Consider the following 111702-nt stretch of genomic DNA (forward strand, 5'->3'; position numbering starts at 1 on the left):
GCTGCTGCGAAACCAGCCGCTAAGCCAGCTGCCAAAACTGCTGCTGCGAAACCAGCCGCCAAGCCAGCTGCTAAACCTGCTGCTGCAAAGCCGGCCGCCAAGCCAGCCGCTAAACCTGCTGCTGCGAAACCGGCCGCCAAGCCAGCCGCTAAACCTGCTGCTGCGAAACCGGCTGCCAAGCCAGCCGCTAAACCTGCTGCTGCGAAACCAGCCGCCAAGCCAGCCGCTAAACCTGCTGCTGCGAAACCAGCCGCGAAGCCAGCTGCTAAACCTGCCGCTGCAAAACCCGCTGCGAAGCCAGCCGTTGCCAAGCCAGTTGCCGCGAAACCAGCACCGGCCAAGCCAGCAACGCCTGCTGCTGCCCCGGTAGCGTCCACCGCTCCAACTGCACCGGCCAGCAGCGCGACTGCACCGGTAGCGCCAAGCACCACTCCAACCAGCGCTTCCTAAGCGTTGGTGACCGCGACGCGCAGCTGCTGCAGCGCGTCGTGGTCAAGGTTGGCGGCATCCTCAGCCGCCAGTCTTTCCAGCCACCGTTGCTGACCTCTGGCATTTTCCATCGGCCACGCTCGCGCCAGCGCTTCCAAACGCGCCAGCAATTGCCGTTCAGCCTCCAATTCCAGAGCTTTGACCCGCTCGCGCAACCTTGCCAAATCCTCATCCTGCTGCGCCAGGGTGCGCCACTGCGTGCGCACTTGTCGTAACGGTTCAATCACTTGTGTCTGCCAAGGCCTGGCAATTTTTTTCAGCGCTTCTATGCGTTCGGCGGTCACTGTCACCGTGCGCTGCTCCAGCCACGCGCCACACAGCAACAGGCACACATCCGCACCTCGATCCTGTAAACGAAGGCAAGCGGCTTCAACGCCTGGTCGGGCGTAGGTCGAAAGGGCAAAGCTCCACAGGTCAGCGCACATATTCACACCCAAGCCAGCGGCCAACGAAGCTGGTAGACTCCGCCGCCATTATGATCCGACTTCAAAGCCTAACATTACAGCGTGGCCCGCAACGTCTTCTCGAAGACGCCGAGCTGACCCTGCACGCCGGTCACAAAGCCGGCCTGATCGGTGCCAACGGCGCCGGCAAATCCACGTTGTTCGCCCTGTTGCTGGGTGAGCTGACCCCGGATTCCGGGGACTGCCTGCTGCCAGCCGACTGGCGCATCGCCCATATGCGCCAGGAAATCGACACCCTGGACCGTATCGCGATCGACTACGTGCTCGATGGCGACCTGCGCCTGCGCCAGGTGCAACACGACCTGGCTGAGGCCGAGAAAGCCCAGGACGGTGCTGCCCAGGCCCGCCTGCACGCGGAACTCGACAGTGCCGACGGCTACACCGCCGACGCCCGCGCCCGCAAAATGCTCGCCGGCCTTGGCTTTACCAACGAACAGATGGACCGCCCGGTTGCTGACTTCTCCGGCGGCTGGCGCATGCGCCTTAACCTGGCCCAGGCCCTGATGTGCCCGTCGGACTTGTTGCTGCTCGACGAACCGACCAACCACTTGGACCTCGATGCGATCCTGTGGCTGGAAGACTTCCTCAAGAGTTACCAGGGCACCTTGCTGCTGATTTCCCACGACCGGGATTTCCTCGACGCCGTGGTCGACAACATTGCCCACGTCGAACAGAAGAAAATCACGCTCTACCGTGGCGGCTACACCGCATTCGAGCGCGCTCGCGCCGAACGTCTGGCCCAGCAGCAACAGGCGTTCGAGAAGCAACAGGCGCAGCGTGCGCACATGGAAAGCTACATCGCCCGGTTCAAGGCCCAGGCCACCAAGGCCCGTCAGGCCCAGAGCCGAATCAAGGCCCTGGAACGCATGGAAGAGCTGTCGGCGGCGCACGTCGACTCGCCGTTCGACTTCGTGTTCCGCGAATCGGTGAAAATCTCCAGCCCGTTGCTGGATCTTTCCGATGCACGCCTGGGTTATGGCGACAAAACCATCCTGGAAAAAGTGAAGCTGCAACTCACACCGGGTGCGCGTATCGGTTTGCTCGGCCCCAACGGTGCGGGTAAGTCGACGCTGATCAAGAACCTGTCGGGTGAGCTGTCGCCATTGGCCGGTCGCTTGACCCGTGGCGAGAACACTGTGGTGGGCTACTTCGCCCAGCATCAGCTGGACTCTCTCGATTCCAAGGCCAGCCCGTTGCTGCACCTGCAGCGTCTGGCGCCTACTGAGCGCGAGCAGACCCTGCGCGACTTCCTCGGCGGTTTCGATTTCCGTGGTGCGCGCATCGACGAGCCTGTGCTGAACTTCTCCGGCGGCGAAAAAGCCCGCCTGGCCCTGGCATTGATCGCCTGGGACCGTCCGAACCTGCTGCTGCTCGACGAACCGACCAACCACCTGGACTTGGAAATGCGCCTGGCGCTGACCATGGCGCTGCAGGAGTTCAGCGGCGCGGTACTGGTGGTGTCTCACGATCGCCATTTGCTCAAAAGCACCACGGATAACTTCCTGCTGGTGGCGGACGGCAAAGTCGAGGAATTCGACGGCGACCTGGACGATTACGCGCGCTGGCTGACGGACTACCGCCTGCGCAACGCGCCGGTCAGCAACACCCCAGTCAACCCGGACAAGACCGACAAAAAGGCCCAGCGCCAGGCCGCCGCCGCCTTGCGTCAGCAACTGGCGCCGCACAAGCGTGAGGCTGACAAGCTGGAAGCCGAGCTGGGCAAGGTGCATGAGCGCTTGGCCAAGATCGAAACCAGCCTGGGCGACAGCGCCGTCTACGAGGCCGCCCGCAAGGACGAACTGCGCGACCTGCTGGCCGAACAGGCCAAGCTCAAGGTACGCGAAGGGCAATTGGAGGAAACCTGGATGGAAGCCCTCGAACTGCTCGAAACCCTGCAAGCGGAGCTGGAGGCGCTGTCCTGATGGAAGCGTTGCAGTTGCCGATTCCGACGCAGTGGGTCGAGCCCGTGTGGGTTGGCGTGCAAATCCTGCTGATCCTGCTGGCGGGTTACCTTGCCCAGCGTTTTGTCGCCAAAGGCCTGACCCGGCTGGGTGAGCGTTACCCGTTCCCGCCGCAGCTGCTGATGCCGCTGCGCGGTGGCCTGCGCTGGCTGATCATGGGCAGTGCGCTGATCTTTGTGCTGGGGCGCCTGGGTGTGTCCGCCACGGTGTTGTGGACGGCGTTGTCGGGGTTTGTCGCGGTTGCCGCCGTGGCGTTCTTCGCCATGTGGTCGGTGCTGTCCAACCTGCTGTGCGCCATTCTGATCTTTACCGTCGGGCCGTTTCGCCTGGGTGATATTGTTGAATTGGTGGATACCGTCGACAAACCGGGCGTGAAGGGCCGGGTCGTGGCAATCAATCTGCTCTACACCACGTTGGTCGAAGTGGCAGAGGCCGGTACCGACAGCGCAATGGTGCAAGTGCCCAACAGCCTGTTCTTTCAGCGTTCTGTGCGACGTTGGCCCGGCACTCCTCTATCTCCTCTGTAGGAGCGAGCTTGCTCGCGAAGGATCGTCAACGATAACGCAGCGCATTCAGTTGGCTCGCATCGCCTGTGGGTTTTTCGCGAGCAAGCTCGCTCCTACAAAAAATCTATAGCCAGCCTTTGGTCGGCGGAGTTAGCTTAAGGCACAACAGCAAACTCCCTCCTGAGGTGTGCAATGGCACTCGATACGTGGCTGGCCTTTTTCCTGGCCAGTTGGATCATCTCCCTTTCCCCCGGCGCCGGCGCTATCGCCTCGATGTCCAGCGGCCTGCAATACGGTTTTCTGCGCGGTTACTGGAACGCCATTGGCCTGCAACTTGGGCTGGCAATGCAGATTGCCGTCGTCGCTTGCGGCCTGGGTGCCATTCTGGCGACGTCGTCCACCGCGTTTTATGCGATCAAATGGTTTGGCGTGGCGTACCTGGTGTACCTGGCCATCAAACAATGGCGCGCCTTGCCCATGGACATGACTGATGACGCGGCGGTGCGCCCGATCGGCAAGCCGATGGCGATGATGTTCCGTGGTTTTCTGGTCAATGCCAGCAACCCCAAGGCCCTGGTGTTCATGCTGGCGGTGCTGCCGCAGTTCGTGAACCCGCAGGCGCCGCTGCTGACCCAGTACCTGATCCTGGGGGCGACGATGATCTGCGTCGATATGGTGGTGATGGCGGGCTATACGGGGTTGGCGTCGAAGGTATTGCGCCTGTTGCGTACGCCTAAGCAGCAAAAACGCATGAACCGTACGTTTGCCGGGTTGTTTGTTGGGGCTGCCGGCTTTCTCGCCAGCCTTCATCGCGCGACCGCGTAACCGTTGTAGGAGCCGGCAAGCCGGCTCCTACGGGGTTCAACGCAGGATTCTGGGTGCTTCATCCCTTGGCAGGTTGTTGCGCAGCACCGGCTTGCCCGGGTCTTGATACCCGCCCCCCAATTGCTCCGCCAACTGCCGCGCCACATCCTCACCCAGCGCTTTCGACACGTCCTTCACCACACGCGGCCGGTTCAGGCTCACGCGCACATCGCGGCTGTTCACCAGCTTGGTGTCCTGGCCTTCGCCCATGGCGGTGAACGCCGAGGTTATCTCGTAGGTGCGCGTATTGATCAGGCTGAAATCCGCCACCAGTGTCAGACCCAGCACGGCCGAGTAGCTGTTGGTGTGGTCCAGGGCGTTGATGTCCTGGGTGAAGTCGATGTCCGACAAGGTGCCAAACAGCACGTAGTCGGCGCCCTTGAAGTGACCGGCCTTGATGCGCTTGATCACGTCGTAGACGTCACCCTTGGCATCTGCGGTGTAAGGCGTGCCTTGCACCAGCTGGAACTGACGCGACTTGAGAATCTCGCCCTTGATGTCACCGCTGAATTTGCGCAGCTCGGTCTGTTCGATATAGCTGGTACGGCTTTCGTACTCGCTGTAGTTCGACGCACCGCTGGCGTGGTGGCTGCTTGCCTGGAAGTTGTTGCTGGCCGATACTTGGTGGATGTATTCCTCGACCCGCGCCTCGTAGGCCAGGTCGGTCACCGCGATCTTCGGGGCGGCCGAGGCGCCAAAGGCGCACAGCAGGCCGATCATGCCGATCCATGCACGCATTGCTTAGCGCTCCGTGGTCTTGCGGATTTCTTTTTCGTCCATCCATTCGGCCAGGCCGCTCTCGACGTCGACCAGTTGCAGGCTGAATTTGTAGAACACGTCCTTGTAGTCCGAGCTGCGCTTGACGATGGAGCTGATGGAGCCTTCCAGGCGGTACTTGGCGGCGACCATGTTGCCGGTCTTGCTGACGGTGGACTTCTTGTACAGGCCGCTCTGGTTCTGCAGCTTGAGCTGATCGACCTGGCTCTGCATGTCGGTGTTGTCGCTGGCGAAGCGGGCGGTGCCGGTCTTCATCAACTGGGTCTTGATCGACGTGGTGATCTCGCGAGTGTCGATGTACTCGCTGGTCTTGTTCTTCACGTCATACACCTGCACCACCGGGCGACCTTGCAAGATGCCGGACTGGGCCAGGGAGCGGGTCATGCTTTCGGCGATCATCTGCAGGTCGGTGGAGCCGAACTCGTTGGTCACCGTTTCCACGGCTTTGGTATCGCCGTAGCTGATGTTCTTGCTGCCCAGTACGGGCGAGGTGTTGGAGCAGCCGCTGGCCAGCAGGGCAACCACGGCGAGCATCGAGAAGCGTGCAAACATGGGGAATTCTCTCTGAAACGTAAAAGGGGAACGGCTCAAGGCGTCTTCACTTCAAGGCGGAAGTCCGCCGCCTGGGGCAGGTTGGCAATGGCCGGCAGGAAGGTCGCCTGGTTGGCGTACAGGTTCAGTACTTTCCAGGTTTCTTCGTCGCCCACCGGGAAGCCGTCAGCGCCCAGCCAGGCGAAGCGGTAATACATCGTCTGGTTGCTGCTGGTGATGTTGCTCAACTGCACCTTGGCGGTGAGGAAGCCGTTCTCGCGCGCAACGCGAATGGCACCGACGGCGATGCCCTTGAACTTGCCCATCACCACGATTTTGCTGGCGGCGCTGCCAGGCTCCGGCGGTGGCGGGGTGGCGCAGCCGGCCAGCAGGACCAGCGCCAGGACGCCGAGGATGAAATGACGCATAGCGTGCTCCTTAAGGTTGTTTGAGGGCGATGGCCTGGGTGGCGGTGCTCGGCACCACATGGGCGGCCAGGCCACCGGCGAATACCTGGTTGCCAACCACGCGCAGGGTGATCACCTGATAACGCTGGTCAGCCTTGACCGTCACCAACGTGCCGCCCAGGGCGTTGGGCAGGCTGATCTGGTGCTCGCCGTGCTTGAGGCGCAGGCGCGTCACCTGGGTCATGTCCGGCAGGGTGCGCCAGGTGCGGGTGTCGGCGCCTTCGGTGACCGCCGAGGCGATACCGAGCACCAGGCCCGCCATGGGATTGGTCTTGTTCAGGTTGTTTTGTGCCACGCCACGGGTGACGGCACGCACGGTGGTGCGCAGGATGATCCCCGGCATGTCGTCGCGCAGCGCACGGCGGGACATGGCCGTGGTGCTGTTGAGTGCGGTGAGGTTCTGTTGCTGGCCGTCGACACCGATCTGGGCGAAAGTCGCGGTGGACGTATCGGCCTTGATCACTGGGAACGACAGCGGGGTGATCACCAGATTGCCGTTGATCGGGATCGGAATCGGCAGGCGAATCGAGTCGCGGGCCGGCGCCAGGCCACTTTGCACCACGATCAGCACATCGGTTTCATCGGTGCCGACCTTGGATTTGTCCAGGTCCAGCAGGGCCTGTTCCAGCAAGGGGGTATTGGGGCGCAACTCGGCCGCCTTGCGGTAACCGGGGGCCGCCAGGTCCTTCTCGCCCAGTGCTTCGTAGACGAAACCGGCCAGGTAATGGCTGAACGCGCTTTGGTAGCTGTTCTTCAGGCCGACCACTTCCGGCGCGTCGAGGGCTGCTACCGGATAGCCGCTCAGGTCTTTCATCTGGGTGGTCACGCCTTCACGCTCGGCTTCGTCCTCGCGCTTGAGGTATTCCTTATCGCGCAGGTCCGCTATCACCGCTTCGCGTTCGTGGGTCTTCTTGATCTCGGTGCGCGCGCCATCGAAGTCGTTCAAGGCCAGCAGGTTCAGGGCCATCTGCGTGGTCAGCATGACCTTTTCGTAGTCATAGCCTTCGTAGCGACGCACCTTGTCGTTGGCGAGGAAACTGCCGAACTGGGCCAGGTATTTGGCGCTGTCGAACTTGACCGCCTCTTCCCATTTGTAGACTTGCAGATCAGCACTGCGCCACGCGGTCTGACTCCCCGTCAAATCACCCTTGGCCCGCAGCAACTCACCCTTCTCGAAGAAATAGAGCAAGTCCTTGTCTTCACCGCTGTTGTTCTTTTCCAGCAGCGTCAACGCCGCGTCGACATTCCCGGTGACCAACTGCTGATTGGTCGCCTGCAACTCGGTGTCATAGCTGCGGAACATCGAACAGCCCGACAATAACGTTACCGCCGAGAGCGCAAGCAAAGGTAAAGCGCGAAATGCCATGCAGCCTTCTTCCCTGAAAGTAGTAACCGATGTGGTAATTCCTCATAAAAACGAGGAACGAAATTCCCTTTCGCACTAACAGGGCGCGGCATTATAAGCGCCATTACTGGCAAAACAATGGCTATTTGCCCGACGAAGTCGCCCAATGCGCCACTAGTCCGCTTCTAAAAATGCCTCGCTTTTACCAACGACAAATCACTTACGCCTTGAGTCAAACCCTTTAAGCCTTAACAATGTGTTACTTCGTATTTCCATTTGAGATTCGTTCATGACTGCCCCCTTCCGTTTTCTCGCCTGGCTGATGCTGCCGGCGTTGATGTCATGCAGCTTCAACCTGTTGGCCGCAACTGCCGAGGGCGCCCCGCAAGCCCTGCATTTGCTGGACTACATTGGTGCTGACTATCCACCGACGGTGGAGGCGGGCAAGGTTATCGATGAATCCGAATACCGCGAACAGGTGGAGTTTCTCGGGGTGTTGCAAGGGCTGGTGGCAGAGTTGCCTCAGCGCCCGGAGCGCGCGGCGTTGGTCAAAGGCGTCGACGAACTGTTAGCGGCGGTAACCGCCCATCAGGACGGCGCAACGGTTGCTCGGCAAGCCCGCCAATTGGGTGCCCAACTGGCCGTAGCCTATGAAGTCAGCCAGGCCCCGGCTATTACGCCTGATCCAACCCGCGGCGCGCCGCTCTACGCCCAGCATTGCTCGGTGTGCCACGGCACCGCGGGCGCTGGTGATGGTCCGGCCAGCGTCGGTATGACGCCGCCGCCGGCCAATCTGCGCGACCCTGTGCGCCTGGACCGCTTGAGCCTCTACGCGATCTACAACACCCTCGGCCTGGGCGTCGAAGGCACCGATATGCCGTCCTTTGCTGATCAACTCGACGACCGTCAGCGCTGGGACCTGGCCACCTACATCGCCGGCTTCACCGCCGACCCGGCCGCCGCGAAAAGCGAGCAACCGTTCAACCTCGCCGACCTGGCGCGCCAGACTCCGAACGAAGTCCTGGCCGCCAACGGTGAGGCTGCCGCCGCCACGTTCCGCGCCCAGCGTGCGCAACCGCCGCAGGTCAAGCGTGGCCCGGCGCAGTTGCTCGATTACACCGCTACCACTCTGGACAAGAGCTTGGCCGCGTTCCGCAACGGCGACCACGAACAGGCCTACGACCTGTCGGTAGCTGCCTACCTAGAAGGCTTCGAGCTGGTCGAAAGCTCGCTGGATAACGTCGACGCCAACGTGCGCAAGGACACCGAGAAGGCGCTGATGGCCTACCGGCAGTCGTTGCAGGACGGTTTGCCGGTCGAGCAAGTGCAGCAGCGCCTGGATGTGGCCAAAGGCAAACTCACCGAATCCGCCGGCTTGCTGGGCAGCGACGGCCTGAGCTGGTCGCTGAGCTACATCTCGGGCCTGCTGATCCTGCTGCGTGAAGGCCTGGAAGCCATCCTGGTGCTTGCCGCGATCCTCGCGTTCCTGCGCAACACCGGCCAGCAGTCGGCGGTGCGCAGCGTCAACGTGGGTTGGGGCCTGGCGCTGTTGGCGGGTCTGGCGACCTGGGCGCTCGCCGCGTATGTGATTGACGTGAGCGGCGCCCAGCGCGAGTTGTTGGAAGGCTGCACGGCGCTGTTCGCCAGCGTGATGGTGCTGTGGCTTGGTGTGTGGATGCACGACCGCCGCCACGCCGCCGCTTGGCAGGATTACATCAAGAGCAGCCTGGTAGGCGGCGGTGGACGCTTCGGCTTTGCGATGCTGGCGTTCTTCTCGGTGTATCGCGAGCTGTTCGAAGTGATCCTGTTCTACGAAACCCTGTGGCTGCAAGCCGGCCCGGCCGGGCACAACGCCGTGCTGGCAGGTGGTGCAACGGCGCTGGTGCTGCTGGTGGGCCTGGCGTGGGTGATTCTGCGCGGCTCGGCGAAGTTGCCGCTGGCGCTGTTCTTCGGGATCAATGCGGCGTTGCTGTGCGCGCTGTCGGTGGTGTTCGCCGGGCATGGCGTGAAGGCGTTGCAGGAAGCCGGCATCTTCGGTACGCGGCCGGTCGCGTTCTTTGACTTCGACTGGCTGGGCATCCACGCCGATGCGTACTCGCTGAGTGCGCAGGCTGTGGCGATCCTGGCGATTGTGGTGCTGTATGGTCGCAGTCGGTTGGCCGAGAAACGCCGAGTGGCGGCCTGACATGCGCGTGTGGATCGACGCCGACGCCTGCCCTCGGGCAGCCAAGGACCAGGTGGTGAAGTTCGCCCTCAAGCGTCAGTTCGAGGTGGTGCTGGTGGCCGGGCAGAGCCAGATCAAGCCGAGCTTTGCGTGTGTGAAGCTGATTGTGGTGCCCAGCGGTCCGGACGCGGCGGATGACTACCTCGTAGAGCACGCGGTGCCTGGCGAGTTGGTGATCTGCAGCGACGTGCCGTTGGCCGACCGCCTGGTGAAAAAGGGCGTCACGGCCCTAGATCCACGGGGCAAGGAGTTCAGCCCGGCGAACATGAGCGAACGCCTGGCGGTGCGCAACCTGTTCACGGATCTGCGTGAACAGGGCCAAATGGGTGGGGGGCCACCGCCTCACGGTGAAAAAGAAAAGCAGGCGTTTGCCAATGCCCTGGACCGAATCCTCACGCGCCTGATGCGCTAACCCTGACCCTGCGGCGAAGAGTTTTTGTGGCGAGCGGGCTTGCCCCGCGTTGGGGTGCGCAGCAGCCCTAAAACATACAACCGTGTTCTAACTGACTTTCCGCATTGCCTGGATTAGGGCGGCTTCGCCACCCAACGCGGGGCAAGCCCGCTCGCCACGACAAGTCCGCTCGCCACAACAAGCCCGCTCACCACAGTTGGGGGCAATCAGTCGTTTTCGTGGGTCAACTCCAGCACCCGGTCCACCAGCTTGTTGATCCCTGAAGCGACCTCGCTGATGTTTTTGCCAAGCATATAGGCCGGCGTGCTCACCAGTTTGCGCGCCTTGTCTTCGACAATATCTTCCACCGTGCACTCCTGATGGGTGGCGCCCATCTTGTCCAGCGCGGCGGCGGTGTCGGCGCAGTTGCCGATGGTGCAGGTCACGCCCGGGCCATAGATCTTTGCCGCCAGGGCCGGTGAGATGCAGATCAGCCCCACCGGCTTGCCCGCTTCGGCAAAAGCCTCGGCCAGCTCCAGCACCTGTGGGTTGACGCTGCAGCCTGCGCCTTCCACGGCAAAGTTCGACAGGTTCTTCGCCGCGCCAAACCCGCCGGGCACGATCAGCGCATCGAAGTCTTCAGCATTGGCTTCGCGGATGTCTTTCACATCACCGCGGGCAATCCGGGCCGACTCCACCAGCACATTGCGCGACTCGGGCATTTCTTCGCCGGTGAGGTGGTTGATCACATGCAGTTGCGCGATGTTCGGGGCAAAACATTGGACCTGAGCACCGCGCTGGTCCAGGCGCAGCAAGGTGATCACGCTTTCGTGGATCTCTGCGCCGTCATACACGCCGCAGCCGGAAAGGATCACTGCAATCTTTTTGCTCATGGGCATTTCTCCTGGGGTCATGGCGTTAAATGTCTACTAATTTGTCACCTGTTGCCAATGGGCTCTTGCGCCGCTGCACCTAATCTAGATGTAACAAAAACAAACCGGACCAGACCATGGACTTCGTGCCTTATGCGGTACCGTTTTTCATCGCCTTGATCGTGGTGGAGCTGCTTGCCGACCACTGGCGCGGCGAGCGCAACTACCGGGTGGCGGATGCCATCAACAGCCTCAGCACTGGCGTGCTGTCCACCACCACAGGACTGTTGACCAAGGGTGTAGGGATTTTGACCTACGCGTTCGCCCTCAAACATCTTGCATTGATTGATCTCCCGGCCCAAAGCGTCTGGACCTGGGTATTCGCCTTTGTGTTCTACGACTTCTGCTACTACTGGCTGCATCGCATGGGCCATGAACGCAACATCCTGTGGGCGGCGCACTCGGTGCATCACCAGAGCGAGGACTACAACCTCAGCACCGCCCTGCGCCAGACCAGCACCGGCTTCCTGCTGAGCTGGATTTTCTACCTGCCACTGGCCGTACTCGGTGTGCCATTGGTGGTGTTTATCAGCGTGGCATCGCTCAATTTGCTCTATCAATTCTGGGTACACACCCGGCATGTGCCCAAGCTTGGCTGGTATGAATGGTTTTTCGTCACGCCGTCCAATCATCGGGCCCACCACGCACAGAACGCTCTCTACATGGATCGCAACTACGGCGGGGTGTTCATTATTTGGGACCGGCTGTTCGGCACCTTTCAGGAAGAAGACGATAACGAACCGGTGATTTTCGGCGTGACCACGCCCTTGGCCAGCTGGAATCCGCTGTGGGCCAACCTGCAGTTTTATGCGCAGTTGTGGAGTGATGCGCGACGTACCGAGCGCTGGTGGGACAAGTTGCGCATCTGGTTCATGCGCACCGGTTGGCGCCCGGCGGACGTGAAGGCCAAGTACCCGCTGGCCAAGCATGACCTGACTCAATTCCGTAAATTCGAAGTGCCGCTGGATGGTCGCCAGCAGGTCTACATCGCCCTGCAATTTGCGGCGTATGTGGGTTTTGGCAGCTATTTGATGAATTTCGGCGAAGGCTTGCCCACGGCGGCGCTGATCCTGGGTTGGAGTGCCATGGCGCTGGGGTTGTTTACCTTAGGTGTGGCCTTGGAGAATCGCCCGTGGGCGCTGAAGGCCGAGCTTTCGCGGCTGGTGCTGAATGTGCCGCTGGTGTGGCTGGCGCCGCTGGTTGGGCTATGGCCCGCCAGCAACTTGGGCTGGCTGGGCCTGCTGAGCTACAGCCTGCTCAGCGTGATCGGCCTCTACTGCTGCAGAAGCCGGTTTACTCGACTGGTGTCTTAGGCGCTTCGACCGGGACCGGCTCGGCGGCGAGCCGGGCCTTGGCCTCGGCACAGGCCTCGCGAGCGATGCGTGCATTCTTGATGCGGCGGCGCAGCCACAGGCCGAAGCCCAATAGCAGCAACGCGCCCAATACCCACAGCTCGTATTTCTTGATGCTACCCAGCATGCCTTCCAGCACCGCCCCGAAGTGATAGGCCGCAGCACCCAACGCCAACGCCCAGATCGCGGCGCCAATGCCGTTGAGGATCAGGTAGCGCAGAGGTGGATAGCCGGACAGGCCGATCGCCACCGGCATGACCGTGCGCAACCCGTAGACGAAGCGGAAGCTCAGCACCCAGATATCCGGGTGCTTGCGGATATGCTCCAGGGCCTTGTCACCCATCAATTGCCAGCGCGGCTTGCGCGCCAACAGCTTGCGACCGTGCTTGCGGCCCATGTAATACCAAAGCTGGTCGCCGGCGTAGCTGCCGAAAAAGGCAACGACCACCACCAGGTTGATATCCATGTAGCCACGGAACGCCAGGAAGCCTGCGAGGACCAGAATGGTCTCGCCTTCAAAGAAGGTGCCTAGGAAGAGCGCAAAGTAGCCGAAGTCATGCAGAAATTGTTGAAGCATGGTCTGGGGTGCTGGCGAAATGAACGCGCAGCCTACGCCTTCACGAAGATTCATGAAAGTATCGAGATGTGTCACGAAGTGAACAATTCCTACGGAAATGACGAATGCGACTACAGGTCGCATCCTTAAGCACAACTGTCATACCTTCGTCATAATGGCCGCTTATAACTGCAACGCTCGCCCGTGAACCCGGGCTCAGGAGTCTGTCGTGAGCTTTACCCCTGCCAATCGTCTGTTCCCCGCCACCCGTCTGCGTCGCAATCGTCGTGATGATTTTTCTCGCCGCCTTGTACGTGAAAACGTACTGACGACGAATGATCTGATCTTGCCGGTCTTTGTACTGGACGGTGAAAATCGTCGGGAAGCGGTGGCTTCGATGCCTGGCGTTGAGCGTTTGACCATTGATCTGCTGCTTGAAGAAGCTGCCGGTTGGATCGAACTGGGGATTCCGGCGTTGGCGTTGTTCCCGGTCACGCCGTCTGAACTCAAGTCCCTGGATGCTGCCGAAGCCTGGAACCCGGACGGGATCGCCCAGCGCGCCACCCGCGCCCTGCGCGAGCGTTTCCCGGAGCTTGGGGTGATCACCGACGTGGCGTTGGACCCGTTTACCACCCATGGCCAGGATGGCATTCTGGACGAAGACGGCTATGTTCAGAACGACATCACCGTTGATGCACTGGTCAAGCAAGCCCTGTCCCACGCCGCTGCCGGCGCCCAGGTGGTTGCCCCGTCGGACATGATGGACGGTCGCATCCAGGCGATTCGTGAAGCCCTGGAGCTGGCCGGTCACGTCAATGTGCGCATCATGGCCTACTCGGCCAAGTACGCCAGCGCCTATTACGGGCCGTTCCGCGATGCGGTGGGCTCGGCGCTTAACCTGGGCAAGGCCAACAAGGCTTCGTACCAGATGGACCCGGCCAACAGCCATGAAGCCCTGCACGAAGTGGCGGCCGACCTGGCCGAAGGCGCTGACATGGTGATGGTCAAGCCGGGGATGCCGTACTTGGACATCCTTTACCGGGTCAAAGAAGAATTCAAAGTGCCGACGTTTGTCTACCAGGTCAGCGGCGAGTACGCGATGCACATGGCTGCAATACAGAATGGATGGCTGAGTGAAGGGGTGATCCTAGAATCCCTCACAGCCTTTAAACGCGCCGGGGCTGATGGCATTCTGACCTACTTCGCCGCCCGCGCCGCCCAATTGCTTAGAGAGCAACAATAGCCCTCACAGGAACATTCAATGAATACCGAAGGACTCTCAGAAGTTGCCGTAAAAGACGCTCACCCGGTGGTTGAACAAGTCACCGAGACCCCGCCGGAGCATGAGCCCGCCGCGCCTGCCGTGGTAGCCGAGCCGCCCGTGCCGGCCCCGGTGGCGGCGGTGACCAACCTGGATGACAGCAGCCTGTACATCCACCGCGAGCTGTCACAACTGCAATTCAACATCCGCGTGCTGGAGCAGGCGCTGGATGAGTCCTACCCGCTGCTGGAGCGGCTGAAGTTCCTGCTGATCTTCTCCAGCAACTTGGACGAGTTCTTCGAGATCCGCGTCGCCGGCCTCAAGAAACAAATCACCTTCGCCCGTGAACAAGCCGGCGCCGATGGCCTGCAGCCGCACCAGGCCCTGGCGCGCATCAGCGAGCTGGTGCACGGCCATGTAGACCGCCAATACGCGATCCTCAACGACATCCTGTTGCCGGAACTGGAGAAACACCAGGTCCGCTTCATCCGGCGCCGTCACTGGACCACCAAGATCAAGACCTGGGTGCGCCGTTACTTCCGTGACGAGATCTCGCCAATCATCACCCCGATCGGCCTCGACCCGACGCACCCGTTCCCGTTGCTGGTGAACAAGAGCCTCAACTTCATTGTCGAGCTTGAAGGTATCGACGCCTTCGGTCGCGACTCCGGCCTGGCGATCATCCCGGCGCCGCGTCTGTTGCCACGGATCATCAAGGTACCGGAAGAGGTGGGGGGGCCTGGCGATAACTATGTATTCCTGTCGTCGATGATCCATGCGCACGCCGATGATCTGTTCCAGGGCATGAAGGTAAAAGGCTGCTATCAGTTCCGCCTGACCCGAAACGCCGACCTGGCGCTGGACTCCGAAGACGTCGAAGACTTGGCCCGTGCCCTGCGCGGCGAGCTGTTCTCGCGACGCTACGGCGATGCGGTGCGCCTGGAAGTTGCCGACACCTGCCCTAAGCACCTGTCGGACTACCTGCTCAAGCAGTTCAACCTGGCCGAGTCCGAGCTGTACCAGGTCAACGGCCCGGTCAACCTGACGCGGCTGTTCAGCATCACCGGCCTGGACAGTCATCCGGAGCTGCAATACACGCCGTTCACGCCGCAGATCCCGAAACTGCTGCAAAACAGCGAGAACATTTTCAGCGTGGTGAGCAAACAGGACATCCTGCTGCTGCACCCCTTCGAGTCCTTTACCCCGGTGGTCGACCTGCTGCGCCAGGCCGCCAAGGACCCGCACGTATTGGCCGTACGCCAGACCCTGTACCGTTCCGGCGCCAACTCGGAAATTGTCGATGCCTTGGTCGACGCTGCGCGTAACGGCAAGGAAGTCACGGCGGTGATCGAGCTGCGTGCGCGGTTTGACGAAGAGTCCAACCTGCAACTGGCCAGTCGTCTGCAAGCGGCCGGTGCAGTGGTGATCTACGGTGTGGTCGGCTTCAAGACCCACGCCAAGATGATGCTGATCCTGCGCCGCGAAGCCGGTGAGATCGTGCGCTACGCCCACTTGGGCACCGGTAACTACCACGCCGGCAACGCCAAGCTCTACACCGACTACAGCCTGCTGACGTCCGACGATGCCTTGTGCGAAGACGTCGGCAAGTTGTTCAGCCAGCTGATCGGCATGGGCAAGACCCTGCGCATGAAGAAGCTGCTGCACGCGCCGTTCACCCTCAAGAAGGGCATGCTCGACATGATTGCCCGCGAAACCCAGTTCGCCCTCGACGGCAAGCCGGCGCACATCATCGCCAAGTTCAACTCGCTGACTGATCCGAAGATCATCCGCGCGCTGTACAAGGCCAGCCAGTCCGGCGTGCGCATCGACCTCGTAGTGCGCGGCATGTGCTGCCTGCGTCCGGGCATTGTCGGCGTGTCGCACAACATCCATGTGCGCTCGATCATCGGCCGCTTCCTGGAACACACGCGGGTGTTCTACTTCCTCAATGGCGGCGAAGAGCAGATGTTCCTCTCCAGTGCCGACTGGATGGAGCGCAACCTCGATAAGCGGGTAGAAACGTGCTTCCCGGTGGAAGGCAAGAAGCTGATCATGCGGGTCAAGAAGGAGCTGGAAAGCTACCTCACCGACAACACCCACAGCTGGAGCCTGCAGTCAGACGGCCGCTACGTGCGCAACACACCGACCGGCAACCAGAACCCGCGCAGCGCGCAGGCGACGTTGTTGGAGAAGCTGGGTAGCCCGATTCTAACGGTGAATTGAGTAGCGGTTTGTATGAGCAGGTTTGTGTGGCGAGCGGGCTTGCCCCGCGTTGGGCTGCGAAGCAGCCCTAAAACCAGACGCCGCATTCTGCCAGACAGAATGCGGCGTTTTTATTGGGGCTGCTTCGCAGCCCAACGCGGGGCAAGCCCGCTCGCCACAGCAAGCACAACCAGCCGCTCCGGCCGCCTGCGCGATCAGCGCAGGTTCAGACTGAACCCCACCCGCGTCAACCACTCGGCTTCCTGGGCAAAGTCCGCCTGGGTCAACTGGTTTTCATCCAGCCAGCCTTTCGGGAACACCACATCCAGGCTGTCGCCGTTGGCGCGCAGGGTCACCTGGGGCATTTCCTGGGTGCCGCGAATGTGATGGAACAGGATCGCAAAGCGCAGCAGCACGCACAGGCGGATCAGCTTGATGCCTTCGTCACCGAATTCAGCGAACTTGTCCTTAGGGATGTTGCGGCGATGGCCGCGTACCAGCAGGGCGAGCATTTGCTGGTCTTCGCGCGAGAAGCCGGCCAGGTCCGAGTGCTCGATCAGGTAGGCGCCGTGCTTGTGGTAATGGTAGTGGGCAATGTCCAGGCCCACTTCATGCACCTTGGCGGCCCAGCCCAGTAGCTCGCGCCAGACGCCGTCTTCCAGGTCCCAGTCCTCGGCCACCTGGTCGAAGGCATGCAGGGCTTTGCGCTCCACACGGGCGGCTTGTTCCAGGTCGACGTGGTAACGCTCCACCAACGAGGTGAGCGTGCGCTCACGCACGTCTTCGTGGTGGTGCCGGCCCAATAGGTCGTAGAGCACGCCTTCACGCAGTGCGCCATCGCAGTGGTCCATGCGTTGCAGCTCAAGGGCGTCGAAGATCGCTTCGAGAATTGCCAGGCCGGCCGGGAAGATGGTGCGGCGATCGGGCTTGATGCCGTCGAAGTCGATTTTTTCGGCATCCCCCAGCTTGAACAGCTTGCGCTTGAGCCATGCCAGGCCTTCGGCGTTGACTTCGCCGGTGCCATGGCCGCCGGCTTTCAGGGCCAGGCCGATGGCGCGGATGGTGCCAGACGAGCCGATGGCTTCATCCCAGGTCAGGCGGTGCAGGGCGTGTTCGATACTCATGATCTCCAGCCGCGCCGCCGTGTAGGCCTGGGCGTAGCGCGCCGGGGTGATCTTGCCGTCCTTGAAGTAGCGTTGGGTGTAGCTGACGCAACCCATCTGCAGGCTTTCGCGCAACAAGGGCTCGAATCTTTGCCCAATGATGAATTCGGTACTGCCGCCGCCGATGTCGGCGACCAGGCGTTTGCCGGGGGTGTCGGCCAGGGTGTGGGACACGCCCAGGTAGATCAGGCGAGCCTCTTCTCGGCCGGAGATGACTTCGACCGGATGTCCAAGGATTTCCTCGGCGCGGCGTATGAATTCGCCACGGTTGCGGGCTTCGCGCAACGCGTTGGTGCCGACGATTCGCACGGCACCCAGGGGCATGCCGTTGATCAACTGGGCAAATCGCTTCAGGCAATCGAGCCCACGCTGCATGGACTCTTCATTGAGCTGGCGCTCGTCGTCGATGCCGGCAGCCAGTTGTACTTTCTCGCCGAGCCGCTCAAGGATGCGGATTTCGCCGTTCTGGGCCTTGGCCACGACCATGTGAAAGCTGTTGGAGCCCAGGTCGATGGCGGCGATCAGGGACAGATTCTTGGCTTGGGATTGCGGCATGGTTTGGGGGTCTCGGTCGATAACCTTGCCATCGTGCCACGATCGACCTTTGGTGCCAACGCGTACGGCTTCGGTAATTTTCCTGCGGGTGTCTGTGAGGAATTCTTGTGGGATATGTAGGGTGGTTTTCTAAGTTAAAGGGAAGTGGAGATTTTCTTTGTAGGAGTTATTAGCTGTTGATTGTAGTTTTGGTATTTGCGACTTTGCCTACAAGGTGGAGATCAATAGCTTATCGGAATTGACTCTAAACCTACTCGGCACTTAGGTTCGGCCCACTTTTTATTTTTACGCCTCCCACAAGTTTTGGCGTGTTCTCTGATTCATTAATTAGGTGCCAACGCTACAGACTGTTATCCGGCAATCTTGCCGTGGTGTTATTTATTTGTGGTCGGAGTTTTCGGCTGTCGTAAATGCATCTATTCATTACAGATGACAGGTTGAATATGAAAAAAATGCTTGGTGTCACAGTGGGTGCTCTTTGCTTGGTCGCAAGTATTGGGGCACATGCAACGAATGTTGCTGAACTGATTGTACGAGGGACTATCAAACCGGCGGCTTGCAATCTTAGCCTTGCCGGTGGTGGCATTGTCGATTACGGGACTATTTCCGCTGCAAGCTTGCTGCCGACGCAGTTCAATCCGCTATCAGCGAAAACTGTGAGCTTGACCATCAATTGCGGCCAGAACGCGGCGCCGGTCCGAGTTGCGCTGAGCGACCTGCAACCCGCCAACAGCAAGGTGCCCGGCATCCTCGGTATCGGCTTCACCGAGGCGCAGAACTACAGCCTGGGCCGTGCCAATGGCAAGAACACCGGTGGGTACTCCGTGACCCTCAAGAACCTGACAGGGAACATCGGGTCTCTGACCCCTATCATGCGAAGCAGCCAAGGGGCAGCTTGGCAGGTCAGCGACGGTAAAGTCGCGCAATCGCCTGCGCAGTATTCATGGCGTAGCGGTGCCAGTGTAGTCCCTGTATCCGTCAGCACACTTACCGGGACGCTAGAAGTGAAAGCCGTTATCAATCGCACGAACGATTTGGACCTGACCCGTGATGTAACGCTGGATGGTCGTACCAGTCTGTTAGTGGATTACATCTAAGTACGTCATTAATAGCCGGCATGAACGCAAAGATACTGACCTGTCTCTGTTAAGTGTCGGCTGTTTAAGCGTGTGCGTTTGGTGGTGTTCGACTTTATGGCTGGGGAAAATCGGTGAATGCTCTATCAATAGTACTAAAGTCGTTGCCGCGCTATATAAGCTTGTGCCTCTTTTTGTGTGGTATGGCAGTAGCGGACGGAATGCAGCCCGAGTCAACCGTTGTCATTTTGAATGAAGAAGAGGGTGAGGCGACGCTTAACGTAAAAAATACGGACCCTGGCCCGGCGTTGCTTCATTCGGTCATATTAAACTTGCCCGAAGATCCGGAACCCTTGTTGATCGTAACGCCCCCGATTACGCGGGTCGAAGCGGGCGACACCCAACTTGTCCGCTTTATCAGTACCACAAAGCAACCGCTCAAGACCCAGCGTCTGAAACGAGTGTCCTTTGAGGGTATCCCCGAAGCACGTGCACCCGGCGGTGCGACCATTGGTATCACCCTGCGCCAGAGCCTGCCATTGATCCTGCACCCCAAAGGCTTGCCCAAGCATGACGCGCCCTGGCAGTTGCTGACATGGACGCGTGAAGGGAATCAGTTGAAGGTCCACAACAACAGCGCCTACGTCGTGCGCATGGGGATGGAAGTACAGCTGCACCCGCAGGCAGGCGTGGCAACGTTGCCGCGCACCTACATCCTGCCGGGCGGAGTGCTGACGCTCGAGTCGACAGGCTCAGTGGCGGGAGTGGCGGCCGTGAGCATTCAACCGGCCACGGTCTACGGGTTCACGGTGGACAGTTACCGCGCGCCCGTCACAGCAGATGCGGATTGACGGGCCTATGAAAAACACCAGGCATACCCGTCGCTCTGCCAATAGCGTGCCGAGCACTGTTTCCCAGCTTCGCTCCAGAATTCTGCTGGGGCTTGCGACGCTGTGCAGCCTGCCAGGCACCAGCGCAGCGGTTGGGCTGGGGGAAGGTTTTGATCTGGCCGCGTTGAATTCCCTTGGGATTGATCCGCAGGTGTCTGAATACTTTCGTAGCGCAGCGCGCTTTCGCGAAGGTGTCCATGTGGTTGGGCTGCGAGTCAATGGCACGCCGCTGGGGTTGGTTGACGCCCGTTTCGACTACCAGGGCCAGTTATGTTTTACCCCAGCGTTGCTGGCAAAAGCAGGTCTGGTTACCCCGTCCAGGCTTCTGCGCGAGGGCATCACCCCTGACCAGGCCTGCCATGATTTCGTTGGGGAATACCCCGCGACCATGGTACGGCTGCGCCCCAGCAGCGACGAGGTCACCCTGGTGGTGCCGACCCAGTCCCTGCGTGCACCGGAGTGGGAAGGCGGGAGTTTTTCCGAGGGTGGCGCGGCCGCCATCTTCAACTATGACGTATTGGGGTTCGATACCCACTCGCGCAGTGGGTCAAGTCGCTTCGTGTCAGCGTATACCGAGGCGGGATTCAATCTGGGTAATTGGATTGTACGCAGCCGTCAGTTTTATGTTTCCGACAATGGCAAGACGCGCACCGAACAGGTGAACGCCTATGCCCAGCGTGATATCGCGGCGTTGCAGTCGACGTTCCAGGTGGGGCAGATTTCCAGCAACAACCCGATTTTTGGCGGTGTACAACTGACAGGCTTGCAGTTCTCCCCGGACGGGCAGCAGCGCAACGGTGCGGGCGACAGCAATGTCGTGGTTGAAGGGCTGGCTCAAAGCCAGTCGCGGGTCGAGGTTCGTCAATCGGGTGCATTGATCCATTCCACCCTGGTGCCGGAGGGGCCGTTCCGGCTGACCGGTTTACCGTTGCTGAACAGCACCAGCGACCTCGATGTGAGCGTGATTGACGTGCGTGGGGCAAAGCGCAGTTTCGTGGTGCCCGCTGCGTCCTTTCGGGGTGGGGCTCCGATCGAGCCGGGGTATTACTTTTCCCTCGGTAAGGTGCGTGAAACGGCCATCGACAACCAGGAATCGCCCGTGGTCGCCATGGGCAGCGGCACCTGGGGGCTGGGCCAGCGCTCGTCGCTGGGTTTCGGTCTGCTGAGTACCGATGAGTATCAGTCGGCCGGCGGATCGCTGAGCAGTGTGTTTTTCCATCAGATGACCGTGGGCGTGCGTCATAACTTGTCCCGTGATGCTCAAGATGAGGTGGGTGGCGCGCGTAACACGCTGTCTTTGGCAGCTCCTCTATTCGCCAATCTTGATATGAACCTGAGCGCTTCGGCGCAGAGCCGCGGCTACCGGGAGGTACTGGACGCCGGCCAGGCGTCGCGGGGGTACAACCTCGATGCGCGTTTCAAGCGCCAGTACACGGCGGGGTTGAACTGGACGGCCCCATCCCTGGGCGGCTTCTCCTTCGGTTTTACCCGCAATTCGCAATTCGACGGGCAATCCAACGATCACCTCTTTGCCTCGTGGAACAACACGTTCAACGGCGTGGGTGTCGCACTGATCGCCGACGCCCAGCTAGGCGCGACCGAGCCTCGGCGCGTGGACCCGGCTCGGGGCAGCCGTCGCGACGAGCGGCAGGACGAAGGCACGTCGGTCAGGCTGCAGGTCACGGTGCCCCTGGGGGCTGATCGGCGTGTGAGTTCTTATGTCAGTCGTCGAGGTGACCGGCTGGATGCCGGCACCGCCCTCAGCGAGCGGGTCAACGACTACGTGAACTACGAGGTCGGTGTTGATCGGGACATGAAAGAGCGTGAGCAAAGCGTGCGCGGTCGTGTGGACGTCTTGCCGCTGTATACCCGCGTGAGCTTGGGTATAGACCGTGATTCGGCGAACACCAACTATTCCGGGCAACTACAAGGCGGCATCGTGGCCCATGAGCACGGAGTAACCTTCTCGCCGTATGCGGTGCAGGACACCTTTGGCATTGTTTCGGTGGGCGATATCGGGACGGCCAAGGTTTCGACGCCCCAAGGACCGGTATGGACCGATTTCAGCGGCCAGGCGGTGATCCCCGGGCTGCAGGCCTACAGCAACAACCATCTGCAGGTGCAGACCCAGTCGCTGCCCAAGCGCGTCGACTTGAAGAACGGCACCAAGGTGCTCGCTGCCGGTCGGGGTTCAGTCAATATTCTCAACTTTGATGTGGTGAAAGTCCGTCGTCTGTTGCTTGAAGCCCAGGACGAAGAGGGCCGGCCACTGCCTCAAGGCGCCGCAGTGTTCGGCCAGGACAACACCTTTGTGACCAGTGTGGTGGGTGACGGCATGATTTTTCTCAGCAATATCGATGGTCCGCAAACCTTGAAGGTTTCACTGCCGGATTCGCAATCCTGCCTGCTGCAAGTCAACCCGGAGCAAGAGCCTGACGATGACAAACTCTATGAAACCGCACCGGTGGTCTGCCATGTTCGCTAGGCGCCGGAACCTGTGGCTGTTGTGGGTAGCCCTTGTGGCGACCCAGACGCAGGCTGAAAACTGCCGGATGACCCTGAGTGAGCCCCGTGTCGACTATGGTGTGATTCGCCCAGCGCAAGCTCCCTCCGGCAGGGCGCTAATGACGCTGGACACACCGCGCACGCTGCACTTGAGCGTGCTGTGCGCAGACCCTTCGGCGATGTCGCTGCGTTTCAACGGCGCAGCCGCCGATGCCCAGGGCTTCCAGTTTGGTCGGCAGGGGCGTTTTACCTTGAACCTGAGGCAGGCTCAGGTCGACGGCAAGCCGGTGTCGTGGCTGCCCGATGACAGCTCCAGCGCGCAGTTGTTACCGGGTCGTGTGTTAGCTGCAAGCGCGGGCGGTACGCCGGTGACGGGCCGTCGGCTGACAGCCCAAGTGGAGGTCGCGGTTCAACTGCCGGCCAATGCCCTCGCGGTGCCTCGGGAGATGCTGCTGGAAGGCCGCGGCCAATTCGAACTGGTCAGCCCGGCTGTTCCGTAGAACCAATGAAATTGGACAGCTCGGCGGTTTGCGGGCTAGCGAACAGCACTTTGGGGTCGCCCACCTCGTGCACCTTGCCCTGGTGCATGAACACCAGCTTGTCGCCGACTTCGCGGGCGAAGCGCATTTCGTGGGTCACCATGATCAGGGTCATGCCGTCCTTGGCCAGTTGGCGCACCACGCTGAGCACTTCGTTGACCAGTTCCGGGTCGAGGGCCGAGGTGATTTCGTCGCACAGCAGTACTTTGGGCGACATGGCCAGGGCGCGTGCAATCGCCACGCGTTGTTGCTGGCCGCCGGACAGGCGATCGGGGAAGGCGTCGAATTTTTCGCCCAGCCCGACGCGCTCCAGCATTTGCCTGGCCAATTGGGCCGCCTTGGCCTTCGGCACTTTCTGCACCACTTGCGGCGCGAGCATCACGTTTTCGCCGACGGTCAGGTGTGGGAACAGGTTGAACTGCTGGAACACCATGCCGACTTTCTGCCGCAGGCTGCGCAGGTCAGCGCGGGCGGCGTCGAGGTATTCGCCATCGACTTCGATCACGCCGTCGTTGATCGACTCCAGGCCGTTGAGGGTACGCAGCAAAGTGGATTTGCCCGAACCGCTGCGGCCGATGATCGCCACCACCTGGCCTTCTTCAACGGTCAGGTCGATGCCTTTGAGTACATGGTGATCGCCGTAATACTTATGCAGGGCGGAAATTCTAAGCAGAGGCATGCAGTCTCCTTTCCAGGTAGCGCGCACTGAGGGATAAGGGGTAGCAGAGCAAAAAGTAACCAAGGGCCACCAGGCCGTAGACCATGAAGGGCTCAAAGGTCGCGTTGGCGAGCATGCCGCCGGTCTTGGTCAGTTCGGTGAAGCCGATGATCGAGGTCACGGCGGTGCCTTTGACCACCTGCACCGAAAACCCCACGGTGGGCGCGACGGCAATCCGCAGCGCCTGGGGCAGGATCACGTAGCGCAGTTGCTCAAGCGGGTTTAGTGCAAGGCTTGCCGAAGCTTCCCATTGCCCGTGGGCGATTGAGTCGACGCAGCCCCGCCAGATTTCGGCGAGGTAGGCGCTGGTGAACAACGTCAGGGCAATTGCCGCCGCGAGCCAAGGCGAGATATCCACGCCGAGCAGGGCGATGCCGAAAAACACCAGGAACAGCTGCATCAACAACGGCGTACCCTGGAACAGTTCGATATAGGTGCGCGCAAGGTTGCGCGGGAACGCGTTGCGGCTGATGCGCATCGTCATCACCAGCAAGCCGATCACCCCGCCACCGACAAACGCCACCAATGACAGCAGCAAGGTCCACTGCAGGCCCGTGGCCAGGTTGCGCACGATGTCCCAGAACGAAAAATCACTCATCGGCTGTTCCTCATCACGAAGCGGCGGCCGATCCAGTTGAGCAGCTGGCGAATCATCAGCGCCATGCACAGATACACCAGGGTGGTCAGGGCATAGGTTTCGAATGCACGGAAATTGCGCGACTGGATGAAGTTGGCGGCAAAACTGAGTTCTTCCGTGGCGATCTGCGAGCACACCGCCGAACCGAGCATCACGATGATGATCTGGCTGCTCAGGGCCGGCCACACCTTGCCCAGCGCCGGCAGCAGCACTACGTGGCGGAAGGCTTCGAAGCGTGTCATTGCCAATGCGGCGGCGGCTTCCAGCTGCCCGCGCGGTATCGCTTGAATGCCGGCGCGGATGATTTCCGTGGAGTAGGCCCCCAGATTGATCACCATTGCCAGCACGGCGGCTTGCCATTCGGTGATCTTCAGCCCCAGGGAGGGCAGGCCGAAGAAGATGAAGAACAGTTGCACCAGGAACGGCGTGTTGCGGATCAACTCGACATACACACCGAAGATCCACGCAAACGGCTGGATCTTCCACGCCCGCACCACGGCGCCGACGGTGCCCAAGGCCACGCCGAGGATAGCGCCGATGGCCGTCAGCTCCAGGGTGAACAGCGCGCCGCGCAACAGCAGGTCGGTATTGGCCAGCACCGGCACGAAGTCAAATTGATACGCCATGAGTCAGCTCCGTCGTTTCAGAGATCGGCGGGCAGTGGCTCTTTCAGCCATTGCAGTGCGTTCTTTTCCAGGCTGCCATCGGCCTTGGCCGCGACCAGGATCTGATTGACCTTCTCCAGCAGCGCAGGCTCATTCTTGTTAACGCCCACGTACACCGGCGAATCCTTGAGCTTCACTTTCAGCGCGGGCACGCGTTTCGGGTTGCGCTCGTTGATCGCCACCATCACCACGTTGCCGCTGGCGATCAGGTCGACCTGGCCGGCGAGGTAGGCGGCGATGGTCGAGTTGTTGTCTTCGAAACGCTTGATCGTGGCTTCCTTGGGCGCGACGGCGGTCAGCTCGATGTCTTCAATGGCGCCACGGGTCACGCTGATGGTCTTGCCCTTGAGGTCGTCGGTGCTGCTGATGGCCGCTTCAGGCGGGCCGAACACGGCCAGGTAGAACGGTGCATAGGCCTTGGAGAAGTCGATGACCTTTTCCCGCTCGGCGTTCTTGCCCAGGCTGGAGATCACCAGGTCGACCTTGCCCGTGGTGAGGAAGGGAATGCGGTTGGTGCTGTTGACTGGGGTGAGTTCCAGCTTGACCTTGAGCTGGTCGGCCAGCAGCTTGGCGGTGTCGATGTCCAGGCCGCGGGGCTTCATGTCGGGTCCGACCGAGCCGAACGGCGGGAAGTCCTGGGGTACGGCGACCTTGAGGGTGCCACGGGCGACGATGTCGTCCAGACCGTTGGCCTGGGCGGGTGCCTGGCTCAGCATCAGGCTGGCAAACAGGGCAGTAAGCAGGGCGCTGTAGCGCTTGGTCATGGCAACTCTCCGAGAAGGGCGAAGGAATTTTCTGGATTTGCTTAGTGCACAGCCCATGCCATCACCCTGAATAGTCCCTGCAAGCCATGGATTTGTTGAGTTGGGGTGGTCTTACTGGTCTGAACAGTTGCAGCGGTTTTCGCACCCTTTTCGAGCGGCGATAAAACCTCGCGAGCCCCTTTGGGGCGTGGCTTGCCGCCGGCCGCGAATAGCTTTACAACTAGCCGCTCAGTTGTCTGGAACCTTGAGTTTTCTATGAATTCCATCGCCCAAGCCGTACCGGAAGCGGCCCTGCAGGCCATCCGCAAACTGATCAAGGAGCAAGGCTTCGGGCCGGGCGATGCCTTGCCGTCGCAACGGGATCTGGCGGTGCAGTTGGGGGTGAGTCGGGCCTCGTTGCGCGAGGCGTTGTCATCCCTGAGCGCGTTGGGTGTGGTCAGTGTGCAGCCTGGGAAGGGCGTGTTCGTGCAGGCTGTTGAGGAGTCGCCGGGGTTTGCCTGGCCGTTCGCGGCCCAGGCCACGCCGCTGGATATCTTCCAGTTGCGCTATGCACTGGAAGGGTTCGCGGCGGGGTTGGCGGCGGTGACGCTGACCATCGATGAGCTGGACAGCCTGGAAGATAACGTCGAGGCCATGCGCAAGGTACTCAAGACTGGCGACTTCGAGGCGGCCGCGCGGCTGGACTTCGAATTCCATCAGCGCATCCTGCTGGCCAGCGGTAATCAGGCCATGGTGAGCATCCTGAGTGCCAGCGCCGAGGTGTTCCTGGAGAGTCAGAAGCTACCGTTCATCCGGCCGGAGCGGGCCATGGAAACCTGGCAGGAACACCGCAGGATCCTGCGCGCCCTAGCCCGGCGCGCCAGTGCGGCGGCGCAGAAAACCATGCAGGAACACGTGCGCAATGCGGCGCTGCGTACGGGTATTGCCTTTGTGATTCCCGTCACGCCGTGAGTTGGGCTATACCCAAACTCATGCAGCACCATAGCAAGACTCAATCAGAGGCGGCTTCCTGAACGCGGGAAGGGCGGCTATGATGGGCCACGTTTTTTTTGCTTACAATCCGGAGACATCCATGAGCAACGATCTTATCAAGCACGTCACCGACGCGACCTTTGAGGCCGAAGTACTCAAGGCTGCTGGCCCGGTGCTGGTTGACTACTGGGCTGAATGGTGTGGCCCTTGCAAAATGATCGCTCCAGTCCTGGACGACATTGCAACCACCTACGAAGGCAAGTTGACCATTGCCAAGCTGAACATCGACGACAACCAGGAAACCCCGGCCAAGCACGGCGTGCGTGGTATCCCGACCCTGATGCTGTTCAAGAACGGCAACGTCGAAGCGACCAAAGTAGGCGCGCTGTCGAAGTCTCAGCTGCAAGCTTTCCTCGACGCGAACATTTAAGCGTCGTCAAAAAAGCCCCGCAAATAGCGGGGCTTTTTCGTGAAACAGGGCTAGACGCTCCGAAACTCAGGTGGTACATTCGGCCCCGCACTGGTTTCTCCACTGCCCCCTGCATGCCGTCGCCGACGCACTCCTTTTCGATTAGTACGCGATCCTGTCGCCTTCTCCGCGGCGCGGCCTCATTAAGCCAAAAGCTTAATTTCCCCCCTCCATAAATGATTACGTCATTCCTATATGAATCTGACTGAACTCAAGCAAAAGCCGATTACCGACCTGCTCCAGCTGGCCGAAGAAATGGGCATAGAAAATATGGCCCGTTCGCGCAAGCAGGACGTGATTTTCTCCCTGCTGAAAAAGCACGCGAAAAGCGGCGAGGAAATCTCCGGTGATGGCGTGCTGGAGATTCTCCAGGACGGCTTCGGCTTCCTCCGCTCTGCTGACGCCTCCTATCTTGCCGGCCCCGACGATATCTACGTCTCGCCGAGCCAGATCCGTCGCTTCAACTTGCGCACCGGTGACACCATCGTTGGCAAGATCCGCCCTCCGAAGGAAGGTGAGCGTTATTTCGCCCTGCTCAAGGTCGACACGATCAACTTCGATCGTCCCGAGAACGCGAAAAACAAGATTCTCTTCGAGAACCTGACGCCGCTGTTCCCGACCGTGCGCATGAAGATGGAAGCCGGTAACGGTTCCACCGAAGACTTGACCGGTCGTGTGATCGACCTGTGCGCCCCGATCGGCAAGGGCCAGCGTGGCCTGATCGTCGCACCGCCGAAAGCCGGTAAGACCATCATGCTGCAGAACATTGCAGCGAACATCGCGCGTAACAATCCTGAAGTTCACCTGATCGTGCTGTTGATCGATGAGCGTCCAGAAGAAGTGACCGAAATGCAGCGCACCGTGCGCGGCGAAGTGGTTGCCTCCACGTTCGATGAGCCGCCAACCCGCCACGTGCAGGTTGCCGAAATGGTGATCGAGAAGGCCAAGCGCCTGGTCGAACACAAGAAGGACGTGGTGATCCTGCTCGACTCCATCACCCGTCTGGCCCGTGCCTACAACACCGTGATCCCGAGCTCCGGCAAGGTATTGACCGGTGGTGTCGATGCCCACGCCCTGGAGAAACCGAAGCGTTTCTTCGGCGCCGCGCGGAACATCGAAGAAGGCGGCTCGCTGACCATTATCGCCACCGCACTGGTTGAAACCGGTTCGAAGATGGACGAAGTGATCTACGAAGAGTTCAAGGGTACCGGTAACATGGAACTGCCCCTGGACCGTCGCATCGCGGAAAAACGCGTGTTCCCGGCGATCAACATCAACCGTTCCGGCACTCGCCGCGAAGAGTTGCTGACCGCCGACGACGAACTGCAGCGCATGTGGATCCTGCGCAAGCTGCTGCACCCGATGGATGAAGTTGCAGCCATCGAGTTCCTGGTCGACAAGCTGAAAACCACCAAGACCAACGACGAGTTCTTCCTGTCGATGAAGCGTAAGTAATACGACGTTTCAGGTCCGAAAGAATGGCGCCCTCAGGGGCGCCATTTTTTTTCGCCTGCTTTTTAAGCGCCGTTGGCACCCAAATGCACCGCGATAAGCTGCCAGCGGCCGCCATAGCAGGTAGGATGTACGCCTATTTTACGGGTGGCATGGTTAATGAAATTCAAGGATCTTCGGGATTTCGTGCAGCAACTTGAGCAGCGCGGAGAGTTGAAACGTATCCAGATGCCGATTTCCCCGGTGCTGGAAATGACTGAGATTTGCGACCGTACCCTGCGTAACAAGGGCCCGGCGCTGCTGTTCGAGAACCCGACCGGCTTTGATATCCCGGTGCTCGGCAACCTGTTCGGCACGCCCGAGCGCGTGGCCTTTGGCATGGGCGCCGAGTCGGTCAGCGAGCTGCGCGAGATCGGCAAGCTGCTGGCCTTCCTCAAGGAGCCCGAGCCGCCCAAGGGACTCAAGGACGCCTGGTCGAAGCTGCCGATCTTCCGCAAGATCATTGCCATGGCCCCCAAAGTGGTCAAGGACGCGGTGTGCCAAGAGGTCGTCATCGAAGGCGACGACGTCGACCTGGCCATGCTGCCGGTGCAAACCTGCTGGCCCGGCGATGTCGGCCCGCTGATCACCTGGGGCCTGACCGTCACCAAGGGCCCGAACAAGGACCGCCAGAACCTCGGTATCTATCGCCAGCAAGTGATCGGCCGCAATAAGGTGATCATGCGTTGGCTGAGCCACCGTGGCGGCGCGCTGGACTTCCGCGAATGGTGCGAAAAACACCCCGGCAAACCTTTCCCGGTCTCCGTGGCCTTGGGCGCCGACCCGGCGACCATCCTCGGCGCCGTGACCCCGGTGCCCGACAGCCTGTCCGAATACGCGTTCGCTGGCCTGCTGCGGGGTAACCGCACCGAGTTGGTGAAGTGCCGTGGCAACGACCTGCAAGTGCCGGCTACTGCCGAAATCATCCTCGAAGGTGTGATTCATCCGGGCGAAATGGCCGATGAAGGCCCTTACGGCGACCACACCGGCTACTACAACGAAGTCGACAGCTTCCCGGTGTTCACCGTCGAGCGCATCACCCACCGCATCAAGCCGATCTACCACAGTACCTATACCGGTCGTCCGCCGGATGAGCCGGCCATTCTGGGCGTTGCGCTCAACGAAGTGTTCGTGCCGATCCTGCAGAAGCAATTCCCGGAGATCACCGATTTCTACCTGCCGCCGGAAGGCTGCTCGTACCGCATGGCCATCGTGACCATGAAGAAGTCGTACCCAGGCCATGCCAAGCGGGTAATGCTCGGTGTGTGGTCGTTTTTGCGACAGTTCATGTACACCAAGTTCGTTATTGTCACCGACGACGACATCAATGCCCGCGATTGGAACGACGTGATCTGGGCCATCACCACGCGCATGGACCCCAAGCGCGACACGGTGATGATCGATAACACGCCGATCGACTACCTCGACTTCGCCTCGCCGGTGTCGGGTCTGGGTTCAAAGATGGGCCTGGACGCCACCCACAAGTGGCCGGGTGAAACCACCCGCGAGTGGGGCCGGGTGATCGTCAAGGATGAAGCCGTCACCGCCCGTGTCGATGCGATCTGGAAAGAATTGGGAATAGATTGATGCGTGTAACCCTGCAACCTTCCGGCGCCGTGCTGGAGCTGGTCCCCGGCGAGCGAATCCTCGAAGGCGCGCGCCGCCTAGGGTACGAATGCCCCCAGGCCTGTCGCAACGGCGTGTGCCATGTGTGCGCTGCGTTGTTGGTGGAAGGCCGCGTGCAGCAGGCCGGTGAAGTACGTGATCACGGTGAGTTCTATACCTGCATTGCCGAGCCGCTGGAAGATTGCATTGTGTTGTGGGATGGCGTGCTGGCGCCGGGAGAGTTGCCGTTGCGCAAGTTGTCGTGCCAATTGAGTGAATGCGTCGAGGTGGGTGGCGATGTGTGGCGCGTGCGCCTGCGTGCGCCGGCTGGCAAAGCGGTGCGTTACCACGCCGGGCAATACCTGATGATCGAGCGGGAGAACGGCGAGAAGTCCGCGTTTTCCCTGGCCTCGGCCCCCCACGCCGGGCGCGAGCTGGAGCTGCATGTGCTGGCCCGTGAGGACAGCGCGCGCACGTTGCTTGAACAGTTGCAACGCAACCAGATGGCCCGTGTCGAGCTGCCTTTTGGTGATACCCACCTGGCCGAGCTGCCGGATGGGCCGCTGGTGCTGATCGCCGCCGGCACCGGCATGGCGCAGATGCACAGCCTGATCGAACACTGCCGAGCTTCTGGCTTCAAGCACCCGGTGCACCTGTACTGGGGCGTGCGCCGTCCGGAAGATTTCTACGAGATTGAACACTGGGACCAGTGGCTGCAACTGCCCAACCTGTTCCTGCACAAGGTCGTCAGTGACCTGTGCGGCTGGGAAGGGCGCTGCGGGTTGCTGCATGAAGCCGTGTGCGAAGACATCACCAACCTCAAGTCGGTACACGTCTACGCCAGCGGTTCACCGGCCATGATCTACGGCACGCTGGATGCGCTGGTCGAAGCTGGCATGGATGCGCACCAGATGCGTGCCGATGTGTTTGCCTACGCCCCCCGCCCCTGAAGCCTTACGCTGAACCCCTGTGGGAGCTGGCTTGCCTGCGATAGCGGTGTGCCAGCCGACCCATGTTTTCCTGACCCACCGCTATCGCAGGCAAGCCAGCTCCCACACTGATCTGCACTGTGCTTAGAAGCGTACGCCAGTCGTGACCATTGCCGCATTGAACCCCAGCAACACCACCTCCGCCGCCACCGGCCCGTAATGCGCGCCTACCGACGGAATGATCACCGGCGCCACGCCGAATCGGTTCAACGGGATCTTGTCGCGGTACTTGCCGCGATAACCCTGGATCGCCCCGCCCGTCAGCTTCAAATACACCGGATAGTCGGCCATATCGTAGCGTTTTCCCGCATACGCATAGTACGAGCGCTGCCGGAACGAGTTGCGAAACGTCGCCCCGCCATACACAAATCCTGAGGCTTCATTGCGCTCCAGGCCGATCAGGTCCTGGTTGTTGTTGTGCTCGGGGTCGGGCGCGAAATGCCGGGTGTAGACGCTGGTCTGTGCGTACCAGAAGCCTTTGTCATCTTCGGTGACCGGCGCTTCGCCCGCCAGGGCGGTGGTGGCCTGAGCCAGGAACAGCAGGCCAGGCAATCGGAATTTTTTCATGGGTGCGACCTCGGTAGTCGGTTTGATGGGCGGCTAGGTGGGTCGTGATCTGTGTCCTATTTTGACGGCTTGGCACGTTTCCAGGCTGAACCGGGGCTGAAAGTAGCGGGATTGGCCCCTGCAATCCTGACGAATGGGTCATTTTGCTTATGCATTCGCTTATGCTTTAAAGGTATTTAATTTGTTACATAAATATCCTTAAGCTATATCGCAACGGACTACCGACTCAATCACAACCACCAACAACTGACCGCCACCGCCCGCCAGCCGGATCGATCGTATGAACTCAGGACACGACGTTCTGGTTTTTGATTCAAGGGGAGCGGTATGGGGAGCTACAAGCAACACGCGCTGTACTCGGCGATTTTGTCGGCCAATTTGCTGACCGCCGTGAGTTTCAATCCAGTCTTCGCGGCCGAAACGTCCGCCACCGATGCACCCAAGCTCGACACCGTGATCGTCACCGGCACCCGCGCCCAAGAGCGTACGGCCAGTGCGTCGCTGTCGCCTATCGATGTGATTTCCGGCGACACCCTGCGCAGCACCGGTTCCGATGAGCTGGGGGCAGTGTTGGCGCGGCTGATTCCGTCGATCAACTTCCCACGCCCGAGCCTGGTGGACGGCGCCGAACTGGTGCGCCCTGCGCAGCTGCGTGGGTTGTCGCCGGATCAGGTGCTGGTGTTGGTCAATGGCAAGCGCCGCCATACCAGCGCCTTCGTCAACCTGGGCGGGGCGGTGGGCCGCGGCTCGGCGCCAGCGGATTTGAATGCGATCCCGCTGTCGGCGGTCGACCATATCGAAGTGCTGCGCGATGGTGCGTCCGCGCGTTATGGCTCCGATGCGATTGCCGGGGTGATCAACGTGATCCTCAAACACGCCGACCATGGTGGTTCGATCTCCTCCAAGTTCGGCGAGTACAAGAAGGGCGACGGCATCCAGCGCAACCTCAGTGGCAACACCGGCGTGGCATTGGGTGATAACGGCTTTATCAACCTCTCGGCCGAAGGCGCCGACAACGACTACACCAACCGTGCCGGCAAGGATTTGCGTCCAGCCAGCGTAGGCTCCACGACCTACGGTCAGCAGGTGTTTCGCCAGGGCGAGCCGGCCACCAATGAAGGCAAATTCCAGTTCAACTCGGAATATTCCTTCAACGATGCGGCCGAGTTCTACACCTTCGGCGGCTACAGCAAGCGTCGTGGCGAGACGGCGGCGTTCTACCGGGCGAGCAATGCGTCCAACAATATTCCGGCGCTCAATCCCAATGGCTATTTGCCGCTGATCAAGGGCAACCTGGAAGACACGTCGTTGGTGGTGGGCCTGCGTGGGCTGTTGGCCTATGACTGGCATTACGACCTGTCGGCCAACTACGGCAAGAACCAGTACGAGCTGAGCACCGAAACCATCAACACGTCACTGGGTCTGGCCACGCCGCGAAAGTTCGACAACGGCACCCTGAGCAACGACCAGAAACAAGTCAGCCTGGACCTGTCCCGTGAATTTGACCTGGGCTTCCTGCCGTACCCGGTCTCCGTGGCTTTTGGCGGTGAATACCTGCGCCAGGGTTATGAGATTGAGGCGGGTGAGCCGGCATCCTACTACCAGACCGGCAGTTCGGGCCTCGGCGGCTTCCGTGATGCCGACGCCGGCAGCAGTTCACGTCACAACTGGGCGCAGTACCTGGACCTGGAAACCAACTTCACCGAAAAACTCAGCGCGTCGGCGGCCGTACGGCATGAGGATTACAGTGACTTCGGTTCCAATGTCAGCGGCTCGCTGTCGGCCCGCTACGATTTCACCCCACAGGTGGCCTTGCGCGGCAGCATTTCCAACGGATTCCGCGCGCCGTCCCTGGCTCAGCAGAACTTCGCGTTTACTTCGTCGCAGTTGATCGGCAGCGACATCCGCGAGGCCGGTACTTTCCCAGCCTCCAGCCAGGTCGCACGCCTGCTGGGCGCAGAGGACCTGAAGGCCGAAAAGTCGCGTAACTACAGCCTTGGTCTGGTGCTGGAGCCCGCCGATGACCTGACCGTAACGGTGGATGTGTACCGCATCGATATTCGTGACCGCATCAGCCTGTCGTCCAACCTCAACCTGGACCCGGCCACCCAGGCTTATCTGCGCGCCAATGGCGTGGGCAACATCAACTACACCACCGCCCGCTACTTCACCAACGCTACGGACACCAGCACCGACGGCGTCGATCTGGTGGCCAACTACCGCTACCAGTTCGATAACGGCATCCGCTGGAACAGCACCGTGGGCTACAACTACAACCACACCAAGGTCACGGACGTGAAGCCCAACCCGGCCATCCTCGACAGCTTGGGTGCGAACTTGGTGCGGGTGGACCGCCGCGAGAAAAGCGGTCTGCTGGGCGATACCACGCCTGAACACAAGTTGAGCCTGGGTAACGACTTCAGCTACGGCAATTGGGCGCTGCACAGCAACCTGGTGCGCTATGGAGAATTCACCAGCTACCAGGCTGACAAGGTCAACGACCAGACCTTCAAGGCGGCTTGGGTGTTGGATTTGTCGGCGGACTACAAGTTGAAGAACTGGACCTTCACCCTCGGCGGCGACAACGTCACCGATAAATACCCGGAAAAGGTCAATGCCTTCGCCAGCAGTGGTGGCAACTTGGCCTATAGCACTTTTTCGCCGTACGGTTACAGCGGCGCGTTCTATTACGGTAAAGTTGCCTATAACTGGTAATACACAGGAGACCTAAGCGATTTGCCATGACCGTCATTGAATCCGATCTTTTGCAATTGGCTTACCCTCCGCGGCTCGATCTTGGGCCGCAACTCACTCACGAACAGTTGATGAGCTCAATGCAGGCCACCATGGCCCAGCACAAGGGTGGGCCGGTCTGGCTTTTCGCTTATGGTTCGCTGATCTGGCGCCCTGAATGCTCGTCGACCGAGCGGGTGCGGGCACGGGTCCACGGTTATCATCGTGGCCTGTACCTATGGTCCCATGAGCATCGGGGTACGCCGGAACTGCCGGGGTTGGTTTTCGGTTTGGATCGCGGTGGCTCTTGCAGCGGGTTTGCCTACCGCCTGCCGGAAGATCAGTTGGAGGCCTCGCTCTACGCCTTATGGCAGCGCGAGATGCCTTATCCCTCCTACCGGCCGCATTGGCTCAGTTGCCGTCTCGAAGATGGCAGCACGGTGCAGGCATTGGGATTTGTCTTGGAGCGGCACTTGCCCAGCTACGCCGGTAACCTGCCCGACATCGTGCTGAACCATGTGTTGCAGAGTGCTTGCGGGCGTTACGGCACCACTCGCGATTATGTCGAGCAGACCGTCAACGCCCTGCGTAGCCACGCCATGCCAGATAAGAACCTGGAGGCGCGGCTCAAGCGTTGTGCAAAGGGTTGCTCAGGCGCTTAGCGCGCCGAGCTGACGCTGTTGGTGTGCCACAGCGTTGGGATCAGGAAGGCGATGGCCAAGATACATGCGCCAATCAGCAGCACGAAACCACCGTCCCAGCCGAAATGGTCCACGGTGTAGCCCATGGCCGCACTCGCCGCCACCGAACCACCCAGGTAACCGAACAGGCCGGTGAAACCCGCAGCGGTGCCAGCGGCTTTCTTCGGTGCCAGTTCCAGCGCCTGCAGGCCGATCAGCATTACCGGGCCGTAGATCAGGAAGCCGATGGAGAACAGCGCGATCATGTCGACCATCGGGTTGCCCGGCGGGTTGAGCCAGTACACCAGGGTCGCCACGGTCACCAGTGCCATGAACACGATGCCGGTCAGGCCACGGTTGCCACGGAAGATCTTGTCCGACATCCAGCCGCACAGCAGCGTGCCTGGGATACCGGCCCATTCATAAAAGAAGTACGCCCACGAGGATTTATCCACGGTGAAGTGCTTGGCTTCTTTCAAGTAGGTCGGCGCCCAGTCCAGCACGCCGTAGCGCAGCAGGTAGACGAACACGTTGGCGAAGGCGATGTACCACAGCATTTTGTTGCGCAGCACGTACTTGACGAAGATTTCCTTGGCGCTGAATTCGTCTTCGTGGCTGGCGTCGTAGCCTTCCGGGTAGTCGTTCTTGTACTTCTCGATAGGCGGCAGGCCCACCGATTGCGGGGTGTCGCGCATGGTGATGAAGGCAAAGGCCGCCACCAGCAGGGCCACAGTGGCCGGTACGTAGAAGGCTGCGTGCCAGTCGTTGAACCAAGCCATGCCCAGCAGGAACAGCGGGCCGATCAGGCCGCCACCGACGTTGTGCGCCACGTTCCATACCGAAACCACGCCGCCGCGTTCTTTCTGCGACCACCAGTGCACCATGGTGCGCCCACTTGGCGGCCAGCCCATGCCTTGGGCCCAGCCGTTGATGAACAGCAAAATGAACATCATGGTCACGCTGGACGTCGCCCAAGGCGCGAAACCGAAAATGAACATCACCCCGGCCGAAACCAGCAGCCCGAAGGGCAGGAAGTAGCGTGGGTTGGAGCGGTCGGACACCAGGCCCATGAGGAACTTGGACAGGCCGTAGGCAATCGCGATGGCCGACATCGCCAGGCCCAGTTCGCCGCGGGTGTAACCCTCGTCGATCAAGTAGGGCATGGCTAGGGAGAAGTTTTTGCGCAGCAGGTAGTAACCGGCGTAACCGAAGAAAATACCCGCGAAGATCTGCCAGCGCAGGCGTCGGTAGGTACTGTCTATTTTTTCTTCAGGCAGGGGCGCCTGATGGGCGGCAGGACGAAAGAAAGCAAACATTCAAGAGCTCCAAATTTCTTGTTTTGACTGCGGATGCGAATGTTACAGTTTCGTTACCGAAAATAGCATCGCCTCTTATCTGCAAACACAGGAAATGAGAGCAATTGCATGTTCTCTTACGAACATGTCGCGAATAGATAAGTGATGGTCGTAAATAGATCTGTAGGAGCCGGCTTGCCGGCGATGAGGCCCGAAAGGTGGACGTGATCGTTCGGCGGTCATCGCCGGCAAGCCGGCTCCTACAGGGGAAGGTCAGCGAGTCTGGACGACGACCTTGCCCACAGCCCGGCGCTGCCCCAGGTCATTGATCGCCTGGGCGGCTTGTTCCAGCGGATACACCTGCGACACCAGCGGCTTGAGCTTGCCTTCGCCATACCAACTGAACAACTGCTGGAAATTCGCCGCATTGTCCTGCGGTTGGCGCTGGGCAAACGAACCCCAGAACACCCCGACCACCGCCGCACCCTTGAGCAACGCCAGGTTCACCGGTAGTTCCGGAATGCGCCCGCTGGCGAAACCCACCACCAGCAGGCGGCCGTTCCAGGCAATGGCACGGATGGCCTGGTCGAACAGGTCGCCACCCACCGGATCGTAGATCACATCGGCGCCGTTGCCGTCGGTGAGGCGCTTGATCTCGTCTTTCAGGCTGGCTTCGCTGTAGTTGATCAGCTCATCGGCGCCCGCGGCCTTGGCCACTGCGAGTTTGTCGGCACTGCTGGCGGCGGCGATTACCCGCGCGCCCATGGCCTTGCCGATTTCTACGGCGGCCAGGCCCACGCCACCGGAGGCGCCGAGCACCAGCAGGGTTTCGCCGGGTTGCAGGTTGGCGCGTTGTTTCAGCGCGTGCATGGAGGTGCCGTAGGTCATGCTGAAGGCGGCGGCAGTGTTGAAGTCCATGCTCGGCGGGATCGGCAGCACGTTGTAGCCGGGCACCGCGACCTGCTCGGCAAAACTGCCCCAGCCGGTCAGCGCCATCACCCGGTCACCGACTTTCAGGTGGCTGACCTTTTCCCCCACTTCACTGACCACGCCCGCCGCTTCACCACCCGGCGAAAACGGGAAAGGCGGCTTGAACTGGTACTTGCCCTCGATGATCAGCGTGTCCGGGAAGTTGACCCCGGCGGCATGCACGTCCAGCAGGATTTCGTTCTTCTTGATCGCCGGGCTGGCGATCTCTTCCAGCACCAGGGTTTCGGCGGGGCCGAAGGCTTTGCACAGCACAGCTTTCATCGGACTATTCCTTTTGGCGTCGTGGCCGATAAGTGTAGGAGGGTACGCCCGTGGGTCAACGAGCATGCCCGGGCCTGATAAGCCGCCATAAGCTTGTGCTCTGCCTTGCTAGCGTTATGCTACCCGGCAACCGAATGTGAGGAATGAACTGTGAAAGCGTGGATCCTGTTGATGCTGGCCCTGACGTTGCCGATGGCGGCCCAAGCCGAAGAAGCCAAAGAAGGCGAGGCGCCGAAGGTCAGCTATATCAGCCTGAGCCCGCCATTTGTGGGCAACTACGGCCTGGATGGCACGGCGAAACTCAAGGTGTTCAAGGCCGACATCGCCCTGCGCGTGACCGGCCCCGAAGCGGCTGCTGCCGTCAAAGCCAACGACGCGTTGATCCGTAATCAACTGGTGGCGCTGTTCACCCAGCAGACCAACGAGGCCATGAGCACCGTGGAAGGCAAGGAAAAACTGCGCCAGGAAGCCCTCAAGCAAACCCAGCAAGTGATGAATGACGAGACCGGCAAACCGGTGGTGGAAGATCTGCTGTTCAACAACTTGATCATCCAGTAATCACCAATAGGGTGCGGTTTCAGGAAGCCAGGCTCTTCCTGAACCGCGCCAGTGCCACTGCAAAGAACACCAACCCAATCCCCGCCAGCGCCAACAAATCCGGCCACACCACGCTCACGCCCGCATCGCGGAACAGAATCGCTGCACTCAAACTCACAAAATGCGTCGACGGCGAGCCCTGCATCAACCACTGCAACCACTCGGGCATGCTGTCCAACGGCGTACTGCCGCCGGAGAGCAGCAGCATCGGGATGATCACCGGGATTGCCAGCAGGCCGAACTGCGGCGTCGAGCGGGCGAGGGTGGCGAGGAAGATGCCCAGCGCGGTGCTGGCAAACAAGTACAGCGCCGTCACCAACAGAAACAAACTCAGCGACCCGGCCAGCGGTACGCCGAGCAACCCTTTGACCACCACTTCCAGCGACAGCCAAGTGCACAGCACCACCACCAGCATGTTGCTCCAGATTTTCGCCAGCATGATTTCCAGCGCTGTCAGCGGCAATACCAGCAGATGGTCGAGGGTGCCGTGTTCGCGTTCGCGCAGCAGCGCGGTGCCCGTCAGGATAATGGCGAGGATGGTGATGTTGTTGACGATCTGGATCACTGCCAGAAACCAGCCGCCCTCCAGGTTGGTGTTGAACAGCGCGCGAGTCGTGAGCTGGGCGGGCGCCTGGCTGGCGGCGGCTTGCCCGCTGTAGGTCAGCAATTCCCGCTGGAAGATCCGCCCGATATAGCCCGCGCCCATGAATGCCTGGCTCATGGCCGTGGCGTCCACGTTCACCTGCACGCCGGGTTGGCGACCGGCCAACAGGTCAGCCTGGAAGTTCGCCGGCACATTGATCACGAAGGTGTATTCGCCGCTGTCCATGACCCTGTCCAACTGGTCATAGGCCAATGGCGTGGGCGCTTGAAATTCGGGCGGCTGCAGCGCCTCGGCCAGTTGCCGCGACAGCGAGCTGTGGTCTTCATCGACAAACGCCACGCTGGCGTTGTGCACGCCGATCACCGAGCCGGCGGCGGGCATATAGATGGCGACGGTGAAGGCGTAGAACAGAAACAGCAGCAACACGCTGTCATGGCGCAGGCTGGTCAGTTCCTTGATCCCCAGGCGCAGGATATGCGCGAACTTATGCATCAGGCCTCCTGCTTCTTGAGCATGACCAGGCTCAGCCCGGTAAACCCGACAAAGAACCCGAACAGCGCCAGGCATTGCGGCCACAACTGGCGCAGGTCCAAGGCCTTGGTGAAGGTGCCCACGGCGACATCCAGGAAGTGCCCCGCCGGAAACAGCATGCCCATCAACGCCGCTGCGCCTTCCAGGGACGAGCGCGGCACGATCAGCCCGGAGAATTGGATGGTCGGCAGGCTGGTGATGATCATGGTGCCGAGGATTGCCGCGATCTGGGTGCGGGTGAACGCCGAAATCAGCAGGCCCATGCTGGTGGTCGCCAGCACATAGAGCAGGCCGCCGAACGCCAGCGTCAGGCCGCTGCCCTTGAACGGCACGCCGAACAGCCAGCGGTTCATCGCCACCAATACCGCCAGGTTGACCAGGCTCACGGCCAGGTACGGCGCCTGTTTGCCGAGCAGGAATTCCAGCCGGGTCAGGGGCGTGGCGTAGAAGTTGGTGATCGAGCCCAGTTCCTTCTCGCGCACGATGCCGAGGGCGGTGAGCATCGCTGGGATAAACGCCAGGATCAGCGCCATCACACCGGGGCCGATGGCATTCACGCTGACCACGTCTTGGTTGTAGCGAAAGCGCGTTTCCAGCTTGACGGCCGCTGGGTTGTTGCGCGGCAGGCTGCTCAGTTCGGCCAGTTGCTGCAGGTTTTCCTGGTGCACAGCCTCGACATAGTTGCGGCTGGTTTCCGCGCGAAACGGCATGCCGCCATCGAGCCAGGCGGCCACGCTGGGCTGGCGGCCAGCGTAGAGATCGCGGCCAAAGCCGGGTGGGATCTCCAGGGCCAGTTTGATTTCCGAACGTTGCAGGCGCCGGTGCAATTCAGTTGAGTCCTGAATCGGCGGTTGCTCGGCGAAGTAGCGTGAGCTTCGGAACGCCTCCAGGTAGGCGCGGCTTTGCGGTGTCTGGTCCTGGTCGTAGACGGCGAAGGCGAGTTTCTCCACATCCAGGGAAATGCCGTAGCCGAAGATCACCATCATGAACATCGCACCCAGCAGCGCGAAGGCCATGCGCACCTTATCGCGCAGCAGCTCTTTGCCTTCGCGGCTGGCCACGGCCAATAGGCGGGCCAGGCTGAAACCGCGTTTGCTCACGGGCGGCGCGCTGGTTTCACTGACGGTTGCGGCGGGCGCCGTGGGCTCGGGTTCGCCTTGGGCCTGTTCCAGGCAGGTGACGAACGCCGCTTCCAAGGTGTCGCCCTGGAACTGCCGTTGCAACGCATCCGGCGTATCGCAGGCGAGCACCTTGCCCGCGTGCATCAGGGAGATGCGGTCGCAACGCTGGGCCTCGTTCATAAAGTGCGTGGACAGGAAAATCGTCACACCTTGTTCGCGGGATAGCTCGATCAGCAATCGCCAGAAGTCATCCCGCGCCGCTGGGTCGACGCCCGACGTAGGTTCGTCGAGGATCAGCACTTCCGGGCGATGCAGCACCGCCACCGCCAATGACAGACGCTGGCGCAGGCCGAGTGGCAACTCGCCCGACGGTTGTTCGGCGACATCCCCCAGGTCAAACCGCTGGATCAGCTCATCAATGCGCGGACCGCTGTCGGCCTTGGGCAAGTCGAACAATTGCGCATGCAGCACCAGGTTCTGGCGCACGCTGAGTTCGCCATACAACGAGAAGCTTTGCGACATGAAACCCACGCGCTTGCGGGTCGCGAGGTCCTTGGCGTTCACCGGATTACCCAGCAGCGTCGCGCTGCCCTCGGTGGCGGGCATCAGCCCGGTGAGCACCTTCATGGTGGTGGTCTTGCCGCAGCCGTTGGAGCCGAGGAAGCCGAAGATCTCGCCGCGACCAATGGCGAAGCTGACCTTGTTCACGGCGGTGAAATCGCCGAAACGCAGGGTCAGGTCGTGAGCTTCGATGGCGATATCGGCGTTGTCGCTTTGCCTCGGTGGAATCACCAGCGGCTGGTTGTCGTGGGCGCTGTCGCCCTGGAAGTGGGTGAAGGCTTCGTCCAGTTTGCCGCTGGCGGTCGCGCCCGCCAGTTCACGGCTCAGGCCGTCTGCAATCAGCTTGCCGCGATCGAGCATCAGGCAATGTTCGAATTGCTCGGCTTCTTCCATGTAGGCCGTGGCCACTAGCAGCGTCAGTTGCGGGCGTTCGCGGCGCACGGTTTCTACCAGTTCCCAGAAACGTCGGCGGGACAGCGGATCGACGCCGGTGGTGGGTTCGTCGAGGATCAACAGGTCAGGGTCGTGGATCAGCGCGCAACACAGGCCGAGTTTCTGCTTCATCCCACCGGACAGCTTGCCCGCCGGGCGTTCGGCGAAGCGCGCAAGGTCGGTGGCCAGCAGCAGGTTGTGCATGCGCTGGTCGCAGTCGGCTTTCGACAGGCCAAACAACGTGGCGAAGAAACGGATGTTCTCGCTGATGGACAACTCGGGATACAAGTTGCCGCCCAGCCCTTGAGGCATAAAGGCGATGCGCGGGTACAGGCTGTTGCGGTGGCGGCGGTCTTCAAGCGCACCGCCCAGCACTTGCAGTTGACCGTCCTGGAGCTTTTTGACCCCGGCGATCAACCCCAGCAGGCTCGACTTTCCCGCGCCATCCGGCCCGATCAACCCGCAACGCGTACCGGCCGGGAGGCTGAACGTGATGTCGAGCAGGGCCTGTTGCTTGCCATAGCGATGGTTGATCGCCGTGGCTTGCAGCGCCAGGCCGGTCATTGCAGGTTGGCCGGCCAGTCGATGTCGGCCGTGCGCACGTAGCCGGCGCCGGGCATGCCGGGTTTGGCCTGGGGCACGGCGCTGGGTTGGGTCAGGCGCAGTTTGACGCGGAACACCAGTTTCTGGCGTTCATTGCGGGTTTCAACTTCTTTGGGGGTGAACTGAGATTTGGCGGCGACAAAGCTGATCTTCGCCGGCAGCGGTTGGTCAGGCAGCGCGTCGAGCAGAATACGCGCATCGCTGCCAACGGTGAGGCGGCCGGTGACGGAGGCGGGCAGGTAGAGGTTCATGTATTGATCGTTGGGGTCGATCAGCAACAGGACACGCCCGCCCGCGCCGAGCACTTCGCCAGGCTCGGCCAGGCGCAGCTGGATAATGCCGTCGATGGGCGCGCGCAGGCTGCTGTCGTCGATCTCGCTGGTGAGCTGGGCGACCTGGGCCTCGGCGGCGCCGATCGCGGCCTTCACCGAGTTGACTTGGGCTTGTGCTGCGATCACGGCCGCATTGCCGGTGTTCTGCCGCGCCTGCTGTTGGTCAATCAACTGGCTGCTGGCGAAACCGCGCTTGTACAGTTCCTGGGTGCGCTTGAGTTCCTGGTTGGCCAGCAGTTGCTCGCTCTGGCGCAATTGCACGTTGGCCTCGGCGGCCGCGAAGTTTTCCTTGGCGCGCAGCACTTCGGCTTCGGCCTGGGCGCGCTGGGCTTCCAGCGTGCGGGTGTCCATGCGTGCGAGCAGTTGGCCTTTGAGGACCTTGTCGCCTTCGTCCACGCGCACCTCTGCCAGGCGCCCTGGGATCTTGGCGGCGATCTGCACTTCGGTGGATTCCAGGCGGCCGTTGCCCATGCTCAGGCCTTCGGGCAAGCGGTCCTGGGTGGAGCGCCAGTAACCGAAGCCACCGGCACCCAACAACAGGGCGATGAGGGCAATGGCGAAAAGACGGGAGGTGTGATGGTTCGTCGACATGGCTGCTTCCTGCGGCATTAGCGTCCTAGTGTGAGCGGTTCGCCCCTGCGTAGTGTTGATACCCATCAACTGTAGGAGCGGGCTTGCCCGCGAAAAACGTCAACGATAACGCGTACTCTCTGATTTGACGCGGTGTCCTGGCGTTCTTCGCGAGCAAGCTCGCTCCTACAGTGCTTAGCGCAGCGCCAGTACGGCGGCCCATTGCTCGGACGTGACGGCCATTACTGAGAGCCGGCTGCCTTTTTGCACCAGTGGCAGTTCGGCAAGGGCGGCTTGTTGCTTGAGGTAGCCCAGGCCAAGCACTTTGGGGAACGTCTGGACATGCGCGACGTTGATCGCGCTCCACGGATTTTTTTCCGGGGTGGCCTTGGCGTCGAAGTAGTGGCTTTCGGGCTCCAGCGCGGTGGGATCCGGGTAGGCCGCCTCGACGATTTTGCCGATGCCGGCAATGCCCGGTTCCGGGCAGCTGGAGTGGTAGAAGAAAAATTGGTCACCCACCGCCATCGCTCGCAGGAAGTTGCGCGCCTGATAGTTGCGCACCCCATCCCAGCGCGCTTCGCCGAGCTTTTCCAGGCCTTTGATGGAGAGTTCGTCGGGCTCGGATTTCATCAGCCAATAGGCCATTTTGGGGCTCCTGAAATAAGCAGTGGGCAAGTTGTCAGGCAATTTGATGACAAACCGACAGTCGGTTGGCGTCAAGGTTTGCGTGTTGGTTCACGTTACCGCAGAATGCCGGCTTTTAAAGCTTGACGCAGCTGCAACGGACTACTTTGGAACGTTGTTGTCATCGTGTACGAGGTGCCTGCAGGGGGGCAATCGATGCAACGTAAACCGGATTTACTATGGATTTTGGTGATTTTGTTTGGTCTGGGCGTCGTGACCACCGGGTATGCCCAAAGCTTATGGTCGAACAAGACCGATGCTCCCGTTGAACTGGCTCAGCAGCAGCCGCAACCGTTCAAACGCTGACTCTTCTTTCAAGGCGCCGCTGATTCCAGTGGCGTCTTCGCAATGTACCAATGCTTATCGGTGACGGTGCCCGCCAACGGCACATCCCAGCTTGCCTGTGCCAATCGATCGACCTTCTGGCATTCATGGGCCAGGCCCAGCAGCGTCGGCTTGCGCCAGCTCTGTCGGCGCGCCAGGTAAGCCAGGCTGCGATCGTAGAACCCGCCGCCCATGCCCAGGCGTCCACCGGCATCATCGAACCCCACCAACGGCAAAAGCACCAGGTCCAAGGCCCAGACTTTGCGCTGGCGGCTGATATTCACTCGTGGCTCCAGGATGCGAAAGCGATTGGGCAGCAGCTTTTCCCCAGGCCGCACGCGCTGGAACACCATCTTGGTTCGCGGCCACGCGCTGAGCACCGGTAGGTAAGTGGCCTTGCCCCGGCGCTGTGCGGCGCGCAGCAGCAGGCGCGGATCGATTTCACCGTCCGTCGGTAGATACAAAGAGATATGTTTGGCCCGGCGAAACAGCGGGTGCTGTGCCAGTTGCCGATACAGGCCCTGGGCGGCCTTGCGCTGCTCGCTTGGCGTGAGGGCGCGGCGGGCTTTGCGCAACATGCGTCGAAGTTGCGGACGGGAAAGCGGCGCAGGTTCGGTCATGGTTTTCGGCTCATAAAACAATGCCAGTCCGAGGACTGGCATTGAGTTTGGGAATTCAGGCTCCCCGACAGAGCCGCTGTCGACTTAGCCCTTGAACCCGAAAGTTCAAGGTGGAAGATGCAGTAGGCTTTAAGGCTTTCCGTCTAGCGGACATGCACACCAGCCCAACGTGCAACTTCCAGGGTAGTGCGAATCGGCTCAGGGACATCGCCGACTGGCAAACACGCCAGGGAGTGGGGCGAGTATACCTTAAACAGTCGCGGCAATCAGCCCTTGGGTGCGTCTGAATCGCTGGAAAGCACCAGATCGACACGCTCCAGCAGGTCACGCACTTGCTCACGCGTCGAGCCGCTGGCCTGCACGTCAGGGCGTTCCTGCTTATGCAGCAGATCGTGGGTAATGTTCAGCGCGGCCATCACGGCGATACGGTCGGCGCCGATGACTTTGCCGCTGCTGCGGATTTCACGCATCTTGCCATCCAAGTAGCGCGCGGCGCTCACCAGGTTGTTGCGCTCTTCCTGGGGGCAGATGATCGAATATTCTTTATCCAGGATCTGCACGGTGACGCTATTGCTTGAACTCATGAGTCTTGCTCCAGGGCCTTCAGGCGCGAAATCATCGATTCGACCTTACGCCGGGCGATTTCGTTTTTTTCAATGAGGTGAGCGCGTTCCTCGCGCCAGGTCTTTTCCTGAGCTAATAGGAGTCCGTTTTGACTCTTAAGTTGCTCGACCCGAGTAATTAGCAATTCGAGTCTGGCCATCAGCGCTTGCAGGTCGGTGTCTTCCATTGGGTTCCACTGGATTTGTCTGATGAATGGCAACTGCAGGATAAACGATCTGACGCCCTTGATAGTCTTGGTACGTCTGCCGGTGCTAGGATACAGCGCTCCATTCTAGACATTGCGCCGTCTGGCGCCTAGCTCACCATGCCTATTCAGAACTCCCCGTACGACGCTTTTTCCAAACTGCTGAGCACCAGCGGCCATCCCTGCTCGCCTGCCGAACTGCACGGTGTGTTGCTGGGCCGTAGCTGCACCGGCGTTGGCTTTGATGCCGACAACTGGCTGGCTGACGTGGCCGAGCTGCTGGAAACCGAACCGACCGACAACGTGCGTAACGCGCTGATCGGCCTGCAAGAGATGGTCAAGGGCGAGCTGACCGGTGATGACGTCACCGTGGTCCTGCTGCTGCCGACCGACGATGCGCCGCTCGCCGAGCGCGCCGCCGCCCTGGGCCAATGGTGCCAAGGCTTCCTCCACGGTTTCGGCGTCAATGCCGGCGGCCTGGAGTTGAGCACCGACGCCAAGGAAGTGTTGCAGGACCTGGCGGCGATCTCCCAGGTGCAAGACGCCCTGGAAGAGTCCGAAGACGGCGAAGGCGACTACATGGAAGTCATGGAATACCTGCGCGTCGCGCCGTTGCTGCTGTTCACCGAGACCAAAAAGTCCGCTGAACCTGCTTCGCCCAAGCCGTCGCTGCACTAAGAAAGGAAGCCCATCTGCCCATGATCCATATCCCCCGAGCGGAATACACCCGACGCCGCAAGGCGCTCATGGCGCAGATGGAACCCAACAGCATCGCGATCCTGCCGGCCGCTGCCGTGGCGATCCGCAACCGCGATGTCGAACACGTGTACCGCCAGGACAGCGACTTCCAGTACCTGAGCGGTTTCCCCGAGCCGGAGGCGGTGATCGTGCTGATGCCCGGTCGTCAACACGGCGAGTACGTGCTGTTCTGCCGCGAGCGCAATGCTGAACGCGAACTGTGGGACGGCCTGCGCGCCGGCACCGAAGGCGCGATCCGCGACTTTGGCGCCGACGACGCGTTCCCCATCACCGATATCGACGACATCCTGCCTGGTCTCATCGAAGGCCGCGACCGGGTGTACTCGGCCATGGGCAGCAATGCCGAGTTCGACCGGCACTTGATGGAATGGATCAACGTGATCCGCTCCAAAGCCCACTTGGGCGCCCAGCCGCCGAACGAATTCGTTGCCCTGGATCATCTGCTCCACGACATGCGCCTGTATAAATCGGCGGCAGAAGTGAAGGTGATGCGCGAGGCCGCGCGAATCTCTTGCGCCGCCCATGTGAAGGCGATGCAGGCCAGCCGGGCCGGCCTCTATGAGTTCAGCCTGGAAGCCGAGCTGGATTATGAGTTCCGCAAAGGCGGCGCGAAAATGCCGGCCTACGGCTCCATCGTCGCCGCCGGGCGCAACAGCTGCATCCTGCATTACCAGCAGAATGACGCGCTGCTCAAGGATGGCGACCTGGTGCTGATCGACGCCGGTTGCGAAATCGACTGCTATGCCAGCGACATCACCCGTACCTGGCCTGTGAATGGCAAATTTTCGCCGGAACAGAAGGCGATCTACGAAATTGTGCTGGCTTCCCAGGAAGCCGCGTTTGCCGAAATCGCCCCGGACAAGCATTGGAACCAGGCGCATGAGGCAACCGTGCAGGTGATTACTGCCGGTTTGGTGAAGCTGGGGTTGCTGCAGGGTGACGTCGATGAGTTGATCGCCAGCGAAGCCTACAAAGCCTTCTACATGCACCGCGCTGGCCACTGGCTGGGCATGGATGTGCATGATGTGGGCGAGTACAAAGTGGGCGGTGAATGGCGGGTGCTGGAAGTTGGCATGGCGTTGACCGTGGAGCCGGGCATCTACATTTCGCCGGACAACCCGAACGTGGCAAAGAAATGGCGTGGCATTGGCGTACGCATCGAGGACGACGTGGTAGTGACCAAGCAAGGCTGTGAAATCCTGACTGGCGGCGTGCCCAAGACCGTCGCCGACATCGAAGCGCTGATGGCGGCTGCCCGATGAGCCGGGTCAATCTGGCAATCATCGGCGGCGGCTTGGTCGGCGCCAGCCTGGCGCTGGCGTTGCAGGCCGGGGCCAAGGCGCGGGGCTGGAAGATCGTGCTGATCGAACCCTTTGCGCCGGGCGACAGCTACCAGCCGAGCTACGATGCGCGTTCTTCGGCGCTCTCCTACGGCGCCCGGCAGATTTATCAGCGCCTGGGCCTGTGGCAGGACATTTCGCGCCGCGCCGAGCCGATCAAGCAGATCCATGTGTCTGATCGCGGTCGTTTCTCCACCGCGCGTTTGTCCGCAATGGAGGAGGGCGTGCCGGCCCTCGGCTACGTGGTGGAAAACGCCTGGCTGGGCCAATGCCTGTGGCAAGGCCTGGACAAAGACGTGGTCAGCTGGCGTTGCCCGGCCGAAGTCACGCGCATGGAACCGCTGCCCGATGGCTATCGCCTGACGCTCAACGATGAAACCGTGCTGGAGTGCGACCTCGCCGTACTGGCTGACGGTGGCCGTTCCGGCTTGCGCGAGCAATTGGGCATCGGCGTGAAAACCCGCCCGTACAACCAGAGCGCGTTGATCGCCAACATCACTCCAAGCGAATCCCATAACGGTGAGGCCTTCGAGCGCTTCACCGACGAGGGCCCGATGGCCTTGCTGCCGCTGCCGGACAATCGCTGCGCACTGGTGTGGACGCGCATTGGCATGGACGCCCAGCGCCTGGCCAATCTCGATGAACGCAGCTTCTTGAGTGAATTGCAGGGCGTGTTCGGCTACCGCCTGGGCACGCTGAAGCAAGTCGGCGCCCGTCATCTGTACCCGCTGACATTGGTGGAAGCCGAGGAGCAAGTGCGTTCGCACTTGGCGATTCTCGGCAATGCCGCTCACAGCTTGCACCCGATTGCCGGGCAGGGTTTCAACCTGTCCCTGCGCGACGCGAATGCGCTGGCCGAGGCCTTGTTGGCCGGGCCTGCGGTGCCGGGTGACCTGGCCACCTTGCAGGGTTATCGCGAGCGCCAGCGCCTCGACCAGAAGCTCACCGTGGGCTTCTCCGACCAGGTCACGCGCCTGTTCGGCAGCGCCCAACCGCTGGTCGCCCTGGGCCGCAACATGGGCCTGCTGGGCCTGGACTTGCTGCCGCCGGCCAAGCGCTGGTTCGCCCGTCAGGCCATGGGCCTGGGTACCCGTCCCGATGCGTAACTGGTTGATTGAGCGCCTGGGCAAGGCGCGGGTATTGCGCTGGTTCCTGAGCCTGTACCCGCCTTACCTCGGCGCGGGTGTACGGGTGCAAGAACTGACCGCGGATTTCCGGCATGCCAAAGTGCGCATGGGCCTGGGCTGGTACAACCGCAATTACGTCGGCACGCAGTTCGGCGGCAGCCTGTATTCGATGGTCGACCCGTTCTACATGCTGCTGTTGATGGAAAACCTGGGCCGCGACTACATCGTGTGGGACAAGGCGGCGAGTATCGATTTCATTTCGCCGGGCAAAGGCCCGGTGTATGCCGAGTTTTCCATCGATGATGCCTTGCTCGATGAGATCCGCCGGCAGACCGAAGGGGGCGAGAAGTACTTGCCCCACCTCAAGGTCCAGATTCATGACGGCTCCGGCACCCTGGTGGCGCGAGTCGACAAAACCCTTTACGTGCGGCGCAAGCCGCCAGCGAGACAGGCTTAAAGCATGGACATGCGCGCAGATGTGCTGATTGTCGGGGCCGGAATGGTCGGAAGCGCCCTGGCGCTGGCGTTGCAGGGCAGTGGCCTGCAGGTGCTGCTGCTCGACGGCAGCCCGCTGAGCGTCAAGCCGTTCGACCGCGAGGCCGCATTCGAACCCCGCGTGAGCGCCTTGTCGGCCGCCAGCCAGCGCATCCTCGAACGCCTGGGCGTGTGGGACGGCATCGTGTCGCGCCGCGCCAGCCCTTACGGCGAGATGCAGGTGTGGGACGGCAGCGGCACCGGGCAGATCCATTTTTCGGCCGCCAGCGTGCATGCCGAGGTGCTGGGGCATATCGTCGAGAACCGCGTGGTGCAGGATGCGCTGCTCGACCGTCTGCATGACTGCGACCTGGGCCTATTGGCCAATGCGCGCCTGGAACAGATGCGTCGCTCCGGCGATGACTGGCTGCTGACCCTGGCCGACGGCCGCACATTGCGCGCGCCGCTGGTGGTGGCTGCCGATGGCGCCAACTCCGCCGTGCGCCGCCTGACCGGCACCGCCACCCGTGAATGGGATTACCTGCATAACGCCATCGTCACCAGCGTACGCAGCAGCCAGCCGCACCAGCGCACCGCGTGGCAACGGTTTACCGACACCGGCCCATTGGCGTTCTTGCCGCTGGTGCGGGACGGGCAGGAGGATTGGTGTTCGATCGTTTGGTCGACCACGCCGGCTGAGTCCGAGCGCTTGATGGCGCTGGATGATGAAAGCTTCTGCCGTGAGCTGGAGCGCGCCTTTGAAGGGCGGCTCGGCACCGTGCTGAGCGCCGACCCACGCGTCTGCGTGCCACTGCGCCAGCGTCACGCCAAGCGCTATGTGGCCGAAGGCCTGGCGTTGATTGGCGATGCGGCGCACGTCATCCATCCCTTGGCGGGGCAGGGCGTAAACCTGGGTTTCCTGGATGCGGCGACATTGGCTGAAGTCTTGTTGTCTGCGACCGAGCGCGGCGAGCGCCTGGCCGATGTGAAGGTGTTGAGCCGCTACGAGCGCCGGCGCATGCCGCATAACCTGGCGTTGATGGCGGCAATGGAAGGGTTTGAGCGACTGTTCCAGGCCGATCAACTGCCGCTGCGCTGGTTGCGTAATGCCGGGTTGAAAATGGTCGACCAGATGCCCGAAGCCAAGGCTGTGTTTGTGCGCCAGGCGCTGGGCCAGAGCGGGGATCTGCCGGAGCTGGCCAAGCCCTGAAGCGGTTGTGCAACATCTGGTAACGCCTCCACCGAGCGCTACCAAATGTGAGTCCTTATCATTTGCCCTCTTTTTGCAAATGAGAGACCGCACCCATGTTGGCACCCAAGCGCCTCCTGACTGCCCTGGCACTCACCCTGATCGGCAGCACCACCGTGCAGGCCGCCGACGAAGTGGTGGTCTACTCCTCGCGCATCGACGAACTGATCAAACCGGTGTTCGACGCCTACACCAAGAAAACCGGCGTGCAGGTGAAGTTCATCACCGACAAGGAAGCCCCGCTGATGCAGCGCATCAAGGCCGAGGGCGAAAACGCCACCGCCGACCTGCTGCTCACCGTCGATGCCGGCAACCTCTGGCAGGCTGAGCAAATGGGCATCCTGCAACCGTTCACCTCTGAGGTGATCGACAAGAACATTCCCCTGCAATACCGCTCTTCCAAACACACCTGGACCGGCTTGAGCCTGCGCGCGCGGACCATCGCCTATTCCACCGACCGGGTAAAACCGGGCGACCTCACCACCTACGAAGCCCTGGCCGACAAGCAGTGGGAAGGCCGCCTATGCCTGCGCACGGCGAAAAAGGTCTACAACCAGTCACTGACCGCCACCCTGATCGAAACCCATGGCGCGGCCAAGACCGAGGAAATCGTCAAAGGTTGGGTGAACAACCTCTCTACCGATGTGTTCTCCGATGACATCGCTGTGCTTGAAGCCATCAACGCCGGGCAATGCGACGTGGGCATCGTCAACACCTACTACTACGGCCGCCTGCACAAACAGAAGCCGGATCTGGCGGTAAAACTGTTCTGGCCGAACCAGGGCGACCGTGGCGTGCACGTGAACCTGTCGGGCATCGGCCTGACCCAACACGCACCGCACCCAGAAGCCGCCAAGGCACTGGTGGAGTGGATGACCACGCCTGAAGCGCAGAAGATCTTTGCCGACGTGAACCAGGAATTCCCGGCCAACCCAGCGGTACCGCCGTCGGCGGAAGTGGCAACCTGGGGCAAGTTCGTGGCGGACACCTTGCCGGTGGAAGTGGCGGGCAAGCGCCAGGCCGAGGCGATCCGGTTGATGGATCGGGCTGGCTGGAACTAAGTACACTCTCAAATGTGGGAGGGGGCTTGCCCCCGATAGCGGGATATCAGTTCACTCATCATGGACTGATCCACCGCCATCGGGGGCAAGCCCCCTCCCACATTGGATTGAGTTGAATTAAAAACATTCTCTGAGCACTGACTTTGGCCCACCCTGCCCAACGCCGCTGGTACCTGCCGGTCTTCACCGTCGCTGCCCTGGTGCTGCTGCCGCTGAGCGTGCTGTTGCTGTCCTGGCAAAGCATCGACGCACAAATCTGGTCGCACCTCTGGGAAACCCAGATGCCACGTCTGCTGGGCAATACCCTGACCCTGGTGTTGGGTGTCGGCGTCGGCGTGACCCTGCTGGGCGTGAGCCTGGCCTGGCTGACCAGCCTTTGTGAATTCCCGGGTCGGCGCTGGCTCGACTGGGCGCTGATGTTGCCGTTTGCCATTCCTGCGTATGTTCTGGCGTTCGTGTTTGTCGGCCTGCTGGACTTCTCAGGTCCGGTGCAAACCCTGCTGCGTGAGTGGTTCGGCATGGGCTTGAGGCTGCCACGGGTGCGCTCCACCAGCGGTGTGATCATCGTGTTGGTGCTGGTGTTCTATCCCTACGTTTATCTGCTGGCGCGCAGCGCGTTCCTGGCCCAGGGCAAAGGCCTGATGGAAGCGGCACGGGTGTTGGGGCAATCGCCGTGGCGAGCGTTCTGGCACGTGGCCCTGCCCATGGCGCGGCCGGCGATTGGTGCCGGGGTGGCCCTGGCATTGATGGAAACCCTGGCGGATTTCGGCGCGGTCTCGGTGTTCAACTTCGATACGTTTACGACAGCCATCTACAAGACCTGGTACGGCTTTTTCAGCCTCTCCAGCGCCGCCCAGTTGGCCAGCCTGTTGCTGCTGGTAGTGATGCTGGTGCTGTATGGCGAGCGGCGCGCACGGGGCGCCAGCCGACCGAGCAACGAGCGGCCACGGGGCAAGGCGCTGTATCACCTGCGCGGGTTCAAGGCGGCAGCGGCCACTGGCTGGTGCGGGTTGGTGTTCGCCTGCGCTTTTGTCATCCCGATGCTGCAACTGGTCGCCTGGTTCTGGCAGCGCGGTCGCTTCGATCTGGATGAGCGCTACTCCGGCTTGATAGTTCACACGCTTTATCTGGGCGGGATCGCCGCCTTGATCACGGTCAGTGTGGCGTTGGTGCTGGCCTTCGCCAACCGCCTGGCGCCGACCCGTGCTATCCGCTCCGGTATCAGCCTGGCCAACGTCGGCTATGCCTTGCCGGGTTCGGTGCTGGCGGTGTCGATCATGTTGGCGTTCAGCTATCTGGACCGGGAGTTGGTGGTGCCACTCTCCGGTTGGCTCGGCGGCGCGGGCAAGCCATTGCTGTTGGGCAGCCTGTCGGCGCTGGTGCTGGCGTATCTGGTGCGTTTCCTGGCGGTGGCCTACGGGCCTCTGGAAAACAGCCTGGCGCGCATCCGGCCCTCGTTGCCGGAGGCAGCGCGCAGCCTTGGCGTCAGCGGCCCACGACTGTTTTGCAAAGTGTATCTGCCGTTGCTGCTGCCGGGGACCTTGAGCGCAGCGCTGCTGGTGTTCGTCGATGTGCTCAAGGAAATGCCCGCGACCCTGCTGATGCGCCCGTTCGGCTGGGACACGCTGGCGGTGCGGATCTTTGAGATGACCAGTGAAGGCGAATGGGCACGGGCTTCTTTGCCCGCGTTGACACTGGTGCTGGTCGGCCTGTTGCCGGTGATCGGGCTGATTCGACGCTCCGCCCGGCAAATCGGTTAGGTGCCAGTCCTACAGCTTGCGGCTACAATGCGCGGCATTCGGTGCGCTTCGTCTTTCGGAGCGGGTCGCTGGACGTGGCTGCGGGCCTTGTAATTCAAGGTGTTCGGCGCGAACAGTAGCTCCGCGCACCTTCGCCACGCCCGGAAGGAGAAACCCATGGGACAGCGCACGCCTCTGTATGACCTGCATCTCGCCCTCGGCGCGAAAATGGTCGATTTTGGCGGTTGGGATATGCCTCTGCACTACGGCTCGCAAGTTGAAGAACACCATCAGGTGCGACGCGACTGCGGGGTGTTTGATGTATCTCATATGACCGTGATCGATGTCACCGGCCCCCAGGCCAAGGAATGGCTCCAGTACCTGCTGGCCAATGATGTCGAACGCCTGCATGGCTGCGGCCGTGCGTTGTACAGCGCCATGCTCAACGAAAAGGGCGGCGTGGTGGACGACATGATCGTCTATCGCACCGAGTCCGCTTATCGGCTGGTGGTGAATGCCGCCACCCGCGACCAGGACATGGCCTGGATGCACGCACAACTGGGCAATTACCAGGTGCAACTGCATGAGCGCCCTGAGTTGGCCATGCTCGCCATCCAAGGCCCCCACGCCCGGCAGAAGATTGCCGAGCTGGTGACCCAGTCGCGCGGCGCGCTGATTCACCAGCTCAAACCCTTCGAAGGCCAGGCCGACGGCGATTGGTTTATCGCCCGCACGGGTTACACCGGCGAAGATGGTCTGGAGATTGTCCTGCCGGCCGATCAGGCGCCGGGCTTTTTCAACGACCTGGTAGGTGCCGGTATTTCCCCCATCGGCCTTGGCGCCCGCGATACCCTGCGCCTGGAGGCGGGCATGAACCTCTACGGTCAGGACATCCATCAGGACGTTTCACCGTTGGCGTCGAACATGGCTTGGAGCATTGCCTGGGAGCCGGTCGAGCGCAATTTCATCGGCCGCGCCGCGCTGGAAGCGGAAAAAACGGCGGGTGTGCAGTTCAAACTGGTCGGGCTGGTACTGGAAGAACGTGGGGTTTTACGTGCCCACCAGGTGGTTCGTATCGCCAATATTGGCGAAGGGGAGATCACCAGTGGTAGTTTCTCTCCTACGCTGAGCAAATCCATTGCCCTGGCGCGAGTACCGACGGCAACTGCTGATCGGGCCGAAGTGGAAATCCGCGGCAAGTGGTACCCGGTTCGAGTGGTCAAACCGACCTTCGTGCGCCATGGCAAAACCTTGATCTAACCTATTTCCGGCAGGCCAATGGCCGCTGACATTACTTCTTGAGGACACAGATTATGAGCGATATCCCTGCCGACCTGCGTTTTGCCGAAAGCCACGAATGGGCACGCCTGGAAGCTGACGGCACTGTGACCGTCGGTATTTCCGACCATGCTCAGGAAGCGTTGGGTGATGTGGTGTTTGTTGAGTTGGCCGAAGTGGGCGCGCAGTTCGACGCTGCTGGTCAAGCGGGTGTGGTTGAGTCGGTGAAGGCCGCCTCGGACATCTACGCTCCGGTTGCAGGCGAAGTGATTGCCGTCAATGAAGAGCTGAGCGGTAGCCCTGAGCTGCTGAACTCCGACCCGTACGGCGCGTGGATCTTCAAGCTCAAGCCGAGCAACCCGGCTGATCTGGAAAAACTGCTGGATGCTACTGGCTACAAAGCCGCCATCGGCGAGTGATCCTGTTGCGGGAGCCGGTTATCCGGCTCCCGCAATGTGTTTTCAGCGCTGTAGAACCGCCTTCACTGCCGCTACCGACCGCTCCACATCCGCCTCTGTCATCGCCGTAAACATCGGCAACGACACGATCAAACGACCGACCTTTTCCGCCACCGGGAACATGCCTTCCTTGAACCCCTGTGCCCGATAGAGACTCAGCAGGTGGATCGGCGGGTAGTGATAGCCAATGCCTACGCCGTGGGCCTGCATCTGCTCCATGAAGGTGGCGCGGGCCGGCAGGCCGTCCTGGCGCTCTGGCAACACCAGTTGGAACAGGTGCCAGTTGCTGTTTTCGAAGTCGGCCGGTGGCAGTTGTGCGCCGTACAACGCTTCAAAATCACTGCCAAAGCACTTGAAGTAGTGCCGCGCCAGGTTCTGGCGATGCGCGGTGATCTTCTCGATATGGGCAAACTGCCCCAGGCCAATGGCGGCGGCGATGTCGGTCATATTGAACTTGCCGCCCAGCACATCTACATCCAAGCCATCGAAGCCGGTGCGGGTCACGCCTTGCAGGCGATACTTCTCGGCCAGACGCGCTTCCTCGGCATTGTTCAACACCAGGCAACCGCCCTCGGAAGAAGTGATGTTCTTGTTGGCCTGGAAGCTGAACGACACGAAATCACCGGTGGCGCCGATGCGCTCGCCATCCCAGCTCGAACCCAGTGCCTGGGCCGCGTCTTCGACGATGCGCAGGTTGTACTTGTTCGCCAGTGCGTACAGCATCGGCATGTCGAGGGGCAGGCCGGCCAGGTAAACCGGGATGATCGCCTTGGTGCGCGGGGTAATCGCGGCTTCCACCTGAGCCAGGTCGATGTTGCGGGTGACCGGGTCGATATCGGCAAACACCGGCGTGGCGCCGACTTCCAGGATCACGTTGGCCGTGGCCACCCAGGAGATCGGTGTGGTGATGACTTCATCGCCCGGCCCGATGCCGGCAATGCGCAAGGCAATCTCCATGGTGCAGGTGCCCGAGTTGAAGGTGCGCACCGGCCGGCCGCCAAAGTATTCCGACAGCTGAGCTTCGAATGCCTGCACTTTCGGCCCGCTGGTGATCCAGCCTGAGCGCAGTACATCGCCGACCGCCGAGATGGTGGCTTCATCAATGGTGGGTTTGGAGAACGGCAGAAAGGGCTGTTGGCTCATGACGACGAAGGCATCCGTTTCAGATTGGCGATGAGTAGGCGAGGTATCAGTACCGGCATGGTGGCACGGCTTGACTGAATATAGCCTGTCGTCTGTGAATGAATCGTCGCCGTCCGGGTAAAAAAATGCCGCTTCAACAGCGGCATTCTCTACCGGGCTTTAGAAGGTGTAGCGCGCTTCCAGGAACACATTTTGTTCCTTGAGCTTGCCTTTGAGTTGTTCGTCCCTGGCGTTCACGCGGTTTGCGAAGGTGTTGTAGCCGGTTTCAATATCGCCCATGGCGATGTAACGATAACCAGCCCCCAGTGTGATTTGCTCACTAACCTTGGCTTCCAGCCCCATGCCTACACTGTAGGCAAAGTTGTGTTGGCGATTATTGGCAAAGCGACGGGTCTCGTTGGTTTGATAGCCTTCGGCTTCAATGCGAGCGACACCCATACCGGCCATACCGTAAAACGACAGCCACTGGTTTATAGGGATGTCTTTATAGCCATTGAGCATCAAGCGTTGGCTCTGGACATACAGGCTGTTGACGTTGGCATTAAAGGGGGCCCAGTAGGATTTGAATGTCGAGTTGTTCGGCATCGTGTATTCCCCTTCCATACGCCAGCCATTCTCAAAGGCATAACCAGCGGCGAAAGAGGCCACGAATGACTTGCTGCTATCCGGAGCGTCCACCCGTTCAGTCACGCGAGGGCTGGTGAGCAGTGAGCTGGAGAGGTTCTGGCGGGCGTTGTTGAATTTGGCTGATCCGTACCAGCTTTCTGCCTGGACGTAGGCGGTAGCAAAGACAGAAAGCAGCAGTGCGTAGGCAATCTTTTGCATGGGCAGTGATTCGCTTTATTTAAAAAGGAATCCTTAGCTTGTTGCCTGGCAGGATGAGGCTCGACAGGACTTCTCTTTGGTTAGCTGTGAAAGCAGGAATGCTTACGTAGTGCTTAGCGGCGATGAGCGTAGGAATTGAAGACAAAAAAATACCGCTGTTTAAAGCGGCATTTTTTATCGAGCCCGAGTTATTCGGTAACGGCGTTTTTCGCGAGGATGGCGTTGGCCAACTCCATGTCCGTGGCTTGCAGGCCAGGGTTGTCGGCGCGGACTTTCTGCATGGCGGCTTCCAGGTACGGGCCACGGATGCCGCCGTCGCTGGCAACAAAGCTGCCTGCGTCGTCTTGTGCGGCGACCACCAACTTGTGGTCCTTGAAGGTCAGGTACGTCGAGCCGGTGGTGGCACCCGACGAGATGACATTGCGCCAGAAACTGTCGGCCATGGCTGAACCGACTGGGAGGGAAAGCACAGCGAGGGTTGCGACAGCATATTTGAGACGCATGATGGGTGACTCCGGGTGGGTTATCTGTACTTTATGATTGTAGTTAACCCAACCGAGTTCCATCACTGACTAAACAGTTTCAACCCTTAACACCACGCCCTCCTGGCCAACCACCCGGACTTGAGCGCCTACGGGGCTGTCTGGACCCGTCACCATCCACACGCCGTCACCGACTTTTACCTTGCCCCGGCCATCCACAATCGCTTGATGCACCATGAAGGTGCGGCCGATCAGTTCCGAACCGCGTTCGTTGAGGCCCGGCTGGTCGCTGGCTTTGGCACTGCTGCGCTGGCGCTTCCACCAATACACGGCTGTCAGGATCGACAACACGGCAAACAACAGAAGTTGCCACTCCAGCCCCAAAGGCGGCACCAGGAACTTGATCACGCCCACGGCCGCCGCGGCGATGCCCATCCACAGCAGGTAACCACCGGCGCCGAATACTTCAAGAATCAACAGGACCGTACCCAGCGCCAGCCAATCCCAAAACGACAGATGCTGCAGGAAATCCCACATGGCGCTGGCCTCAGCCTTTCTTGTTGTCGAACGTTGCCTTGACGATCTCGCCGATACCGCCGACCGCACCGATCACCTGGCTGGCTTCCAGCGGCATCAGGATGACCTTGCTGTTGTTGGCCGATGCCAGCTTGCCCAGTGCGTCGATGTATTTCTGCGCGACAAAGTAGTTGACCGCCTGCACGTTGCCCGACGCAATCGCTTCTGACACCACCTGGGTCGCGCGGGCTTCAGCTTCGGCCTGACGCTCACGGGCTTCGGACTCAAGGAATGCCGCCTGTCGGCTACCTTCGGCCTCAAGAATCTGCGCCTGTTTCTTGCCTTCGGCGGTCAGGATTGCCGACGCTCGAAGGCCTTCAGCCTCAAGGATTTGCGCACGCTTGATACGCTCGGCTTTCATCTGGCCCGACATGGCGGCCATCAGGTCGGCAGGCGGGCTGATGTCCTTGATCTCGATACGGGTGATCTTGATGCCCCATGGCGCCGTGGCTTCATCCACGGTTTTCAGCAGTTTTTCGTTGATGCCGTCACGCTGGCTGAGCATGGCATCCAGTTCCATGGAGCCGAGCACGGTACGGATGTTGGTTTGCAACAGGTTGCGGATGGCATGTTCGAGGTTGTTGACCTCGTAGGCGGCCTGGGCAGTGTTGACCACCTGGAAGAAGCACACGGCGTCGATCTGCACGGTGGCGTTATCAGCCGTGATGACTTCTTGGGGCGGGATATCCAGCACGCTTTCCATCACGTTGATCTTGCGACCGATGCGGTCCATGACCGGGATGATGATGTTCAGGCCAGGTTTGAGGGTGTTGGTGTAGCGGCCGAAACGTTCGACCGTCCATTGGTAACCCTGGGGGACGACCTTGAAGCCCATGAACAGGATGGCGATGGCCAAACCCACGAAAAGAAGCAGTACGGTTCCGATCTGCATAGCGATTCCCTATCTGAATGTGTCAGTGAAACGACGTTGGGCCGATTGTAACGGTGTTGTCACCGATAAGAACGGTTTCACTGCTTATCAAACAAAGGATTTGTTACGGAATCCCCAGGCGTTACTCGCAATACCTCCGCCATCGTGGTCAGTCCCGCTTCGACCTTTCGCATCCCGGCCATGCGCAGGCCGCACATGCCTTGGGCAATAGCCGCCTGGCGCAAGGCCTGCACATCGGCACCGGGTGTGATCAGGGTTTTGAGTGTTTCATTCAGCACCATGATTTCGTAAACACCGGCTCGCCCCCGATAACCGCTGTTTCGACATTCAACACACCCGGTAGCCTCGTGGACGTCGCCCACCGCGTGCTTGCAGTGAGGGCACAACACCCGCACCAACCGTTGCGCCATCACACCCAACAAGGTGGCTTTGATCAAATAATGAGCAATGCCCAGCTCCTGCAAACGGCTGATGGCGCTGGGTGCGTCGTTGGTATGCAGCGTTGACAGCACCAGATGCCCGGTCAGCGCGGCCTGGATCGCCATCTCGGCGGTCTCCTGGTCGCGGATCTCGCCGATCATGATGATGTCCGGGTCCTGGCGCAGCAGGGCGCGGATGCCGCCGGCGAAGGTCAGGTCGATGTTGTGTTGCACCTGCATCTGATTGAATGCTGGTTCAACCATCTCGATTGGGTCTTCCACTGTGCACAGGTTGACCTCCCGGGTCGCCAGTTGCCTGAGCGTGGTGTAAAGGGTGCTGGTCTTGCCTGAGCCGGTCGGGCCGGTTACCAGGATGATGCCGTGGGTCTGGCTTGTCATGGATTGCCAGCGTTGCTGGTCATCAGCCGACAAACCCAGCTGGTCAAAGCCCTTGAGCAGGACCTGCGGGTCGAAAATCCGCATCACCAGCTTCTCGCCAAACGCCGTGGGCAAGGTGGACAGACGCAGCTCAACTTCCGCGCCCGTCGGGCTTTTGGTCTTGACCCGTCCGTCCTGGGGCCTGCGTTTTTCTGCCACGTTCATGCGACCCAGGCTTTTCAGGCGGCTGACGACTGCCATCGTCACCTGGGGCGGAAATTGATAGACGTCGTGCAACAGCCCGTCGATGCGAAAGCGCACACGCCCTTGTTCACGGCAGGGCTCGATATGGATATCACTGGCGCGCTGGGCGAACGCGTACTGCAGCAGCCAATCGACGATATTGACGATATGCGCGTCGTTGGCATCCGGCTCCTGATCACTGGCACCGAGGTTGAGCAGGTCGACATTGCCAGGCGCCGTGACCTTTTGATCGGCGCCGCTGACGGATTTTGCCAGTCGGTAGAACTCATCGATGCAGCGTGTAATGTCCTGGGGATTGGCAACCACGCGCTTGATCGAGCGCTTGAGCACCTGCGAAAGCCCGGCTTCCCAACTGGTGACATGGGGCTGTGCGCTGGCGACGGTGACGGTGTGCGCATCCACCGCCACCGCGAGGATGGCGTGGCGCTGGGCGAATGCGTGGGACATCAGCGGCACCACTGTCGCCACGTCGATCTTCAAGGGGTCGATGCGCAGGTAAGGTTGCCTGGCCTGTTGGGCGAGCCATTCGGTCAGGGTTTCCAGGCATGGGCCTTGGGCTGCGATACTCTCCAGAGGATGCTGGGTGTTGCTGGCCGGCAGCGTCGACAAGCGTTGGGCGAGTTCAGGCGTGATCAGCCGCCCTTCGAGCAAAGCCGGCAAGAGCTGATGCAGTTCCAATCGTTGATCAACCGGCATGAAGGTTTTCCTGGGGGCAGTGGGTGTGAATCCCAGGCTAGCCAGCCTCTGAAGATCTGCCTCCCAGCGTGTATTGCAGGCTTTTACTGGGCGACCGCAACCACTGCTTGAGGCCCCACGGAATCAGCCGACCACATATCCAGTGTGCACACGCTGATCAGGTTTCGAATCTTTTCACCGATCACTTGGGCGCGGTGCCAGCTCAGGCCGTCCATCATGATGTCGATGTTCAGCAGGTCATCTTCCCGATTCACCGTGACCTGTCGCGGCGTGAGGCATTGCAGCGCGAAATAGTTAAGGACCCGGCATAAAACATCAGGCTCCGCCTCTGCGACGACCCGGTAGTGCGCCTGGCAATGAACGCTGGTGACGGCCCACGCATCGACGCGGGTAACAGGGTGGGTGGTTTCAACGGCGTGCATGGGAAAGCTCCAGATTCGACTGTAGAAATTTTTACATTCGCCAACGGAGATTTCTTATCTAAGATGAGCCTGTTTCAGGATTAATCGAATTGAGCAATTCAAGATAAGCATCATCAAAGGTATTTATATGCACAGCGAGTTGGACGTCTACGACCGCCGTATCCTGGCCCTGTTACAAGAGGATGCCTCGCTGTCGAGTGCGCAGATCGCCGAGCAGGTCGGCTTATCCCAGTCACCGTGCTGGCGGCGTATTCAACGTCTCAAGGAAGAGGGGGTGATTCGCGGCCAGGTGACGTTACTGGACCGCAAGAAGATCGGCCTCAACACGCAGATCTTTGCCGAGGTCAAACTCAACGCCCACGGCCGCTCCAACTTCACTGAGTTCACCGACGCGATTCGCGGGTTTCCGGAAGTGCTGGAGTGTTATGTGCTGATGGGGGCGGTGGATTTTCTGCTGCGCATCGTCACCTCCGACATCGAGGCGTACGAGCGGTTTTTCTTCGAGAAGTTGTCGATGGTGCCTGGGATTCAGGAGGTCAATTCGATTGTGGCGTTGTCGGAAATAAAATCCACCACAAGCCTGCCAGTGTAGATGAAGCCTCTGTGGCGAGGGAGCTTGCTCCCGCTGGGCTGCGCAGCGGCCCCAAAAATCGGGAGCGCTGCGCACTCCAACGGGAGCAAGCTCCCTCGCCACAGTTTATTTACAGGCGCAGCAGAGTTTTCCAGGCACGGTTCTGGAATACCGCAATCGCCTGATGCATCCGCGCATCCAGCGACTCATCGGTGATCGGCTGGTTGGCCAGTTGCGCCAACTTGTTCAGCTCGCCGTACAGACGGTCCAGTTCCGGGATGTCGACCACATGACGCGCATGGTGCAGCCAGGCCTGGATGCGTTCGATGCGCGGCAGTTGCTCGGCCAGGTCTTCCGGCTGTTGCTGGTAGCGCGGCAGTTGCAGGGCGACGGCATCGTCGGCCAGCAGGCGTGGCAGCCAGTTGGTGATTTGCGCAGCGCCTTGGCGGTTGCCACGTACGTTGCGGTCGGCGGTCCAGGTCCGGGCCAGCAGCCAGCGCGAAGCGTTCAGTGAGAACAGGCCCCAGCGCACGTCTTCCAGTTCTTCGATGAACTGTTCCGGCGCGGCTTTGCGGATGTCTTCGTCGTCGTCACCGGCTTGCACCAGTGGGCGCCAGTCTTCCAGCAGAGCATCCAGTGCGCTGCGCAGTTCGCTGGTGGATTGACGTGGTGCAGCCTGACCGAGGCTGCCGACCAAGGCGCGCAGTTCGCCGAGGTTGTCGACCCAGTCTTGCAGCAGGCGCCAATGGCCATTGAAACGGTATTGCTCGGCCAAGCGCTGGCTGCTGCCCAGCAGGTGCCACATGATCGCGGCGAAGGCATCGTCCAGCGGCATTTCAGCGTGGATCTGCGGCGCCGGCAGGCTCAGGGAGTAGCTGCTGGCGTCGTACAGGCGGTAGCCGCGCTCGGCCTTGCTGATATCGCACGGCATCAGGGCCAGGGTGGCGGCCAGTTCGGCGGCCAGTTCCAGCAATGCAGCCGGTTCGCCTTCGCGCAGTTCCAGTTCCAGCTCGCAGATTTCTTCTTTCTGCTTTCCGACCACCACGTGGCCCAGGTCCAGGGCGGCTTCGATCACCACCTTGGCCTTGCCACGGCCCCAGGCGATTTCGGCGCGTTCACGCACGAAGTCGGTGGTGAAGATCGGCTTGAGGTTTTTTTTATCCAGCTCGGCCAGTTGCTCGGGCCAGCATTCGCCGTCGAGTTTTTTCACGTCGAGCTTGGCTTTGGGCAATTCCCAATTGTATTCGTTACGTTCCGACAAGCCAGCGACGCTTTGGCCACGGGTCTTGAGGGTCTGGATGATGTCGTCACCGTCCTTGCGCAGGCGCAGGGCGACTTTGGCCTGGGCCAGGTCGCGCTCGGGGGTGTCGAAATACTGGTTCATCAACTCACGGCGTTCCCAGCCACTTTTGTTGCGTTTTTTCAGCAGCGGGTGCTCACGCAGCGCGGCGAGGGTCTCGCGGCTGACGCGAAGCTTGATTTCAGTTTCTTTTTGCATGGCCGGTACATCCAGGATCGGGAGCGCAGCCGGGGGAAAGAGTGGCTGCCAAGGTCGTGCAGTGTACAGGACTGAGCCCGGCAACGTGCCGCAACGGTTTATTGTGTCGTGCAGATGGCTCTATAGTGGGGCTCATCCGGGAAGTCGAGAGGCCGCGTATGCCATTACCGTCCATGAAAGAGCAGTTCGCCGCGCTGATTGCCGCGCCTTCGGTCAGTTGCACCCAGGCCTCTCTCGATCAGACCAACCGCCCGGTGATCGATTTGCTCGCCAGTTGGCTGGGCGACCTGGGTTTCGCCATCGACATCCAACAAGTCAGCCCCGGTAAGTTCAACCTCCTGGCCAGTTACGGCAGCGGCCCCGGCGGGCTGGTGCTGGCTGGCCATAGCGATACCGTTCCCTATGACGCCGCGTTGTGGAGGACCGATCCGCTCAAGCTGACGGAAGTCGACGGTCGTTGGGTAGGACTGGGCAGTTGCGACATGAAAGGCTTTTTCGCCCTGGCCATCGAGGCGGTGCTGCCGTTGTTGGATCAGCCGTTCAAGCAGCCGCTGCTGATTCTCGCCACCTGTGATGAAGAAAGCTCCATGTCCGGCGCTCGCGCATTGGCAGAGGCAGGGCGCCCGTTGGGCCGCGCAGCGGTGATTGGCGAGCCGACCGGGCTCAAGCCGATCCGCCTGCACAAAGGCGTAATGATGGAGCGCATCGACATCCTTGGCCAAAGCGGCCATTCGTCGGATCCCAGCCTTGGGCACAGCGCCCTCGAAGCCATGCACGACGCCATTGGCGAACTGCGCGGCTTGCGCCTGGCCTGGCAGCGCGAATACCGCAACCCGCAGTTCAGCGTGCCGCAGCCGACCCTTAACTTCGGCTGCATCCACGGCGGCGACAACCCCAACCGTATCTGCGGCCAGTGTTCCCTGGAGTTCGACCTGCGCCCTCTGCCCGGCATGGACCCGCAAGTGCTGCGCGATGCCATCCGGCAAAAGCTCGTGCCCTTGGCTGAACGCCATCAGGTCAAGATCGATTACGCGCCGCTGTTCCCCGAAGTGCCGCCGTTCGAGCAGCCCGAAGATGCCGAACTGGTGCGGGTCGCGGAACGATTGACCGGCCATCGTGCCGAAGCAGTAGCGTTCGGCACCGAAGCGCCTTATCTTCAGCGCCTTGGGTGTGAAACCCTGGTGCTCGGCCCTGGCGATATCGCCTGCGCCCACCAACCGGGCGAGTACCTCGAAATGTCACGCTTGACGCCTACAGTGCGTCTATTGCGGGAACTGATCGAACATTACTGCCTGAAACCTGCATAAATTAACCCCAACCTGTTCGTACATAGAAAGGAGAGTGAGCGTGTCGCCAAGCCTGTTCCGACGATAACCATCAGCCCGCTGTGCGCTTTCACGATTCATCCTTTTTCGGCTGCTTTTTATTACAGGCCCAGGTTTTATGCCCGACTACGTTAATTGGCTTCGTCACGCTTCTCCTTACGTCAACGCCCACCGCGACTGCACCTTTGTGGTCATGCTGCCTGGCGACGGTGTGGAACATCCCAACTTCGGCAATATCGTCCACGACCTGGTGCTGCTGCACAGCCTGGGCGTGCGCTTGGTACTGGTCCACGGTTCGCGGCCACAGATCGAAGTGCGCCTTGAAGCGCGTGGCCTGATCCCGACTTATCACGAAGGCATGCGCATCACTGACGCGGCGACGCTGGAGTGCGTGATCGACGCGGTCGGCCATCTGCGCATCGCCATTGAAGCGCGCCTGTCGATGGACATGGCCTCGTCGCCGATGCAGGGCTCGCGCCTGCGGGTAACCAGCGGTAATTTCGTGACCGCACGCCCCATCGGCGTATTGGACGGCGTGGACTACCACCATACTGGCGAAGTGCGCCGCGTCGACCGCAAGGGCATCAACCGCCTGTTGGACGAGCGCTCCATCGTGTTGCTGTCGCCGTTGGGCTACTCGCCGACCGGTGAGATCTTCAACCTGGCCTGCGAAGACGTCGCCACCCGCGCCGCCATCGACCTGGGTGCCGACAAGCTGTTGCTGTTTGGCGCAGACATGGGCCTGATCGATGAAAACGGTCGCCTGGTCCGTGAGCTGCGCCCGCAACAAGTGCCGGCTCACTTGCAACGCCTGGGCAACAGCAACTATCAGGCTGAATTGCTCGATGCGGCTGCCGAAGCGTGCCGGGGTGGGGTAGGGCGCAGTCATATTGTCAGCTACGCCGAAGACGGTGCCTTGCTGACCGAGCTGTTCACCCGGGACGGCGGCGGTACGCTGGTGGCCCAGGAACAATTCGAGCAGGTGCGTGAAGCGGCGATTGAAGACGTGGGCGGTTTGCTCGACCTGATCAGCCCGTTGGAAGAGCAGGGCATCCTGGTGCGCCGTTCGCGGGAAGTGCTGGAGCGTGAGATCGAACAGTTCAGTGTGGTGGAGCGCGAAGGCATGATCATCGCCTGTGCGGCGCTGTACCAGATCGCGGATTCGGACGCAGGTGAGCTGGCGTGCCTGGCGGTGAACCCGGAATACCGTCATGGCGCGCGAGGTGATGTGTTGCTGGAACGCATCCAGGCCCGTGCCCGTGCGCAGGGCTTAAAGACCTTGTTTGTGCTCACCACCCGCACCGCCCACTGGTTCCGTGAGCGGGGGTTTGTGCCGAGCAGCGTGGATCGTCTGCCATCGGCGCGGGCGTCGCTGTACAACTATCAGCGTAATTCGAAGATTTTCGAGAAGGCTCTGTAATTCCCATTCTGTAGGAGCCGGCTTGCCGGCGATGGCGTTTTCAAGGGCGCCATCGCCGGCAAGCCGGCTCCTACAGGGTCAGGGTTTGACGAATTTATCGGTCACGTACGCTGAATAGTCTGGCAACACTGCCTCAACCTTTCCTTGTTCCTTCAAAAACTTCGCCGTCTCCCCAATCGCCTTCGCCGTGCCGCCTTTGAGCAGCGCGTCAGTTTGCTGTGCCTGGGCATCCGGGAAGGTGGTGCCGGCCAACAGCTCCGGGATGTCGGCAGCATTCGAGCCTGTCAGTTTCGCGATTTTCTGCACCTGTTCGGAATCCACCGTCCAACCGTCTTTATGGGCCGCATACTCGGCAAACGAATCCAGGGTGACCTTGGCAAACTTGGCCACTACGTCAGGATGTTTTTCCGCGAAATCCTTACGCGCCACCCATACTTCAAAGGTCGGTGCGCCCCACTGACCCACCTGGGCCGCGTCTGTCAGGGTTTTGCCGGTCTTGCGGATTTCGCCCAGGGCCGGCGACCACACGAATGCGCCGTCGATATCGCCACGTTTCCACGCGGCGGCAATTTCAGCCGGTTGCAGGTTCACCACCTTGACCTGCTTAGTGTCCAGACCCCAGTGCTTCAGCGCGCCGAGCAGGCTGTAATGCGAGGTTGAGACAAATGGCGTGGCGATGGTTTTGCCGATCAGATCCTGGGGTGCGTCAATGTGGCTGCCGTTACGCACCACCAATGCTTCAGAAGTATTGATCTGGGCCGATACGATGAACGCGACGATGGGTAGGTTGCGAGAAGCCGCTGCCGCGAGGGGGCTAGAACCGAGATTGCCAATCTGCACATCGCCGGAGGCAATGGCGGTGACAACTTCCGGCCCACTGTTGAACCGGCGCCAGGCTATTTTTTCACCGATGGCCTTCTCATAGAGGCCGTCGGCCTGTGGGACTTTGCTGGGGTCAATGCCGGTTTGGTAACCGATGGTTAAATCGGCGGCTTTGACACCAAAAGAAAGTATTAGTGACACAAAAACTGTAACAAATTGACGGGAGGATGTGCGTTTGGCCATGATGGCGTCGCCTTTTTGATCGTGGGTGACGTATGCAACAGTACGGCCACACTAATCGATCTAAAAAAGCGCTAACAAATACCCTTTAGGAATTAGCTTATGGAGCGGTTGGTCTACCCTGACTTGTCCGCATCATGGAAAGCCTTATTCCCGAATCGTATGAAAAAGAATGAAACAATTCTTTTTGGGTGTATGAAAAACTCATTACCCTGCAGGGACCAAATCAACTGCGATTAGACGAAGGTAGTAGACACACAAGGTTACGATTGACTTGGTAGTCACTATCTGGCGCTAATCGCGCATCTGTGGATCGAGGGCGTCAGACCCGAGACCAAAGAAATACAAAAATTAGAAATGAGAGGAGCGGTACATGAAGAAGTCAACATTGGCGTTGGCCGTAGCTTTGGCTGCGGTTGCCCAGCAGGCAAACTCCGCCGGTTTCATCGAAGACAGCAAGGCAACACTGGGGCTGCGTAACTTCTACATCAACACAGATAACCGTGACGGTCACCGTGGCACTTCCAACTCGGCGAGCAAAAACGCTGAATGGGGCCAGGGCTTCGACCTGCGTTTCATCTCGGGTTACACCCAAGGCACCGTCCAATTTGGTGTTGACGCTATTGGCCTGTACGGCGTGCGTCTCGACTCCAGCCGTGCAGAACACGGCAACTACGGTGGCACCGCTTCCGGTGGCACCATCTTCCCAAGCGACGGCAACAAGGCTGTCCACGATTACGCCAGCCTGGGCGTGACCGGTAAGGTGAAGATCTCCCAAACCGAACTGAAGCTGGGCACCCTGCAGCCTAAGCTGCCGGTTATCGTGACCAACGATGGTCGTCTGCTGCCGCAAACCTTCCAAGGTGGCCAGATCACGACTAACGACATTAAGGATTTGACCTTGGTTGCTGGTCAGATCGAAAAGGCCAAGGGCCGTAACTCCAGCAATAACGAAAACCTGTCGATTGCCAGCGCCAACGCCAGCTCTAACTACAAGACAGGCGTGTTCAGCAACAAGTTCTACTACGCCGGTGGTGACTACAAGCTGACCAAAGACCTGACTGCCCAGTACTACTACGGCAACCTGGAAGACTTCTACAAGCAGCACTTCCTGGGTCTGACTCATAACTGGTCTATCGGCCCGGGCGTGTTGAAGTCTGACCTGCGTTACTTCAACAGTTCTGACGACGGCAAAAACGGCAACACTCCTGCCTACTACACCAGCGGTAACTACAATGGTGCTGTCTCAGGTAAAGGTAAGGTCGACAACAACCTGTACAGCGGCCTGTTCCTGTACACCGTTGCCGGTCACACCTTCGGTGGTGGTTACCAAGTCAGCAATGGCAGCAGCGACTTTCCTTGGCTGAACCAAGGTGACGGTTCGTCCGCTTACATCACGACCGACATGCAAATCCAGAAGTTCGCCCGTGCCGGCGAGCGTACCTGGCAAGCTCGCTACGCTTATGACTTCGCTAAAGTCGGCGTGCCTGGCCTGACTGCCGGCGTTGTCTACCTCAAAGGTACTGATATCGACACCGTTACGGCCGCTCGTGCCGAGCTGACCGGTCAGTCCGAGTGGGAGCGCGACATCACCGTTGCCTACGTGATTCCAGAAGGTCCGCTGAAAAACCTCGGCTTCGCCTGGAAAAACGCTATGTGGCGTACCGACCTGGCGAACACCCGTTCCCAGGACGAAAACCGTCTGATCGTCAGCTACTCGCTGCCACTGTTCTAGTAGCGTGAAGCTGTTGTAAGTGTGTAATGCCTTGCCCGGTGCAACACCGGGCAAGGTGTTTTACTTTCAAGTCGGGCTAAACCCCCGCAAGCCCTTCCTGAACCCCTCTTTGTACAGCGTCTCAAGGCCTTCTCGAACCTTGGAAACGATGGTGCTCCTCGCCTTCGAATACGTCCAATGAACAGATTTTTAATATTCCTTTATCGTCTAGATAAATCGATATTTATTCTTTTTAAATAATCGATATTCCATGCACAGTGGGCTCCATAAGCACTCACCAGGAGCCACACCATGAGCCTAAGACTGGGCGACATCGCCCCCGACTTCGAACAGGATTCCAGCGCCGGCAAGATTCGTTTCCACGAATGGCTGGGCGATAGCTGGGGTGTGTTGTTTTCCCACCCGGCGGATTTCACCCCGGTGTGCACCACCGAGCTGGGTTTCACCGCCAAGCTCAAGGACGAATTCGCCCAGCGCGGCGTCAAGGCCATCGCCCTGTCGGTCGACCCGGTGGATTCGCACCACAAGTGGATCGAAGACATCAACGAAACCCAGAACACCATCGTCAATTTCCCGATCCTGGCCGACGCCGATCGCAAGGTGTCCGACCTGTACGACCTGATCCATCCCAACGCCAGTGACACGCTCACCGTGCGCTCCTTGTTCGTGATCGACCCGAACAAGAAGATCCGCCTGACCATCACCTACCCGGCCAGCACCGGGCGCAATTTCCACGAAATCCTGCGGGTCATCGACTCGTTGCAGTTGACCGACAATCACAAGGTCGCCACGCCCGCCAACTGGCAGGACGGTGATGAAGTGGTGATCGTGCCGTCGCTCAAGGATGAGGAGGAAATCAAGAAACGCTTTCCGAAGGGTTATCGCGCGGTGAAGCCGTACCTGCGGCTCACCCCTCAGCCCAACCGTTGATGCTGATGTCGCTATCGCCGGCAAGCCGGCTCCTACAGGTGATCGCATTCCAATTGTAGGAGCCGGCTTGCCGGCGATGGCGATCGTTCTGACGAATCACATAGCAGGGGTTTTCAGGCCGTTTCAACGGCCTTTTTTTTCGCCTGGGATTTGATAAATCTAATATGCATTTAAGGAATAAACACATGAAAAAATAAGATTTAAAGATATATAAATCTGCTGATAAGGTCTGTTCCATCTTGGCGCCATCGCCACACAGCGAACCGCCGACACCTGCTCAAGGAATTCCTGCATGTTGGTCGTAACACTTGGAGGCAGTCCCAGCCAGCGTTCCCGCTCCGGGGTGTTGCTGGATAAAACCCGTCAGTGGTTGCAAGACAAAGGCGTAGAAGTGGTGAGTTACCAGATACGGGACTTCCCGGCTGAAGACTTGCTGCATGCGCGCTTCGACAGCCCCAAGGTCATCGACCTGCTGCAACAAGTGGCTAATGCTGACGGCCTGGTGATCGCCACGCCGGTCTATAAGGCCTCGTTTTCCGGTGCGCTGAAAACCGTGCTGGACCTGCTGCCCGAACGCGCCCTGGCCCACAAGATCGTATTGCCGATGGCCACCGGTGGCAGCATCGCCCACATGCTGGCGGTGGACTACGCCTTGAAGCCGGTGCTATCGGCGCTCAAGGCCCAGGAGTTGCTCCACGGCATCTTCGCCGAAGACAGCCAGATCGCCTACGCCGAAGGGAGCGCCCAGGCGCAACTGGTGCCGGTACTTGAACACCGTTTGCACGAGGCCCTGGAAACGCTGTATGGCGCCATGGCCCGCCGCCCGAAACCGCTGGACCCCCATGTGTTGAATGAACGTTTGTTGAGTGCTCGCTGGAGCATTTAAGCCACACCGAAATGTAAAAAAACTCACCTTACTCAGCCGCCAACGGCCAAGCAGGTGCAGCCAACCCCCTTAAACGCATTATTGGAGAGAGCGCCATGCGCACTGTCATCTTGCGTCGTGGTCTGGTCGCACTGTTTGCTGCGGCTGTGTCCTTCGGCGCCATTGTTCAAGCCCAAGCCGCCGAGACCCTGCGGATCGGTTATCAGAAGTACGGCACGCTGGTGCTGCTCAAAGCCAAGGGCACCTTGGAAAAACGCCTGGCTGCCCAGGGCGTGAACGTGCAGTGGACCGAGTTTCCTGGTGGCCCGCAATTGCTGGAAGGCCTGAACGTCGGCTCCATCGACTTCGGTGTGACTGGCGAAACCCCACCGGTCTTCGCTCAGGCCGCTGGCGCCGATTTGCTCTACGTGGCCTACGAGCCACCCGCGCCGACCAGCGAAGCGATCCTGGTGCCGAAAGATTCGCCGATCAAATCCGTGGCCGAGCTCAAGGGCAAGAAAATTGTCCTGAACAAAGGCTCCAACGTGCACTACCTGCTGGTGCGTGCCCTGGAAGACGCCGGCCTGAAATACACCGACGTGCAGACTGTGTTCCTGCCGCCCGCCGATGCGCGTGCCGCCTTCGAGCGTGGCAGCGTGGACGCCTGGGTCATCTGGGACCCGTACCAGGCCGCCGCCGAGAAACAACTGCAAGCCCGTACCCTGCGTGACGGCACCGGCATTGCCGACAACCACCAGTTTTATCTCGCGACCAAGCCTTACGCTGAAAAACACCCTGAAGTGGTCAAGGCGCTGATCGAAGAAGTGCGCGCCGTGGGCGAGTGGTCCAAGGCCAACCCGCAGGAAGTGACTGAACAAGTTGCCCCGCTGCTCGGCCTTCCAGCCGACATCACCCTGACCTCGGTGAAACGCCAAGGCTACGGCGCGCTGTTCCTGACGCCGGAAGTGGTCGCCGCCCAGCAGAAAATCGCCGACAGCTTCTACCAACTCAAATTGATCCCCAAGCCCTTGAACATCAAGGACGTGATCTGGACACCCCCCGCCGCCGTGGCCAAAGCGCCGTAATCCGACTTCTTCAGGAGACAACTCCATGAGCCTCAACATTTTCTGGTTCCTGCCTACCCACGGCGACGGCCATTACCTTGGCACCGCCGAAGGCGCTCGCGCCGTCGACCACGGTTACCTGCAGCAAGTGGCCCAGGCCGCTGACCGCCTAGGGTTCGGCGGAGTGCTGATCCCTACCGGCCGCTCCTGCGAAGATTCGTGGTTGGTGGCGGCCTCGCTGATCCCGGTGACCCAGCGTCTGAAATTCCTTGTCGCCCTGCGCCCCGGGATCATTTCCCCGACGGTGGCCGCGCGTCAGGCCGCGACCCTGGACCGACTGTCCGGCGGCCGTGCCTTGTTCAACCTGGTGACCGGTGGTGACCCGGAAGAATTGGCCGGTGATGGCTTGTTCCTCAGTCATGAAGAGCGCTACCAGGCCTCGGTGGAATTCACCCGCATCTGGCGCCGTGTGCTGGAAGGCGAAACCGTGGACTACGACGGCGAGCACATCAGCGTCAAAGGCGCCAAGCTGCTCTACCCGCCGATCCAGCAACCGCGTCCGCCGCTGTACTTCGGCGGTTCTTCCGAAGCAGCCCAGGACCTGGCGGCCGAGCAGGTGGAGATGGTGTTGACCTGGGGCGAGCCACCGGCGGCTGTTGCGGAAAAAATCGAACAGGTTCGCGCCAAGACCGCGAAGCTTGGGCGCACCGTGCGTTTTGGTATTCGCCTGCATGTGATCGTGCGTGAAACCAACGACGAAGCGTGGAAAGCCGCCGACAAACTGATCTCCCACCTGGACGATGACACCATCGCCCGTGCCCAGGCTTCCTTGGCGCGGTTCGACTCTGTCGGTCAGCAACGCATGGCGGCCTTGCATGGTGGCAATCGCGACAACCTGGAAGTCAGCCCCAACCTGTGGGCCGGCGTCGGCCTGGTGCGTGGCGGTGCAGGCACCGCCCTGGTGGGCGATGGCCCCACCGTGGCGGAACGCGTGAAGGAATACGCAGCCCTAGGCATCGACACCTTCATCTTCTCCGGTTATCCACACCTGGAAGAGTCGTATCGCGTCGCTGAGCTGCTCTTCCCACACCTGGATATCGAACGTCCCGAGTTGCCGAAAAGCGCCGGCTACGTCAGCCCGTTCGGCGAGATGGTCGCCAACGACATCCTTCCCAAAGCTGCGTCGGCGAGCTGAGGCAGCCCATGAACTATGAAAAACTGAGCCATCGGATAGCGCCCTGGGTGCTCCCGATTTTGTTACTCGCGGTGTGGCAGTTGTCGGTCTCGGCGGGTTGGTTGTCGACCCGCATTCTGCCAGCGCCGAGTGCCGTCATCGCCGCCGGTGTCCACTTGGTCGCCAGTGGCGAAATCTGGACTCACCTGGCCATCAGTGGCTGGCGTGCGGGTTTGGGCTTCGTGATTGGCGGCAGCATCGGCCTGGCCTTGGGCTTTATCACCGGTCTGTCGAAGTGGGGCGAACGCCTGCTGGACAGCTCGGTGCAGATGATCCGCAACGTGCCGCATTTGGCGCTGATTCCGCTGGTGATCCTGTGGTTTGGCATTGATGAGACGGCGAAGATTTTCCTGGTCGCCCTCGGCACGCTGTTCCCGATTTACCTCAACACCTATCACGGCATTCGCAACGTTGACCCGGCGCTGGTGGAAATGTCGCGCAGCTACGGCTTGTCCGGGTTCAGCCTGTTCCGTCAGGTGATCCTGCCGGGCGCGCTGCCATCGATTTTGGTGGGCGTGCGTTTTGCCCTGGGCTTCATGTGGCTGACGCTGATCGTGGCGGAAACCATCTCCGCCAGTTCCGGTATCGGTTACCTGGCGATGAACGCCCGCGAATTCCTGCAAACCGACGTGGTGGTGTTGGCCATTGTCATGTACGCGATCCTCGGCAAGCTGGCCGATCTGGCGGCGCGCGGTCTGGAGCGAGTGTGGCTGCGCTGGCATCCGGCGTATCAAGTAAATAAAGGAGGTGCGGCATGACAGCTCAACAACCCCCGCGCCTGCTCAAGGGCATTCCCCTGGCGGTCCGCAAGTTGCGTAAGGCCTTTGGTGCGCGCGAAGTGCTCAAGGACATCGACCTGCATATTCCGGCCGGCCAATTCGTGGCGGTGGTCGGTCGCAGTGGTTGCGGCAAAAGTACCTTGCTACGCCTGCTGGCCGGCCTGGACAAGGCCAGCGGCGGCGAGCTGCTGGCCGGTTCCGCGCCGCTCAGTGAAGCGATTGAAGACACGCGGTTGATGTTCCAGGAAGCGCGCCTGCTGCCGTGGAAAAAGATCATCGACAACGTGGGCCTGGGCCTTAAAGGCAACTGGCGCCCCAAAGCGTTGGAAGCCCTGGAAGCGGTTGGCCTGGCTGAACGCGCCAATGAATGGCCGGCGGCGCTGTCCGGCGGGCAGAAGCAACGCGTGGCCCTGGCCCGTGCGCTGATTCACCAACCGCGCTTGCTGCTGCTGGATGAGCCGTTGGGTGCGCTGGATGCCTTGACCCGTATCGAGATGCAGCAACTGATCGAAAACCTCTGGCAGAAGCACGGCTTCACCGTGTTGCTGGTCACCCACGACGTCAGCGAAGCCGTGGCGATTGCCGACCGGGTGATCCTGATCGAAGACGGCGAAATAGGTTTGGACCTGATCGTCGACCTGCCACGCCCACGTGCCCGGGGCTCACATCGGCTGGCCGCGTTGGAAGCTGAAGTGCTCAACCGTGTGTTGTCCCTGCCGGGCTCGCCGCCGGAACCTGAACCTGTTTCACCGCTGCCTACGCAATTGCGTTGGGCTCAATAAACGAAGGAAGAACATCATGACTATTAAAGCCATCAACGTGCGTAACCAGTTCAAAGGCACCATCAAGGAAATCGTCGAAGGCGACGTGCTGTCGGAAATCGACGTGCAGACTGCGTCCGGCATCGTGACTTCGGTGATCACTACACGCTCGGTCAAAGAGCTGGAGCTGGTGATTGGCAGTGAAGTGATTGCCTTCGTTAAATCCACCGAGGTGTCGATCGCCAAATTGTGATTGCACAAGCCACTGTAGGAGCTGGCTTGCCGGCGATAGGCCCTCACGCCTTGCGGTGATGTCGGGAGCGCTATCGCCGGCAAGCCGGCTCCTACAGGTTTTTGCGCTTGGGCAAATAGGCCGGCAAATACAGCCCCACATACGCATCAAACACCCGCATCCCTTCCTCCGCCATGCGCGGCGTGATCAACCCATGCTGATGCACCGAGCGCGCATACACGCGGTCGCTCAACTCCAGGGCCAAGGCAAACACGTCCACATCATTCGGTAGCGCCGGCACTTCAAAGTGACGGTTGAACACCGTGAGCATCAAATCGCCCAACTCCAGATCATGCTGACGATCCGCCTGGGTCACCTCCGTCAGCCCATGTTGGGCCAGGATCAACTGGCGGGCGGCGGCATCCTGATCGTAGACAGTGAGCATGCGCTGCTCAACGATATAGGACAGGTCGCGCCAATGCTTGAGTGAGTCATGGTCGATAGGGGCCTGGATAGCCGCCCGGAATGCGCCGTGAACGTCAGCGGTCAAGGCTTCCAGCAAGGCCGGCACACTGGCGAAAAAGTGATACACCGACGACGGCGGAATCTGCGCCCGCTCGGCCACGCTATAGATCGACAAACTTGCCACGCCTTCGGCCGCCAGCAGGGTGCGGGCAGCGTCGAGGATCGCATCGATCCGGGCCTGGCTGCGGGCGCGGGGTTTGCGAGGGGCGGCGGGGCGGGTGGTCATGGAAGTCTCCTACAAGGCAGAGCGCATTGTACGCAGAGCATAAGGATGATCCATACCTGTGAGGCGACTGTGTACGTGTGGCGAGCGGGCTTGCCCCGCGTTGGGCCGCGCAGCGGCCCCAATAAAAAACGCCGAGTTCCTTCTGAAAGAACTCGGCGTCTGGATTTAGGGCTGCTTCGCAGCCCAACGCAGGGCAAGCCTGCTCGCCACAACAAGGCAGCTCACTACAGCGAGCCAACTCAACACATTTACAGTCGCAACCGCTTACACGGTATGCAAGTACCAGTTGTACTCAAGGTCAGAGATGGAATGTTCAAACTCTTCCAGCTCACTTTCCTTACAGGCGACGAAGATATCGATGTATTTAGGATCGATGTACTTGGCCATCACCTCGCTGTCGTCCAACTCACGCAGGGCATCACGCAGGTTGTTCGGCAGGCTCTGTTCGTTCTGCTCGTAGCTGTTGCCTTCCACCGGTGCGCCAGGCTCGATCTTGTTGGTCAGGCCGTGGTGCACGCCTGCCAGGACCGAAGCCATCAGCAGGTAAGGGTTGGCGTCGGCGCCGGCCACGCGGTGTTCGATACGTACGGCGTCGGACGAGCCGGTCGGTACGCGGATCGCCACGGTGCGGTTATCCAGGCCCCAGCACGGCGAGTTCGGCACGTAGAACTGTGCGCCGAAACGACGGTAGGAGTTGACGTTGGGGCACAGGAACGCCATTTGGGCGGGCAGGGTCTCGAGCACACCGCCGATCGCGTGACGCAATGCGGCGTTCTGCTCGGGATCCTCGCTGGCAAAAATGTTCTTGCCGTCCTTGTCCAGAATGGAGATGTGTACGTGCAAACCGTTGCCTGCCTGGCCCGGGTAAGGCTTGGCCATGAAGGTGGTGTCCATCTCATGGTCGTAGGCGATGTTCTTGATCAGGCGCTTGAGCAGTACCGCGTAGTCGCAGGCCTTGATGGGGTCGGCCACGTGGTGCAGGTTCACTTCGAACTGCGCCGGGGCACTTTCCTTGACGATGGCGTCGGCCGGGATGCCTTGCTCCTTCGCACCTTCCAGAATGTCCTGGAGGCAGTCGACGTATTCGTCGAGGTCGTCGATCAGGTAGACCTGTGTCGAGTGCGGGCGTTTGCCGGAGATCGGCGAGCGGGGCGGTTGTGGGCGGCCGTTCACGTTCTCCTGGTCGATCAGGTAGAACTCAAGTTCGAAGGCGGCGCAGATGGTCAGACCGAGGTCGTCGAATTTGGTTACAACTTGGCGGAGCACTTCGCGCGGATCGGCGAAGAAAGGTTCACCTTCAAGTTCGTGCATGGTCATCAGCAGTTGCGCGGTAGGGCGCTTTTGCCAGGGTTCATTGCACAGGGTGTCGGGGATCGGATAACAGATTCGGTCAGCATCACCGATGTCCAGGCCCAGGCCGGTGCTTTCCACCGTAGAGCCGTTGATATCCAGGGCAAATAAAGAGGCAGGCAGGTTAATGCCCTTCTCGTAAACCTTGTGGAGGCTGGTGCGTTCGATGCGCTTGCCGCGCACCACACCATTCATATCCGCAATTAGAAGGTCTACGTACAGAACCTCAGGATGATCCTTAAGGAACGCGTTCGCTTCGTTAAGCTGAACGGCACGCGGGGGTACCGACATGATGCAACACCTTTGTTGTTAAAAATATCAATCATTGATCTTTTCTGGTTTCAGTCAACCCGAACGGCATGCCGAAGTCAAGCGAGGCCTTTTTTGCCCTAAAAAAGCGCTGCGATGGCTTTTTTGGGGCTTTTTGGGGCGGTTTTTCGGATTTGAGGGGCTTGGGACTAGCAGGCTTGAGCGGCCCGTGTTGTATTTTTTACGGGGGTGTTGTGTAAAAAAATGAACAAGGCTAAGCTCGATTCAAACCCATAACAGCAATAATACCGGGGTGCTTCATGTTTCACCTGCCGCCCAACGGCGTCTTGGCCTGCTTCAGCCGGGCTGTGTCATCCGTCCATTCTTCCCGCGTGAATACCCGCGCACCGGCCAATATTCTTGACGCCCGGGCCGACCTCTTTTTTGCCTCCTCATTTGTCACCGAACGGCATGCGCCTCGCGTGCTGCTCAAGATTGCGCACAACTTTGGCGTGAGGAATGCAACGCTGCAGCAAATGGCAGGTAAGCTCCTACCCTGAATGAAAAAACGACGCGGATGCTGCGTCAACCAACGCCTGGCCTTTAATGGATGCCAGGAAACCCAGCCCAGAGGCATTTATGAGTAACAACCTCGACCAGCTCACCGATTGGTTGAAAGACCACAAGATCACAGAAGTCGAATGCATGATTGGCGACCTCACCGGCATCACCCGGGGCAAGATCTCGCCGACCAACAAGTTCATCGCCGAAAAAGGCATGCGCCTGCCCGAGAGCGTGCTGTTGCAGACCGTGACCGGCGACTATGTCGAAGACGACATCTATTACGAATTGCTCGACCCGGCCGACATCGACATGATCTGCCGCCCTGACCAGAACGCGGTCTACCTGGTGCCCTGGGCCATCGAGCCCACCGCTCAGGTGATCCACGACACCTACGACAAGCAAGGCAACCCGATCGAGCTGTCGCCGCGCAACGTACTCAAGAAAGTCCTCAAGCTCTACGCCGACAGGGGCTGGCAGCCCATCGTGGCGCCCGAGATGGAGTTCTACCTGACCAAGCGTTGCGAAGACCCTGACTTCCCGCTGCAACCGCCGATTGGTCGCTCCGGTCGCCCGGAAACCGGTCGCCAGTCCTTCTCTATAGAAGCGGCCAACGAATTCGACCCATTGTTCGAAGACGTCTACGACTGGTGCGAACTGCAGGAGCTGGACCTCGACACCCTGATCCACGAAGACGGCACCGCGCAGATGGAAATCAACTTCCGTCACGGCGATGCGCTGTCCCTGGCCGACCAGATTCTGGTGTTCAAGCGCACCATGCGTGAAGCCGCGCTCAAGCACGACGTGGCCGCCACCTTCATGGCCAAGCCCATGACCGGCGAGCCCGGCAGCGCGATGCACCTGCACCAGAGCATCATCGACATCGCCACCGGCAAGAACGTCTTCTCCAATGAAGACGGGACCATGAGCCAGCTGTTCCTCAACCACATTGGCGGCCTGCAGAAATTCATCCCTGAACTGCTGCCGTTGTTTGCCCCCAACGTGAACTCGTTCCGCCGCTTCCTGCCCGACACCTCGGCGCCGGTGAACGTGGAATGGGGCGAAGAAAACCGCACCGTCGGCTTGCGTGTTCCGGATGCCGGCCCGCAGAACCGTCGTGTGGAAAACCGCCTGCCGGGCGCCGATGCCAACCCGTACCTGGCGATTGCCGCCAGCCTGTTGTGCGGCTACATCGGCATGGTCGAAGGCCATAACCCAAGCGCGCCAGTGGTGGGTCGTGGTTACGAGCGACGCAACCTGCGCCTGCCGTTGACCATCGAAGACGCCCTGGAACGCATGGAAAACAGCAAGACCATCGAGAAATACCTGGGTCAAAAATTCATCACAGGCTACGTCGCGGTCAAGCGGGCCGAGCATGAAAACTTCAAGCGCGTGATCAGTTCGTGGGAGCGGGAATTCCTGCTCTTCGCCGTCTGATGCGCCGGGCGCGCCCTTTAAACGGCGCGCCCTTCACTGAAAAGTCTAGGAGATTGGTATGTCCAGCAACAACCCGCAAACCCGTGAATGGCAAGCCTTGAGCAGTGATCACCACCTGGCGCCGTTCAGCGACTTCAAGCAATTGAAAGAGAAAGGCCCGCGCATCATCACCAAAGCCCACGGCGTCTACCTGTGGGACAGCGAAGGCAACAAGATCCTCGACGGCATGGCCGGCCTGTGGTGCGTGGCGATCGGTTACGGTCGCGATGAACTGGCTGACGCCGCCGCCAAGCAGATGAAAGAACTGCCGTACTACAACCTGTTCTTCCAGACCGCTCACCCGCCGGTGCTGGAATTGGCCAAGGCCATTTCCGACATCGCGCCTGCCGGCATGAACCACGTGTTCTTCACCGGTTCCGGCTCCGAAGGCAACGACACCATGTTGCGCATGGTCCGCCACTACTGGGCGATCAAGGGCCAGCCAAACAAGAAAACCATCATCAGCCGCAAGAATGGCTATCACGGTTCCACCGTGGCCGGCGCCAGCCTGGGCGGCATGACCTATATGCATGAGCAGGGCGACTTGCCGATTCCTGGCATCACCCACATCGCCCAGCCGTATTGGTTTGGCGAAGGCGGCGACATGAGCCCCGAAGAGTTCGGCGTGTGGGCCGCCAACCAGTTGGAAGAAAAGATCCTGGAACTGGGCGTGGACAACGTCGGTGCCTTTATTGCCGAACCCATCCAGGGCGCCGGTGGCGTGATCGTACCGCCGGCCACCTACTGGCCGCGCATCAAGGAAATCCTCGCCAAGTACGACATCCTGTTTATTGCCGACGAAGTCATCTGCGGTTTCGGTCGTACCGGTGAGTGGTTCGGTAGCGACTTTTACGACCTCAAGCCGCACATGATGACCATCGCCAAGGGCCTGACCTCGGGTTACATCCCCATGGGCGGCCTGATCGTGCGCGATGAAGTGGTGGACGTCCTTAACGAAGGCGGTGATTTCAACCACGGTTTCACCTACTCCGGTCACCCGGTGGCGGCGGCAGTGGCGCTGGAAAACATCCGCATCATGCGCGATGAAAAAATCGTTAACCGTGTCCACGACGAAACGGCACCGTATTTGCAGAAACGTCTGAGGGAATTGGCGGACCATCCGCTGGTGGGCGAAGTGCGTGGTGTGGGTATGCTCGGCGCCATTGAACTGGTGCAGGACAAGGCCACGCGCAAGCGCTACGAAGGCAAGGGCGTCGGCATGATCTGCCGCACGTTCTGCTTCGAGAATGGCCTGATCATGCGCGCCGTAGGCGACACCATGATCATTTCGCCACCGCTGGTGATCAGCAAGGCAGAAATCGACGAGTTGGTGACCAAGGCTCGTCAGTGCCTGGACCTGACTTTGGCGGCATTGCAGGGCTAAGTGCTAGGCTCAGAACGCAGCGGCTTCGGGCGCTGCGTCTGAGTGGTTATAAAAATGGGGGCATTGGTTGAAAGCCGGCCCTCGAACTTGCCAGACTGTCGCCCTGTTTTGTTGCCCTTTGGCTGGGCCTCGAAACATATGAAGCTTGTGGCCCAAAAAAGAAAAAATTGGAGCATCACCAAATGAAGGCATTAGGTTTGAAGAACGCTGGCAAGACCCTCCTCGCCTTGTCCCTGATGGGCGCAATGGCGGGCGCGGCCCAGGCTGACGATAAAGTGCTGCACGTCTACAACTGGTCCGACTACATTGCACCGGACACCATCGCCAACTTTGAAAAAGAGTCCGGCATCAAGGTGGTGTACGACGTTTTCGACAGCAACGAAACCCTGGAAGCCAAGTTGCTGGCAGGCAAGTCCGGTTACGACATCGTCGTACCGTCGAACAACTTCCTCGCCAAGCAGATCAAGGCCGGTGTCTACCAGGAGCTGGACAAGTCCAAGCTGTCCAACTACGACAACCTGAACAAATCCCTGCTCAAAGCTGTGTCGGTCAGCGACCCGGACAACAAGCACGCCTTCCCGTACATGTGGGGCTCGATCGGCATCGGCTACAACCCGGAGAAGGTCAAGGCCGCGCTGGGCGTGGACAAGATCGATTCGTGGGACGTGCTGCTCAAGCCCGAGAACATCGCCAAGCTGAAAAGCTGCGGCGTGAGCTTCCTCGATTCGCCAACCGAAATGCTGCCGGTGGCGCTGCATTACCTGGGCCTGCCGACCGACACCCAGAAGAAGGCCGACCTGAAACAGGCTGAAGATCTGTTCCTGAAAATCCGTCCTTCGATCGGCTACTTTCACTCGTCCAAGTACATCTCCGACCTGGCCAACGGCAACATCTGCGTGGCCGTGGGTTACTCGGGTGACATCGAACAGGCCAAGTCCCGCGCGGCTGAAGCCGGTGGCAAGGTCAAGGTGGCCTACGATATTCCGAAAGAAGGCGCTGGCAGCTTCTTCGACATGGTCGCCATCCCTAAAGATGCCGAGAACGTCGACGCCGCCTACAAGTTCATGAACTACCTGCTCAAACCGGAAGTCATGGCTGAAATCACCAACAGCGTTCACTTCCCGAACGGTAACGAGAAGGCTACCGCACTGGTCGACAAAGACATCACCAGCGACCCGGGCATCTACCCGCCAGCGGACGTGCAGGCCAAGCTCTACGCCATTGCTGACTTGCCGGCCGCAACCCAGCGTGAAATGACACGCAGCTGGACCAAGATCAAGTCCGGTAAATAACCGGTCTTTGTTAACCACCGCGCCTGGCGCGGTGGTTATCGAAACAATTAAATGACAGAAAGTTTTGCCGGATCGGTTTATCGAGGGTAAGTTGCGCGCCGGTTTTGTTGCCGGGCAACAACTTTGGGCCCAACTATTTAAGAGGACCTCCACTTGCCAATTTCTTTATTTCGCAAAGCCATGCTGGTGGGTGCAGGTATCACGCTGACGTTGAGCGTGCAGGCCGCACCGACGGTGCATATTTATAACTGGTCGGATTACATCGGCACCGACACCCTGGCCAACTTTGAAAAGGCCAGCGGCATCAAGCCCGTGTATGACGTGTTTGACTCCAACGAAACCCTGGAAGGCAAGCTGCTGGCCGGGCGCACCGGCTATGACGTGGTGGTGCCGTCCAACCACTTCCTGGGCAAGCAGATCAAGGCCGGGGCGTTCCAGAAGCTCGACAAGTCATTGCTGACGAATTACGCCAATCTTGACCCGGCGCTGCTCAAGCGCCTGGAAAAGAACGACCCGGGCAACCAGTACGCCGTGCCGTACCTGTGGGGCACCAATGGCATTGGTTACAACGTCGATAAAGTGAAGGAAGTGCTGGGCGTCGACCATATCGACTCCTGGGCGGTGCTGTTCGAGCCTGAGAACATGAAGAAGCTGGCGACGTGCGGCGTGTCGTTCATGGACTCGGCGGATGAAATGCTGCCGGCGGTGCTCAACTACATGGGCCTGAACCCCAACAGTACGAACCCGGATGACTACAAGAAGGCCGAAGAGAAGCTGCTGAAAGTACGGCCGTATGTGACCTACTTCCATTCTTCCAAATACATCTCGGACCTGGCCAACGGCAACATCTGCGTGGCGGCGGGTTTCTCCGGCGATGTGTTCCAGGCCAAGGCCCGTGCGGCCGAGGCTGGCAAGGGCGTGAACATCGCCTACGCGATTCCGAAAGAAGGCGGCAACCTGTGGTTCGACGTGCTGGCTATCCCCAAGGATGCCACCAACGTCAAAGAGGCCCACGCCTTCATCAACTATTTGCTGCAACCTGAGGTGATCGCCCAGGTCAGTGATTACGTCGGTTATGCCAACCCTAACCCAGGGGCGGACAAATTGATGGAGCAATCGATACGCACGGACGAAGCGGTTTACCCACCGCAGGCGGTACTCGACAGGACCTTTGTCAACTTCGAGCTACCCCCGAAAGTGCAACGTTTGATGACCCGTAGCTGGACCAAGGTCAAGACGGGTAAGTAAGGCTCAACCTATCAAGGTTCGTCCGTATTGGACGTTCCGCACTCTTTTTTTTCTGGGAGTTTCGTAAATGGCAGTTGCCTCCGGCGCCTATAAGAAAGCCCTCGAAGGGGACCAGACACCGAAGAAGGTGCTGGTCAAAATCGACCGGGTCACGAAGAAGTTCGACGAGACGATTGCCGTGGACGATGTGTCCCTGGAAATCAAGAAAGGCGAGATCTTCGCCCTGCTCGGCGGTTCGGGTTCGGGCAAGTCCACCTTGCTGCGCATGCTCGCAGGTTTCGAGCGCCCGACCGAGGGTCGCATCTACCTCGACGGCGAAGACATCACTGACATGCCGCCCTACGAACGGCCGATCAACATGATGTTCCAGTCCTATGCCTTGTTCCCGCACATGACCGTGGCGCAGAACATCGCGTTCGGCCTGCAACAGGACAAGGTCCCCAAGGCTGAAGTCGACGCCCGTGTGGCCGAGATGCTCAAGCTGGTGCAGATGAGCCAGTACGCCAAGCGCAAGCCGCACCAGTTGTCCGGTGGCCAGCGTCAGCGTGTGGCCCTGGCCCGTTCGCTGGCCAAGCGTCCGAAACTGCTGCTGCTCGATGAGCCCATGGGCGCCCTCGACAAGAAACTGCGTTCGCAGATGCAGCTGGAACTGGTGGAAATCATTGAGCGCGTCGGCGTGACCTGCGTGATGGTGACCCACGACCAGGAAGAGGCCATGACCATGGCCGAGCGCATTGCGATCATGCACCTGGGCTGGATCGCCCAGATCGGCAGCCCGATCGACATCTACGAAACGCCTACCAGCCGCTTGGTGTGCGAGTTCATTGGCAACGTCAACATCTTCGACACCCAAGTGGTGGACGACGCCGAAGGCCACGCGGTGCTCAAGTGTGCTGACCTCGACCGCGACATCTACGTGGGCTATGGCATTGCCACGGCGGTGGAAGACAAGTCGGTGACCTACGCGATTCGCCCGGAAAAACTGCTGGTCACCACCGAAATGCCGACCTGCGAACACAACTGGTCCAGCGGCAAGGTGCACGACATCGCCTACCTGGGCGGCCACTCGGTGTTCTACGTGGAGCTGCCGAGCGGCAAGCTGGTGCAGTCCTTCGTGGCCAACGCCGAGCGCCGTGGCCAGCGGCCAACCTGGGGTGACCAAGTCTACGTGTGGTGGGAAGACGACAGCGGCGTGGTACTTCGCTCATGAACATGAAGAAGCTCAAGCGCCGCCTGCAACGAATAACGCCCAGTGGCCGCCATGCGGTCATTGGCATTCCCTTCCTGTGGCTGTTCCTGTTCTTCATGCTGCCGTTCTTCATCGTCCTGAAGATCAGTTTTGCCGAAGCCGACGTTGCGATCCCGCCGTACACCGAGATCTACACCTTCGTTGAGCAGAAACTGCAGTTGGTGCTCAACCTGGGCAACTACGCGATGCTCGGCGACGACGAGTTGTACATCGCCGCGTACCTGGGCTCGCTGAAAATGGCGTTCTTCAGCACGCTGCTGTGCCTGCTGATCGGCTACCCGATGGCCTACGCCATCGCCAGTGCGCGCAAAGAGATGCAGACCGTGCTGGTGCTGCTGATCATGATGCCGACCTGGACCGCGATCCTGATCCGCGTCTATGCGTGGATGGGCATCCTCAGCAACAACGGTTTGCTCAACGGTTTCCTGATGTCCATCGGGTTGATCAACGAGCCGCTGCAGATCCTCAACACCAACATCGCGGTGTATATCGGCGTGGTCTATTCGTACCTGCCGTTCATGATCCTGCCGCTGTACGCCAACCTGGTGAAACACGACCAGAGCCTGCTGGAGGCAGCCTCCGACCTGGGTTCGAGCACCTTCAACAGCTTCTGGAAAATCACCGTGCCGCTGTCCAAGAACGGCATCATCGCCGGGTGCATGCTGGTGTTCATCCCCGTGGTGGGTGAGTTCGTGATCCCGGAACTGCTGGGCGGCCCGGAAACCCTGATGATCGGTAAAGTGTTGTGGCAAGAATTCTTCAACAACCGTGACTGGCCGGTGGCGTCTGCCCTGGCGGTGGTGATGCTGGCGATCCTGATCGTGCCGATCATCCTGTTCAACCGCAGCCAAGCCAAAGAGATGGAGGGCAAGATATGAAGCGCTTCAGATTCTCCAGCTTTATGCTGGTGGCGGGGTTAGTGTTCATCTACCTGCCGATGCTGATCCTGGTGATCTACTCGTTCAACGAATCCAAGCTGGTGACAGTGTGGGGTGGTTGGTCGATCAAGTGGTACGTGGGCCTGCTGGACAACACCCAGTTGATGGGCTCGGTGGCGCGCTCCCTGGAAATCGCCTGCTACACGGCGGTGGCCGCGGTGGCGTTGGGTACGCTCGCGGCCTTCGTGCTGACGCGCATCAGTCAGTTCAAGGGCCGCACGCTGTTCGGCGGCCTGGTGACCGCGCCACTGGTGATGCCGGAAGTGATCACCGGTCTGTCGCTGTTGCTGCTGTTTGTGGCGATGGCGCAAATGATCGGCTGGCCCCAGGAGCGTGGCATCGTCACCATCTGGATCGCCCACACCACGTTCTGTGCGGCGTATGTGGCGGTGGTGGTGTCGGCGCGACTGCGTGAGCTGGACCTGTCGATCGAAGAAGCGGCGATGGATCTGGGCGCGCGGCCGTGGAAGGTGTTCTTCCTGATTACCATCCCCATGATCGCGCCGTCGTTGGCGGCGGGCGGCATGATGTCGTTCGCGCTGTCGCTGGATGACCTGGTATTGGCCAGCTTCGTGTCGGGGCCGGGTTCGACCACCTTGCCGATGGAAGTGTTCTCGGCAGTGCGCCTTGGGGTTAAACCCGAGATCAACGCCGTGGCCAGCCTGATCCTGTTGGCGGTGTCGCTGGTGACCTTCCTGGTGTGGTTCTTCAGCCGTCGAGCTGAAGAGCACCGCAAGAAAGCTATCCAACAAGCGATTGAAGAAGCGGCGGCGGATGGCTGGCAGCAGCCGGACAAGCGTCGGGCGGCTGCACCGGTCTAAAACCCACTTGTAGGAGCCGGCTTGCCGGCGATGGCGGTGTGTCAGTCGACAGATGAGTCAGCTGACACGCCGCCATCGCTGGCAAGCCAGCTCCTACAGTGGTTTTGTGGTGTTTATAAGGTTGTGTTTCAGGCAGTCCAGGGAGATTTGCGGATCACGTCCACAAAATTCTTCGGCTTGAACCCCGGCTCCTGATCCACCAGCACATCCGTCTTTACGTTACCAAACGTGGTCTGCGGACGATGGCGCAAGCCGTCGGCAAACGCGCAGATAATGCACTCCTTGAACCCTTCACCGCGTGGATGCGCATGCACCACGGCTTCGCGCTGCACGCTGGAAAATGCGGCGTAGTCCATGCCCAGCACGTCCATTTCCACACCGGCCGTCACCAGCGCCACGGTCGGGCGCAGATGCTGCGGTACGCCCGGCGTGGTGTGCAGGGCGATGGACAGCCACACCTGTTCGATGTCGTCATCGCTCAGCCCGTACGGCTTGAGGAACGCGGCGGCGGCGTTGGCGCCGTCGACTTCAAAGCGCTCGTTGTCACTGCGATGGCCTTCCACCAGGCCCAGGTCATGGAACATCGCGCCGACGTAGAGCAGCTCCGGGTTATAGGCGAGTTGTTTGCGTTCGCCGCTCAAGGCGCCGAACAGGAATACCCGGCGGGAGTGGTGGTAGAGCAGGTCGGATTCGACGTCGCGGATGTATTCGGTGGTGGCCTTGGCCAGGGCGCTGTCCGGGATCTGGATGCCGGCGATGGTGGTGCTCATGGTGGTTCTCCTCTGGAAAGATTCCAGTCTGGTCGCGTGCCAGCGAAGGGGCCATTGCGGCGAGGGTGCGATCCCGGCCAATGTGCCTTGATATCGCGCCAGGTCGTATCTCTGTAGGAGCGAGCTTGCTCGCGAAAAACGCCAGGGCGCCGCGCCCATCCAGGCAGAACGCGTTATCGTTAACGTTCTTCGCGAGCAAGCTCGCTCCTACAGGTCATCACAAGGCTTACCGACCATGGGCAAAACCGTCGCCATCCTGATCTTCCCCGGCGTCCAGTCATTGGACGTGACCGGTCCCATGGATGTGTTCTGCGAGGCCAACCGCTTTTTGCCGCCCCAGGACCATTACCAGCTGGAAGTGATCGGCTTCAGCCACGGCAACATGGCCGCTTCCAACGGCCTGTCATTGCAGGCCCACCATCACTACAGCGAAGCCCTGCGAGCCTACGACCTGCTGCTGGTCGCCGGCGGCCCGCAGTTACCCTTCGAAGACTTCGGCGCCGAGTTCGATGACTGGCTGCGTGGCGCCAGTGCCCGTGCGCAACGTTTTGGCTCGATCTGCAACGGCGCCTTCATGCTGGCGCGCGCCGGGCTGTTGGACGGCAAAACCGTCACCACCCACTGGAATGACGCAGCGGACCTGGCGCGCCTGTGCCCCACGGCCCAGGTCGACGCCGACCGCCTCTACGTGCAGGACGGCAATCTCTACACTTCGGCCGGGGTCACGGCAGGCATCGATCTGTCGCTGTATTTGCTGGCCCAGGATCACGGCCCGGAAGTCGCGTTGAGCGTGGCCAAGCGCCTGGTGGTGTTCACCCAGCGCTCGGGCGGGCAGTCACAGTTCAGTCCGTTCCTCACACCCCATGCTGAAACCACCTCGGCGGTGGCGCTGGTGCAGCTGTACGTGTTGGCGAACCTGACAGGGGATTTGACTATTGCCGACCTGGCCAAGGCAGCCAATATGAGCGCGCGTAATTTCTCTCGGGTGTTTGCCCGCGAGGCGCGGATCACGCCGGCGGAGTTTGTCGAACGGGCGCGGGTCGACGCGGCGCGGGTCATGCTTGAAAGCAGCCCCGCACCGCTCAAGACCGTCGCCTATCAATGCGGTTTTCGCGACGCCCAGCACATGCGCAGTGTGTTCAACCGCCGGCTGGGCGTGACGCCGCAACAGTTCCGGCTTAACTTTGCGGCGCCGGTTTGAGGGTGTCGTAGGCTTCCAAAGCGCGCAGCGAGTAGATGTACGCCGCGCCCGCATTCAGCGAGATCGCGGTGGCCAGGGTTGCGGCGACTTCTTCGCGGGTGGCGCCGGCCTTGATCGCCGCGTCGGCATGCACGCCGATGCAGCCATCGCAGCGGGTGGTGATGGCCACGGCGATGGAGATCAGTTCACGGGTCTTGGCGTCGAGCACGTTGTTTTCTTCGGCGGCTTCGCCCAGCGCCATGTAGGCTTTGACCATCTTCGGGTTGCTCTTGCCCAGCGCGCCAAAGGCTTTCTTCACGGTAGGCAGCAAGTCGGACCAGTTATTGAACATTGCGGTAACTCCTGAACAGGTTTGGTTGGTGTGGAACCAGTCTCTTCCGTTCGGGGGTGGCGTTATTGTTCAATCCGCTCATCTTTTTGACCGATGCTCGCAAATGAATTCGATCGACACACTCATCGCGCTGGCCAACCTGCGCGGCAGTCTGGATCTACGCTGTCAATTCCAGGGGGACTGGGCGCTGGATCACGCGCCGGAAAACCTCGGCGTGGCGCCTTACCACATCGTGCTCAGCGGCACTTGTCGTGCCGAGTTGTCGGGAGGGCAACAAGTGACGCTGGAAGAGGGCGATATCCTGCTGATGCCCGGCGGTGCCACGCACTTGCTGCGCAGCCAGGGTGCGCGGATCCGGCCAACGCAACCGCAAGTGGTCAGCGGCGGCCTGCTCCCGGTGCATCGTTTGGGCGGCGACCGGCCGGACCTGGACATGCTCTGTGGCAGCTTCCACTACAACCGCCAGTCACTGCTGCTCGGCGCGTTGCCGGAGTACTTGGTGGTGTCCAGTCGTGAATGGCAGGGCGACGGACAACTGGCGGCGTTGATCGCTCTGCTGCGCAGTGAAGCGGACAGCCAGCAACTGGGCGCGCGCTCCTTTATCGATGCGTTGTCGTCGGCGCTGTTCACCCTGATCCTGCGCACCTGGCTGGCGCGCCAGGCCCCCGTGGCCGGCACCTTCGCGCTGCTTGCCGATAAGCGCCTGAGCAAGGCCTGGCAGGCGATGCTGGCCGATCCGGGGCATGAGTGGACCATCGACAGCCTGGCGGCGGCTGCGACGATGTCACGCGCCACCTTCATGCGTGCGTTCGTCAAAGTGGCGGGCGTGTCGCCGTGGGTGCTGCTGACCCAGTTGCGCATGGAGCTGGCCTTCAACCTGTTGCGCCAGTCGCACCTGAGCCTGCTGGATATCGCCGCCCAGGCGGGTTACCAGTCCCAGGCGGCGTTCAGCAAGAAATTCAAGGAGACCTATGGCGAGGCGCCGGGGCGCCTGCGGTCATCGGGCGGGTAGCAACTTGAGAGTGCCACGGGTGTTGGCGGTGACTTCCTCGTCAGTGAAGTGCGCCTGTTCGTAGCCGCCCTCGATGTAGGTTTCAGCCTGGTCGCCGTAGTGCCGGTCAAACGGCACCCCGCTTTGACCGACCGGGTTGATGGTCAATGCGTGGGCCGCGTCGGCGAAGTCGATCAGGCGGCGAGTCGAAGGCCCGTAGGTGACGGGCCACGGTGCTGGGCCGATGTTGGCTGACTGGTTGTTCGGCACTTCGTGGGTGCCCGGTGCCGGGAATGGGCCGACATTGACGATCAGGTCCAAGGGTTTTTGCGAGCCCAGCGGGTGGCCGTGGGTCAGGGTGTGGGCCTTGCCCCATTGCCATTGGCTCGGGTCATCGCCGAAGGTGGCCTTTAGGTGCGCAAGGCTGTTGTCCCAGGCGAGCTTGACGGTGTCGGCGCGCTTGCCGTCCCACCACGGCGAATCCGGCGCGGCGGCCAGGCGTGGCAAGGCAGCGTCGATCACGCGGGTGCCGAGCAGGGTCTTGAACATGCCATCGCCGAGTTTCGGGTGGAAGGCGGCGTCGGCCAGGTTGAACAGGAACTGGTTGAACAGCGTGGCGCTGGTCGAGTCCAGCGGGTAGTCGCCTTTCCAGGCAGCGAGCTGCTCAACCAGTTTCAGCTGCGCCGGCTCCTTGACCACCTCACGCAGCACCGGCAACAGCGGCACCAACAGGCGCGGGCCGAAGGCGGTGGTGGTGCCGAGCTGCAAGGCCTGGCTGTTGTTCACATCCCACTTCACGCTCTTGTCGCTCAACTGCGCGTTCAACTGTTGGCCGCGATCGGCCAGGTTGTAGTAACCGGGAATCTCCATGCCAGTCGGCGAGACCGGCTGGGCATTGGCCGATACCACGTAACCGCGTGCTGGATTTTCTTCCTGGGGGTTGGCGCTGAAGGGATAGAAGCCCAGCTTGTCGGCCTGGGCGGTGCTGCCGTCGAGGATGAACCCTGCGTTGACCCCAGCCGGACGGATCGGCAACTGCGCTGCCGCCCACCAACCGATATCACCCTTGGCATTCGCCCACACAATGTTCAGCCCCGGTGCAGACACCTTGGCCGCCGCCGCGCGGGCCTTCACCAGTGTGTCGGCGCGGTTTAGCTGGTAGAAGCCCTCAAGGATCGGGTTCTGGGTATCGAGGAATGCCCACCACATGGCAATCGGCGTCTTGCCGGCGTTCTCGCCCAGCACATCATTGATGATCGGGCCGTGGGGCGATTGACGCAGGGTCAGCGTCACCGGCGCCTGGCCCTTCACTGCGATCTGTTGCTCGGTGCTGCTCATGTCGACCCATTGGTCGTGGTACCAGACCTGGTTGGTGTTGTCCGGGTTGACCTTCTCGGCGATGAGGTCGAGGTCATCGTTCTGGAACATGGTCAGGCTCCAGCCGAAGTCCAGGTTGTGCCCCAGGAACGCCACCGGCACCAGCGCATTGTGGTAGCCGTACAGCTCAAACCCCGGCGCCGACAGCTGCGCCTCGTACCACACCGACGGCACCGAAAAGCGGATATGCGGGTCACCGGCCAGCAACGGTTTGCCGCTCTTAGTGCGGCTGCCGCTGATGGCCCAGGCGTTGCTGCCTTCGAACTGCGGCAGGCCGTTGTCGGCCAGGGCCTGTTCGCTCAGGGAGGCGATGGCGCCGAGGGCCTGCCAATCGCTGGTGGCGAGGTTGAGGGCGCCCTTGGGCTGCCAGTCCAGGTCGAAGACTTTCAGGTAGTCACTGCCCAGTTGGTCGCGGATGTAAGTCAGCACAGGTTCTGTACGAAATGCCGCAGCGAAGCTGTAGGCCATGTACCCGGCGACGCTGATGGTGTCCTCGGCGGTAAACGGTCGTTTAGGGATGCCCAGCACGTCGAACTCCATCGGGCTGGCGTGGCTGTCCTGATACTGGTTGATCCCGTCCAGATAGGCTTGCAGGGCCTTCCAATGCGCCGATTCGTGGTCGAGTTGCGCCACATAGGTGGCCGCTCGGTCGCGAATGCGCAGGCTGCGGAATAGCTTGTCGGTCTCCAGCACCTTGGGCCCCAGCACCTCGGCCAGTTCGCCTCGGGCCAGGCGCCGCATGATCTCCATCTGGAACAGTCGGTCCTGGGCGTGCACGTAGCCCAGGGCGCGGTACAGGTCGGTTTCGTTCTCGGCTTGGATGTGCGGTACACCACGGTCGTCGTAACGCACCGTGACCGAGCCTTGCAGGTTGGCCAGTGCGACCGTGCCCTGGCGGGTGGGCTGCTTGCTGTACAGGTACCAGCCGGCGCCGACGGCGACCAGCACGACAAGAACCGCGAGAACCCGCAAGACGCGCTTCATGAACATTCCTTACCAAGAGTGGGGTGGCGAGTTACGAGCCTTTTGGCCACGAACAATAGCAGCCCACCGCGAGGGTGTGCGTGGCATTTACCTCGCGTCCTGTTTCAAGGGCCTTCAAGATCGGCTCGATAAAACTGTTGCTGGAATTACACGTGAGGCCTTCGCTGTAGGGCCCGAAGTACGCGAGCTTGCCGCTGCGATCCCAGATACCCACGGCCGGGCTGGCCGGCACCTGCTCGGCGCCGGGCAGGGCGGCGAGGGTTTTCATGCGGCGCAGGTTGTCGGGCAATTGGCCGTGGCTGCCGGGCTTTTGCAGCGCGTAGAACTCGACGCCTTGGGGCGCGTACTGCTCGATCAGCTCGCCCAGGTGCTGCTGGTTGCCGACGTTGCACGGGCACGCCGGGTCCCAGAAGTGCACCAGGCGAATCGGGCCGGGGCCGGCAAGGTCGGCGGGCAGCTTCAACGGGTCGCCGGAAAACACCGCCGTGTGCTCGCTGAAGGCGCGCAGGTAGCGGCCCTGGAACCAGTCATACGCCGCCCACAGCACGCCGGCGCAGATCACCAGGATCAGGCTCGCGAACAAGGCGGTGCGGTAGGGCTGTCGCATTCAGATGTATCCTCGAAGGTCGCGTAGCTTGCCATGCTTGTCCTGACAGATGAATATCGCAGCTCGATATTCATCTTTGCCGCAAGTCTGGAAGCCTTTATGCCCGTTACCTTTGACCCTGATCATCTGCGCGAAAGCTTGCGGCCCCTGGTGGATGCGCAACCGCTTTCAGCCGAGGCGCGGGTCTACCAGCGTTTTTACGGTCTGGACCAGGCCGCGAGCCGCCTGGGGCGTTTCGAGGTGGAGGGGTTTGAGGTGGTGGCGCAGGTGTGGTGGCCGCCCACGCCGGTGGCGACGATGTTCATGTTCCACGGTTTCTACGACCACATGGGGCTGTACCGTCATGTGGTGAAGTGGGCGGTGGAGCAGGGCTTCGTGGTGATCGCCTGCGATTTGCCGGGGCATGGCCTGTCCAGTGGCGTGCGTGCCAGCATCGATGATTTTGCGGTGTATCAACAAGTGGTGAATGCGCTGTTCACCCAGGCGCAAGAGCTGCAACTGCCGCAACCCTGGCACCTGTTCGGGCAAAGCACCGGCGGCGCGGTGGTGGTGGATCACCTGCTCAACCATGGCGCCGACAGCCCGGCCCAGGGCAAGACTTTCCTGCTGTCACCCCTGGTGCGGCCGCGTGCCTGGGGGTGGTCGCAGGTGAGCTACTACCTGCTGCGTCCTTTCGTCAAAGGCATTGCGCGGCGATTCAGCGAGAACACCCACGATCCGGCGTTCAAGCCGTTCCTGGAAGCCGACCCGCTGCAGCCGCGCCAACTGCCGACCGCCTGGGTCGGCGCACTGGCGCGCTGGATCAAACGCATCGAAGCCGCACCGCGCAGTGCCCGGCGACCGGTGATCGTTCAAGGTGAGGAAGATATGACGGTGGACTGGCAGCACAACCTGCAGGTGCTGCGGGGCAAGTTCGACCAGCCCGAGGTGTTGATGCTGCCGCGTGGCAGGCATCATCTGGCCAATGAGATTCCGGAGATTCGTGACGAGTACTTCCGATACTTAACGGACCACCTGTAGGAGCGAGCTTGCTCGCGAAGAACGCACACGCACCGCGTTTATTCAGATGCTCCGCGTAATCGTTAACGACCTTCGCGAGCAAGCTCGCTCCTACAGGGGGTCAGGGCGTCAGGCTTGAGGTGCTTTGGCCGACTGCAAGCCCGGCGCGAATGGCTGCGAGGGCCGCCTGGTAATACGCCTTGCCTTCCGGCGACTCGGCAAACGTCGCGAATTCTTCCAGCTCCGGGTCGGACAAATCCCGATAGACGTACAGCAGCGTGTTGTTCAGGTCCTTGTCGATCTGCTGCATCAGCCGTTCGCGCTGGCCGTTCAGCATGCCTTGGGCCTGGCCGCCGCCCAGCAGGCCCGGAATCATCTGACTCAGGCTATCGGCCGCCACACCGGCAATCGCCAGGCTGACTTCCGCGCCGGCTTCACGGGCGGGCAGCGCTTGGGCCAGGTGGCCGATGATCAGGCTGCGGGTGGCGTCGGCTTCGATTTTCGGCAGGCCTTGGGCGTTTTTCGCCAGTTGATCACGGCGCGTGGCGAGCAGCTCGGCGGCGACAATCTTGCGGCCCAGAGGCGATTGGAAAAACGCCAGGGCAGGCTTGGGGTCTGCGAGGTTCTTGCGCAATTGCGCTTCGGCACGCTGGTCCACGGCCTGGGCGGCAAAACGTTTATTGCTGTTGTCCACCAGCGCCTGGTACACCGCCGGCGGCAAGCTATTGCGGTAGCGTTGCTGGGCGGCACTGAGGGCGTCATTGAAATGCGCACGTTGTTCGGCCCAGCCGGCGACCTTGTACAACTGGTCATGGCCGTCTGCCCAAGCGGGCAAAACGCAGAACATCAGCAAGGAAAAAAACAAACGACGCATATGGACTCCTGTCAGTCGGCCACTATTGTCCGTGTCGGGCGTAGGATTTGTCGAGAAGTCCTATCAGTCACCTGACTAAAGTATCTTCAGACGCTCGGCGGCTCTGTCGGATTCACAGGCGTATGGATACTATGCGCGCCATGCAAATACCCCTCGATCACCCCTTGCTGCAACGTATTGTCGACGACCTGGCCGAAAAGGGCTGGTCCCGGCAGGACGGCTTCCTGCCCCAGGCTCTGACCCTGGAACTGGCGGCTGAGTGCCGTAAACGTGCGGCCGAGGGTGAACTGGCCCCGGCGGCGGTGGGGCGCGGCCCGGCCCAGGAGATTCGCGAAGGCATTCGCGGTGACCATATCCAGTGGCTGGAAGACGGTGACGCGGCGGTCTGCGACACCTACATGGCGCTGATGGACAGCCTGCGTTTGGCGATGAACCGTGGCCTATTCCTCGGCCTCGAAGATTTCGAAAGCCATTTCGCGATGTACCCGCCGGGTGCGTTCTACCTCAAGCACCTGGACCGTTTTCGCGACGATGACCGGCGCATGGTCTCAGCAGTGATCTACTTGAACGATGCCTGGCTGCCCGAGCATGGTGGCCAGTTGCGCATGTACCTCAAGGACGGCGTCGAATACGATGTGGTGCCCACTGGCGGTTGCTTGGTGGTGTTCCTGTCGGGCGAAGTGCCCCACGAAGTCATGCCCGCCACGCGCGACCGCCTGTCCCTCACAGGCTGGTTTCGTCGGCGGGGCAACGAGCCGTTCTGAACATGGAAAAGATACTGATCAGCCGCTGCCTGCTGGGGCACAAGGTGCGCTACGACGGTGGCGCCAGCGGGCCGTTCGATCAACTGGCGGTATGGCAGGCCGAGGGGCGTGTGGTTGCCATCTGCCCGGAAGTGTCGGGTGGTTTGCCAACGCCACGTCCACCCGCCGAGATTCCCGGCGGGCAAGGCGTGGATGTCTGGGAGGGGCGTGCCCAGGTGCTGACGGCTGAGGGCGAAGATTTCAGTGAGGCCTTCCTCGACGGTGCGCGCCAGGCCTTGGCGCTGGTGCAGCGCCACCACATCCGCATCGCCGTGCTCAAGGCCAATAGCCCGTCGTGCGGCAACCTGCTGACCTACGACGGCACCTTCACCGGTGTAAAGGTCAGCGGCGAAGGCGTAACGGCTGCGCTGCTCAAACGCCACGGCGTGCTGGTGTTCAGTGAACTGGAATTGGTGCAGGCAGCCCAGGCATTGAACACTGGCGATTATTGAGTCTGGGCGGCCGGGCGATTGGAGTAATCGACAAGCCACTTCTGCAACAATTTCCTGAATCGATCGTCGGATTTGAATCGTTGCAGTGCGTTGTTCAGGCTTGACTTGAATGCAGGGTTTCCCTTCTGGAACGGCATCGCGTAGAGAGTCGACGGGCCTGTCATACGCCCCCGGGATTCACCGTAAGGCTCACTGAAATCGAACCGATCCTGCAATTCGGGAGTCACAGCAATATAGTTCATCGCCACGTCGTACTTGCCGCTCTCCACTCCCGGCAGCAGGTCAGTCGCATCGGTGATGATGAACGACGCGCGCACGTCCATTTCCTTGGCCAGTTGCTCGCCGAGTTCCACTTCCAAGCCGGTGAGTTTGTCACCTTCCTTGAAACTGAATGGCGGGTTTTCGGCCACGACTGCAATGCGCAGTTCGCCCCGGTCAAATACATCATCGAGCAGTTCGGCATGGGCCAAGGGGCTCAGAAGGGACAGCAAAAGTAACAGGCCAGGCGAAAAGCGCATGGTCACTCCTAGAGATTTTTAATGTGCGAGGCGCCGTTCAGCATCGCTTTGCTATGGTGTTGAGTGCCTTGGACAGCAATTTGTCGCGAAGTTGTCATAACCCTACAGATTTCACAGAAAAACTGGAGAAGCGAATGAAAGCCCTTTTGTCCCGTGCAACCCTTGCCAGCCTGTTGCTGGGTGCCTCGATGTTGGCCAATGCCGCTGATGTGCCTCGTACGCCTGCGCCCAAAGGCGCCGAAGTGTTTATTGTCTCGCCCAAAGACGGCGCAACCGTCGACAAAACCTTCACCGTCAAATTCGGCGTCAAGGGCCTGGACCTGGAACCGATCGACAAGCAAGTACCGGGCGCCGGCCACCACCACCTGCTGGTCGACCAGGACGTGACGTCGCTCAAGGCCGACGAAGCCATTCCAGCCACGGCCACGTCGATTCACTTCGGCAAGGCGCAAACCGAGACCGAGCTGACCCTCACACCTGGCAAGCACACCTTGCAACTGGTGGCGGGCGACAACGTGCACCGTCAGTTCGAGCCCACTGTAGTCTCGAAAGTGATCACGGTTAACGTGAAATAAAAAACGGGAGCCCCGTGAGGGGCTCCCGTTTTTTATTTGTAGGAGCAAGCTTGCTCGCGACAAGCCAGAGGGCGCTGCGTTTAGTCAGGCTAAACGCGTCATCGTTGACGTTTTTCGCGGGCAAGCCCGCTCCCACAGGTTTTAGAACAACACGCGGCTGCGAATCGTGCCGTTGATGTGCTGCAGCTTCTCTTGCGCCAGGTCCGAGTACTCGGCATCGACGTCGATCACCACGTAGCCGACCTTCTCGTTGGTCTGCAGGAACTGACCGGAGATGTTGATGCCGTTTTCCGCGAAGACCTTGTTGATCTCCATCATCACGCCAGGGATGTTCTGGTGGATGTGCAGCAGACGGTGCTTGCCAGGGTGAGCCGGCAGGGCCACTTCCGGGAAGTTCACGGACGATACCGAGGTACCGTTGTCGCTGTACTTGACCAGCTTCTCCGACACTTCCAGGCCAATGTTGGCTTGGGCTTCAGCGGTGGAACCGCCGATGTGCGGGGTCAGGATCACGTTGTCCAGGCCACGCAGCGGGCTTTCGAAGATGTCGTCGTTGGAGCGCGGCTCTACCGGGAACACGTCGATGGCGGCGCCGATCAGGTGCTTGTCCTTGATCGCGTCGGCCAGGGCGTCCAGCTCGACCACGGTGCCGCGGGCAGCGTTGATCAGGATGCCGCCTTTCTTGATGGCGCGGATTTCCTTCTCGCCGATCATCCACTGGGTCTCAGCGGTTTCCGGAACGTGCAGGGTCACGATGTCGGACATGCCCAACAGCTCGGTCAGGCTGGCCACTTGCGTGGCGTTGCCCAATGGCAGCTTGGTCAGGGTGTCGTAGAAGAACACCTGCATGCCGAGGCCTTCAGCCAGGACCGACAACTGAGTACCGATCGAGCCGTAACCGACGATACCCAGCTTCTTGCCGCGGATTTCGAAGGAGTTGGCTGCGCTCTTGATCCAGCCGCCACGGTGGCAGGAAGCGTTCTTCTCAGGAATGCCGCGCAACAACAGGATGGCCTCGGCCAGCACCAGTTCCGCAACGGAACGGGTGTTGGAGTACGGTGCGTTGAACACCGCGATGCCGCGCTCGCGCGCTGCGTTGAGGTCGACCTGGTTGGTGCCGATGCAGAAACAGCCGACCGCCACGAGTTTCTTGGCGTGATCGAAGATCTCTTCGGTCAGCTGAGTGCGGGAGCGAATGCCGATGAAGTGCGCGTCGGCGATCTTTTCCTTGAGTTGGGCTTCCGGCAGAGAACTGGTGATGTACTCAATGCTGGTGTACCCGGCGGCTTTCAGAACGTCGACAGCCGATGGGTGGACGCCTTCCAGAAGAAGGAACTTGATCTTGCTCTTATCGAGAGAAGTCTTGCTCATCTGCGTAAACCTGTATCCCGGAGAAAAATGGCAGGGAATCGAGCAGCACAAGCTGACCCGGACGGCAGGAAAGCCGTCACCGCAGAAACGCCCTTGGGCTCTGTCCTGCGGGGGCGGTATGCTAGCATACGCGCCCCGCTAAACACCTATTCCTGCGACGTGAAGCGTTCTCAGGATGACCATGAATTGTTCGAGAGTTCTGTCGATGACCCATCCTGCCCTGATTGATGAGCTAAAGACCCTGGTTGAGCCCGGCAAAGTGCTGACCGATGCAGACTCCCTGGAGGCTTACGGCAAGGATTGGACCAAGCACTTCGCGCCCGCGCCGACCGCCATCGTCTTCCCCAAGACCACTGAGCAGGTCCAGGCCATTGTGCGTTGGGCCAATACCCACAAGGTGGCGCTGGTGCCATCGGGCGGGCGTACCGGTTTGTCGGCCGCTGCCGTGGCGGCGAATGGCGAAGTGGTTGTGTCGTTCGACTATATGAACCAGATTCTCGACGTGAACCTCACCGACCGCACCGCCGTGTGCCAGCCGGGCGTGGTCACCAAGCAATTGCAGAACGTCGCTGAGGAAAAAGGCCTGTACTACCCGGTGGACTTCGCATCGTCCGGTTCCAGCCAGATTGGCGGCAATATCGGCACTAATGCCGGCGGGATCAAGGTGATTCGCTACGGCATGACCCGTAACTGGGTGGCCGGCATGAAGGTTGTCACCGGCAAGGGCGACGTACTCGAACTGAACCGCGACCTGATCAAGAACGCCACCGGCTACGACATGCGCCAGCTGTTCATCGGCGCTGAAGGCACTCTGGGCTTTGTGGTCGAAGCCACCATGCGCCTGGACCGTGCGCCAAAAAACCTCACCGCCATGGTGCTGGGCACGACCGACTTCGACTCGATCATGCCGGTCTTGCACGCGTTCCAGAGCAAGCTGGACCTGACCGCCTTCGAATTCTTCTCCGACAAGGCCCTGGCCAAGGTCATGGGCCGTGGCGACGTGCCGGCCCCGTTCGAAACCGAGTGCCCGTTCTACGCGCTGCTGGAGTTCGAAGCCACCACCGAAGAAGTCGCCAATCACGCGCTGGAAACCTTTGAGCATTGCGTCGAGCAGGGCTGGGTGCTGGACGGCGTGATGAGCCAGAGCGAAACCCAACTGCACAACCTGTGGAAACTGCGCGAGTACATCTCCGAAACCATTTCCCACTGGACCCCGTACAAGAACGATATCTCGGTGACTGTCTCCAAAGTACCGGCGTTCTTGAAGGAAATCGACGCGATCGTCGGCGAACACTACCCCGATTTTGAAATCGTCTGGTTCGGCCACATTGGCGACGGCAACCTGCACCTGAACATCCTCAAACCAGAAAACCTGAGCAAGGACGAGTTCTTCGCCAAGTGCGCCACCGTGAACAAGTGGGTGTTTGAAACCGTCGAGAAGTACAACGGTTCGATCTCCGCCGAACACGGCGTGGGCATGACCAAGCGTGACTACCTGACTTACAGCCGCTCGCCGGTTGAAATCGAATACATGAAGGCCGTCAAAGCCGTGTTCGACCCGAACGGGATCATGAACCCTGGCAAGATCTTCGCTGTTTAATCGCCCTGAAGGAGTCGTTCCATGAGCTACCAGCACAAGTATGTCGACGGCACCAACATCCACTTTTCGCTCGGCAAAGTGGTGTGTATCGGGCGTAACTATGCCGAACATGCCAAGGAACTGGACAACCCGGTACCCACCGAGCCGCTGCTGTTCATCAAGCCGGGCAGCTGCGTGGTGCCGCTGGAAGGCGGTTTCAGCATCCCGACCGAACGCGGCTCGGTGCACTACGAGGCGGAAATCGCGGTATTGATCGGCAAACCCTTGTCGACCAAGCCCAGCCGTGAAGAAGTGTTGGATGCGATTTCCGGCTTCGCCCCGGCCCTGGACCTGACCCTGCGCGACAAACAGGCCGAGCTGAAAGCCAAGGGCCTGCCGTGGGAAATCGCCAAGTCCTTCGATGGTGCGGCAGTGATTGCACCGTTCGTGGTGGGCAGCACGTTTGCGGACGTGACCGACATCGGCATCCGCTTGAGCATCAATGGCGAAGTGCGCCAGGATGGCAACAGCGCGCAGATGCTCAACCCGATCATCCCGATGATCCAGCACATGGCCGGCTGCTTCTCGCTGCAAGCGGGCGATGTGATCCTCACCGGCACCCCGGCCGGCGTGGGCCCGCTGAATGTGGGCGATGAGCTGGTGTTGGAGCTGTCGGGTGTGAGCCGCTTCGACAGCAGCGTTCGCTGAACCCGCTCTTGTAGGAGCCGGCTTGCCGGCGATGGGGTCGGTGCGGTGCAACTGGCACACCCCGTCGATCCCATCGCCGGCAAGCCGGCTCCTACAGGTCATTCGCTTTTTGCATTTTTTTCACACGCCATCCGGATAATTCGCAGCCTCTTGCGCGCGGGCCTGTCATTCCTGTGCTATCACCTAACGCTGACTTTCTGGAAAAAGCGCTCAATGGCCGTGTCCCTGCCCTCCGCTACACCCAAGCCACGTTCTCGCTTCGCCTTGCGCTGGTATTCCTGGCTGTTGCTGGCAGGGGTGATTTCCTACGGCGTTGCCTGGGCCATGCACTGGGATGATCGTGGTGTGCTGTGGGTGTTGGAGCGTTTCGAAACCCCCGCCGAGCGCCAGGAAAGCGTATGGCTGCCGGACTACCATGCCGTCATCGATGGCAAGCTTTTGCCGGGGATGGAGAAGGACGAAGCTTCGGACGTCGCCTACAACCCCCAGACCAAAACCCTGTTTTCCGTGATGGGAAAAAACCCCTTCCTCGTCGAGTTGAGCCTGCAAGGCGATGTGCTGCGCAAGATGCCACTCAACGGCTGGGATAACCCGGAAGGTGTGACAGTGATGGAAAACGGGTTGATCGCCGTGGTCGATGAGCGCCAGCACACGCTGACCATCGTCAAGGTGGACGCCACCACCGCTGCGTTGAACAAGGCCGATTTCCCGAGCTATGACCTGGGCCCGTCCAAGGACCAGAACAAAGCCTTTGAAGCGATCACCTGGGACACGCGCAACCAGCAACTGGTGCTGGGTGAAGAGCGCCCGCCGGCATTGTTCACCTGGAAAAGCGACGGCGGCCAGACCCTGGCTGGCGATAAGCAAAAGCTGGCCAGCAAAGAATTGGACATGCGCAACCTCTCGGCCTTGGCCGTCGACCCCCGTACCGGGCATCTGCTGGTGCTGTCGGCCGACTCCCACCTGCTACTGGAGCTGGACGAGCAAGGCGAGCAGGTCAGCTTCATGACCCTGCTTGGCGGTTTCAATGGCCTCAAAAGCACCATTCCACGGGCTGAAGGGGTGACCATGGACGAGAACGGCACCCTGTACATAGTCAGTGAGCCAAACCTGTTCTATCGTTTCGAAAAGCAGAAATAGCAGACCGATTACGTCGGATATGTCTCTATGAGCGGCATTCGCCAGACATCAGGGCGCGTTTAAGTTTAAATTCAGACAGGCGTGATATTCATTCGCCACTTTTGATTTTGAGCCCGCCCGATGCGACGACTAACCCGCCCCAAATCACTTTTCTTTATGCTTGCGCTGATCGCCCTGGTCAGCGCCGGGGCTGTCGCGCAGCATTTTCGCCTGTTCGAGCGCGCTTGGTTCAACTGGCAGGCGTGGCGCCAGCCGACGGATGAGCGCTCCATTGGCCTGGCGGACTACCGTGTGACCCTGGAAGCCCAAGTGATCGAGGGGTTGGAGGACGATGTGTCGGCCTTGACCTTCGACCCGGTGCGCAAAAGCCTGTTTACCGTCACCAATAAAAACGCCGAACTGATCGAGCTGTCCCTTGAGGGCAAGATCCTGCGGCGGATTCCCTTGATAGGGTTTGGCGATGCCGAGGCGGTGGAATTCATCAGCGACAACATTTATGTGATCAGCGATGAGCACCAGCAGCGGCTGATCAAGGTGCATGTGGATGATGACACCCAATTCCTCGACGCCGCCGATGCGGAGCAGATGACCCTGGGCGTGCACGTCGGCGGCAACAAGGGTTTTGAGGGCCTGGCCTATGACTCGGTGGGCAAGCGCCTGTTCGTGGCCAAGGAACGCGACCCGATGCTGATCTACGAGATTCACGGTTTTCCCCACTTCAAACCGGAAAAGACCTACTCGGTGCACGTGGTCAATAACCCCAAGCGTGACGCCGGGTTGTTTGTGCGTGACCTGTCGAGCCTGCAATACGACGAGCGCAGCGGCCATTTGCTGGCACTGTCGGATGAGTCGTTCCTGGTGCTGGAACTGGATATCGACGGTCGCCCGCTGAGCAGTTTGTCACTGCTGAACGGGCGCCATGGCCTGAAAAAGCGGGTGCCTCAGGCGGAAGGGATCGCGATGGATGACGAGGGTACGTTGTACCTTGTCAGCGAGCCGAACCTGTTCTACGTATTCAAAAAACCAAGTCTCTGAACACGCTGAACCCTTGTGGGAGCAGGCAAGCCAGCTCCCACATAAAGCCCAGCCGACTGGTTTAAGCCTTGAGGGTTTTGACGCCTTCGGAAGTGCCCAGCAACAGCACATCCGCCGGGCGTGCCGCGAACAAACCGTTGGTGACCACGCCGACGATCGCGTTGATCTGCGTCTCCAGCTCCACCGGGTGGGTGATCTGCATGTTGAACACGTCAAGGATGATATTGCCGTTGTCGGTCAATACACCTTCGCGGTACACCGGGTCGCCGCCCAGTTTTACCAGCTCGCGGGCCACGTGGCTGCGGGCCATCGGGATCACTTCCACCGGCAGCGGGAACGCGCCGAGTACCGGCACCAGCTTGCTGGCGTCGGCGATGCAGATGAAGGTCTTGGCCACGGCCGCGACGATCTTCTCGCGGGTCAGGGCTGCGCCGCCGCCTTTGATCAGGTTCAGGTGTTCGTCGCTTTCATCGGCGCCGTCGACATAGAACTCCAGGTCGCTCACGGTGTTGAGCTCGTACACCGGAATACCATGGCCTTTCAGTCGTGCGGCGGTGGCTTCGGAGCTGGCCACGGCGCCATCGAACGCGCCCTTGTGCTGGGCCAGTGCGTCGATGAAGCAGTTGGCGGTGGAGCCGGTGCCGACACCGACGATGCTCTTGTCGTCGAGTTTAGGAAGGATTAAATCGACGGCGGCCTGGGCCACTGCCTGTTTGAGTTGATCCTGGGTCATGCGGGCTCCGGAACGGGCGGGGAGTTAACGAGGGGCGCGAGTATAACCCAACAAAACCTCGGGATTCGTGTGGTCGCCCGGCCAAAAGCCGGGTTAGACTCCCTGGCCCTGCCAAACCGTGAAAGTAGAAGCCCGCCGATGCTTGAACAGTACGTCAAAAAGATCCTCACCTCGCGCGTTTACGACGTTGCCGTAGAAACCCCGTTGCAGACCGCCCGCCAGCTCTCCGAGCGGCTGGGCAACAAGGTCTGGCTCAAGCGTGAAGACTTGCAGCCGGTGTTCTCGTTCAAGATTCGCGGCGCCTACAACAAGCTGACCCAGCTGACGGCTGAGGAGCGCGCGCGCGGCGTGGTCACGGCGTCAGCCGGCAACCATGCCCAGGGCCTGGCCCTGGCGGCCAAGGTGCTGGGGGTGAAAGCCACCATCGTGATGCCCAAGACCACCCCGGAGATCAAGGTCGAAGGCGTGCGCTCCCGTGGCGGCAAAGTGGTGCTGCATGGCGATTCCTTCCCGGAAGCCCTGGCCTACTCACTCAAGCTGGTCGACGAAAAAGGCTACGTCTACATCCACCCTTACGATGATCCCCACACCATTGCCGGGCAGGGCACCGTGGCGATGGAGATCCTGCGCCAGCACCCGGGGCCTCTGGACGCGATTTTCGTCCCCGTGGGCGGCGGCGGGCTGATTGCCGGGATTGCGGCGTACGTGAAGTACCTGCGCCCGGAGATCAAGATCATCGGCGTTGAGCCGGACGACTCCAACTGCCTGCAAGCCGCCCTGGCTGCGGGCGAGCGCGTGGTACTGCCAACCGTTGGTCTCTTTGCCGATGGCGTGGCGGTGGCGCAGATCGGCCAGCACACCTTCGACATCTGCAAGGATTACGTGGATGAAGTGATCACCGTGAGCACCGATGAAATCTGTGCGGCGATCAAGGACATCTACGACGACACCCGTTCCATCACCGAGCCGGCAGGGGCATTGGGTGTGGCGGGTATCAAGAAGTACGTCGAGACCCGTGGCGTGACCGGGCAGACCCTGGTGGCGATCGACTCCGGCGCCAACGTCAACTTCGACCGCCTGCGCCATGTGGCCGAGCGCGCCGAGTTGGGTGAGGGCCGCGAAGCCATCATCGCCGTGACCATCCCCGAGAAACCCGGCAGCTTCAAGGCGTTCTGCGAGGCCGTGGGCAAGCGCCAGATCACAGAATTCAACTACCGCTTCCACTCCGGCAGCGAAGCGCACATCTTTGTCGGCGTGCAGACCCACCCGGAAAACGATCCGCGCAGCGCGCTGATCGCCAGCCTGACAGGCCAGGGTTTCCCGGTGCTGGACCTGACCGAGAACGAACTGGCCAAGTTGCACATCCGCCATATGGTCGGCGGCCATGCGGCTCACGTCAGCAATGAAGTGGTGTTTCGCTTCGAATTCCCGGAGCGTCCGGGGGCCTTGTTCAACTTTCTTAACAAATTGGGCGGGCGCTGGAACATCTCGATGTTCCACTATCGCAACCACGGCGCAGCCGACGGTCGTGTGGTCGCCGGCCTGCAAGTGCCGGCGAACGAGCGTCACCTGGTGCCGGCAGCCCTGGAAGCCATCGGCTACCCGTACTGGGATGAAAGCGATAACCCGGCCTATAAACTGTTCCTCGGTTGAGCGACTACGCTGATTGGGGCGGCCTTTGAGAGATAAGAGACATGGAAACCCTGATCACCCTGAAAGTTATCCACATCGCGGCCACGGTATTGCTGCTGCTTAGCGGCTTGGGCCTGGCGATACTGGCCTGGCGCAAACGCAGCGCGGGCCCGGCGGTGACCGTGCAGCGCCCATGGACGTTCGTCTGGTTGTTGATGGGCGTGTGTGTGGTGAGCATGCCGTTTACTGGCTGGTGGCTGGTGCACCTGATCGGCTGGCCGCTGGGGCAGACCTGGATCCTGGGTTCCAGCCTCCTCTACACCGTGGCAGCGCTGGCCTGGTTTTGGCTGGTGGCGCGGCTTAATCGCCTGCGCAAGGGTGAGGGCGGTAGCCTGAACTTCACGCTGGTGCTGGCGGTGGTCAGCCTGGTGGGGTTCGTTGCGATTGCCGGGTTGATGGGTGCCAAGCCTGTGTAGGAGCGAGCTTGCTCGCGAAAAACGCAAGGACACCGCGTTCATTCAGGATGCCCGCGTCATCATTGACGATTCTCGCGAGCAAGCTCGCTCCTACAGGTGAAACCGATCAGCTACGCAATGTGATCACCGGCCAGCCACGCTTTTCGGCTTCAGCCCGCAGATTCGGGTCCGGATCCACCGCCACCGCGTGAGTCACCTGCTCAAGTAGCGGCAGATCATTCATCGAATCACTGTAGAAGTAGCTGTCTTCCAGGCTGTACCCGGTTTCTTCCAACCAACGATTCAAGCGCGTCACCTTGCCCTCGCGAAAGCACGGCACATCAGTGCTGCGCCCGGTGTAGCGGCCGTTTTCCATCTCGCATTCGGTGGCGATCAGGGTTTCCACGCCCAGGCGTGCGGCAATCGGCGCGGTGACGAAACGGTTGGTGGCGGTGATGATCACCAGCTTGTCACCGGCGGCGCGGTGCTTGGCCAGCAGTTCCACGGCTTTAGGCAGCATCAGCGGTTCGATACAGTCACGCATGAAGTCGTTGTGCCACTCGTCCAGTTGGGTCATCTCGGTGCGGCCGAGGATTTCCAGGCTGAAGTTCAGGTAGGCGGCGTTGTCGAGCTTGCCGGCCAGGTAATCCTGGTAGAACTCGTCGTTGCGGGCCTTGTAGGCCACCGGGTCTAGAATCCCGCGTTCACACAGGTAATCGCCCCAAGCGTGATCGCTGTCACCGCCGAGGAGGGTGTTGTCCAAGTCGAATAAAGCCAGGCGCATTGCAGTTACTCGCTGAAATGTCTGTAAAAAGGCGTCCAGAATACGGTCTTTTCACAAGAGTGCACATAAGGTAAGAAGCCTCGTTGCCGCTTCATCAACCTTTGTGGAACAATGCGGCGACATGCGTTTGCGAGGTTGTTGCCGTGATCGACCCCGATGGTTTCCGTCCTAATGTCGGGATTATTCTTACGAATGATGCCGGACAGGTGCTATGGGCTCGCCGAATCAACCAAGATGCCTGGCAGTTTCCTCAAGGTGGAATCAACCCCGACGAAACCCCTGAAGACGCCTTGTACCGTGAGTTGAACGAAGAAGTCGGCCTTGAGCGTGAAGATGTACAAATTCTGGCCTGTACCCGTGGCTGGTTGCGCTATCGTTTGCCGCAACGCCTGGTGCGTACCCACAGCCAACCGCTGTGCATCGGTCAGAAGCAGAAATGGTTTCTCCTGCGGCTGATCTCCAATGAGCAGCGGGTGCGGATGGATTTGACCGGTAAACCGGAGTTCGATGGCTGGCGTTGGGTCAGCTATTGGTACCCGTTGGGCCAGGTGGTGACATTCAAGCGCGAAGTTTATCGTCGCGCTCTCAAAGAGCTTGCCCCGCGCCTTTTAGCGCGCGACTGACGACGGAGTTCGACCCCGAGCCATGCTCAATACGCTGCGCAAGATCGTCCAGGAAGTTAACTCCGCCAAGGATCTCAAGGCGGCGTTGGGGATTATTGTGTTGCGCGTCAAGGAAGCCATGGGCAGCCAGGTCTGCTCGGTTTACCTGCTGGACCCCGAGACCAACCGTTTTGTGCTGATGGCCACCGAGGGCTTGAACAAGCGCTCTATCGGCAAGGTCAGCATGGCGCCCAATGAAGGTCTGGTGGGCCTGGTGGGGACGCGTGAAGAACCCCTGAACCTTGAAAACGCGGCCGATCACCCGCGTTATCGCTACTTTGCCGAAACCGGCGAAGAGCGCTACGCCTCGTTCCTCGGCGCACCGATCATTCACCACCGCCGCGTTGTCGGCGTGTTGGTCATCCAGCAGAAAGAACGCCGCCAGTTCGACGAAGGTGAAGAAGCTTTCCTTGTGACCATGAGCGCGCAGCTCGCCGGGGTTATTGCCCACGCCGAAGCCACCGGCTCTATTCGCGGCCTGGGCCGCGAAGGCAAGGGTATCCAGGAAGCCAAGTTCGTCGGTGTGCCGGGTTCACCGGGCGCGGCGGTCGGTACGGCGGTGGTCATGTTGCCGCCAGCGGACCTGGATGTGGTGCCGGACAAGACCGTCAGCGACATTGACGCTGAAATCAAACTGTTCAAGACCGCCCTGGAAGGCGTGCGCGCCGACATGCGCAATCTATCGAACAAGCTGGCCACCCAGCTGCGCCCCGAAGAGCGTGCGCTGTTCGACGTGTACCAGATGATGCTCGACGACGCGTCCCTGGGTAACGAAGTCAAGACCGTGATCAAGACCGGCCAGTGGGCCCAGGGCGCACTGCGCCAGGTGGTCACCGATCACGTCAACCGTTTCGAAATGATGGATGACGACTACCTGCGTGAGCGGGCCTCGGATGTGCGCGACCTGGGTCGCCGTCTGCTGGCCAAGCTGCAGGAAGACCGCACCACCAACCTGGTTTACCCCGACAACACCATCCTGATCAGTGAAGAACTGACTGCCACCATGCTCGGCGAAGTGCCAGAGGGCAAGTTGGTGGGCCTGGTCTCGGTACTGGGTTCGGGCAACTCCCACGTTGCGATCCTGGCGCGTGCCATGGGTATCCCGACGGTGATGGGCCTGGTCGACCTGCCGTACGCCAAGGTCGACGGCATCGGCATGATCGTCGATGGCCATCGCGGTGAAGTGTTCACCAACCCCAGCGAAGTGTTGCGCAAGCAATACGCCGAAGTGGTTGAAGAAGAGAAACAACTGGCGCTTGGCCTCGATTCGTTGCGCGAGCTGCCTTGCGTGACCACCGATGGTCATCGTGTGCCGTTGCTGGTCAACACCGGCCTGCTGGCCGACGTGGCCCGGGCGCAACAGCGAGGCGCCGAAGGGGTGGGGCTGTACCGCACCGAAGTGCCGTTCATGATCAACCAGCGTTTCCCGAGCGAGAAGGAGCAACTGGCGATTTATCGCGAGCAACTGCAGGCCTTCCACCCGTTGCCGGTGACCATGCGCAGCCTGGATATCGGCGGCGACAAGTCACTGTCGTATTTCCCGATTAAAGAGGACAACCCGTTCCTCGGCTGGCGCGGCATTCGCGTAACCCTCGACCACCCTGAAATCTTCCTCGTACAGACCCGCGCCATGCTCAAGGCCAGCGAAGGCCTGAACAATCTGCGCATCCTGCTGCCGATGATCTCTGGCACCCATGAGCTGGAAGAGGCGCTGCACCTGATCCACCGCGCCTGGGGCGAAGTGCGCGACGAAGGTGCCGACGTACCGATGCCGCCGATTGGCGTGATGATCGAAATCCCGGCGGCGGTGTACCAGGCCAAGGAACTGGCGCGGCAGGTGGACTTCCTCTCGGTAGGTTCCAACGACCTGACCCAATACCTGCTGGCCGTGGACCGTAATAACCCACGGGTGGCCGACCTTTACGACTACTTGCACCCGGCGGTGCTGCAAGCCCTGCAACACGTGGTGCGCGACGCCCATGCCGAAGGCAAGCCGGTGAGCATCTGCGGTGAAATGGCCGGCGACCCGGCGGCAGCGGTGCTGTTGATGGCGATGGGCTTTGACAGCTTGTCGATGAACGCCACCAACTTGCCGAAGGTGAAGTGGATGCTGCGTCAGGTTGACTTGGGGATGGCCAAGGATTTGCTGGCAGAGCTGATGACCATCGACAACCCGCAAGTTATCCACAGCTCGTTGCAGTTGGCGCTGAAAAATTTGGGGCTGACACGGATGATCAACCCGGCTTCAGCGAAAACCCTCTAAACCGCCATCGCCGGCAAGCCGGCTCCTACATTGGAATGCATTCCCCTGTAGGAGCCGGCTTGCCGGCGATGAGGCCGGTCCAGGCGCCGTCAAATGTGAAGTTCTACCTCGCCCAACCGCCCACCATGGGGCCCAAAACTACGTTCCACCATCCGCCGCGTCCCGTCGGCATTCACGATCAGCGCCGTACTCGCCCGCGTCCCATAACTTGGGCTGGCGATAAACACGCTGGATAAAAGACTTTCCGTTGCCAAGCCCACCCCGGTATCTGGCAGGTCTGCAAACGGCGCTGTTTGAGGATCACTCAAAATCCCCAACAAGGCTTCCGGCTGTGGATCCTCCAGCGCCGCGCTCAACGCCGCCTTGGCCTTGAGCAGTTTGGGCCACGGTGTATCCAGTCCGGCGTTGGACAATCCATACACCCCAGGCGCCAATCGCGTCGGCTCGGTATGGTGGGCGTTGTAATGCCACAGCGCATCCCGCGTACCCACCAGCAGGTTAAATCCGGCATATTCAATCGAACGGCCGTTAACGTCGGCCAAATACTCGTCAATCGGCAGCGAACCGTTGAGAAAGCGCGCTACCAATTCGCCTCGGGACTTGCGGGCCGGCGGTTGGTGCGGGGCGCGGATATTGGTCAGCGCCGCAAAACGCCCATCGGCATTTACCCCCAGCCAGGTACCACCGGCTTCCTGATCGCGGCCGGCGTAGACCTCCGGCGCATCCAGCCACTGGGCCAGCGGCAGGCTGGGACGGGCGTAGAACTCATCGCGGTTGGCCGCGACGATCAGCGGTTGGGCGTGGCCCGGCCGCCAGGCGAAAACAATCAGGCACATCAGGCGATCCCTTTTGTGTTTTTAGCCACTCTACCCACTCAAGCCGAGGCGTTCCATCGTATCCAGTTGGGTCGCATGCCTTCCATCCGTTAACATGCCGGACTTGGTTTGGGGGCTCCCATGGAATTTCTGCTGTATTTGCTGCTCGGCGCCTGTGCGGGCGTACTCGCCGGGCTGTTTGGCGTGGGCGGCGGGATCATCATCGTGCCGGTGCTGGTGTTCAGCTTCACCTTGCAGGGCTTCGACCCGCAAGTGCTGACCCACCTGGCTGTGGGCACCTCCCTGGCGACCATCATCTTTACCTCGGTGAATGCCGTGCGCGAGCATCACCGACGGGGCGCGGTGCGTTGGCCGATCTTTGTGTGGATGACCGTGGGCATCCTGATCGGCGCGGGCTTTGGTGCACTGACCGCCGAAGCGATTTCTGGCCCTCACCTGCAAAAGATCATCGGCGTGTTTGCCCTGCTGGTGGCCGTACAACTGGCCTTGGAGGTCAAACCCAAAGCCAGCAGGACGGTGCCGGGCAAGGTTGGCCTGACCGTCGCCGGTACGTTTATCGGCTGGGCCTCGGCGATTTTCGGGATTGGCGGCGGCTCGCTGACCGTGCCATTCCTGACCTGGCGCAGTGTGCCAATGCAGCAAGCCGTAGCCACCTCATCCGCCTGTGGCTTGCCGATTGCGCTGGCCAGTGCATTAAGTTTCATGATTCTGGGCTGGCATGACCCGTTGTTGCCCGCTCATAGTCTAGGGTTCGTGTATTTGCCGGCACTGCTGGGCATTGCCCTGACCAGCATGGTGTTTGCTCGCTTCGGCGCACGCTTGGCGCATCGGTTGTCGCCGCGTTTGCTCAAGCGGTTGTTCGCCGGGCTGCTGTTCTGTGTCGGTTTAAACTTTTTGTTGTAATGCAGGCTTAATCGCGACCCGGCATGGTCCGGTCGCTATAACGAATGATTAACGAGGAGTCGCAATGCTGCCTTACCCGCAGATCGACCCGGTGGCCCTGGCCATCGGTCCGCTGAAAATCCACTGGTACGGGTTGATGTACCTGATCGGCATCGGCGGTGCCTGGTTCCTGGCTTCCCGCCGCCTGAACCGGTTCGACCCGACCTGGACCAAGGAGAAGCTCTCCGACCTGATTTTCTGGCTGTCGATGGGTGTAATCGTCGGCGGACGCCTGGGGTATGTGCTGTTCTACGACCTTTCTGCGTACATCGCCAACCCGACGCTGATCTTCGAAGTGTGGAAGGGCGGCATGGCGTTCCACGGCGGTTTTATCGGCGTGATGATCGCCGCCTGGTGGTTTGGTCGCCGCAACGGCAAGTCGTTCTTCCAACTGATGGACTTCGTCGCGCCGATGGTGCCGATCGGCCTGGGCGCCGGGCGTATCGGCAACTTTATCAACGCCGAGTTGTGGGGCAAGCCGACCGACGTGCCGTGGGCCATGGTGTTCCCGCCGTTCAGCGACCCGGCGCAGTTGCCGCGCCATCCGTCGCAGCTTTACCAGTTCGCGTTGGAAGGCGTGGCGCTGTTCCTTATCCTGTACATCTTTTCGCGCAAGCCGCGCCCGACCATGGCGGTTTCCGGCATGTTCGCGCTGTTCTACGGGATCTTCCGCTTCATCGTCGAGTTCGTGCGCGTGCCGGATGCGCAGTTGGGCTACCTGGCGTTCGGTTGGGTGACCATGGGCCAGATCCTCAGCTTGCCGATGATCCTCGGCGGCCTGGGCTTGCTGTGGTGGGCGTACAATCGCCCGCAACCTTTGAAGAACACCGCGCTTTAAATTCGAATGCCGAGGCTGTTGCGCAGCCTCGGCTTCAACGATACGGGTAAAAACATGAAGCAATATCTCGAACTGCTGAACGACGTCGTGACCAATGGATTGACCAAGGGCGATCGCACCGGCACCGGCACCAAGGCCGTGTTTGCCCGTCAGTATCGGCATAACTTGGCCGACGGCTTTCCGCTGCTGACC

Annotated in this window: 110 protein-coding genes and 1 other RNA gene (1 of these 111 only partly in view); 67 read left to right on the top strand and 44 right to left on the bottom strand. The window is 60.6% G+C overall.

Annotation, left to right across the window (positions count from 1 at the left end):
* Positions 1 to 450 (top strand): hypothetical protein (locus HX868_RS08270; RefSeq protein WP_177002539.1); only part of this gene is annotated, 450 nt, incomplete at its 5' end.
* Here HX868_RS08270 and HX868_RS08275 read toward each other — a convergent pair.
* On the bottom strand, positions 447 to 914 hold the full coding sequence (locus tag HX868_RS08275; RefSeq protein WP_177002540.1) for a TIGR02444 family protein: 468 nt from the start codon (positions 912 to 914) through the stop codon (positions 447 to 449). The genes HX868_RS08270 and HX868_RS08275 overlap by 4 nt on opposite strands.
* Positions 915 to 964: 50 nt before the next feature.
* Here HX868_RS08275 and HX868_RS08280 point away from each other — a divergent pair, with 50 nt between their 5' ends.
* The 3 genes from HX868_RS08280 to HX868_RS08290 all read left to right on the top strand — a co-directional run bounded on the left by HX868_RS08280 (position 965) and on the right by HX868_RS08290 (position 4245).
* Positions 965 to 2875, top strand: a complete 1911-nt coding sequence (locus tag HX868_RS08280) for an ATP-binding cassette domain-containing protein (protein WP_016975857.1) — start codon at positions 965 to 967, stop codon at positions 2873 to 2875.
* The gene (locus HX868_RS08285) at positions 2875 to 3441 is read left to right on the top strand and encodes a mechanosensitive ion channel family protein (protein WP_016975856.1); all 567 of its coding nucleotides are present in this window, start codon (positions 2875 to 2877) and stop codon (positions 3439 to 3441) included. The genes HX868_RS08280 and HX868_RS08285 overlap by 1 nt, the downstream gene beginning before the upstream one ends.
* A 171-nt stretch (positions 3442 to 3612) precedes the next feature.
* Positions 3613 to 4245 carry a LysE family transporter gene (locus tag HX868_RS08290; RefSeq protein ID WP_016975855.1) on the top strand — a complete coding sequence of 211 codons (633 nt, stop codon included), beginning with the start codon at positions 3613 to 3615 and terminating at the stop codon, positions 4243 to 4245.
* A gap of 36 nt (positions 4246 to 4281) precedes the next feature.
* Here the strand turns inward: HX868_RS08290 and HX868_RS08295 are convergent, their stop codons facing one another.
* Genes HX868_RS08295 through HX868_RS08310 form a run of 4 tightly spaced genes read right to left on the bottom strand, consistent with a single transcriptional unit; the run spans position 4282 to position 7425 of the window.
* Positions 4282 to 5022, bottom strand: coding sequence for a penicillin-binding protein activator LpoB (locus HX868_RS08295; RefSeq protein ID WP_177002541.1), 741 nt, complete (start codon positions 5020 to 5022; stop codon positions 4282 to 4284).
* Positions 5023 to 5025: 3 nt separating this feature from the next.
* The gene (gene lpoB, locus HX868_RS08300) at positions 5026 to 5613 is read right to left on the bottom strand and encodes a penicillin-binding protein activator LpoB (RefSeq protein WP_028618424.1); all 588 of its coding nucleotides are present in this window, start codon (positions 5611 to 5613) and stop codon (positions 5026 to 5028) included.
* A gap of 35 nt (positions 5614 to 5648) precedes the next feature.
* Positions 5649 to 6020 (bottom strand): YcfL family putative periplasmic lipoprotein, encoded by a 372-nt coding sequence (locus HX868_RS08305; protein ID WP_177002542.1) that lies wholly within the window; start codon positions 6018 to 6020, stop codon positions 5649 to 5651.
* A gap of 10 nt (positions 6021 to 6030) precedes the next feature.
* Positions 6031 to 7425 (bottom strand): COG3014 family protein, encoded by a 1395-nt coding sequence (locus tag HX868_RS08310; RefSeq protein ID WP_177002543.1) that lies wholly within the window; start codon positions 7423 to 7425, stop codon positions 6031 to 6033.
* A gap of 268 nt (positions 7426 to 7693) precedes the next feature.
* On the opposite strand from HX868_RS08310, the gene HX868_RS08315 reads away from it, so the two are divergent.
* Positions 7694 to 9589 (top strand): FTR1 family protein, encoded by a 1896-nt coding sequence (locus HX868_RS08315; protein ID WP_177002544.1) that lies wholly within the window; start codon positions 7694 to 7696, stop codon positions 9587 to 9589.
* A 1-nt stretch (position 9590) separates the two neighbouring features.
* Positions 9591 to 10040, top strand: coding sequence for a YaiI/YqxD family protein (locus HX868_RS08320; protein ID WP_177002545.1), 450 nt, complete (start codon positions 9591 to 9593; stop codon positions 10038 to 10040).
* A gap of 206 nt (positions 10041 to 10246) precedes the next feature.
* Here the strand turns inward: HX868_RS08320 and elbB are convergent, their stop codons facing one another.
* A complete protein-coding gene (gene elbB / locus HX868_RS08325) occupies positions 10247 to 10912 on the bottom strand; it encodes an isoprenoid biosynthesis glyoxalase ElbB (RefSeq protein WP_016975848.1) in 666 nt (221 codons plus the stop codon).
* 116 nt (positions 10913 to 11028) lie between these two features.
* Here elbB and HX868_RS08330 point away from each other — a divergent pair, with 116 nt between their 5' ends.
* On the top strand, positions 11029 to 12264 hold the full coding sequence (locus tag HX868_RS08330) for a sterol desaturase family protein (RefSeq protein ID WP_095013961.1): 1236 nt from the start codon (positions 11029 to 11031) through the stop codon (positions 12262 to 12264).
* On the opposite strand, the gene HX868_RS08335 is transcribed toward HX868_RS08330, so the two are convergent.
* Positions 12245 to 12880, bottom strand: coding sequence for a DedA family protein (locus HX868_RS08335; RefSeq protein WP_177002748.1), 636 nt, complete (start codon positions 12878 to 12880; stop codon positions 12245 to 12247). The two genes, HX868_RS08330 and HX868_RS08335, sit on opposite strands and share 20 nt — an antisense overlap.
* A 208-nt stretch (positions 12881 to 13088) precedes the next feature.
* Between HX868_RS08335 and hemB the strand changes: the two genes are divergently transcribed.
* Together hemB and ppk1 are read left to right on the top strand one after the other, a co-directional pair.
* Positions 13089 to 14102, top strand: coding sequence for a porphobilinogen synthase (gene hemB / locus HX868_RS08340; RefSeq protein ID WP_177002546.1), 1014 nt, complete (start codon positions 13089 to 13091; stop codon positions 14100 to 14102).
* Between the two features lie 18 nt (positions 14103 to 14120).
* On the top strand, positions 14121 to 16343 hold the full coding sequence (gene ppk1, locus HX868_RS08345; RefSeq protein ID WP_016975844.1) for a polyphosphate kinase 1: 2223 nt from the start codon (positions 14121 to 14123) through the stop codon (positions 16341 to 16343).
* A gap of 194 nt (positions 16344 to 16537) precedes the next feature.
* Here the strand turns inward: ppk1 and ppx are convergent, their stop codons facing one another.
* Entirely contained in the window at positions 16538 to 18040 is a 1503-nt protein-coding gene (gene ppx, locus HX868_RS08350) for an exopolyphosphatase (RefSeq protein ID WP_177002547.1), read from the bottom strand.
* Between the two features lie 443 nt (positions 18041 to 18483).
* On the opposite strand from ppx, the gene HX868_RS08355 reads away from it, so the two are divergent.
* The 4 genes from HX868_RS08355 to HX868_RS08370 all read left to right on the top strand — a co-directional run bounded on the left by HX868_RS08355 (position 18484) and on the right by HX868_RS08370 (position 23011).
* Entirely contained in the window at positions 18484 to 19137 is a 654-nt protein-coding gene (locus HX868_RS08355; protein WP_177002749.1) for a DUF1120 domain-containing protein, read from the top strand.
* A 200-nt stretch (positions 19138 to 19337) separates the two neighbouring features.
* The gene (locus HX868_RS08360) at positions 19338 to 19967 is read left to right on the top strand and encodes a fimbria/pilus chaperone family protein (protein WP_343048069.1); all 630 of its coding nucleotides are present in this window, start codon (positions 19338 to 19340) and stop codon (positions 19965 to 19967) included.
* 7 nt (positions 19968 to 19974) lie between these two features.
* The gene (locus HX868_RS08365) at positions 19975 to 22491 is read left to right on the top strand and encodes a fimbria/pilus outer membrane usher protein (RefSeq protein WP_246355505.1); all 2517 of its coding nucleotides are present in this window, start codon (positions 19975 to 19977) and stop codon (positions 22489 to 22491) included.
* A gap of 139 nt (positions 22492 to 22630) precedes the next feature.
* Complete coding sequence (locus tag HX868_RS08370; protein WP_343048070.1) at positions 22631 to 23011, top strand: DUF1120 domain-containing protein; 381 nt, start codon at positions 22631 to 22633, stop codon at positions 23009 to 23011.
* Here the strand turns inward: HX868_RS08370 and HX868_RS08375 are convergent.
* The 4 genes from HX868_RS08375 to HX868_RS08390 are packed head-to-tail and all read right to left on the bottom strand — an operon-like array spanning position 22992 to position 25834.
* Entirely contained in the window at positions 22992 to 23729 is a 738-nt protein-coding gene (locus HX868_RS08375; RefSeq protein WP_177002549.1) for an amino acid ABC transporter ATP-binding protein, read from the bottom strand. The genes HX868_RS08370 and HX868_RS08375 overlap by 20 nt on opposite strands.
* On the bottom strand, positions 23716 to 24366 hold the full coding sequence (locus tag HX868_RS08380) for an amino acid ABC transporter permease (RefSeq protein WP_028618409.1): 651 nt from the start codon (positions 24364 to 24366) through the stop codon (positions 23716 to 23718). Before HX868_RS08380 ends, HX868_RS08375 begins: the two co-directional genes overlap by 14 nt.
* Positions 24363 to 25031, bottom strand: a complete 669-nt coding sequence (locus tag HX868_RS08385) for an amino acid ABC transporter permease (RefSeq protein WP_028618408.1) — start codon at positions 25029 to 25031, stop codon at positions 24363 to 24365. The genes HX868_RS08380 and HX868_RS08385 overlap by 4 nt, the downstream gene beginning before the upstream one ends.
* A 17-nt stretch (positions 25032 to 25048) precedes the next feature.
* A complete protein-coding gene (locus HX868_RS08390; RefSeq protein ID WP_177002550.1) occupies positions 25049 to 25834 on the bottom strand; it encodes a transporter substrate-binding domain-containing protein in 786 nt (261 codons plus the stop codon).
* 255 nt (positions 25835 to 26089) lie between these two features.
* Here HX868_RS08390 and HX868_RS08395 point away from each other — a divergent pair, with 255 nt between their 5' ends.
* From HX868_RS08395 to HX868_RS08415, 5 genes are all read left to right on the top strand, one after another.
* Positions 26090 to 26785, top strand: a complete 696-nt coding sequence (locus tag HX868_RS08395; RefSeq protein WP_177002551.1) for a FadR/GntR family transcriptional regulator — start codon at positions 26090 to 26092, stop codon at positions 26783 to 26785.
* A gap of 121 nt (positions 26786 to 26906) precedes the next feature.
* Positions 26907 to 27236: a thioredoxin TrxA gene (gene trxA / locus HX868_RS08400; protein WP_015886460.1), complete on the top strand. Its 330-nt coding sequence runs from the start codon at positions 26907 to 26909 to the stop codon at positions 27234 to 27236.
* Positions 27237 to 27470: 234 nt separating this feature from the next.
* Entirely contained in the window at positions 27471 to 28730 is a 1260-nt protein-coding gene (gene rho, locus HX868_RS08405; protein ID WP_016973082.1) for a transcription termination factor Rho, read from the top strand.
* Positions 28731 to 28886: 156 nt separating this feature from the next.
* Positions 28887 to 30353, top strand: coding sequence for a 4-hydroxy-3-polyprenylbenzoate decarboxylase (gene ubiD, locus HX868_RS08410; protein ID WP_003176824.1), 1467 nt, complete (start codon positions 28887 to 28889; stop codon positions 30351 to 30353).
* Positions 30353 to 31321, top strand: a complete 969-nt coding sequence (locus HX868_RS08415; protein WP_177002552.1) for a CDP-6-deoxy-delta-3,4-glucoseen reductase — start codon at positions 30353 to 30355, stop codon at positions 31319 to 31321. Before ubiD ends, HX868_RS08415 begins: the two co-directional genes overlap by 1 nt.
* A gap of 123 nt (positions 31322 to 31444) precedes the next feature.
* Here HX868_RS08415 and HX868_RS08420 read toward each other — a convergent pair whose 3' ends face one another.
* Positions 31445 to 31927: a sn-glycerol-3-phosphate transporter gene (locus tag HX868_RS08420; RefSeq protein ID WP_095013952.1), complete on the bottom strand. Its 483-nt coding sequence runs from the start codon at positions 31925 to 31927 to the stop codon at positions 31445 to 31447.
* A 327-nt stretch (positions 31928 to 32254) separates the two neighbouring features.
* On the opposite strand from HX868_RS08420, the gene HX868_RS08425 reads away from it, so the two are divergent.
* Positions 32255 to 34642, top strand: coding sequence for a TonB-dependent receptor plug domain-containing protein (locus HX868_RS08425; RefSeq protein WP_177002553.1), 2388 nt, complete (start codon positions 32255 to 32257; stop codon positions 34640 to 34642).
* A 26-nt stretch (positions 34643 to 34668) separates the two neighbouring features.
* Complete coding sequence (locus HX868_RS08430; protein WP_095013950.1) at positions 34669 to 35322, top strand: gamma-glutamylcyclotransferase; 654 nt, start codon at positions 34669 to 34671, stop codon at positions 35320 to 35322.
* Here HX868_RS08430 and glpT read toward each other — a convergent pair.
* Positions 35319 to 36656, bottom strand: coding sequence for a glycerol-3-phosphate transporter (gene glpT / locus HX868_RS08435; protein WP_016978960.1), 1338 nt, complete (start codon positions 36654 to 36656; stop codon positions 35319 to 35321). The genes HX868_RS08430 and glpT overlap by 4 nt on opposite strands.
* A 252-nt stretch (positions 36657 to 36908) precedes the next feature.
* Positions 36909 to 37886 (bottom strand): NADPH:quinone oxidoreductase family protein, encoded by a 978-nt coding sequence (locus HX868_RS08440; RefSeq protein WP_068935477.1) that lies wholly within the window; start codon positions 37884 to 37886, stop codon positions 36909 to 36911.
* A 150-nt stretch (positions 37887 to 38036) separates the two neighbouring features.
* Between HX868_RS08440 and HX868_RS08445 the strand changes: the two genes are divergently transcribed.
* Positions 38037 to 38444: a flagellar basal body-associated protein FliL gene (locus HX868_RS08445; protein WP_016978962.1), complete on the top strand. Its 408-nt coding sequence runs from the start codon at positions 38037 to 38039 to the stop codon at positions 38442 to 38444.
* 19 nt (positions 38445 to 38463) lie between these two features.
* Here the strand turns inward: HX868_RS08445 and HX868_RS08450 are convergent, their stop codons facing one another.
* From HX868_RS08450 to HX868_RS08465, 4 genes are all read right to left on the bottom strand, one after another.
* Positions 38464 to 39579 carry an ABC transporter permease gene (locus HX868_RS08450; protein ID WP_177002554.1) on the bottom strand — a complete coding sequence of 372 codons (1116 nt, stop codon included), beginning with the start codon at positions 39577 to 39579 and terminating at the stop codon, positions 38464 to 38466.
* Positions 39579 to 42296, bottom strand: coding sequence for a ribosome-associated ATPase/putative transporter RbbA (gene rbbA, locus HX868_RS08455; protein WP_177002555.1), 2718 nt, complete (start codon positions 42294 to 42296; stop codon positions 39579 to 39581). Before rbbA ends, HX868_RS08450 begins: the two co-directional genes overlap by 1 nt.
* Positions 42293 to 43258, bottom strand: a complete 966-nt coding sequence (locus HX868_RS08460; RefSeq protein WP_016978965.1) for an HlyD family secretion protein — start codon at positions 43256 to 43258, stop codon at positions 42293 to 42295. The genes rbbA and HX868_RS08460 overlap by 4 nt, the downstream gene beginning before the upstream one ends.
* Positions 43259 to 43432: 174 nt before the next feature.
* Positions 43433 to 43882 carry an EVE domain-containing protein gene (locus HX868_RS08465; protein ID WP_177002556.1) on the bottom strand — a complete coding sequence of 150 codons (450 nt, stop codon included), beginning with the start codon at positions 43880 to 43882 and terminating at the stop codon, positions 43433 to 43435.
* Between the two features lie 195 nt (positions 43883 to 44077).
* On the opposite strand from HX868_RS08465, the gene HX868_RS08470 reads away from it, so the two are divergent.
* Positions 44078 to 44227 carry a hypothetical protein gene (locus tag HX868_RS08470; RefSeq protein ID WP_010207387.1) on the top strand — a complete coding sequence of 50 codons (150 nt, stop codon included), beginning with the start codon at positions 44078 to 44080 and terminating at the stop codon, positions 44225 to 44227.
* 8 nt (positions 44228 to 44235) lie between these two features.
* On the opposite strand, the gene HX868_RS08475 is transcribed toward HX868_RS08470, so the two are convergent.
* From HX868_RS08475 to HX868_RS08490, 4 genes are all read right to left on the bottom strand, one after another.
* Positions 44236 to 44865 (bottom strand): 5-formyltetrahydrofolate cyclo-ligase, encoded by a 630-nt coding sequence (locus tag HX868_RS08475; RefSeq protein WP_095017501.1) that lies wholly within the window; start codon positions 44863 to 44865, stop codon positions 44236 to 44238.
* Positions 44866 to 44922: 57 nt separating this feature from the next.
* Positions 44923 to 45101, bottom strand: a non-coding RNA gene (ssrS, locus tag HX868_RS08480) — 6S RNA.
* A 30-nt stretch (positions 45102 to 45131) separates the two neighbouring features.
* The gene (locus tag HX868_RS08485) at positions 45132 to 45449 is read right to left on the bottom strand and encodes a cell division protein ZapA (protein WP_003176812.1); all 318 of its coding nucleotides are present in this window, start codon (positions 45447 to 45449) and stop codon (positions 45132 to 45134) included.
* The gene (locus HX868_RS08490) at positions 45446 to 45655 is read right to left on the bottom strand and encodes a TIGR02449 family protein (RefSeq protein ID WP_007982902.1); all 210 of its coding nucleotides are present in this window, start codon (positions 45653 to 45655) and stop codon (positions 45446 to 45448) included. The genes HX868_RS08485 and HX868_RS08490 overlap by 4 nt, the downstream gene beginning before the upstream one ends.
* A 138-nt stretch (positions 45656 to 45793) precedes the next feature.
* Here HX868_RS08490 and HX868_RS08495 point away from each other — a divergent pair, with 138 nt between their 5' ends.
* From HX868_RS08495 to gcvH, 9 genes are all read left to right on the top strand, one after another.
* On the top strand, positions 45794 to 46351 hold the full coding sequence (locus HX868_RS08495; protein ID WP_095013944.1) for a YecA/YgfB family protein: 558 nt from the start codon (positions 45794 to 45796) through the stop codon (positions 46349 to 46351).
* A gap of 20 nt (positions 46352 to 46371) precedes the next feature.
* Positions 46372 to 47694, top strand: a complete 1323-nt coding sequence (gene pepP / locus HX868_RS08500) for a Xaa-Pro aminopeptidase (RefSeq protein WP_177002557.1) — start codon at positions 46372 to 46374, stop codon at positions 47692 to 47694.
* Entirely contained in the window at positions 47691 to 48878 is a 1188-nt protein-coding gene (gene ubiH / locus HX868_RS08505; RefSeq protein WP_177002558.1) for a 2-octaprenyl-6-methoxyphenyl hydroxylase, read from the top strand. The genes pepP and ubiH overlap by 4 nt, the downstream gene beginning before the upstream one ends.
* Complete coding sequence (locus HX868_RS08510; protein WP_177002559.1) at positions 48871 to 49356, top strand: DUF4442 domain-containing protein; 486 nt, start codon at positions 48871 to 48873, stop codon at positions 49354 to 49356. The genes ubiH and HX868_RS08510 overlap by 8 nt, the downstream gene beginning before the upstream one ends.
* Before the next feature lie 9 nt (positions 49357 to 49365).
* The gene (locus HX868_RS08515; RefSeq protein ID WP_177002752.1) at positions 49366 to 50583 is read left to right on the top strand and encodes a 2-octaprenyl-3-methyl-6-methoxy-1,4-benzoquinol hydroxylase; all 1218 of its coding nucleotides are present in this window, start codon (positions 49366 to 49368) and stop codon (positions 50581 to 50583) included.
* A 95-nt stretch (positions 50584 to 50678) separates the two neighbouring features.
* Positions 50679 to 51683 (top strand): extracellular solute-binding protein, encoded by a 1005-nt coding sequence (locus tag HX868_RS08520; RefSeq protein WP_133075516.1) that lies wholly within the window; start codon positions 50679 to 50681, stop codon positions 51681 to 51683.
* Positions 51684 to 51826: 143 nt separating this feature from the next.
* Positions 51827 to 53443 carry an ABC transporter permease gene (locus HX868_RS08525; RefSeq protein WP_177002560.1) on the top strand — a complete coding sequence of 539 codons (1617 nt, stop codon included), beginning with the start codon at positions 51827 to 51829 and terminating at the stop codon, positions 53441 to 53443.
* A gap of 156 nt (positions 53444 to 53599) precedes the next feature.
* Complete coding sequence (gcvT, locus tag HX868_RS08530; protein WP_177002561.1) at positions 53600 to 54682, top strand: glycine cleavage system aminomethyltransferase GcvT; 1083 nt, start codon at positions 53600 to 53602, stop codon at positions 54680 to 54682.
* Positions 54683 to 54735: 53 nt separating this feature from the next.
* Positions 54736 to 55119, top strand: a complete 384-nt coding sequence (gene gcvH / locus HX868_RS08535; protein ID WP_177002562.1) for a glycine cleavage system protein GcvH — start codon at positions 54736 to 54738, stop codon at positions 55117 to 55119.
* Positions 55120 to 55161: 42 nt separating this feature from the next.
* Here gcvH and HX868_RS08540 read toward each other — a convergent pair whose 3' ends face one another.
* From HX868_RS08540 to HX868_RS08570, 7 genes are all read right to left on the bottom strand, one after another.
* Positions 55162 to 56301, bottom strand: coding sequence for a DegT/DnrJ/EryC1/StrS family aminotransferase (locus tag HX868_RS08540; RefSeq protein WP_061434545.1), 1140 nt, complete (start codon positions 56299 to 56301; stop codon positions 55162 to 55164).
* A gap of 159 nt (positions 56302 to 56460) precedes the next feature.
* Positions 56461 to 57126, bottom strand: a complete 666-nt coding sequence (locus tag HX868_RS08545) for an outer membrane protein (protein WP_177002563.1) — start codon at positions 57124 to 57126, stop codon at positions 56461 to 56463.
* Positions 57127 to 57314: 188 nt separating this feature from the next.
* On the bottom strand, positions 57315 to 57629 hold the full coding sequence (locus HX868_RS08550; RefSeq protein ID WP_003176799.1) for a DUF2388 domain-containing protein: 315 nt from the start codon (positions 57627 to 57629) through the stop codon (positions 57315 to 57317).
* Positions 57630 to 57698: 69 nt separating this feature from the next.
* Positions 57699 to 58145: an NfeD family protein gene (locus HX868_RS08555; protein ID WP_177002564.1), complete on the bottom strand. Its 447-nt coding sequence runs from the start codon at positions 58143 to 58145 to the stop codon at positions 57699 to 57701.
* A 10-nt stretch (positions 58146 to 58155) separates the two neighbouring features.
* The gene (locus HX868_RS08560) at positions 58156 to 59076 is read right to left on the bottom strand and encodes an SPFH domain-containing protein (RefSeq protein ID WP_010207363.1); all 921 of its coding nucleotides are present in this window, start codon (positions 59074 to 59076) and stop codon (positions 58156 to 58158) included.
* Between the two features lie 77 nt (positions 59077 to 59153).
* Positions 59154 to 60833, bottom strand: coding sequence for a GspE/PulE family protein (locus HX868_RS08565; RefSeq protein WP_177002565.1), 1680 nt, complete (start codon positions 60831 to 60833; stop codon positions 59154 to 59156).
* Between the two features lie 83 nt (positions 60834 to 60916).
* Positions 60917 to 61255 carry a hypothetical protein gene (locus tag HX868_RS08570; RefSeq protein WP_177002566.1) on the bottom strand — a complete coding sequence of 113 codons (339 nt, stop codon included), beginning with the start codon at positions 61253 to 61255 and terminating at the stop codon, positions 60917 to 60919.
* A gap of 127 nt (positions 61256 to 61382) precedes the next feature.
* Between HX868_RS08570 and HX868_RS08575 the strand changes: the two genes are divergently transcribed.
* Positions 61383 to 61847, top strand: coding sequence for an Lrp/AsnC family transcriptional regulator (locus HX868_RS08575; RefSeq protein ID WP_038843139.1), 465 nt, complete (start codon positions 61383 to 61385; stop codon positions 61845 to 61847).
* Positions 61848 to 61956: 109 nt separating this feature from the next.
* Here HX868_RS08575 and HX868_RS08580 read toward each other — a convergent pair whose 3' ends face one another.
* Positions 61957 to 63324 (bottom strand): CYTH domain-containing protein, encoded by a 1368-nt coding sequence (locus HX868_RS08580; protein ID WP_177002567.1) that lies wholly within the window; start codon positions 63322 to 63324, stop codon positions 61957 to 61959.
* Between the two features lie 158 nt (positions 63325 to 63482).
* Between HX868_RS08580 and argE the strand changes: the two genes are divergently transcribed.
* Together argE and argA are read left to right on the top strand one after the other, a co-directional pair.
* Positions 63483 to 64631: an acetylornithine deacetylase gene (argE, locus tag HX868_RS08585; protein ID WP_177002568.1), complete on the top strand. Its 1149-nt coding sequence runs from the start codon at positions 63483 to 63485 to the stop codon at positions 64629 to 64631.
* 136 nt (positions 64632 to 64767) lie between these two features.
* Positions 64768 to 66069 (top strand): amino-acid N-acetyltransferase, encoded by a 1302-nt coding sequence (gene argA / locus HX868_RS08590; protein ID WP_177002569.1) that lies wholly within the window; start codon positions 64768 to 64770, stop codon positions 66067 to 66069.
* A gap of 78 nt (positions 66070 to 66147) precedes the next feature.
* Here the strand turns inward: argA and tauA are convergent, their stop codons facing one another.
* Positions 66148 to 67134, bottom strand: a complete 987-nt coding sequence (gene tauA / locus HX868_RS08595; protein WP_177002570.1) for a taurine ABC transporter substrate-binding protein — start codon at positions 67132 to 67134, stop codon at positions 66148 to 66150.
* A 370-nt stretch (positions 67135 to 67504) separates the two neighbouring features.
* Here tauA and HX868_RS08600 point away from each other — a divergent pair, with 370 nt between their 5' ends.
* The 8 genes from HX868_RS08600 (at position 67505) to HX868_RS08635 (ending at position 74752) form a co-directional block, all read left to right on the top strand.
* Positions 67505 to 68866, top strand: coding sequence for an OprD family porin (locus HX868_RS08600; RefSeq protein WP_177002571.1), 1362 nt, complete (start codon positions 67505 to 67507; stop codon positions 68864 to 68866).
* Between the two features lie 291 nt (positions 68867 to 69157).
* Complete coding sequence (locus HX868_RS08605; RefSeq protein WP_016978988.1) at positions 69158 to 69796, top strand: peroxiredoxin; 639 nt, start codon at positions 69158 to 69160, stop codon at positions 69794 to 69796.
* A gap of 292 nt (positions 69797 to 70088) precedes the next feature.
* Positions 70089 to 70682 carry an NADPH-dependent FMN reductase gene (gene ssuE / locus HX868_RS08610; RefSeq protein WP_016978989.1) on the top strand — a complete coding sequence of 198 codons (594 nt, stop codon included), beginning with the start codon at positions 70089 to 70091 and terminating at the stop codon, positions 70680 to 70682.
* 95 nt (positions 70683 to 70777) lie between these two features.
* Positions 70778 to 71746, top strand: a complete 969-nt coding sequence (locus HX868_RS08615; protein WP_016978990.1) for a sulfonate ABC transporter substrate-binding protein — start codon at positions 70778 to 70780, stop codon at positions 71744 to 71746.
* Positions 71747 to 71771: 25 nt separating this feature from the next.
* A complete protein-coding gene (gene ssuD / locus HX868_RS08620) occupies positions 71772 to 72920 on the top strand; it encodes an FMNH2-dependent alkanesulfonate monooxygenase (RefSeq protein WP_177002572.1) in 1149 nt (382 codons plus the stop codon).
* Between the two features lie 8 nt (positions 72921 to 72928).
* The gene (gene ssuC / locus HX868_RS08625; protein WP_028618374.1) at positions 72929 to 73717 is read left to right on the top strand and encodes an aliphatic sulfonate ABC transporter permease SsuC; all 789 of its coding nucleotides are present in this window, start codon (positions 72929 to 72931) and stop codon (positions 73715 to 73717) included.
* Positions 73714 to 74520 carry an aliphatic sulfonates ABC transporter ATP-binding protein gene (gene ssuB, locus HX868_RS08630; protein WP_016978995.1) on the top strand — a complete coding sequence of 269 codons (807 nt, stop codon included), beginning with the start codon at positions 73714 to 73716 and terminating at the stop codon, positions 74518 to 74520. Before ssuC ends, ssuB begins: the two co-directional genes overlap by 4 nt.
* Before the next feature lie 16 nt (positions 74521 to 74536).
* The gene (locus tag HX868_RS08635) at positions 74537 to 74752 is read left to right on the top strand and encodes a TOBE domain-containing protein (protein WP_003213899.1); all 216 of its coding nucleotides are present in this window, start codon (positions 74537 to 74539) and stop codon (positions 74750 to 74752) included.
* Between the two features lie 91 nt (positions 74753 to 74843).
* On the opposite strand, the gene HX868_RS08640 is transcribed toward HX868_RS08635, so the two are convergent.
* Complete coding sequence (locus HX868_RS08640; protein ID WP_177002573.1) at positions 74844 to 75482, bottom strand: TetR/AcrR family transcriptional regulator; 639 nt, start codon at positions 75480 to 75482, stop codon at positions 74844 to 74846.
* 264 nt (positions 75483 to 75746) lie between these two features.
* Positions 75747 to 77123: a glutamine synthetase family protein gene (locus HX868_RS08645; RefSeq protein WP_032858908.1), complete on the bottom strand. Its 1377-nt coding sequence runs from the start codon at positions 77121 to 77123 to the stop codon at positions 75747 to 75749.
* Between the two features lie 278 nt (positions 77124 to 77401).
* On the opposite strand from HX868_RS08645, the gene HX868_RS08650 reads away from it, so the two are divergent.
* From HX868_RS08650 to HX868_RS08685, 8 genes are all read left to right on the top strand, one after another.
* Complete coding sequence (locus tag HX868_RS08650; protein WP_177002574.1) at positions 77402 to 77641, top strand: hypothetical protein; 240 nt, start codon at positions 77402 to 77404, stop codon at positions 77639 to 77641.
* Positions 77642 to 77720: 79 nt separating this feature from the next.
* Positions 77721 to 79079, top strand: a complete 1359-nt coding sequence (locus HX868_RS08655) for a glutamine synthetase family protein (protein WP_095013925.1) — start codon at positions 77721 to 77723, stop codon at positions 79077 to 79079.
* 58 nt (positions 79080 to 79137) lie between these two features.
* Complete coding sequence (locus HX868_RS08660) at positions 79138 to 80502, top strand: aspartate aminotransferase family protein (RefSeq protein WP_016978998.1); 1365 nt, start codon at positions 79138 to 79140, stop codon at positions 80500 to 80502.
* 197 nt (positions 80503 to 80699) lie between these two features.
* Positions 80700 to 81794: a polyamine ABC transporter substrate-binding protein gene (locus HX868_RS08665; RefSeq protein ID WP_177002753.1), complete on the top strand. Its 1095-nt coding sequence runs from the start codon at positions 80700 to 80702 to the stop codon at positions 81792 to 81794.
* 153 nt (positions 81795 to 81947) lie between these two features.
* Complete coding sequence (locus HX868_RS08670) at positions 81948 to 83042, top strand: polyamine ABC transporter substrate-binding protein (RefSeq protein ID WP_016979000.1); 1095 nt, start codon at positions 81948 to 81950, stop codon at positions 83040 to 83042.
* A gap of 67 nt (positions 83043 to 83109) precedes the next feature.
* Positions 83110 to 84252, top strand: coding sequence for an ABC transporter ATP-binding protein (locus tag HX868_RS08675; RefSeq protein ID WP_177002575.1), 1143 nt, complete (start codon positions 83110 to 83112; stop codon positions 84250 to 84252).
* Positions 84249 to 85169, top strand: coding sequence for an ABC transporter permease subunit (locus HX868_RS08680; protein ID WP_016979002.1), 921 nt, complete (start codon positions 84249 to 84251; stop codon positions 85167 to 85169). Before HX868_RS08675 ends, HX868_RS08680 begins: the two co-directional genes overlap by 4 nt.
* The gene (locus HX868_RS08685; protein WP_177002576.1) at positions 85166 to 86050 is read left to right on the top strand and encodes an ABC transporter permease subunit; all 885 of its coding nucleotides are present in this window, start codon (positions 85166 to 85168) and stop codon (positions 86048 to 86050) included. The genes HX868_RS08680 and HX868_RS08685 overlap by 4 nt, the downstream gene beginning before the upstream one ends.
* Positions 86051 to 86178: 128 nt before the next feature.
* Here HX868_RS08685 and HX868_RS08690 read toward each other — a convergent pair whose 3' ends face one another.
* Entirely contained in the window at positions 86179 to 86820 is a 642-nt protein-coding gene (locus HX868_RS08690; protein ID WP_177002577.1) for an HD domain-containing protein, read from the bottom strand.
* 235 nt (positions 86821 to 87055) lie between these two features.
* Between HX868_RS08690 and HX868_RS08695 the strand changes: the two genes are divergently transcribed.
* Entirely contained in the window at positions 87056 to 88021 is a 966-nt protein-coding gene (locus HX868_RS08695) for a GlxA family transcriptional regulator (RefSeq protein WP_095013922.1), read from the top strand.
* Here HX868_RS08695 and HX868_RS08700 read toward each other — a convergent pair.
* Positions 87999 to 88352, bottom strand: a complete 354-nt coding sequence (locus tag HX868_RS08700; protein WP_016973032.1) for a carboxymuconolactone decarboxylase family protein — start codon at positions 88350 to 88352, stop codon at positions 87999 to 88001. The genes HX868_RS08695 and HX868_RS08700 overlap by 23 nt on opposite strands.
* Before the next feature lie 103 nt (positions 88353 to 88455).
* On the opposite strand from HX868_RS08700, the gene HX868_RS08705 reads away from it, so the two are divergent.
* Positions 88456 to 89364 (top strand): AraC family transcriptional regulator, encoded by a 909-nt coding sequence (locus HX868_RS08705; protein ID WP_177002578.1) that lies wholly within the window; start codon positions 88456 to 88458, stop codon positions 89362 to 89364.
* Here the strand turns inward: HX868_RS08705 and HX868_RS08710 are convergent.
* Together HX868_RS08710 and HX868_RS08715 are read right to left on the bottom strand one after the other, a co-directional pair.
* Positions 89350 to 91704 carry a penicillin acylase family protein gene (locus tag HX868_RS08710; RefSeq protein ID WP_177002579.1) on the bottom strand — a complete coding sequence of 785 codons (2355 nt, stop codon included), beginning with the start codon at positions 91702 to 91704 and terminating at the stop codon, positions 89350 to 89352. The two genes, HX868_RS08705 and HX868_RS08710, sit on opposite strands and share 15 nt — an antisense overlap.
* A gap of 31 nt (positions 91705 to 91735) precedes the next feature.
* Positions 91736 to 92311: a DUF6436 domain-containing protein gene (locus tag HX868_RS08715; protein ID WP_038850692.1), complete on the bottom strand. Its 576-nt coding sequence runs from the start codon at positions 92309 to 92311 to the stop codon at positions 91736 to 91738.
* 99 nt (positions 92312 to 92410) lie between these two features.
* On the opposite strand from HX868_RS08715, the gene bipL reads away from it, so the two are divergent.
* Complete coding sequence (gene bipL, locus HX868_RS08720; protein ID WP_177002580.1) at positions 92411 to 93331, top strand: phospholipase BipL; 921 nt, start codon at positions 92411 to 92413, stop codon at positions 93329 to 93331.
* A gap of 100 nt (positions 93332 to 93431) precedes the next feature.
* On the opposite strand, the gene HX868_RS08725 is transcribed toward bipL, so the two are convergent.
* A complete protein-coding gene (locus HX868_RS08725) occupies positions 93432 to 94184 on the bottom strand; it encodes a DUF2059 domain-containing protein (protein WP_177002581.1) in 753 nt (250 codons plus the stop codon).
* 131 nt (positions 94185 to 94315) lie between these two features.
* On the opposite strand from HX868_RS08725, the gene HX868_RS08730 reads away from it, so the two are divergent.
* Positions 94316 to 94948 (top strand): 2OG-Fe(II) oxygenase, encoded by a 633-nt coding sequence (locus HX868_RS08730; protein ID WP_177002754.1) that lies wholly within the window; start codon positions 94316 to 94318, stop codon positions 94946 to 94948.
* 2 nt (positions 94949 to 94950) lie between these two features.
* Entirely contained in the window at positions 94951 to 95439 is a 489-nt protein-coding gene (locus HX868_RS08735; RefSeq protein WP_177002582.1) for a 2-thiouracil desulfurase family protein, read from the top strand.
* Here HX868_RS08735 and HX868_RS08740 read toward each other — a convergent pair.
* On the bottom strand, positions 95433 to 95957 hold the full coding sequence (locus HX868_RS08740; RefSeq protein ID WP_177002583.1) for a transporter substrate-binding domain-containing protein: 525 nt from the start codon (positions 95955 to 95957) through the stop codon (positions 95433 to 95435). The two genes, HX868_RS08735 and HX868_RS08740, sit on opposite strands and share 7 nt — an antisense overlap.
* Positions 95958 to 96091: 134 nt before the next feature.
* Here HX868_RS08740 and HX868_RS08745 point away from each other — a divergent pair, with 134 nt between their 5' ends.
* Positions 96092 to 96532, top strand: coding sequence for a DUF4399 domain-containing protein (locus tag HX868_RS08745; RefSeq protein ID WP_177002584.1), 441 nt, complete (start codon positions 96092 to 96094; stop codon positions 96530 to 96532).
* A 141-nt stretch (positions 96533 to 96673) separates the two neighbouring features.
* On the opposite strand, the gene serA is transcribed toward HX868_RS08745, so the two are convergent.
* Positions 96674 to 97903, bottom strand: a complete 1230-nt coding sequence (serA, locus tag HX868_RS08750) for a phosphoglycerate dehydrogenase (RefSeq protein WP_003195214.1) — start codon at positions 97901 to 97903, stop codon at positions 96674 to 96676.
* Positions 97904 to 98108: 205 nt separating this feature from the next.
* On the opposite strand from serA, the gene HX868_RS08755 reads away from it, so the two are divergent.
* The 4 genes from HX868_RS08755 (at position 98109) to HX868_RS08770 (ending at position 102365) form a co-directional block, all read left to right on the top strand.
* On the top strand, positions 98109 to 99503 hold the full coding sequence (locus tag HX868_RS08755) for an FAD-binding oxidoreductase (RefSeq protein WP_016979015.1): 1395 nt from the start codon (positions 98109 to 98111) through the stop codon (positions 99501 to 99503).
* Between the two features lie 21 nt (positions 99504 to 99524).
* Entirely contained in the window at positions 99525 to 100190 is a 666-nt protein-coding gene (locus tag HX868_RS08760) for a fumarylacetoacetate hydrolase family protein (protein WP_177002585.1), read from the top strand.
* Positions 100191 to 100403: 213 nt separating this feature from the next.
* A complete protein-coding gene (locus tag HX868_RS08765) occupies positions 100404 to 101330 on the top strand; it encodes an SdiA-regulated domain-containing protein (RefSeq protein ID WP_177002586.1) in 927 nt (308 codons plus the stop codon).
* A gap of 120 nt (positions 101331 to 101450) precedes the next feature.
* Positions 101451 to 102365 (top strand): SdiA-regulated domain-containing protein, encoded by a 915-nt coding sequence (locus HX868_RS08770; protein ID WP_177002587.1) that lies wholly within the window; start codon positions 101451 to 101453, stop codon positions 102363 to 102365.
* A 61-nt stretch (positions 102366 to 102426) separates the two neighbouring features.
* Here the strand turns inward: HX868_RS08770 and rpiA are convergent, their stop codons facing one another.
* Positions 102427 to 103098 carry a ribose-5-phosphate isomerase RpiA gene (gene rpiA / locus HX868_RS08775; RefSeq protein ID WP_177002588.1) on the bottom strand — a complete coding sequence of 224 codons (672 nt, stop codon included), beginning with the start codon at positions 103096 to 103098 and terminating at the stop codon, positions 102427 to 102429.
* Between the two features lie 108 nt (positions 103099 to 103206).
* Here rpiA and ilvA point away from each other — a divergent pair, with 108 nt between their 5' ends.
* The gene (ilvA, locus tag HX868_RS08780) at positions 103207 to 104751 is read left to right on the top strand and encodes a threonine ammonia-lyase, biosynthetic (protein ID WP_281364979.1); all 1545 of its coding nucleotides are present in this window, start codon (positions 103207 to 103209) and stop codon (positions 104749 to 104751) included.
* A 41-nt stretch (positions 104752 to 104792) separates the two neighbouring features.
* On the top strand, positions 104793 to 105206 hold the full coding sequence (locus HX868_RS08785; protein WP_177002590.1) for a DUF2269 family protein: 414 nt from the start codon (positions 104793 to 104795) through the stop codon (positions 105204 to 105206).
* Positions 105207 to 105312: 106 nt separating this feature from the next.
* Here HX868_RS08785 and HX868_RS08790 read toward each other — a convergent pair whose 3' ends face one another.
* Positions 105313 to 105969, bottom strand: a complete 657-nt coding sequence (locus HX868_RS08790; protein WP_016979023.1) for a histidinol-phosphatase — start codon at positions 105967 to 105969, stop codon at positions 105313 to 105315.
* Positions 105970 to 106112: 143 nt separating this feature from the next.
* On the opposite strand from HX868_RS08790, the gene HX868_RS08795 reads away from it, so the two are divergent.
* Both HX868_RS08795 and ptsP read left to right on the top strand, forming a co-directional pair.
* Positions 106113 to 106592: an RNA pyrophosphohydrolase gene (locus HX868_RS08795; protein ID WP_003176750.1), complete on the top strand. Its 480-nt coding sequence runs from the start codon at positions 106113 to 106115 to the stop codon at positions 106590 to 106592.
* Between the two features lie 22 nt (positions 106593 to 106614).
* Positions 106615 to 108894 carry a phosphoenolpyruvate--protein phosphotransferase gene (gene ptsP / locus HX868_RS08800; protein ID WP_016979024.1) on the top strand — a complete coding sequence of 760 codons (2280 nt, stop codon included), beginning with the start codon at positions 106615 to 106617 and terminating at the stop codon, positions 108892 to 108894.
* An 89-nt stretch (positions 108895 to 108983) separates the two neighbouring features.
* Here the strand turns inward: ptsP and HX868_RS08805 are convergent, their stop codons facing one another.
* Complete coding sequence (locus HX868_RS08805) at positions 108984 to 109730, bottom strand: NRDE family protein (protein WP_177002591.1); 747 nt, start codon at positions 109728 to 109730, stop codon at positions 108984 to 108986.
* Between the two features lie 120 nt (positions 109731 to 109850).
* Here HX868_RS08805 and HX868_RS08810 point away from each other — a divergent pair, with 120 nt between their 5' ends.
* From HX868_RS08810 to HX868_RS08820, 3 genes are all read left to right on the top strand, one after another.
* On the top strand, positions 109851 to 110633 hold the full coding sequence (locus HX868_RS08810; protein WP_177002592.1) for a sulfite exporter TauE/SafE family protein: 783 nt from the start codon (positions 109851 to 109853) through the stop codon (positions 110631 to 110633).
* 64 nt (positions 110634 to 110697) lie between these two features.
* Complete coding sequence (gene lgt / locus HX868_RS08815) at positions 110698 to 111510, top strand: prolipoprotein diacylglyceryl transferase (RefSeq protein WP_010207296.1); 813 nt, start codon at positions 110698 to 110700, stop codon at positions 111508 to 111510.
* Positions 111511 to 111564: 54 nt separating this feature from the next.
* On the top strand, positions 111565 to 111702 hold the start of the coding sequence (locus tag HX868_RS08820; protein ID WP_028618344.1) for a thymidylate synthase. The gene runs 696 nt beyond the window's last position; only the first 138 of its 834 coding nucleotides appear in the window; the start codon lies at positions 111565 to 111567; its stop codon lies beyond the right edge, outside the window.

The organism is Pseudomonas reactans, from assembly GCF_013385825.1.
In the GTDB taxonomy this organism is placed as follows: domain Bacteria; phylum Pseudomonadota; class Gammaproteobacteria; order Pseudomonadales; family Pseudomonadaceae; genus Aquipseudomonas; species Aquipseudomonas reactans.

Coding starts and splice junctions, on each gene's coding strand:
- HX868_RS08275 (WP_177002540.1), bottom strand. CDS start 914: ATGTGCGCTGACCTGTGGAGCTTTGCCCTTTCGACCTACGCCCGACCA.
- HX868_RS08280 (WP_016975857.1), top strand. CDS start 965: ATGATCCGACTTCAAAGCCTAACATTACAGCGTGGCCCGCAACGTCTT.
- HX868_RS08285 (WP_016975856.1), top strand. CDS start 2,875: ATGGAAGCGTTGCAGTTGCCGATTCCGACGCAGTGGGTCGAGCCCGTG.
- HX868_RS08290 (WP_016975855.1), top strand. CDS start 3,613: ATGGCACTCGATACGTGGCTGGCCTTTTTCCTGGCCAGTTGGATCATC.
- HX868_RS08295 (WP_177002541.1), bottom strand. CDS start 5,022: ATGCGTGCATGGATCGGCATGATCGGCCTGCTGTGCGCCTTTGGCGCC.
- lpoB (WP_028618424.1), bottom strand. CDS start 5,613: ATGTTTGCACGCTTCTCGATGCTCGCCGTGGTTGCCCTGCTGGCCAGC.
- HX868_RS08305 (WP_177002542.1), bottom strand. CDS start 6,020: ATGCGTCATTTCATCCTCGGCGTCCTGGCGCTGGTCCTGCTGGCCGGC.
- HX868_RS08310 (WP_177002543.1), bottom strand. CDS start 7,425: ATGGCATTTCGCGCTTTACCTTTGCTTGCGCTCTCGGCGGTAACGTTA.
- HX868_RS08315 (WP_177002544.1), top strand. CDS start 7,694: ATGACTGCCCCCTTCCGTTTTCTCGCCTGGCTGATGCTGCCGGCGTTG.
- HX868_RS08320 (WP_177002545.1), top strand. CDS start 9,591: ATGCGCGTGTGGATCGACGCCGACGCCTGCCCTCGGGCAGCCAAGGAC.
- elbB (WP_016975848.1), bottom strand. CDS start 10,912: ATGAGCAAAAAGATTGCAGTGATCCTTTCCGGCTGCGGCGTGTATGAC.
- HX868_RS08330 (WP_095013961.1), top strand. CDS start 11,029: ATGGACTTCGTGCCTTATGCGGTACCGTTTTTCATCGCCTTGATCGTG.
- HX868_RS08335 (WP_177002748.1), bottom strand. CDS start 12,880: ATGCTTCAACAATTTCTGCATGACTTCGGCTACTTTGCGCTCTTCCTA.
- ppk1 (WP_016975844.1), top strand. CDS start 14,121: ATGAATACCGAAGGACTCTCAGAAGTTGCCGTAAAAGACGCTCACCCG.
- ppx (WP_177002547.1), bottom strand. CDS start 18,040: ATGCCGCAATCCCAAGCCAAGAATCTGTCCCTGATCGCCGCCATCGAC.
- HX868_RS08355 (WP_177002749.1), top strand. CDS start 18,484: ATGAAAAAAATGCTTGGTGTCACAGTGGGTGCTCTTTGCTTGGTCGCA.
- HX868_RS08360 (WP_343048069.1), top strand. CDS start 19,338: ATGCAGCCCGAGTCAACCGTTGTCATTTTGAATGAAGAAGAGGGTGAG.
- HX868_RS08365 (WP_246355505.1), top strand. CDS start 19,975: ATGAAAAACACCAGGCATACCCGTCGCTCTGCCAATAGCGTGCCGAGC.
- HX868_RS08370 (WP_343048070.1), top strand. CDS start 22,631: ATGACGCTGGACACACCGCGCACGCTGCACTTGAGCGTGCTGTGCGCA.
- HX868_RS08375 (WP_177002549.1), bottom strand. CDS start 23,729: ATGCCTCTGCTTAGAATTTCCGCCCTGCATAAGTATTACGGCGATCAC.
- HX868_RS08380 (WP_028618409.1), bottom strand. CDS start 24,366: ATGAGTGATTTTTCGTTCTGGGACATCGTGCGCAACCTGGCCACGGGC.
- HX868_RS08385 (WP_028618408.1), bottom strand. CDS start 25,031: ATGGCGTATCAATTTGACTTCGTGCCGGTGCTGGCCAATACCGACCTG.
- HX868_RS08390 (WP_177002550.1), bottom strand. CDS start 25,834: ATGACCAAGCGCTACAGCGCCCTGCTTACTGCCCTGTTTGCCAGCCTG.
- HX868_RS08395 (WP_177002551.1), top strand. CDS start 26,090: ATGAATTCCATCGCCCAAGCCGTACCGGAAGCGGCCCTGCAGGCCATC.
- trxA (WP_015886460.1), top strand. CDS start 26,907: ATGAGCAACGATCTTATCAAGCACGTCACCGACGCGACCTTTGAGGCC.
- rho (WP_016973082.1), top strand. CDS start 27,471: ATGAATCTGACTGAACTCAAGCAAAAGCCGATTACCGACCTGCTCCAG.
- ubiD (WP_003176824.1), top strand. CDS start 28,887: ATGAAATTCAAGGATCTTCGGGATTTCGTGCAGCAACTTGAGCAGCGC.
- HX868_RS08415 (WP_177002552.1), top strand. CDS start 30,353: ATGCGTGTAACCCTGCAACCTTCCGGCGCCGTGCTGGAGCTGGTCCCC.
- HX868_RS08420 (WP_095013952.1), bottom strand. CDS start 31,927: ATGAAAAAATTCCGATTGCCTGGCCTGCTGTTCCTGGCTCAGGCCACC.
- HX868_RS08425 (WP_177002553.1), top strand. CDS start 32,255: ATGGGGAGCTACAAGCAACACGCGCTGTACTCGGCGATTTTGTCGGCC.
- HX868_RS08430 (WP_095013950.1), top strand. CDS start 34,669: ATGACCGTCATTGAATCCGATCTTTTGCAATTGGCTTACCCTCCGCGG.
- glpT (WP_016978960.1), bottom strand. CDS start 36,656: ATGTTTGCTTTCTTTCGTCCTGCCGCCCATCAGGCGCCCCTGCCTGAA.
- HX868_RS08440 (WP_068935477.1), bottom strand. CDS start 37,886: ATGAAAGCTGTGCTGTGCAAAGCCTTCGGCCCCGCCGAAACCCTGGTG.
- HX868_RS08450 (WP_177002554.1), bottom strand. CDS start 39,579: ATGCATAAGTTCGCGCATATCCTGCGCCTGGGGATCAAGGAACTGACC.
- rbbA (WP_177002555.1), bottom strand. CDS start 42,296: ATGACCGGCCTGGCGCTGCAAGCCACGGCGATCAACCATCGCTATGGC.
- HX868_RS08460 (WP_016978965.1), bottom strand. CDS start 43,258: ATGTCGACGAACCATCACACCTCCCGTCTTTTCGCCATTGCCCTCATC.
- HX868_RS08465 (WP_177002556.1), bottom strand. CDS start 43,882: ATGGCCTATTGGCTGATGAAATCCGAGCCCGACGAACTCTCCATCAAA.
- HX868_RS08470 (WP_010207387.1), top strand. CDS start 44,078: ATGCAACGTAAACCGGATTTACTATGGATTTTGGTGATTTTGTTTGGT.
- HX868_RS08475 (WP_095017501.1), bottom strand. CDS start 44,865: ATGACCGAACCTGCGCCGCTTTCCCGTCCGCAACTTCGACGCATGTTG.
- HX868_RS08485 (WP_003176812.1), bottom strand. CDS start 45,449: ATGAGTTCAAGCAATAGCGTCACCGTGCAGATCCTGGATAAAGAATAT.
- HX868_RS08490 (WP_007982902.1), bottom strand. CDS start 45,655: ATGGAAGACACCGACCTGCAAGCGCTGATGGCCAGACTCGAATTGCTA.
- HX868_RS08495 (WP_095013944.1), top strand. CDS start 45,794: ATGCCTATTCAGAACTCCCCGTACGACGCTTTTTCCAAACTGCTGAGC.
- pepP (WP_177002557.1), top strand. CDS start 46,372: ATGATCCATATCCCCCGAGCGGAATACACCCGACGCCGCAAGGCGCTC.
- ubiH (WP_177002558.1), top strand. CDS start 47,691: ATGAGCCGGGTCAATCTGGCAATCATCGGCGGCGGCTTGGTCGGCGCC.
- HX868_RS08510 (WP_177002559.1), top strand. CDS start 48,871: ATGCGTAACTGGTTGATTGAGCGCCTGGGCAAGGCGCGGGTATTGCGC.
- HX868_RS08515 (WP_177002752.1), top strand. CDS start 49,366: ATGCGCGCAGATGTGCTGATTGTCGGGGCCGGAATGGTCGGAAGCGCC.
- HX868_RS08520 (WP_133075516.1), top strand. CDS start 50,679: ATGTTGGCACCCAAGCGCCTCCTGACTGCCCTGGCACTCACCCTGATC.
- gcvT (WP_177002561.1), top strand. CDS start 53,600: ATGGGACAGCGCACGCCTCTGTATGACCTGCATCTCGCCCTCGGCGCG.
- gcvH (WP_177002562.1), top strand. CDS start 54,736: ATGAGCGATATCCCTGCCGACCTGCGTTTTGCCGAAAGCCACGAATGG.
- HX868_RS08540 (WP_061434545.1), bottom strand. CDS start 56,301: ATGAGCCAACAGCCCTTTCTGCCGTTCTCCAAACCCACCATTGATGAA.
- HX868_RS08545 (WP_177002563.1), bottom strand. CDS start 57,126: ATGCAAAAGATTGCCTACGCACTGCTGCTTTCTGTCTTTGCTACCGCC.
- HX868_RS08550 (WP_003176799.1), bottom strand. CDS start 57,629: ATGCGTCTCAAATATGCTGTCGCAACCCTCGCTGTGCTTTCCCTCCCA.
- HX868_RS08555 (WP_177002564.1), bottom strand. CDS start 58,145: ATGTGGGATTTCCTGCAGCATCTGTCGTTTTGGGATTGGCTGGCGCTG.
- HX868_RS08560 (WP_010207363.1), bottom strand. CDS start 59,076: ATGCAGATCGGAACCGTACTGCTTCTTTTCGTGGGTTTGGCCATCGCC.
- HX868_RS08565 (WP_177002565.1), bottom strand. CDS start 60,833: ATGCCGGTTGATCAACGATTGGAACTGCATCAGCTCTTGCCGGCTTTG.
- HX868_RS08570 (WP_177002566.1), bottom strand. CDS start 61,255: ATGCACGCCGTTGAAACCACCCACCCTGTTACCCGCGTCGATGCGTGG.
- HX868_RS08575 (WP_038843139.1), top strand. CDS start 61,383: ATGCACAGCGAGTTGGACGTCTACGACCGCCGTATCCTGGCCCTGTTA.
- HX868_RS08580 (WP_177002567.1), bottom strand. CDS start 63,324: ATGCAAAAAGAAACTGAAATCAAGCTTCGCGTCAGCCGCGAGACCCTC.
- argE (WP_177002568.1), top strand. CDS start 63,483: ATGCCATTACCGTCCATGAAAGAGCAGTTCGCCGCGCTGATTGCCGCG.
- argA (WP_177002569.1), top strand. CDS start 64,768: ATGCCCGACTACGTTAATTGGCTTCGTCACGCTTCTCCTTACGTCAAC.
- tauA (WP_177002570.1), bottom strand. CDS start 67,134: ATGGCCAAACGCACATCCTCCCGTCAATTTGTTACAGTTTTTGTGTCA.
- HX868_RS08600 (WP_177002571.1), top strand. CDS start 67,505: ATGAAGAAGTCAACATTGGCGTTGGCCGTAGCTTTGGCTGCGGTTGCC.
- HX868_RS08605 (WP_016978988.1), top strand. CDS start 69,158: ATGAGCCTAAGACTGGGCGACATCGCCCCCGACTTCGAACAGGATTCC.
- ssuE (WP_016978989.1), top strand. CDS start 70,089: ATGTTGGTCGTAACACTTGGAGGCAGTCCCAGCCAGCGTTCCCGCTCC.
- HX868_RS08615 (WP_016978990.1), top strand. CDS start 70,778: ATGCGCACTGTCATCTTGCGTCGTGGTCTGGTCGCACTGTTTGCTGCG.
- ssuD (WP_177002572.1), top strand. CDS start 71,772: ATGAGCCTCAACATTTTCTGGTTCCTGCCTACCCACGGCGACGGCCAT.
- ssuC (WP_028618374.1), top strand. CDS start 72,929: ATGAACTATGAAAAACTGAGCCATCGGATAGCGCCCTGGGTGCTCCCG.
- ssuB (WP_016978995.1), top strand. CDS start 73,714: ATGACAGCTCAACAACCCCCGCGCCTGCTCAAGGGCATTCCCCTGGCG.
- HX868_RS08635 (WP_003213899.1), top strand. CDS start 74,537: ATGACTATTAAAGCCATCAACGTGCGTAACCAGTTCAAAGGCACCATC.
- HX868_RS08640 (WP_177002573.1), bottom strand. CDS start 75,482: ATGACCACCCGCCCCGCCGCCCCTCGCAAACCCCGCGCCCGCAGCCAG.
- HX868_RS08645 (WP_032858908.1), bottom strand. CDS start 77,123: ATGTCGGTACCCCCGCGTGCCGTTCAGCTTAACGAAGCGAACGCGTTC.
- HX868_RS08650 (WP_177002574.1), top strand. CDS start 77,402: ATGTTTCACCTGCCGCCCAACGGCGTCTTGGCCTGCTTCAGCCGGGCT.
- HX868_RS08655 (WP_095013925.1), top strand. CDS start 77,721: ATGAGTAACAACCTCGACCAGCTCACCGATTGGTTGAAAGACCACAAG.
- HX868_RS08660 (WP_016978998.1), top strand. CDS start 79,138: ATGTCCAGCAACAACCCGCAAACCCGTGAATGGCAAGCCTTGAGCAGT.
- HX868_RS08675 (WP_177002575.1), top strand. CDS start 83,110: ATGGCAGTTGCCTCCGGCGCCTATAAGAAAGCCCTCGAAGGGGACCAG.
- HX868_RS08680 (WP_016979002.1), top strand. CDS start 84,249: ATGAACATGAAGAAGCTCAAGCGCCGCCTGCAACGAATAACGCCCAGT.
- HX868_RS08685 (WP_177002576.1), top strand. CDS start 85,166: ATGAAGCGCTTCAGATTCTCCAGCTTTATGCTGGTGGCGGGGTTAGTG.
- HX868_RS08690 (WP_177002577.1), bottom strand. CDS start 86,820: ATGAGCACCACCATCGCCGGCATCCAGATCCCGGACAGCGCCCTGGCC.
- HX868_RS08695 (WP_095013922.1), top strand. CDS start 87,056: ATGGGCAAAACCGTCGCCATCCTGATCTTCCCCGGCGTCCAGTCATTG.
- HX868_RS08700 (WP_016973032.1), bottom strand. CDS start 88,352: ATGTTCAATAACTGGTCCGACTTGCTGCCTACCGTGAAGAAAGCCTTT.
- HX868_RS08705 (WP_177002578.1), top strand. CDS start 88,456: ATGAATTCGATCGACACACTCATCGCGCTGGCCAACCTGCGCGGCAGT.
- HX868_RS08710 (WP_177002579.1), bottom strand. CDS start 91,704: ATGAAGCGCGTCTTGCGGGTTCTCGCGGTTCTTGTCGTGCTGGTCGCC.
- HX868_RS08715 (WP_038850692.1), bottom strand. CDS start 92,311: ATGCGACAGCCCTACCGCACCGCCTTGTTCGCGAGCCTGATCCTGGTG.
- bipL (WP_177002580.1), top strand. CDS start 92,411: ATGCCCGTTACCTTTGACCCTGATCATCTGCGCGAAAGCTTGCGGCCC.
- HX868_RS08725 (WP_177002581.1), bottom strand. CDS start 94,184: ATGCGTCGTTTGTTTTTTTCCTTGCTGATGTTCTGCGTTTTGCCCGCT.
- HX868_RS08730 (WP_177002754.1), top strand. CDS start 94,316: ATGCGCGCCATGCAAATACCCCTCGATCACCCCTTGCTGCAACGTATT.
- HX868_RS08735 (WP_177002582.1), top strand. CDS start 94,951: ATGGAAAAGATACTGATCAGCCGCTGCCTGCTGGGGCACAAGGTGCGC.
- HX868_RS08740 (WP_177002583.1), bottom strand. CDS start 95,957: ATGCGCTTTTCGCCTGGCCTGTTACTTTTGCTGTCCCTTCTGAGCCCC.
- HX868_RS08745 (WP_177002584.1), top strand. CDS start 96,092: ATGAAAGCCCTTTTGTCCCGTGCAACCCTTGCCAGCCTGTTGCTGGGT.
- serA (WP_003195214.1), bottom strand. CDS start 97,903: ATGAGCAAGACTTCTCTCGATAAGAGCAAGATCAAGTTCCTTCTTCTG.
- HX868_RS08755 (WP_016979015.1), top strand. CDS start 98,109: ATGACCCATCCTGCCCTGATTGATGAGCTAAAGACCCTGGTTGAGCCC.
- HX868_RS08760 (WP_177002585.1), top strand. CDS start 99,525: ATGAGCTACCAGCACAAGTATGTCGACGGCACCAACATCCACTTTTCG.
- HX868_RS08765 (WP_177002586.1), top strand. CDS start 100,404: ATGGCCGTGTCCCTGCCCTCCGCTACACCCAAGCCACGTTCTCGCTTC.
- HX868_RS08770 (WP_177002587.1), top strand. CDS start 101,451: ATGCGACGACTAACCCGCCCCAAATCACTTTTCTTTATGCTTGCGCTG.
- rpiA (WP_177002588.1), bottom strand. CDS start 103,098: ATGACCCAGGATCAACTCAAACAGGCAGTGGCCCAGGCCGCCGTCGAT.
- HX868_RS08785 (WP_177002590.1), top strand. CDS start 104,793: ATGGAAACCCTGATCACCCTGAAAGTTATCCACATCGCGGCCACGGTA.
- HX868_RS08790 (WP_016979023.1), bottom strand. CDS start 105,969: ATGCGCCTGGCTTTATTCGACTTGGACAACACCCTCCTCGGCGGTGAC.
- ptsP (WP_016979024.1), top strand. CDS start 106,615: ATGCTCAATACGCTGCGCAAGATCGTCCAGGAAGTTAACTCCGCCAAG.
- HX868_RS08805 (WP_177002591.1), bottom strand. CDS start 109,730: ATGTGCCTGATTGTTTTCGCCTGGCGGCCGGGCCACGCCCAACCGCTG.
- HX868_RS08810 (WP_177002592.1), top strand. CDS start 109,851: ATGGAATTTCTGCTGTATTTGCTGCTCGGCGCCTGTGCGGGCGTACTC.
- lgt (WP_010207296.1), top strand. CDS start 110,698: ATGCTGCCTTACCCGCAGATCGACCCGGTGGCCCTGGCCATCGGTCCG.